The following is a 110,230-nucleotide window of genomic DNA, read 5'->3' on the forward strand; positions in this document are numbered from 1 at the left end:
GATCCCGGCCGAGAAGGTCGATCCGAAGCCGACCCAGCCGGCTGCCGCCCAGCAGACGGCTTCCGTTCAGCCCGCGCCCTACAAGGCGCCGGCTGCCACCCAGACCGTCGACGATGTCGAGAAGAAGTCGGACGTCAGCTCCGACGCGCCGGAATCGACCGGCATCGGCAAATATCGCTGGCCGGTGCGCGGCCAGGTCATTGCTTCATACGGCGCCAACGTCAACGGCAACCGCAATGACGGCATCGATATTTCGGTACCGCAGGGCACGCCGATCAAGGCTGCCGAAAACGGCGTCGTCATCTATGCCGGCAACGGCCTGAAGGAACTCGGCAACACGGTTCTCGTCCGTCACGACGACGGCACCGTCACCGTCTACGGCAACGCCGATACGCTGAGCGTCACTCGCGGCCAGAAGATCCAGCGCGGCCAGACCGTCGCGGTCTCCGGAATGAGCGGCGACGTCAAGCAGCCGCAGGTCCATTTCGAGGTGCGCAAGGACGCGTCCCCGGTCAACCCGATGACTTTCCTGGAATAGGTACAGCGTACCAGGAAGCGCAAAAGCCCGGCCACCCGCCGGGCTTTTGTTTTTTGGCATGTCGTCCGAACTGCGCCTGATGCTAGGCGATTTAGGCTCTGTCGATGTGAACGCGCATGCGCCCGGCCAGATCCTGGATATACTGCCAGGCGACACGGCCGGAGCGCGCGCCGCGGGTCGTCGCCCATTCCAGCGCCTCCGCATGCATCTTGCTGCGGTCGAGCCCGAGCTTGAAGTGATCGGCATAGCCGTCGATCATGCCGAGATAATCCTCCTGGCTGCATTTATGGAAGCCGAGCCAGAGGCCGAAGCGGTCGGAAAGCGAAACCTTCTCCTCGACCGCCTCCGACGGATTGATCGCCGTCGACTGCTCGTTTTCCATCATGTGCCGCGGCAGAAGATGGCGCCGGTTGGAGGTGGCGTAGAAGAGCACATTGTCCGGTCGTCCTTCGACGCCGCCGTCGAGCGCTGCCTTCAGCGACTTGTAGGCGGTGTCGTCGTGATCGAAAGAGAGATCGTCGCAGAAGACGATCACGCGGTGCGGTGTGTCCTTCAACAGGTCGAGCAGGTTGGGAAGGCTGGCGATATCCTCGCGATGGACTTCGACCAGCTTCAGCGAGACGCCGCTTTCGCGCCTGACATCCTCGTGCACGGCCTTGACCAGCGAGGATTTGCCCATGCCGCGCGCGCCCCAGAGCAGCACATTGTTGGCGGCATAACCGTCGGCGAAACGCACCGTATTCTCATGCAGGATGTCGCGCACGTGATCGACGCCGCGGATGAGCTTCAATGCCACCCGGTTCGGTCGCTTGACCGGCTGCAGATGCTGGCGCGATGGTGCCCAGACGAAACAGTCGGCGGCATCCCAGTCGTTGAGGGTAGGCGCCGGTCCGGCAAGACGCTCGACGGCGTCTGCGAGCCGTCTCAGTTCGGCAAGCAGGGCTGTGTTGATTTCCTCGGTCATCGGTGGCCTCCTGATTTCTCACTGCGGCAATCTGCTTTGATCTTTGGATGCCGGGTACCATGGCGTTTTGACGGCGGAAAGGTTATGAGGCAGCGGAATCGGTACTGTTTCCGGCTGTTTCTGTTGCATTCATCGAAGCGGTAACTATAGTCCGGCAACCTGAAAAGAGAGGCGGAGTTCCGCCGCCCAAGCCTGAGGAGTTTAGCATGTTCATCACCCCGGCATTCGCCCAGAGCGCGACCGATACCGCAACGGGATTCGGCGGCTCCGGTTTCGAAATGATCATCCTGTTCGTGCCGCTGATGGTCGTCTGGTACTTCCTGCTGATCCGTCCGCAGCGCGCACAGGCAAAAAAGCGTGAGGAGACCCTGAAGGCGATCCGTCGCGGCGACCAGGTCGTCACCGGTGGCGGTCTCGTCGGTAAGGTCACCAAGGTCATCGACGACAAGGAAGTTGAAGTCGAGATCGCTGAAGGCGTTCGCGTGCGTATCGTCCGCAGCGGCATTTCGGACGTCCGCGTCAAGGGTGAACCAGTCAAGGCCGACGCAGCGTAACAAGCGATAACGGCAGGACCGCCGGATCGGAAGATCGTCGAGAGAATGTTGCATTTTTCCCGCTGGAAAACACTTCTGATTTGGCTGGTCGCGTTTGCGGCCATCGTCATCGCTGCGCCCAATTTGCTGACCGAGGCGCAGCGTTCCTCTCTGCCGGACTGGTTGCGCCACGACCGCATGACGCTCGGCCTCGACCTGCAGGGCGGTTCGCATATCGTTCTGAAGGTCGAGCGTTCCGATATCGTCAAGGACCGCCTGGAGCAGGCGGTCGCCAATGTGCGCAACGCGCTGCGCGGCGCCGGCATCCGCTACACCGGGCTGACCGGCAATGACCAGACCGTCACCGTCCGGATCACCGATCCGGCCCAGACACAGGCGGCGGTCGATCTCCTCAAGCCTTTGACGACGGCTGCGGGACGTTCAGGACCAGAGATCGCGCTGCAGCAGGGCGGGGAGGGGCAACTTTCGCTGCAGATTTCCGACGCCGGCATTACCGCCGACGTCGCCTCGGCCCGGACCCGGTCGCTCGATATCGTAGGCCGCCGCATCGCCGGATTCGGCTATGACAATTTCCTCGTTCGCCCCGATGGCGCCGATCGAATTGTCGTCCAGGTGCTGGGCTCGCTCGATGCGGAGCGGCTGAAAAACATCCTGAACCAGCCGGCCAAGCTTTCCTTTCATCTGATCGATGAAAGCATGTCGGGGCAGGAAGCGCTGAACGGCCGTTGGCCGGCCACATCGCAGGTGCTCTATTCGCTGGACGATCCGCCGGTACCTTATCTCGTCGACCGCACCGCCTTCGTCACCGGCAGCAACATGGTCGATATCGAGCCTGTCGTCGACCCGCAGACGCAGGATACCTCGATCACCTACCGTCTCGACGCCGAGGGCACGCAGCGGCTGGCGCAGGCGACCGGGCAGAATATCGGCAAGCACCTTGCCATCGTTTTCGATGACCAGGTAATGTCGTCACCGGTCATCGATGCGGCGATCACCGGCGGTGAGGGCCGGATTTCGGCAAACTTCTCCGAGGATGGCGTCCGCGACCTTGCCATCATGCTGCGCGGCGGCGCCTTGCCGGCGACGCTGACGAGCGTTGAGGAGCGTAGCGTCAGCCCCACATTCGGCGCCGATTCCATCTTCAGCGGCCTTATTGCCGGCCTCGTCGCCGTTGTGCTCGTCGCAGCGCTGATGATCGCGCTTTACCGTATTCTCGGCGTCATCGCCGTCGTCTCGCTCTTCTTCAACCTGATCCTCATCGTCGCGGTGCTCAGCCTTGCCGGCGCGACGCTCACCTTGCCGGGCATTGCCGGCATCGTGCTCATCGTCGGCATGGCCGTCGACTCGAACGTGCTGATCTACGAGCGCATCCGGGAAGAAGAGAAAACCACCCATTCCTTTGCGGAGGCCGTCGGCCGGGGTTTCTCGCGCGCATTCGCAACGATCGTCGACGCGAATGTCACGATCTTCATCGCCGCCATTATCCTCTTCTTCCTCGGCAGCGAAACCATCCGCGGTTTCGCGGTGACGCTGGCGGTCGGCATCCTGACGACCGTCTTCACGGCTTTCACGCTGACGCGCTCGATCGTCGGCGCCTGGCTGAGACGGCGCCATCCCCGGCATCTGCCGAAGAGTGTCCTGACCCATCTTTTCGAGCATGCCAATATTCGTTTCATGGGGATCCGCCGTTATGTCTTCACGGCCTCGGCGGTTATTTCGCTGATCGCCATGGCCGCTTTTGCCACCGTCGGTCTGCATCTCGGCATCGATTTCACCGGCGGCTCGCTGATCGAGGTAACGGCGAAGCAGGGCAATGCCGACATCGCCGATCTCAGCTCGCGTCTGAATGATCTCAATCTTGGCGATATCAGTGTCGAGCGTACCGGCGGCCCGGCGAACGCGCGGATCCGCATCGCTTCCCAGGGCGGCGGCGAGAATGCCGAACAGTCGGCGGCGACGCTGGTGCGCGGCGAGCTCCAGGAGGATTATGATTTCCGCCGAGTCGAGGTCGTCGGCCCCGCCATCTCGGGCGAATTGACGATGATGGCGACGCTCGGCGTGCTGGCAGCGCTGGCGGCGATCCTGATCTACATCTGGATCCGCTTCGAATGGCAGTTCGCAGTCGGCGCCATCGTCGCAACGCTGCACGACGTCATCATCATGCTCGGTCTTTTCGTCCTCACCGGCATCGAGTTCAATCTGACGAGCATCGCCGCGGTCCTGACCATCGTCGGTTATTCCCTGAACGACACGGTCGTGGTCTATGACCGCATGCGCGAGAATCTCAAGCGATACAAGAAGATGCCGCTGCCGATCCTGATCGATGCCTCGATCAACCAGACGCTGTCGCGCACCGTTCTGACCGCGGCGACGACGCTGCTCGCCTTGCTCGCACTCTATCTCTTCGGGGGCGACGTCATCCGCTCCTTCACCTTTACGATGCTCTTCGGCGTCGCTCTCGGCACTTTCTCTTCGATCTATATCGCCGCTCCTGTATTGATCGTCTTCCGGCTGCGGCCGGAGGCTCCCGACGGGGAAGAGAGCAACAAGACGGATGCTGGTGTAAAATCCGGCACGGTGGTTTGAAAACATGGCAAAAGGCATAGAAATCCGCGCTGCGCATTTCCCCGGGCGCGCCCCGATCGACACTTACGGCAATGGCGGTTTCCGTTTTGCCGACATGTCGCATCGCGGCTCGATCCTTTGCCTGCCTTCCGGCATTCATGGCTGGGACATGGATATGTCGAAACCGCTGTCGCCGGAAAATTTCCGCCGTGTGCTGGATGAGGCTAGTGATATCGAAGTTTTGCTCGTCGGCACCGGAACCGAGCTTCGCCGTCTGCCCGAGGAATTGAAGCTGGCGCTGAAATCGCGCGGCATCTCCTCCGATCCGATGAGCACCGGGGCTGCGGTGCGCACCTTCAATATCATGCTCTCGGAGCAGCGCGCCGTCGCCGCGGCATTGATCGCGGTCTGACGATGACGGAAGCGAATAGTACGACGAACCAGGAGATCTGCCTGGCGATGCTGCGTGACAGCGATCGCGACCGCTATCTCGCCTGTCTGCTGTCGCAGGAGGAAAAGCGCGGCGCGCTTGCAGCTCTCTATGTCTTTAATGCCGAGCTTGCCCGCGTCCGCGATCTCGTGCACGAGCCGTTGCCTGGCGAAGTCAGGCTGCAATATTGGCACGATCTGCTGGAAGGCAGCGCACATGGCTCGACGGCGGCCAATCCCGTCGCCTCTGCACTTCTGGCCGCGATCGAAACGCACCGTCTGCCGCGCAAGACGCTGATCGACATGATCGAGGCCCGCACTTTCGATCTCTATGACGATCCGATGGAGACCCGTCTCTCGCTTGAAGGTTACGCCGGCGAGACGGCATCCGCCCTGATCCAGCTGGCAAGCCTCGTGCTTTCGCCTGAGGAGGCCGCACGATCGGCCGACGCTGCCGGCCATGCCGGCGTTGCCCAGGCCGTCGCCGGGCTATTGCTGCTGATGCCGCTGCATCGCCGCCGCGGCCAGGTCTATATTCCGCTGCAGATCCTGTCGGCAACCGGTCTCGACCGCGATACCTTCCTTGCCGGCGACGACAGGGCGCGCATCTCCGCCGCCATCGAGGCTTTTGCCGGTCTTGGTCGCGAACATCTGGCGAAGGCGAGAGCGGCAGGGCCGATTGCGGCAGCCGTGTTTCCAGCCTTCCTGCCGACGGTGCTCGCCGAACCGGTGCTCGTCAAGGCGCAAAAACGCGGCGCCTCGCTGTTCGACCATCCGCTGCAGCCGCCGCAATGGCGCCGCCAGCTGCGGATGGGGCTGGCTGCGGCACGCCGGAAAATCTGACATCGGTCAAATTCGCGCAAGTCTCGCGCGGTACAACACTTCCACCGCTACCCTTTGATCGGAGACTCGGCGTGGGCATTATCGTCTGGTGCGTTCTTTTCGCCATCGTTGTTTTCTTTGCTTTTGTGGCCACACGCATGGCCGCGCAGAACAAGGAAGATGGCCTGCATGACACGGGCCTCGCCATCATCGAGTTCGGCCGCGCCTTTCCGACCGAGGCGATCCGCCAGTTGCAGGCGACGGAAAACGGCCAGGCAATCTTCGTACGCCTGCACGATAACAAGGCGGGCTTCATGCGCAACATGTCGCGCCACTTCGCCTGCCATCTGATCGAGCCGGGCCGCGTGCGTGTCGTCGGTTCGGAAACGGGCAGGGGACTGATGGTCGACTTCCTCGATGCGCCCCATCACAATGGTGATTTTGAATTCGCTTCCGCCAAGGAGGCTTCCGAAGTGTCGCTCTGGCTGCTCGGCAATTATATTGCCGAGCCGGATAAGGACCTGCCATCCGGCAATCTGCCGGCGGCGAACAAGCAGTAGAAGCGCCGGTCAGGCGCTCTCGGCAAGCGTCAGACTCTGGCCAAGCCAGGCGGCGCAGTCTGCCAGCGCGCGGCGCGCGATCAGTTGCCGCTTCATGATCGTCTTGTCCTTGCCGCGGAAACGCTTGACGCCTTCGGGTTTTACGATCGAACCGGGTTGGAGCTCCGGAAACAGCCCGAAATTGATGTTCATCGGCTGGAACGATCGTTTACCCGGCTCCTCGTCGGTGACGATATGACCACCGGTGATATGGCCGAGCAGCGAGCCGAGCGCCGTCGTCGCCGGCGGCAGCGAGATCGCTTCGCCCTTGCGTTCGGCGGCGGCGAAACGCCCGGCCAGCAGCCCGACGCTGGCGCTTTCGACATAACCCTCGCAACCGGTGATCTGACCGGCAAAGCGCAGGCCGGGCCGCGATTTCAGCGTCAGCGACGGGTCGAGCAGGGTGGGGGAGTTCATATAGGTGTTGCGGTGCAGGCCGCCGAGACGGGCAAATTCTGCATTTTGCAGACCCGGGATCATCCGGAAGATGTCCGCCTGTGCGCCATATTTCAGTTTCGTCTGAAAGCCGACCATATTGTAGAGCGTGCCGAGCGCATTGTCCTGCCGCAGCTGCACGACGGCATAGGCCTTGACCGTCGGATTATGCGCGTTCGTCAGCCCCATCGGCTTCATCGGCCCGTGGCGCAGCGTCTCGCGGCCGCGTTCGGCCATCACTTCGATCGGCAGACAGCCGTCGAAATAGGGCGTGCCTTCCCATTCCTTGAAACCGACCGTGTCGCCTGATACCAGCGCGTCGACGAAGGCATTGTACTGCGCCTCGTCCATCGGACAGTTGATGTAATCCTTGCCGGTGCCGCCGGGACCGACCTTGTCGTAGCGCGACTGATACCAGCAGATATCCATGTCGATGCTCTCGCGGTAGACGATCGGCGCGATGGCGTCGAAGAAGGCGAGCGAATCCTCGCCCGTTTCCGCCTGGATAGCGTTTGCGAGCGACGGCGCCGTCAGCGGTCCGGTGGCGACGATGGCGAGATCCCAGTCGCGGGGCGGCAGGCCGGTGATCTCTTCCCGCACGACCGTGATGAGCGGGTGCTCGTGGATTGCCTTGGTCACGGCCTCAGAGAAGCCATCGCGATCGACGGCGAGTGCGCCGCCGGCCGGCACCTGGCATCGATCGGCAGCGGCCATGATCAGCGAGCCCGCCATGCGCATTTCGGCATGGATGACGCCGACGGCATTGCTAGTCGCATCGTCGGAGCGGAAGGAGTTGGAGCAGACGAGTTCGGCCAGGCCGTCGGTCTTGTGCGCATCGGTGCCGCGTACGCCGCGCATTTCATGCAGGATGACGGGAATGCCGGAACTGGCGATCTGCCAGGCGGCTTCCGAACCGGCAAGCCCGCCGCCGACGACGTGGATGGGGGAATAGGAGGAGGTCGTGTTCATCCCGGGCTGATATCATGTCGGCAGGTGCGATCCAACACCCCGGAATCAAAAACGGCGCCTGATGGCGCCGTCTTGGAAGCATCGTGCCCGTTATTAACGGAACGAGCGGGATGCGATATTGCGGATGTCGTAGCGGCTGACGCCGATATCGGACAGGGTCTGGTTGGAAAGGCCGCCGAGTTCGTTGAGCGTACGGCGGTAGCTGAGCCAGCTTTTTGCAATGCGGATCGGGTTCATCGTTTTCTTCCTATGTCCGCGGGACGGCGGGATCGCCTGTCTCTCTGCGGTTGGTGTTTATATAGGCGATATCGGTCCTATTGTGCAGTGCAAATAAAAGGCGTCTGCCATGCAATTGTGCAATGTGATGCTCGTAAATTGGGCGGTGAATATTTTTTGAGCGGGCTAAAGAAGCGGAAAAACATGCAACCGCGGTGCCAGCCGCATGCAGACAAAAGAAAACGCCCGCTGTGGGTACAGCGGGCGTTTCAATCGAGAACAATCGCGCTTGGGAGGAGCCGCGATCGCCTGGAATTAGCGGGCAGAAGCCTCACGGGCAACGCGATGGATATCCGAACGGTCGATGCCGAGATCATGCAATTCGCGGTTGGTCATGCGGCCAAGTTCCGTGACGGTCTGACGATACTTGCGCCAGTTATTGAAAGAGCGAGAGAAGTTCATGTTAAGCCCCTTTCCGAGGGTTTCATCTGCCAGCAGCCACCGATCGGCGCTGACCTCTATTTGATGACTGGAATATATGTTGCGGCGCAAAAGACTAAAACAGCCAAGTTTTCAAATCACCTATGCGGCATACGCAATGCTCCAGGGGTATTTGACGCAGACTTACCGTTTTTTGGTCAACGAATAGGCAGAATGACTCTTGGGGAAGCAATCCGGTTGAGAGCGACCAATGGCGTGCCGTTGTCGAAAAACGCCGCGCTCTCCGGTGAAGCCGCCCGCCCAGCCGGAGCAAAGAAGTGTTTCGCTTCAAATTGGAAGCCGCCCATTTGTCTGCAGGCTCGGTGGGGCGGTGTGGCGATAATGTGGCGCGACGGCGCCATGCGAGGGAAAGCCCCGGACCGTCAATGCTTTAATCGGGCTGTCGCTCAACAAAAACGCCCGCCGGGGGAGGATCCGGCGGGCGTGTTATGGTGACTGGCAACTGGGAGGAGGAGTGTTGCCAGCCTATCGCAGCGCGCTGGGAGGAGGAGTGCGCAGCTGCGAATCTCGTCACGGACAAGCATCCGCGGGCGTCCGGCTGATGCCGGGCCGGGGCGCCATCCCCGTGCTTCGATACCTCAAACAAATAGTATGACTAATGATTATTTTGCAGTGCAATAAATTCATGAGTGGTATGCGTAATGCGCATGCCTCTCCGTTCATATGTCTATATTAGCGCTTCTGACGTTAGCGGCCGGTTAACACTCGATACAAGTTAGACCAATGAGGAACTTGTATATTTGCCGCAGGAGCGTTTGCGAACACCTCTGCTGCGTCTATAACGGCGAGAGCCGCAGTGCCGCAGTCGGCGTCGCGGAAATAAGGGGTGGAGCATGTATCGCGGCAGATTGGAGCGGGATCTCTCCCTCTGGGTGGGCAAGGGCCTGCTCGGTCAGGAAACGGCAAGCGCACTTCTCGCCGAATATGACAGCCGCCCGGCAAGTTTCAGCCTCGGCAGGGTGCTGATGGCGCTGGCGGCGGTGCTGCTTGCCGCTGCCATCCTGCTGGTCGTCGCCTCCAACTGGGAGGCCATCCCGCGCCTTGTCCGCGTCGGCGGCATCCTCGCGCTGATCTGGGTGGTGCACATCGCCGCCGCCCGGATGCTTGCCCGCGGTTCGACAGCGGCCGCAAGCGGCTTGCTGGTCATCGGCGCGATGAGTTTCGGCGGCGCCATCTCACTTGTCGGGCAGATGTATCATCTCTCCGGCGACGAGCAGACGGTGATGTATCTCTGGTTCGCCATCGCGACGATCTCGGCAATCCTGTTCCGTTCGGGCGCCGTGACCATCGTCGCCGGCTTCCTCTCCTGGGCGTCGTTCGCCGTCTACCTGCAGAATAACGACACGCATTGGATAGGCTTCGATCCCTGGATGGTGCCCATCATGGCGGCGATCACAATCGCCCTGGTGCGGTATACCGGCGCCGAGCGGGCCCGCCATCTGGCCTATCTGCTTTTGATCGGCTGGCTCGCCTGGCTCTATACTCTCTATGAGGAGATCGCCGTGGCGCTCGCCTTCGCGATCGGCGGCATGGTGGCCTTCGTCCTGACGGCGTTGCCGCTCCCGCGGATCGCCTCCCTGGTCAGGAGCGCCGGTGCGGCCCCGGCCTTCTACAGCTTCCTTGTCGCCGCGATCGGCTTCCTGCTGCTGCATATCGAGATCGAGGACGGCTGGCGGCTGGTGGTGCTTGGCGTGGCGACGCTTGCCGCTTCCGTGCTGGCAATCGCCCTGCATGGCAGGAATAACGGCGCGGTGCGTTATCTCGCCTACACCACCTTTGCCGCCGAGATGCTGTATCTTGCCTCCGTCACCGTCGGCTCGATCCTCGGTACGTCGAGCCTCTTCCTGTTCTCCGGTCTCGTGGTGGCACTTGTCGCGTGGATCGTCATCCGTCTCGAGCGGCGTTTTTCGGCGAATGCACAGTCGGCGAATGGACAGGGGGAGCGCGCATGAGCTCGTTCATGGCAAGGCTGCAATCAGGTAGGGGTTATCTCTTTTCGGCGATCATCGTCGCCGGTCTGCAGACCCTTATCCTCGGCACGATCATCCAGAGCCGGGCGTCTATCCTCAGCAATGGCGCCGAGGTGCTGCTGAAGACGGCGCCCGTCGACCCGCGCGATTTCCTGCGCGGCGATTACGTCGTCTTGAACTACGACATTTCTTCGGTGCCGGTGCAGACGGTTTCCGGTGGCATTCCGGCCGAGCCCGGCGAACGCGTATTATGGGTTCGGTTGAAGAAGCAGGAGGACGGTTTCTGGACGGTGATCGAATCGTCCTTTCATGAACTGTCGCCGCAGCCGGAGACCGTGATCCTGCGCAGCCAGCCATTCTACAGCGGCGGACTTGCCGCGGGCGACAGCATCCGTGTCGAATACGGCATCGAGCGCTATTACGTTCCGGAAGGCGAGGGCAAGCCGATCGAGGAGGCCCGCAATGACGGCAATGTCGCTATATCAGTGCGGGTTTCGCCTGATGGAAGCCCGCAGATTCGCAGCCTTCTCGTTGACGGCAAGCCGGTTTACGACGAGCCGCTTTACTGATCCGGCGGCACTTCTTGGCAGGGCGGCTTCTGAAGCGCAGATCGCCGTCATTGACCGTTCATTTTTCCTTTGCCTCGGCCAAATCGGGTGATATAGAGACGCCGCGCTCCGGAAGGCCTCATGCGCAGGCATAGGCATGCGGTTTTGTGAACGCGGGTATGGTGAAATTGGTAGACACGCCAGATTTAGGTTCTGGTGCCGCAAGGCGTGGGAGTTCAAGTCTCTCTACCCGCACCAAGCTGTTTGCAGGCGGGAGACTGAGAATCGGTTGTTCCAGAACAATTGAAAGTTGTCCCGAATAGCCCGCGAGTGCCGTTCCGCTTTGGGCGGAATGATATGGAATTGGAAAAGCCACGCGCGGCACGCTGCCGGCGTCGTGCTCATTGAAACGAACGGCGTCTGGGCACGGCCGCCACGACATGAAGGTAGGAAGACATGCAGGTTATCGAAACGCTCGCTGAAGGGCTGAAGCGCGAAATCAAGGTCGTTATCCCGGCCAAGGACATGGAAGACAAGATGAATGAGCGTCTTGCCGATGTGAAGGACAAGGTTCGCATCAACGGCTTCCGTCCGGGCAAGGTCCCCGCTGCTCACCTGAAGAAGGTCTATGGCAAGTCGATCATGGCCGACCTCGTCAACGAGATCGTCCGCGAGCAGCCGGCCGCCATCCTGTCCAGCCGCGGCGAAAAGTCGGCCACGCAGCCGGAAATCGCCATGACGGAAGACAAGGACGAAGCCGACAAGATCCTCGCCGCCCAGCAGGATTTCGAATTCACGCTCTCCTATGAAGTGCTGCCGCCGATCGAACTGAAGTCGGTCAAGGGCATCAAGGTCACGCGCGAAGTCATCGACATCTCGGACGACGAAGTCAACGAGCAGGTCCTGAAGGTCGCCGAAAGCGCTCGCGCCTACGAGACCAAGACCGGCAAAGCCGCCAACGGCGACCGCATCACCATGGATTACGTCGGCAAGGTCGACGGCGAAGCCTTCGAAGGCGGCACCGACCAGGGCGCCGAACTGGTGCTCGGCTCCGGCCGCTTCATTCCTGGCTTCGAAGACCAGCTCGTCGGCGTCAAGGCTGGCGACGAGAAGACCATCACCGTGACCTTCCCGGCCGACTATCCGGCCAAGAACCTCGCCGGCAAGGAAGCGACCTTTGATGTCACCGTCAAGGATGTCGCAGCCCCCGGCGCTGTCGAGATCAACGACGAACTCGCCTCCAAGCTCGGCATCGAATCCGCCGACCGCCTGAAGGAAATCGTTCGTGGCCAGATCGAATCGCAGTACGGCTCGCTGACCCGCCAGAAGCTGAAGCGTCAGATTCTCGACCAGCTCGATGAGATGTACAAGTTCGAGACCCCGAATTCGCTCGTCGACGCCGAATATAACGGCATCTGGAGCCAGGTGAACAACGACCTCGCCCAGTCCGGCAAGACCTTCGAGGACGAAGACACGACCGAAGAAAAGGCACGTGAGGAATACAAGACGCTCGCCGAGCGTCGCGTCCGCCTCGGCCTCGTTCTCTCCGAAATCGGCGAAAAGGCAGGCGTCGAAGTCAGCGAAGACGAAATGCAGCGCGCCATCTACGATCAGCTGCGTCAGTATCCGGGCCAGGAAAAGCAGATCCTCGAATTCTTCCGCAGCCAGCCGGGTGCCGCCGCTTCGATCCGCGCGCCGATCTTCGAAGAAAAGGTCATCGATCACCTGCTCACCGAAATCGACGTTACCGACAAGAAGGTGACGAAGGAAGAACTGCTCGCCGAGGAAGAAGGCGAGGCTAAGGCCGAGACCAAGAAGGCCGCGCCGAAGAAGAAGGCTGCCGCCAAGGCCGAAGCAGCTGAGGCCGGTGAAGGCGAAGAAGCCGCACCGAAGAAGAAGGCTGCTCCGAAGAAGAAGGCGGCTGACGAAAGCGCCGAATAATCGCTTTTCAGTTCAGAAGTTTGGAAGGCCTCGCCATCGTGCGGGGCCTTTTTCTATTATCTGGGGCAGTTTCATTCTCGCCGCCTACTCCATTGTGCCTATTCATCCGGAACAACAAAGAGTTGCAATAAAGTATAATTCGATGCAGATTTCGCTGATGGTGGGGAGGACCTGAAGATGACTGCAAAGCATGACATGAAGAAGCTTGTGGAGGAAATCTATGCTGTGCGTGACCGCGGCGATATCGAGGGCACGCTGGCGCTGATCGGCGAGGGGTGCACCTTTCGCATGGCCGGTAATACACGGCTGGCGCCCTTTTCGACTGAAGCAAGCGGGCATGCTTTCCGCCAAGCGATAACGCAGCTCATTACGGTATGGGATCTATCGAATATCAAGACATCAGGCATCTATGTCGACGAAGATGAGCACATGGTCTTTGCCCACCGCGAAGGCGAGGTCAGGCACATCCCATCGGGTGTGAGCTTCCATACGGAATTCGTCGACAAGATCCATTTCCGGGATGGGAAACCGGTCAAGATCGTCGAATTCGTCGACACGCTGCAAGTGGCCGAGACGAGCCGGATCATCCAGCTCGCTTAAACGGCCTCCAAAGTCCGAGCGCTTCAAAGCGCGTTGTCAAACTTGATTTGGGGTTTGGTGCGGCCGACTGGGCGTCGGCCGCCGTTAAGATTTAGCGCTCAATGCGCTGTCAGTTGCGCGACTTTCCTGACATGGTTGACGGCTGCGGCGCCGCCGGCGGTCTGGGTGAAGAGGTGGAGCGTTTCCTCTTCGTCGTCGGCGACAGGCGTCAGGGCCTGATCCATATAGGTCTTCGACTTGGCATCCCTTGAAATCAGGAATGCCGAAATCGTCAGGCCAATGATCGTGCCGGCGAGCGAGGCATGTTTGCGGAAGGTTTCCCAGGCGAAGCGCGGCCAGAACACCAGCGGATTTTCGCGCGGCAGGTCCGGGCGACGCTCCGACGGCGTCTTCAGGCGCAGCAGGCCGCTTTGCAGTGGATGCACGTTTTCCAGCGGCACGGTGGTCGCGAAGGAGACGAGAACCTTGACGAGCCTTGCAAGCGGGACTCCGGTTGCCACGGCGCGGCGCAGCAGCGTCTTCATATGATCAGGCGAATAATAGAGCGACCAGGCCTCGTGGTAGATGTCTTCCCACTGCTGCTTGCTCATCTTGGGATGCGCGGTGCAGACATGCTCGACATCGTAGATGTTGAGATCGGCATCCATCTCGACGCCCTTCTTCCATAGGACCTGATGGTCCTCGGAGCCCGGCAACGGCGTCAGGATGAAGAATTCGATGACGTCGAGCGGCAGCTCTTCCTGGATGATCGTAATGTCGCGGCGGATCGATTCCGGCGTATCGGCGGGGAATCCCAGGATATAACCGGCAAGCGTCATGATGCCCTGCGCCTTCCAGGCGAGCAGCATCTTGCGGTATTCGGTGATCTTGTTCTGGTTCTTCTTGGCGGCGGTCAGATTGTCTGGATTGACGTTTTCGAGGCCGATGAAGACACGCGTGACGCCGGCGCGCCGGGATTTCTCGATGAAATTCGGGATCTTGTGGCAAAGCGTGTCGACCTGGATCATCAGGCCGAGCGGAATGCCGTCGCGCTCCTTGAGCTCGATCAACCGGTCGAAGATCGCTTCCCAATCCTTGTTGCGGGCGAAATTGTCGTCGGTGATGAAGAATTTGTGGATGCCCTGCGCCCAGTTCATCCGCACCAGCTTTTCGACGTCGTCGGCCGAGCGGAAGCGCGACTTGCGTCCCTGTACGTTGATGATGGTGCAGAACGAGCACTGATAGGGACAGCCGCGTCCGGCATCGAAGCTGGTGCTGAGCCCGAGCGTGCGCTGGATATTGTCCTTCGGCAGGAAGGGAACCGGTGTGCCGCCGATGCCGGGAAGGTCGTTCATGAAATTGTAGAGCGGCTTCAGCTCGCCGGCGGCGGCGTCGCGCAGCACCATGTCGAGCCGGCCCTCGGCCTCGCCGGCAAACATCGAGATGCCCATGTCACGGCAGGCATCGAGCCCGACCGCCTTGCCATCCAGCATCGACAGGCAGCCGGAAACATGGAAGCCGCCGATGGAAACCGGCAGGCCGGCATCGCGGAAGGGCCGGGCGATATCAAGGGCGCGCGGATATTGGTTGGTCTGGACGCCGACAAGCGCGATCATGCCGAAATTATCGTGACGCTTGAACTGCGCCAGCAGGCCGGCAAAATCGATCCGCGTATTGGTCTCGTCGATCACGGTGATGTCGATCGCCGTATCGTCTCCGAGCACCTTGCGCTCGGCGCATTCAGCGGCGATGCCATAGAGTGCCGCGAGCGAATTGGAGGGAATCATCGCCCGCCACCAGCGGATGACGTAGCCATCATCGTCATAATGCGACGGCTTGATCAGGATCAGCTGAAAACGTCTGCGGGCAGCTTCCAAGACATGGGACAAGAGTATCTATCTTTCTTTAGAAGCTTTTGCCCGAAGGCAAAATGGATTTGAAGGCATCTATCAGGCACGGCGTATCAATGCGATTTAGGCGGTCAAACTAAGGCGTAAAAAAAGGCACGGCGCGCAAACGCTTCGCGAAACTTGTCATTCCTTAATATACTACCCGATATCCAGCAGCAATGCGCGGTGGTCGGAGACCTCAGGCGCCTCGACCACCTCGAATTTGGCAACCTTCACCGGCGGTGTAACCAGCATGTAGTCGGCAAAGCGGCCCTGCTTCAGATAGTAGGAGGTTCGCGTGTCTACAAGGCCGTTTCCGGTGACGAGATCGGAAAGCCCGAGTCTGGCGAGCATGGTGAAGGTCGCGCTGTCGGGCAACACATTGAAATCGCCGCAGACGACGAGCCCTTCGTCACCGGGCCAGACGCGCTCGATCAGCCCGACCAGCGCTGCGGCCTGCTCCTCGCGCGCCGCCGTGTCATCCTTGCCTGCGGGATCGCGCAGGCCATGCATGTGGGCGATGGTCACGGTCGAAGCGTGCTCATGGCTGAAGAGGCGGATGCAATGGGCGTTTCGCGGCCGGGGATGGTCGCCCCAGCCATCAGCGGAAAAATGGCCATGCACGAAGTCCAGCCCCTGGGCAATGACGGAATGGGTCTTGCGCACGAAGGTAGCCAGCCCGAATTCGGCGGCAATGGCGGTATCGCCGTCGAACAGCTCGCCTCTCGATGTCGGGCAGAAGAAGCCGTCATGGCCGGGCAGGGCGGCGCTGACCTCCGTGAATAGATTGAAGCGCTGTGGCAGCTCCAGCCCTGCATCCCGATAGATCGACCATCCGCAGCCCGTACCTGGCGCCCGCAGCACCTCCTGCAGGCACAGCACATCCGGATCTGCCTGCCTGACATAGCCGATCAGGGCCTCATGCAGCCTGCCGCCCCACGCGTTCAGCGAAATGATGCGCAATGTCGTTCGGCTCCGTTTGGCGGCCGGATCTGCTGTCTACACGGCGAGCTTTAGAGTTCCGACTTGATGTCGCCCATCCGGTTCCAGGCATCGAGGCCGGCGATCTTGTAGGCTTCGGCAAGCGTCGGATAGTTGAAGGTGTTTTCGACGAAATATTCGACCGTCCCTTTGAGATTGAGCACCGCCTGGCCGATATGGACCAGCTCGGTGGCGCCTTCGCCGACGATATGCACGCCGAGCAGACGGCGAGTCTTCAGCGAGAAGATCAGCTTCAAAAGGCCGGTGTCGAGGCCCATGATATGACCGCGCGAGGTTTCGCGGAACCGGGCGATGCCGCACTCATAGGGAATACCGCGCTCCTTCATCTCCTCTTCGGTCAGGCCGCAGGTCGAAATCTCCGGCACGGCATAGATGCCGTAGGGGAAATATTTCGGCGGCTCCTTGGCGACCGCGCCGATCGCGACGCGGGCGGCGATGCGGCCCTGTTCCATCGAGGTCGAGGCAAGGCTCGGAAAGCCGACGACGTCGCCGGCGGCGTAGACGTTGGCAACCGATGTCTGGAACGTCTCCGGATTGACCTTGAGACGGCCGCGGCTATCGGCTTCGAGGCCGATGGCCGGAAGGTTCAGCGCGTCAGTCGCCCCCATGCGGCCGGCGGCGAAAAGCACCATGTCGGTCGTCAGGCGCCGGCCACTGTCGAGCGTCAGCTCGACCTTGCCGTTGTCGAGCGTCTCAACCTTGTCGGCCTTCTGGCCGAGCAGCAGCTTCATGTTGCGGTCGCGCAGCTGATAGGTGAAGTCCTCGACGATTTCCTTGTCGATGAAGTCGAGCATCGTCGCCTTCGGGTCGATGACGGTGACGGCCGTGTCGAGCGCGCTGAAGATCGTCGCATATTCGATGCCGATGACGCCGGCGCCGATGACGACCATCGATCGCGGCAACTCCTGGATGTCGAGCAACTCGTCGCTGTCGAGTACAGTCTTGCCGTCGAAAGGTATGTAATCGGGACGGAACGGCTTTGTGCCGACGGCGAGCAGTACGCTGGCGGCGGTGACCTGCGTGGTCTCGCCGTCATCCTTGATCACCTGCAGCGTCGACGCATCGATGAAGCTCGCCTTGCCGCGAATGTGCTGCACGCGGTTGCGGGCGAACTGGTGTTCCAGCACCTCGACCTCGTGGTTCAGCGTGATCAGCAGGCGGCGGCGCAAATCATCTGCGCTGATCTCTTCCTTGACGCGGTAAGACCGGCCGTAGAAACCGCGTTCGCGCCAGCCGGAGAGGTTGAGCGCGGTCTCGCGCAGCGTTTTGGAGGGGATGGTGCCGGTATGCACGGACACGCCGCCGACGCGTTTGCCCTGCTCGATAACAAGCACTTTCTTGCCGAGTTTTGCAGCCTGGATGGCGCCGCGGCGCCCTGCGGGACCGCTGCCCACCACAACGAGATCGTACTGAAGCATCATCAAGCCCCGGATTGGAAAGGAATCATTTTGCGACGCAAAATGTCGCCCGTCCATCGTTAGCCGGTCAATGTTACAGATTGTTTTACGGCCGCCTGATTGGTCCTGACGGGCGCTTTTTCGGGCAAGTGAGCCCTTCGGGAAACAGCTTTACGCCATGATGTCGGCGCGCGACGGTTTTCATGCGCGGGTGATGTAGTCCGCGGAAATATCGCTGACCTTGGTAACGCCGAGCAACGCCATATTGCTGTGCAGTTCCGTCTTCAGGATGTCCGCCGCCTTAAGCACGCCCGGTAACCCCGCGACGGCTGCGGCATAAAGGAACGGCCTGCCCACGAACACGAAACAGGCCCCGAGCGCGAGAGCCTTCATGATATCAGTTGCACGCCTGAAACCGCCATCGACCATGACGGCAACGCTGTCTCCGACACGTGCTGCAATCTCCGGAAGCACCTGAAGCGGTGAAGCGGTGCCGTCAAGCTGGCGGCCGCCATGGTTGGAGACGATCACTCCATCCGCCCCGGTGTCGGCAGCCCGGGCCGCGTCGTCAGGATGCATGATCCCCTTGACCACAAGTTTGCCGGACCACCTGTTGCGTATCCGCTCCAAATGATTCCAGTTGAGGTGGTCGCGCCTGCCGAAATCGCGCGTGACGTTCGAGGAGATGATCGGCGCGCCTCTTGTGGCATAGGAATTTTCAAAATGCGGAATGCCGTGCCGAACGATCGTGCGCAAGAATGTGCCGGTGGTCCAACGCGGGTGCGAGATGCCCTGCCATGCCAGGCGCAGACCTGGACGCAAAGGCGTCGAAAATCCGGCCCTTACATTGTTTTCCCGATTTGGCAGCGTGGCTGTGTCCACGGTCAGCAGAAGTGTGCGCAAGCCGGCGGCGCCGACGCGATCGATCAGAGCATCGATACGATCGGGTTCGCCGGGGAGATAGGCCTGAAACCACGCTTGTGGCGAAACCGCAGCGATCTCTTCCAAGGGGATAAGTGAGGAACCGCTTATAATCATCGGGATTCCCGACTGTTCCGCTCCCCGCGCGAGCACGATGTCACCTCGATAGGCCATCAGCGCGCTGATACCCATCGGCGCGATGCCGAATGGTGCGGCATGGGTCTTGCCGAAGAGGCTCGTCTCGGTGCTGCGTTTCGAGACGTCCCGAAGGACACGAGGCCGGAAGGCATAGGCCTGGAAAGCTTCCGCGTTATGCCGCAGCGACGCATTGGTCTCGGTCGCGCCGGCGATATAACCGAACAGAGGCTTTGGCAGATGTCGCCGCGCCTTCATTTCAAAATCATCGAGGCAGAGCACGTCGCGGCAGAGCCGGGTCGATCGATCGGTGTTGCCGCTGCGGATCGTCATAGAGCTTCATCTTCTCGGTATTTCGGGCGGGCATTGTTCAGACATGGTGGTTGCAGGATTGCATACAATCCCGCACGACCAACTGCTGTCAACTCCAGCATTCCGCAGTCTTCCCACGCCGATGGGCCGCCGCAGGATCGACGTGCGGCGGCCTTGCACCTCGTCGGCGGTCGGTCCTGGCTTTTGTTCAGATCAGCTTCAGCCCCTTCAGGCTGACATGGCCGTCCTTGCCGATGATGACATGGTCGTGAACGGTGATATCGAGCGCCTTGGCGGCATCGATGATCACCTTCGTCATGTCGATGTCGGCGCGCGACGGTGTCGGGTCGCCGGAGGGGTGGTTGTGCACCAGGATCATCGCCGTTGCCGAAAGCTCCAGCGCGCGTTTCACCACCTCACGCGGATAGACCGGCGTGTGGTCGACCGTGCCGCGCCCTTGCACCTCATCGGCGATCAGCACATTGCGTTTGTCGAGAAAGAGGATGCGAAACTGTTCGCGGGTTTCGTGCGCCATGGCGGCATGGCAATACTGGATGACCGAAGACCACGAGGACAGGACCTGTTTGCTCCTGAGCTCGCTCTTCAGGGTCCGATGGGTCACAGTCGAGATCAGCTTCAGGTCGAGCGCCACGGCCTCGCCGACGCCCTTCACCTCCGTCAGCAGCGCTGCTGGCGCACCGAAGACGCCGGAAAGCGAGCCGAATCGCTCGATCAGCGCCTTGGCGATCGGCTTGGTATCACGCCGCGGGATCAGCCGGAAAAGCAAGAGCTCGAGGATTTCGTAGTCGGCAAGCGCGGTGTCGCCCAGTTCGCGGAAGCGGTCACGCAACCGCTCGCGATGACCATGATAATGTTCTTGCGCGGCGAGCGAGGCGGGCAGGGCGGTCCTGCCATTCGCCGCGGACGGCTTTTGCGGTCGTCCGCCGAAGAACGAGCGTTCGTCGGCGGCAATGGGCTCTTGCGTTGGGAAAGGCAACTCGTCGTCGGAAGATGTCGCAACAGGTCCCTTCGCCATCGGATCGTTACCCGTTGTGCGACGGCAGGCCCGGGCGGTCGAGCCCGCCCGGCGACAGCGTGAAGATCTCGCAGCCATCGGAGGTGACGCCGACCGTATGTTCGTACTGGGCCGAAAGCGAGCGGTCGCGGGTCACCGCCGTCCAGCCGTCGGCCAGCACCTTCACATGCGGTCGGCCGAGGTTGATCATCGGCTCGATGGTGAAGATCATGCCTTCGCGCAGTTCCGGCCCCTCATTGGCGCGGCCGTAATGCAGGATGTTCGGCGAATCATGGAACAGCCGGCCGACACCGTGGCCGCAGAAATCGCGCACCACCGAACAGCGCTCGGCCTCGGCATAGGTCTGGATCGCCTCGCCGATCGCGCCGGTTCGGGTGCCCGGCCTGACGGCTGATATGCCGCGCATCAGCGATTCATAGGTGACCTCGAGCAGGCGCTCGGCGGCGCGCTTGATCGTGCCAACAGGATACATCCGGCTCGAATCGCCGTGCCAGCCGTCGAGCACGAAGGTAACGTCGATATTGACGATATCGCCTTCGCGCAGCGGCTTGTCGTTCGGAATGCCATGGCAGACGACGTGATTGATCGAGGTGCAGGTCGATTTGGTATAGCCGCGATAGTTCAGCGTCGCCGGATAGGCGCCGTGCTCCAGACCGAAATCGAAGACGAATCGGTCGATCTCATCGGTCAGCATGCCAGGTTTGACGATGTCGGCAAGCGCATCGAGGCAGCGCGCGGTCAGCTGGCATGCCCTGCGCATACCCTCGAATGCTTCAGCGTCATAAAGCCGGATGGCGCCGGTATTCTTCGGCGGCGCGGAAGAGGCTTCGATATAGTTCACCATTGCAGGGCCTTAGCGGAGATTATTAGATTTGTTCATAATGCAGCTATGCCGGGTTCGTCCATCGCGATCAACTGCCAGGACGAGATTTCTGACCGGATCGGATCCGTTTGGCGTGCAGCTTTCCAAATCGGTCCGAGGCCAAATCGTTGGACCGGATGGAATATCCACAATCTTCCCAAGGGGATAGGATTGATTGCCTGAAATCTCCCCGTTACTCACCGATTGGTGACAGCGGGGAAGGGGCATTCATGCTGAACGAAGCGATTAATCTTGAGATCTTACCGGAGGTCGCCGGCGAGCCGGAACGGCGCGTGCGTGATCGCGGCGCCACCGAACGCGCCATCCTTGCCGCCGCCAAGGGTCTGCTGGCCGAGCAAGGCTTCCAGAATTTCGGCATCAACGCGGTCGCCCGCCGCGCCGGCTGCGACAAGCAGCTGATCTATCGCTACTATGGCGGCCTCGACGGCCTGGTCGAAGCGATCGGCGCCGATCTCGGCACATGGGTGAAGGATCGCATTCCGGAAGACACCGGCGGCATGTTCCTGCTCACCTATGGCGACCTGATGGAGCGGCTGTCGCTTCTTCTTCTCGATGCCTTGAGAGATGATCCGTTGATGCGCCGCATCCTCGCCTGGGAAATATCGGAAAACACCGAGCAGGTGAGGCGGCTGTCCGAAGCGCGTTCGAAGGCGCTCGCTCTCTGGCTGGAGCGCATGCGCGGCTCGCTGGCGCCGCCGAAGGGCGTGGATGCAGCAGCCGTCAACGCCGTCGTCATCGCGGCGATCCAGCACCTCGTGCTCGCTGCTGCAGCCGGCGGGCAGTGCGCCGGCCTGTCGCTGAAGACATCCAAGGATTGGGAAAAGGCGGCGACGGCGCTGAAGCGCATCGTGCGCGGCGTCTACGGTTGAGATCTGCTCATCCACAGGGGGCGGGTTTCGCGTTAACCTTAACAAATGGTTTACGTTGCGCGGGCCTGGTTAAGCCGACAGTGTGGCGGTGAGCAGAGATGGTATGAGTGAGAGTGCCCGAGTTGACGCCCATGGGAACGAAGATCGCTAAAGCCGCGTTTCTGGTGACGGCGATGATGTTTTTCGCAGTCCTGGCGCTGGATATTGCAATTCCGACGCTGGTGCTTTGCATCATGGCATTGTCAACCTGGTTGGTCTCCCTCGATCTGCCCGTCGCGCGCAAGCATGGAGGAGAGGCCGCATGAAGTGGTTTCTGATCTTCTGGGCCGGCCCCATCGTCTTTCTGGGCGGATGGTACTGGCTCTCCTATTACGACATGAATTTCGGCATCTTCATGCTGTCGCGGCAGGTCCATGACCTGACGTTCGAGCTTTACGGAAAGGCGCTCGGCATTCCGCCGGAGACGATCCCACCGCTCGTGGCCCGCGCGATCGCGGTCGACAGCCTCGTCGTCTTTGCCATCCTCGGCTTCAGAAAGCGCAAGTCGATCATCGCCTGGTGGACGGCGCGTCAAGCGCTGAATTCGTCTCCCGACCTTGCCAGCAAGGAAAGCCTGTCGAGCGCGCCCTGAAGGATGAAACTTGCCGCGGCCGAATCGATCCGTTCGGCCCGCTTGGCGCGCGAGACGTCCATTTCGAGCAGCGTCCGTTCGGCCGCGACCGTGGAAAGCCGCTCGTCCCAATAGACGAAGGGCAGCGCCGTCTTCTGCTCCATGTTGCGCACGAAGGCGCGCGTCGCCTGTACGCGCGGACCCGCCGATCCGTCCATATTCATCGGCAGGCCGATGATGAAGCCTGCGACCTTTTCCGATTGTGCAAAGTCCAGCAGCGCCTGCGCATCGATGGTGAACTTGACGCGCCGGATCACCGTGCGCGGCGTGGCGAAGCGCCGCCCGAGATCGGACATCGACAGCCCGATCGTCTTGGTGCCGAGATCGAGGCCGGCAATCGCCTGTCGCGGGGCAAGCGTCTCGGCCATTTCCTCGATCGTCAGCACCGTCATCGCCATGTCATCCCGTCAAAAGAAATTGAAGTCGCCGCCGCTTTTCTTTGCGGCCGCATAAGATATGTCCTTAGAGCATGATGTTGAAAAGCGTGAGCGCTTTTCGGACCTGTTTTTACATCACGTAATAAAGGAGACATTTCATGAAGATCACCTGGCTCGGCCATTCCGCCTTCCGCATCGAGACATCAAAGGCGAAGATCCTGCTCGACCCGTTCCTCAGCTATAACGCCTCCTTTTCCGGCCAGGATATCAAGGATGTTTCGGCAGGCGTCACCCACATCCTGCTGACCCATGGCCATGGCGATCACGTCGGCGACACCGTGGCGCTTGCCAAGGAAACCGGCGCCGTCGTTCTCGCCAATGCCGATCTCGCCGCCTGGCTCGGCTCCAAGGGTGTCGACAAGATCGAGATGGGCAATACCGGCGGCACGATCGCGCTCGGCAGCTTCTCGGCGACCTTCACCAATGCGCTGCACTCATCTGCCCAGATCACCGAAGACGGCGTCTCGCACGCGCTCGGCAACGCCAACGGCCTGATGCTGCACTTCGACGACGAAGCCTCGATCCTTGCCATGGGCGATACCGACATCTTCTCCGACATGGCGCTGATCAATGAATTGCACCAGCCCGATATCGGCCTCGTGCCGGTCGGCGACCGCTTCACCATGGGTGGCGCGGTGGCGGCACTTGCCTGCCGGCGTTATTTCAACTTCAAGACCGCGATCCCCTGCCACTATGGCACCTTCCCGATCATCGACCAGACGGCCGAAAAATTCGTTACCGGCATGGAGGGATCGCAGACGGATGTGAAGGCGATCAAGCCCTCCGAGAGCCTGTCGATCTAGCGAAACCCCGTTGCGTAAGGCGGACATGGCCTTTATAGCGGGTAGGAAAAATCCTATCCGGAGAATGCCATGTCCGTCGATCTTGCCACCGTGAAGCGCGTCGCCCGCCTTGCCCGTATTGCCGTCTCCGAGGATGAGGCAAATCGCATGGTCGGCGAGCTGAACGGTATCCTTGGCTTCGTCGAGCAACTCTCCGAAGTGAATGTCGATGGCGTCGAGGCGATGACGTCAGTCACCCCGATGGCGATGAAGAAGCGGAGCGATGAGGTGACCGACGGCGGCAAGGCGGCCGATATCGTCGCCAATGCGCCCGTCACCGATCATAATTTTTTCCTGGTGCCGAAAGTCGTCGAATAAGGCTTCGAAGCCTCTTTCCGACCCTGTTGCCATTTCCAGATCTGAAGCGAAAACACGATGAGCGAACTCACCAGCCTGACCATTGCCGAAGCCCGCCAGAAGCTGCGCGCCAAGGAAATCACCGCGACCGAACTGACCGAAGCCTATATCTCGGCGATCGATGCGGCCAATGGTCAGCTGAATGCCTACATAAAGGTCACGCCGGATCTCGCCCGCCTCATGGCGAAGAATTCCGACGCGCGCATCGCCGCCGGCAAGGCGGGCGATCTCGAAGGCATTCCGCTCGGCATCAAGGATCTCTTTGCCACCGTCGGTGTGCACACCCAGGCCTGCAGCCACATTCTCGATGGTTTCGAGCCCCGTTATGAATCGACCGTGACGCAGAACCTCTGGGATGACGGCGCCGTCATGCTCGGCAAGCTTAACATGGACGAGTTCGCCATGGGCTCCTCCAACGAGACGTCGTATTACGGCGCGGTCATCAACCCCTGGCGCTCAGCGGGTTCCAACCAGCAGCTCGTGCCCGGTGGCTCCTCCGGCGGCTCGGCCGCAGCCGTCGCCGCTCATCTTTGCGCCGGCGCTACCGCGACCGATACCGGCGGCTCGATCCGCCAGCCGGCAGCCTTCACCGGCACCGTCGGCATCAAGCCGACCTATGGCCGCTGCTCGCGCTGGGGCACCGTCGCTTTCGCTTCCTCGCTCGACCAGGCGGGCCCGATCGCCCGCGACGTGCGCGATGCCGCCATCCTTTTGAAGTCGATGGCAAGCGTCGATGCCAAGGACACGACGTCGGTCGATCTGCCGGTGCCGGATTATGAAGCCGCGATCGGCCAGTCGCTGAAGGGCATGAAGATCGGTATTCCCAACGAATACCGCGTCGATGGCATGCCGGATGAGATCGAAGCCATCTGGCGCCAGGGCATCGCCTGGCTGAAGGAAGCCGGCGCCGAGATCGTCGACATCTCGCTGCCGCACACCAAATACGCCCTTCCGGCCTATTACATCGTCGCTCCCGCCGAGGCATCCTCGAACCTCGCCCGTTACGACGGCGTGCGATACGGCCTGCGTGTCGACGGCAAGGATATCGTCGACATGTACGAGAAGACACGTGCCGCGGGCTTCGGCAAGGAAGTCAAGCGCCGCATCATGATCGGCACCTATGTGCTGTCCGCCGGCTATTACGACGCCTATTATATCCGCGCCCAGAAGGTCCGCACGCTGATCAAGCGCGATTTCGAACTCGCTTTCGATGCCGGCGTCGACGCCATCCTGACGCCGGCAACACCGTCGTCGGCCTTCGGCGTCGCCGATGAGAACCTCGCCGCCGATCCGGTGAAGATGTATCTGAACGACATCTTCACGGTGACGGTCAACATGGCGGGCCTGCCCGGCATCGCCGTGCCGGCCGGCCTCGACCAGAAGGGCCTGCCACTCGGCCTGCAACTGATCGGCAAGCCCTTTGATGAGGAAACCCTCTTCAAGACCGCCCATATCATCGAGCAGGCGGCCGGCCGGTTTACGCCCGCCAAGTGGTGGTAACCGACTTAACGATCCATTTGCGCCGATCGCAAGGCGGTCGGCGCCCGGCCTTTTTCCTGATCGACAGGCCATTTTTTCATATTTGTTCCTTCGAGCCGGAACTCAGCGCCTCGCGTTGTCCGTAACCATCATTCAGTCGATCTGACGGAGGCCGGTGCGAACTTGTCGGCTAACGCTGATAAGACCTGCTGTCGATGAGGAGGACTTCCCGCTCGTTGATATGTCCGTGAAGAAACCTCGTACCTTTAGGGATCGGTATCAGGCCGCAAAATCGGTGCATGTTGACCTCGCGCCAGATGCTCGAACAGTTGACGCGTGATGGGTTGGAGTTCTTGAACGGCTTGAGAGCACAGCAGAAGTCGTCGCGTCGCCCAGGCGTCAGTGAGTCTGACAAATGCGATCGGCATGGTGCGACGGCAGCGGCGCGCGGCGATCTCGGGAACAATGCCGAAACCCACGCCATCCGCCGCCATCCTGCAAATGCCTTCAAAGGTTCTGAGATGCACGCGCGGCTGCAACCTGTGGCCCGCGCGCGCCGCGTGGTCATCGACATGCTGCTGAAGAGCACCTGCAAAGCCGATCTGGTCTTCGCCGAGGAGTTGAGAAAAGGCGATCCGCCTTTCCCTGGCCATGGGGTGAGTGCTCGACATGACGGCGACGAGACGATCGACCGCAAATGGCGATGTTGTCAGCGGTGAAGTCTCGATCGCGTCGGAGACGATCCCAATCTCCGCCAGTCCGCCTGCTATTGCCTTGACGATCTCGGAACTCGGTCGCTCGGAGAGATTGACGTCGATGCGGGGATGCGCCGCCAGCCACGGTCCAAGACGGCCGGGTAGGAATTCGGCCATTGCCGCCGTATTGGCGAAGAGCCTGATCGTGGCCCGGACTCCGCGCGCATGCTCTGACAATTCCGCCTGCATCGCTGCCACCTGGTGCAAAACGAGACGGGCATGATGCGCCAATGCTTCTCCGGCCCGCGTCGCGCTGACGCCCCGCCGCCCGCGATCCAGAAGCGATACGCCGCCGGATGCTTCCATCTGACGGAGTCGCTCGCTTGCCGCAGCCAAAGAAAGATTGGCCGCCGAAGCGCCATGCGTGATGCTGCCAGCCTCCACAACGGCGAGAAAGAGACGTAAATCTGCAAGATCGAAGCGCATGGCGGAAAGATAACACACGGTCAGGCTTCGGAAAAACCGAAGCCTGACGATGGAAGTTCCCGATTGTGGCCAAGCGTCGGATTGCTCTAAGTGGCAGCATGGAGCAGATCAACTTCACCACTGTCACAATCGCCGTCATTTTCTTTGTTGCCGGTTTCGTCAAAGGCGTCACGGGCATGGGCTTGCCCACAGTGGCCATGGGTGCACTCGGCGCGCTCCTTAATCCATTGACGGCGGCCGCGCTGCTGCTCGCGCCATCCTTCGTCACGAATGTTTGGCAGCTTCTTGTCGGTCCACGATTTGGGGCGCTTCTGCTGCGACTGTGGCCCATGATGGCGATGATCGTCATTGGCACGCTGGCCGGCTCCACCCTGCTTGCAGGCGGCAATGCCGGCCGCACCACAATAGCTCTCGGGCTCGCGCTGGTCTTCTACTCAGGCTACACGCTCCTTGCTCATCAGCACCGCGTGCCCTCCCATTGGCAGCCTTGGGCATCGCCTCTGGTTGGGCTGGCAACGGGCGTCATGACAGGTGCTACGGGCGTATTCGTCATTCCCGCCGTTCCGTATCTTCAGGCGCTCGGTTTCGAGCGGGACGAACTGGTTCAGGCATTGGGCCTATCCTTCAGCATTTCGACCATTGCGCTTGCTATCGCCCTTTTCTCCCATGGGACTCTGCCAATCAGCGCACTGACGACGTCGGTGCTTGCCGTCATCCCCGCCCTAGTTGGCATGGTGGCTGGGCAGGCGATCCGCACGCGGATCAGTCAAGATGTCTTTCGGCGTGGATTTCTCGTCTGTCTCCTGATTCTGGGACTGGAAATGGCGCTTCGGCCCCTTCTGTCGCAATGACCGCTTGTGGTGGCACGAGGTGGATGTCAGTTGCTGACAACCCGGTCACGCTGCGTCTGAAGGACCTCGGGGGCCTTGAAACCCTTGCCGGCAAGGCAGGTCACCTGACCATTTGCTTCGCGACTGAAGAAGGCGGGTGCCGTCTCGGATTTCGAGGTGGCGCCTGTTATAGAAAGAAGACTTTGCGGGGAGGGCCTCATGCCGAACAATGATCTTGCGCGATTGATCGAGGCAGCTGATCGCCTCGCTGCCGGTGGGTTCACTATGGGCGCTGATTGGCAGGCGGTACACGAAATCTGCCAGCGCCACGAAGGTGAACAGCCGTTCGACTGGGGTCACGCGCTCTGCCATCGCATCGAAGGCGACGACTGGAATGCCGACTACTGGTATCGTCGCGCCGGAAAGAGACGAGGCGCCGGCTCGATGGCCGACGAGTGGTCGGCGATGCGGACGGAACTCTCTGCAAAGGCTGGAGGCTAACACCCTGACTACGCCGGTTGGAGCATAGTCAGGGTGGGTTGCCCGATTACCTGTTATTTAGTTGCGACCTGACCAGCCTCAGTCCTTTTTCGGTGATCCGGTAGGGTTGGCCGCTCGAGGACTTGATGGCCCTCAGCTGCTTCAGCCTGCGGAAGAGATCGAGATCGACGCCGGGATAGAGCCAGCCATCGCGGGTGAAGCAACTGACTGCCTCGATCTTCCTGTTGTCGTCGCGAGAAATTTCGATGCGGCCGCCTTGGGCCATGAGATGCAGGATGCGCTGCTCCGTGCGAGAAATGTCCATGTGTTGAGATCCGGTATCGCGCCCGGCAGGGCGCACAAAAACGATCTGGCGTTCATTCGAACGTCAGGGCTTCGTTTTTTCGGGCCCATGCGCGCAAGAAAACTTGCGGGCAGGGCCTTTACCGGGTCTCAGGCAGGCTCAACATAAAACACCTCGATAAGCTTTATTATTCAGCCGGGAAAATTCGGTCAAGAGCGTGCTCTCAGGTTAAAACCGGTCGAAAACCGCAATTTCCAGCCATCATCTCCTTGGAGCCACTGGTAAATTTCGCGACTCAATGGTCTAGTTGAGGGGTAACGCGGAGGTGTCGTTGATCCACATTCGCAATGCCCGCGATGGTGAAGCGGAGCTATTGAGCGAGATCGGGCTCAGGGCCTGGCAAAATGCGATGGCGTCGATCGGCGAATCGGACGCGATGATCGATGCAGCGCGCAACGCCTTTCGGAACTTCGTGGAAAACGACTGGCTGACCATCACCGTCGTCGAGCAGAACGGCCAGGTGGCAGGCTGGGCGGCGCGCGAGCGATTGGACGAAACCATCTCGGATTTCTGGATCGATCCTGCCTTCACTCGCCAGGGGCTTGGTTCGGCGCTTCTCGTCCGCATCGAAAAGGAAATCTCCGATCAGGGCTTCGAGAAGGCGGGGATGCAGACCCATTCCGGCAATAGCGAGGCGATCGGCTTCTTCCGGAAACACGGCTACAGCATCCACTGGCTCTCGGTCGCCTATAATCCGAAGCTCGATCGCGATGTGCCCTCGGTCGGACTGACAAAACAGCTCGTTTCCGATGGCGGCGGATACGGGCAGGAATTCTGACGTTTGAAAGGTGCTGCAGGAGGCGGAGGATTGCTTACTGCCGCCGGGCGTGGTTCCCGGCTCATAGCGGGCTATTCGGACGTCACGCAAAAATTGTTGCCTTCGGGATCATTCAATACGCTGTAGGCATCCGTCTCGCGGACGAATGTCGCCCCGAGGGATAGGAGCCGTTCCACTTCTTTTTGCCGATCCGGGGCGGCGATATCGAGATGAACACGGTTGCGGGCGGGACGCTCTCCCTGGCGAAGGTGGAAGCAGAGGCGTGTTCCGGGACCATCGACCATCACCGTCGGATCCGTTTCCGGTGTCAGCCCCAATGCGGCAAGGCGGGCCAGCTCGGCATCGTCATAAGGCATCACTTCGTAGCCATCGAGCGCCGCCGCCCAGAAACGAGCAACTCGCCAGGGATTGTCGCAGTCGATGACGATTTCTTTCAGCCTTGCCATGGCGCTTCTAAAACTTGTCGGATCGACGCTCGGAGACGCGCTCAGCGATCGCCCCGCCGATGGCCGGCAGCAATGCGAAAAGCACGAGCTGTGGTGTTCCCCGCAACGTCAACAGACCGGAAATAGTGAGCGCGAGCAGTAATCCCGCCAGCGTCCCGACCAGATAGGGCAGATAACCCTTCAATAGCGCCTCCCTATCGCGATGGCCAAAATCCAAGCGCATTTGGACTGAAGATAGAGATCACTATGGTATCGACAACTGGGGCGGTCAGAATTCGTGTCGATCGCTCGGCTTATGCCGATGTCGCCGTCCGTGGTGCAGACGGCCTCTCGCCCCAGACAGAAGCCGCCGACGGCAACTCTTGCACAAGGGAAAGCCTTGCACCGCTACGCCATTTCCGTTACCTCACCAGTGGAAAAGAACAGCCTGCAAAGAGTATCAGATGACCCTTGTCGACGTCCGCACGCCTGATCCGAAACGCTTCATCCCCGGTGCCACCGGCGACTGGGAAGTCATCGTCGGCATGGAAGTCCATGCCCAGGTGCTGTCCAATTCGAAGCTCTTCTCCGGCGCCTCGACGGAATTCGGCAAGCCGCAGAATTCGAACGTCTCGCTGGTCGACGCCGCGATGCCCGGCATGCTGCCCGTCATCAACGAGGAATGCGTCAGGCAGGCGGTGCGCACCGGCCTCGGCCTGAAGGCCGAGATCAACAAGCGCTCGGTCTTCGACCGCAAGAACTATTTCTATCCCGACCTGCCGCAAGGCTATCAGATCTCGCAGTTCAAGGATCCGATCGTCGGCGAGGGTAAGATCGTCATTTCGCTTGGGCCGGACCGCCAGGGCCAGTTCGAGGATATCGAGATCGGCATCGAGCGCCTGCATCTGGAACAGGATGCCGGCAAGTCGATGCATGACCAGCATGCGACCATGTCCTATGTCGACCTGAACCGTTCCGGCGTCGCGCTGATGGAGATCGTCTCCAAGCCCGACATGCGCTCGTCCGACGAGGCCAAGGCCTATATGACCAAGCTGCGCTCGATCGTGCGCTATCTCGGCACCTGCGACGGCAACATGGACGAAGGTTCGATGCGCGCCGACGTCAACGTCTCGGTCCGCCGTCCGGGCGAGGGTTTCGGCACGCGCTGCGAAATCAAGAACGTCAACTCCATCCGCTTCATCGGCCAGGCGATCGAATATGAAGCCCGACGCCAGATCGGCATTCTGGAGGAGGGCGGCACGATCGATCAGGAGACACGCCTCTTCGACCCGAACAAGGGTGAGACGCGCTCCATGCGCTCCAAGGAGGATGCTCACGACTATCGTTACTTCCCCGATCCGGACCTGCTGCCGCTCGAATTCGACGATGCCTTCATCAAGACGCTCGAAGCCGATCTTCCCGAGCTGCCCGACGACAAGAAGGAGCGCTTCGTGCGCGAGCTCGGCCTGTCGATCTATGACGCTTCGGTGCTCGTCTCCGAGAAGGCGATTGCCGATTATTTCGAAGCGGTCGCCGCAGGCCGTGACGGCAAGACGGCGGCAAACTGGGTGATCAACGATCTGCTCGGCGCCTTGAACCGCACCGGCAAGGATATCGAGCAGACGCCGGTTTCGCCGACCCAGCTCGGCGCCATCATCGATCTCATCAAGGCGGGAACCATCTCCGGCAAGATCGCCAAGGATCTCTTCGAGATCGTGCTCACCGAAGGCGGCGATCCCGCCGAGATCGTCGAGACGCGCGGCATGAAGCAGGTGACGGATACCGGCGCGATCGAGAAGGCCGTTGACGAGATCATCGCCGCCAATCCCGATCAGGTCGAAAAGGTCAAGGCGAAGCCGACCATGGCGGCATGGTTCGTCGGCCAGGTGATGAAGGCGACCGGCGGCAAAGCCAATCCGCAGGCTGTCCAGGCCCTCGTCAAGGCGAAGCTCGGCATCGAGGAATAAGCGGTGTACTTCGTCCGCACCGCCGGCGAACGCGACGTGGAGAAGGTGCGCGCCCTGCTGGCGGAGAGCTTTCATGCTACCTATGACGACCTCCATGGCGCAGCAAAGGTGGATGATCTCATCGCCCATCTCTTTGCGGCGGCGGCGCTGAAGGCGCGGCTGGCGCGGAAGGATGCCGAATTCCTCGTTGCCGATGACGGCCGCAATATTGGCGGCATGGGTTATGCGGCAATGTCGCAGCAATTGACGAAGACGGTCATGCTGCATCTCCTCTACGTCAGGCCGGCGCTGCAGCGCCAGGGTATCGGCCGCGATATCTTCGCCGAGCTCGAAACCTGCTTTCCGGATGCGGAGATCATGCGTCTCGAAGTCGAACCCCAGAATGCAGCGGCGATCGCCTTCTATCTCACGCACGGCTTCACCGAGGTCGGCCGCAATGAGAACAGTGGGGCCGGGCAATCCGGCATTCCCGCGCTGATCTTCGAAAAACCGCTCGAAGGGCATTGAGGCCGTGGCGGGGGAATTGCCCGACATACTCATTCGTCAGTGCCGGCGCTCGTGGCAATCTTTGCCGCCGATGCGCTCGGCGGTCATGGCGATAGCACGGAAGCTGAAGCCTTCCCGGATTATGCCAGGGCCTTTGCCGCAATCGAAGCTTCGCCAGACCAGATGCTTTACGTTGCAGAGCGCGGCGGTGAGGTGGTTGGCACGTTCCAGACGATGGTGACGACGTCGCTGACCAGGCGTGGCTCCTCGGCGATGATTATCGAGGCGGTGCAGACGCGGGCCGATCTGCGCGGGCAGGGGATCGGTGCCGCGATGATCGAATTCGCCATTGCCGAGGCAAAAGGCCGCGGCATGCGGCTGGTGCAGCTGACCTCGAATGCCCTGCGTAGGGATGCCCACCGTTTCTACGAAAGGCTGGGCTTCAGGGCCTCGCATCTGGGCTTCAAGATGGCTTTGAAATGACCCGTGGCTGTCGTGGAATCGCTGGACAATTCGGCTTCGCGACGGCATAAGCGAGGGAATGAATTCTGGTTTGGCCCGCACCCGGCGGGCACAAGGAAAAGACATGTGGAATCTTCTGGTTCAAACCTTCACCTGGTGGAACAGTCAGACGATGGGCACGCGTTTTGCGACCTGGCGTTTTGGCAAGCGTGTCGGCGAGGATGAATTCGGTAACGTCTATTACGAAGGCGGCATGTCTTCCTACGGTCTGCCGAAGCGCTGGGTGATCTACAAGGGTTATGCCGAAGCCTCCGCCATTCCGCCGGGCTGGCATGGCTGGATGCATCATCGCACCGACGTTCCCCCGTCCAAGGAAAACTACGTCGCCAAGGAATGGCAGAAGGGGCATCGCCCCAACCTCACCGGTTCGCCGCAGGCTTACCGTCCGCCGGGCTCCATCGCCGTTCCGGGTGAGCGGCCGCGCGTCACCGGCGATTACGACGCCTGGACGCCCGGCAACTGAGACGGCTCGAACGGGCAATCCCAGGCCCGGCTTTTGGCCACAATTGACCTTTACCCGCAGGTTGGCCGCGCTTGACCGCGGCCGTGAACTGAAAATGTCTGGAGACGGGTACATGAAGCTCTTCACGCGGAACATGGTGCTGCGTGCCGCCGGATCGCTGCTGGCGCTCTCGGCCCTGCTTCCGCCAGTTGCGGCAAATGCCGCACGCATCGAAAATCCGGTTGCCGTCTTCTCCGGGCTGGACAAGATCACCGGCCGCATCACGACCTTCGACGTCTATGTCAACGAGACGGTGCAGTTCGGCGCGCTGCAAGTGACACCGAAGGCCTGTTATTCGCGCGACCAGGCCGAAGCGCAGAAGATCGACGGTTTCGTCGAGGTCGATGAAATCACCCTCGACCGCAAGATCCGCCGCATTTTCACCGGCTGGATGTTCGCCGCCAGCCCCGGCCTCAATGCCGTCGAGCACCCGATCTACGACGTCTGGCTGAAGGACTGCAAGACGAGCTCGGACGTCCCGGCGCCTGACGGCGCCAAGGCGACAGCCCGCTAACGCGACCTGACGGCCGCGTTATGCTGTGGGTGTCTTGTTCCTCTTGAAAAGACCCTTGGCAAAGCGAAGCGCACCGGCGAGTAGGATGAAGACGAAAACGCCGGCCTTCTTGAAGAAGGCGAGGGCGAGTGCCAGCAATCCTACCTTCGCGGCAATCTTGGCGCCCGCGCCCGCAGCGATCATTCCCGCCATCCCATAGGCCGCGATCTTGTCGCCCTCGACATAGTCGCCATAAGCCATTCCCTTGTCGAACTCTACGAGCTTGGTGACGGTCGGAATGACGCCTTCGATCTCTTTCAACTGATCGAGGCCGGCGACGAAGTTGAATTGAAATACGCCCTGGCGGCCGAACACACGCACGGAATAATTCAGCGTGTGCTGCGGCTGCGTGTCGTCGCCGAAGATCAGATCCCGAGCCCAGTGCATCGCATGCGCAGATTGGTCGTAGTGCGGCGTGGAGGCCCAGCCGACAAGCGTGATCTTCGGAAACCCCTGCTTTTCGCGTTCGGCGTTGTTTTCGCGGATCGCGTCTTTGATGTTCTGCAGCAATTCGTCGTAGTTGGTCGTGGCGGCATCGGCGTCGGAAACATAGCCGTCAGCATTGTATTCGACGGTGGAACCCCAGGCCTCGATATCGGTCGGCGCGTATTTTGCCGGGAAGATCATCCCCATCGTTCCCTCCGCCGCCGCCGGCGGGTTTCCCCAGATATCGACGAGCACCGTCTTCGCGTCGGCAGGGCTGAGATAGTAGAAGTCGGCGGGTACGTTCAGCGTTGCCTTGGCTTCAGGCAGCTTGATCGCGCCCTGCTGAAAATCGAGCTTTTCCAGCAATGGTTTTTCCGCGTCGGAAAAATCGCTCCTGTTCGCGAACATCTCTTGGTAAGGGCGTGCGCCGGCCTGACTCGTCAACAAGGCGAAAAGGATCGCGGCTGCAAAATATCGTTTCAAAGTTCTATCCCCCGTTGCATTCCGGAGCCTAGCCAAGCCAGGTGGAAAATCAACGTTTGGATGAATCAATCGGGCTTAAAACTTGAGGTGCGGCGACTCCATCGCCGTCGCAAGCATCACGGCATAATCGGCCTTTGGAACGTCGATCGCTCCGAACGTCTTCAGGTGCCCGGTGGTGAATTGCGTGTCGAGCAGGGTGAAGCCCCTTTCCCGTAGCCGGTCGACCAGATGCACGAGGCAGATCTTCGAGGCATCCGTGCGGCGCGAAAACATGCTTTCGCCGAAGAAGGCCGAGCCGAGCGAGACGCCGTAGAGACCGCCGACCAGTTCGTCGCCATCCCAGGCTTCGACGGTATGGGCATGACCCATGTCGAAGAGCGTCGCGTAAAGTGATCGAATCGTCTTGTTGATCCAGGTACTCGGGCGCCCGGATGTCTCCTCCGCGCAAGCCGCGATCACCTGATCGAAAGCGTGATCGAAACGGATCTCGAAGGGTTTCCTTCGCACCGTCTTGGCAAGACTCTTCGACACATGGAAATGGTCGAGCGGCAGCACGCCGCGCAGTTCCGGTTCGACCCAGAAGATCTCCGGGTCGTCGGCGGATTCGGCCATCGGGAAGAGGCCGATGGAATAGGCGCGCAGGAGAATGTCAGGGGTGATGCCTGGTGACTTCCTGCGCGATCCTGCCATTCCTGCCCTATGCCGCCGGTGTGTTGGCGAGGTAGTGTTCCAGCCAGTGGATGTCGTAGTCGCCGTTGGCGATATCCTGGTTGGAGACGAGATCCTGGAACAACGGCAGCGTCGTATTGATGCCGTCGACAACAAATTCGTCGAGCGCCCGGCGCAGGCGCATCATGCATTCAACACGGGTGCGGCCGTGCACGATCAGCTTGCCGATGAGGCTGTCGTAATAGGGCGGGATCTTGTAGCCCTGATAGGCACCGGAATCGATGCGCACACCGAGGCCGCCCGGCGCGTGGAAATGGGTGATCGTGCCGGGCGAGGGCACGAAGGTGCGCGGGTGCTCGGCATTGATGCGGCATTCGATGGCGTGACCGGAAAAATGCACTTCGTCCTGCGTCACCGAGAGACCGCCGCCGGAAGCGACGCGGATCTGCTCATGCACCAGGTCGATGCCGGTGATCGCTTCGGTGATCGGATGCTCCACCTGCAGACGGGTGTTCATTTCGATGAAATAGAACTCGCCATTCTCGTAGAGGAATTCGATCGTGCCGGCGCCGCGATATTTCAGCTTCTTCATGGCGTCGGCGCAGATCTGGCCGATTTTCATGCGCTGCTCGACGTTGAGTGCCGGCGAATTCGCCTCTTCCCAAACCTTCTGGTGGCGGCGCTGCAGCGAGCAGTCGCGCTCGCCGAGATGGATGGCATTGCCTTCGCCGTCACCGAACACCTGGATTTCGATGTGGCGCGGTTTGCCGAGATATTTTTCCATGTAGACGGCATCGTTGCCGAAGGCAGCTGCCGCTTCCGTGCGCGCCGTCGACCAGGCTTCGATCAGGTCGGCCTCGCTCTTGGCGACCTTCATGCCGCGTCCGCCACCGCCGGCCGTGGCCTTGATCAGCACGGGATAGCCGATTTCGGCGGCCGTCTTCAGCGCGTCCTCTTCGGTCTTCACTTCGCCGTCCGAGCCCGGAACGACGGGAATGCCGAGTTCGAGCGCCGTCGTCTTGGCGGTGATCTTGTCGCCCATGATGCGGATGTGGTCCGCCGTCGGCCCGATGAAGGTGATCCCATGGGCATCGAGGATATCGGCGAACTTGGCATTCTCCGACAGAAAGCCGTAGCCCGGATGCACGGCATCGGCGCCGGTGATCTCGCAGGCGGCGACGATCTGGTGGATGTTGAGATAGCTCTCGCGCGAGGAGGGCGGGCCGATGCAGACGCTTTCGTCGGCAAGGCGCACATGCATGGCATCGGCGTCGGCGGTGGAATGAACCACGACGCAGGCGATGCCGAGCTCCTTGCAGGCCCGGAGCACGCGAAGGGCGATTTCCCCGCGATTGGCGATGAGGATTTTCGAAATCATGGGCATCGGCCTATTCGATGACCACGAGGGCTTGGCCGTATTCGACGGGATGTCCGTCATCGACGAGGATCTCGGTCACCTTGCCGGACTTCGGCGAGGGGATCTGGTTCATCGTCTTCATCGCTTCGATGATGATGAGCGTCTGGCCTTCCTTGACGGTCGCGCCGACCTCGATGAACGGACGCGCGCCCGGAGCCGGCGCCATGTAGACGGTGCCGACCATCGGAGCATTGACGACGTTGGCGGGGTTACGGGCGGGCGCTGCGGCCGGCGCGGTAGCGGCTGCCGGCGCAGCGGCTGCGGCATAGCTGGGTGCTGCGATCGGCGCCTGGACGTATTGCGGCGTACCGGCGCGCGAAACGCGGATGCGCAGGTCGTCCTGCTCGACCTCGATCTCTGTCAGATCCGTATCGTTGAGAATATTGGCGAGATCGCGGATCAGTGCCTGATCGATACCCGATTTCTTTTCAGCCATGGTGTTGCCCTGTCTTCTTCTTATGCCGTGATGTTCTTCAGCGCGTGGAGCGCCAGGATGTAGCTGTGAGTCCCGAAGCCGCAGATCACGCCCTTGCATGCCGGCGCGATCATCGACTTGTGACGGAATTCTTCCCGTGCATGCACGTTGGATATGTGGAGCTCGATGACGGGAATGGAAATGGCGCGGATCGCATCATGCAGCGCGACCGATGTATGCGTATAGGCGCCCGCGTTGATGGCAACGCCGGCGGCCTTTTCATCTGCCTCGTGGAGCCAGTCCACAAGCGTGCCTTCGTGGTTGCTCTGCCGGAAATCGATATCAAACCCGAACTCGCGGCCGGCGGCCTTGCAGTCGGCTTCGATGTCCTTCAGCGTCTTGCCGCCATAAATGCCGGGCTCTCGTTTACCCAGCATGTTCAGGTTGGGGCCGTTCAGGACGAAAATCGTTTGCGTCATCGAATGTTCCGTAAAATGTACGACGGCAACCTATAGACTCCGCGAAGGCTGAATGAAAGCCCTTACGGGTTGGCCAGCGGGAATCACGCCACATTTGTCCACATGGCTGAAACGCTTCGATTTTGGCGATTTGATGGGCGGCCGACCGGCGGCTGGTTTGCTCAGCAGGCAGTCTTGCCGCAACTGCGCATGTTCTTGACCTTGGCTTCGAGATCGTCGAGCCCGACGGCGCCCGGCACCAGTTCGTTGCCGATCACATAGGAGGGCGTGCCGCTGATGCCGAGGCTGGAGGCGAGCTGGTAGGTCGCCTGGACGATGCCGTCATTCGGGCTCTTTGCCATCTCGGCGCGGATCTTGTCCTCGCTGACGCCGAGCGAAGCGGCGACCGCGATCGCTGTTTCGTCGGAAGCGCGGCCCTCGGTGCCGAGAAGGGCGACATGGAAATCGGCATATTTCTCCGGCGCCAGCTTGCGGAAGGCATCGGCTACCTTGTGGGCGGCGACCGAATCCGGTCCGAGGATCGGAAACTCCTTGAGCACGAAGCGGACGTTCTTGTCCTTCTTCAGCATCGCCTGCATGTCGGGAAGTGCGTGCCGGCAATAGCTGCAATTGTAATCGAAGAATTCGACGACGGTGACATCGCCCTTGGGATTGCCGAGCGTGACGTCGTTCTTCGAATCGAAGACGTCGGCGGTGTTCTCTTCGATCGCCATATTGGCCTTCACCAGCCGCTGGGCTTCCTGCTTTTTCTGCAGCGCATCCTGGACTTCGATCATGATCTCGGGATTCTCGATCAGATATTGCTTGATGAATTCGCCGAACTCCTTCTTCTGCTGGTCGTCGAGCGCCGCCGCCGGAAGCGGAAGGGCGATCGATGCGGCAAGCGCCAGTGCGGTGAAGGTTTTCGGGAAGAATGCCATGATATCCTCGTCAGCGGCGGTGTGGCCGTCTCTTTGTCGAGAAGACCGTCGTCGGGTTAATGGACTTGAATGCGTCGCGTCAAGGTACGGCGCGTCCGGTTCTCATCAAACAGGAATTTTTCATCCCCGCGCGGCCCTCGCGGGATTGTGATGAGCCGATTAATACGGCAATTGTCGGGCCGTCATTGAAGAAGCCGAGTGAGAAGCGATCTTGTTTTCCATATCGAAACGCAGCGAAGTCGAGCCTTTTCACGCTATGGACGTTCTGGCGGAGGCGACGAAACGGCGTGCAAGAGGTCATCCCGTGATTTCGATGGCGGTCGGTCAGCCCTCGCATCCGGCGCCTCAGGCAGCCCTCGAGGCGGCGCGCGCCGCACTTTCTGACGGCCGGATCGGTTATACCGATGCGTTGGGGACGGCGCGGTTGAAATCCGCACTTGCCTGGCACTATAGGGATCGCCACGGACTGGAGATCGATCCCGCGCGCATTGCCATCACCACCGGCTCCTCGGCGGGCTTCAATCTGGCCTTCCTGTCGCTCTTCGATGCCGGCGATGCGGTGGCGATCGCAAGGCCCGGTTATCCCGCCTATCGCAACATTCTCGGCGCGCTGGGTCTGAAGGTTCTCGAAGTGCCTGTCACGGCCGAGACCCACTTTACGCTCACCCCTGAGAGCCTGGAAGTGGCGCAGAAGGAAAGCGGCCTGACGCTGAAAGGCGTGCTGCTTGCAAGCCCCGCCAACCCGACCGGCACGGTGACCGGCCGCGAGGGGCTGAAGGCGCTTTCGGATTATTGCGCCGCCCATTCCATCGCCTTCATCTCTGATGAAATCTATCACGGGCTGGCCTTTGCCGGCGAGGAGGCGAGCGCGCTGGAGCTGACAGACGAGGCGATCGTCATCAATTCCTTCTCCAAATATTATTGCATGACCGGCTGGCGGATAGGCTGGATGGTGCTGCCGGAACGGCTGGTGCGGCCGATAGAGCGGGTGGCGCAGAGCCTTTATATTTCCCCGCCCGAGCTCTCCCAGATCGCCGCCACCGCCGCTCTCGGCGCCGGTGCCGAGCTGGATCGTTACAAGGCGAGCTATGCCGCCAACCGCGAGCTGCTGATGCGGCGCCTGCCGCAGATCGGCCTTTCGATCGCCTCGCCGATGGACGGCGCCTTCTACGCCTACCTCGACGTCACCCGCTTTTCCAATGACAGCATGGGCTTTGCCAAACGCATGCTCGCGGAAATCGACGTCGCGGCAACGCCCGGCCTTGACTTCGATCCCCTGGAAGGAAATCGAACCCTGCGTCTATCCTATGCGGGCTCGGAAGCCGAGATCGCCGAGGCGGTGGAACGAATCGCAGCCTGGTTGAAGTAGCGCGCCGGCAGCCGGCTGCTCGCTCTCCTATCGGCTAGCTTCGCGATGAAAACAGCGAGGCGAGCGTCGAAGCCGGTTTGTTGTTCAGCCGCGGCACTACCACGAGCTGCTTGATGTCGCCGCGCTTGTAGGCGGCGAGGAAGCGCTTGTAATCCTTGAACGAGACGCAGCCGTTGGAATCGCCGTTCCTGCCGAGCATGTAGGTGTGGGCCAGCAGGCCGACGCGGTCAAAGATGGCGTCCGAACCCTCGACCGGCGTCAGGCGCAGCGCCTCGACGCCGTGGAAAAGGGCTTCGCGCATGGTGAGGACATAGGTGTGCGGCGGTGTCGGTCCGCGCATCTTCTTGTCCACGTAGCGCGGGTTGTCGCGCATCTTGCCGAGGCCGGAATGGGCTTCCAGCCGTTCGCCGTTCGGCAGATAGACGGTGCTGTTCTCGATGTCGTAGATCGCCACGCCTGCGCGCAGTTTGGGCGAAAAGACCGGCTTGTCGTAACGCGGCACGGCATCGTCTTCGTCATCTTCGATCGGCGAGTTCGGCTGGGCGTAGGCAAGTGCCGGCTCGCCAGCGCGCTGCGAACCCTTGGCGGTCGGCGCCGGTTTGCCGACGAGGCCATCGGGACGCGCCATCGGCAGCGGCACGGAACCTTCATCCGGGGCCAGGACGAGATCGAAGGGCGGCGCTTCTTCCGCGGCGGCAACCACGACAGGTGCGGGTTCTGAGGCGGGAATGGAGGCGGTTCTGACGGGAGATGCGGCCGGCTCGACCGGGGCCGGCGCGATCTGCCGGGGTCCGGCATCGGCAAGCGCAAGCAGGGCCGGGACTTCGGCTGCGGCGATGGCCTCTTTCGAGGGAATAATGATCCGGTCGCTATCGCCTTCTTCTGGCTCTACCGAGGCAAGCTCGACCGGCGGCGGCGCGATCACATCATCCTTGCGGAATTTGGCGCTGTCGGAAATCGGGGCGACGACCGGTTGCTCGGCAGCTATGGTGAGCCGATTGTTCTTTGTCAGAGACGCCAGCGCCGTTGCCGCGGCGGCGGTCTTTTCGGCATGGGATTGGATGAGGCTCGCCGTTAGCGGCATCTTCGGTTTCGCGTCAAAGGGAGCCAGCCGATCGGCCTTGCCGACATGAATCAGCCGCTCATGGTGTGACGGCGGCGCCAGCTTCGGCGCGGTCCCGACCTGTGTCAGGCGATCAGACGGAGAATAGGGCACGGCCATCGAATGCATCGTCGCGAAAGTCGCGATCAGCCATGTGGAGGTCAGAAATCCGGCGCCGACGACACCGTAAAGAAAACCGCGAGATCTGCGCCAACGGAAAGCAGATCCGCCAAGAGGGGTGACGTTATCGAACGTCCCGACCGCAAACGCCATACTAAACTCGTCTTTCAAACTCGCTACGCAGGCCGGCGGCACTGACTGACTAAACTTCGCCGGGGCCGGTAAAGGCGCAAATGGGCCGAATTTAGACCAGTTGCGACATCCGACCGTTTCGCAAGGATGACGAATTATGGTTTCTAATTTATTTACGCGGCGTCGCTCTTTCTCTCGACGTCTCAAAAAGAGATGCTTTGGGCCTTCTCAGGCGCGCTCCATCACATAACTTCCCGGCGCTTCCTCGATCGCGTTCAACGCGTCGCCGCCGGGTTTGCGCGCCGGCACGCGTCTGCCGTCATGCGTCTCGATCCAGGCCTGCCAATGCGGCCACCACGATCCCGGCGTCTCGGTCGCCTGGTCGAGCCAGGTCTCGTAGTCGCCCTTGGCGGGGCCGCCGGTCCAATATTGATACTTCTTCTTGTCGGGCGGGTTGACGACGCCGGCGATGTGTCCCGAACCGGTGACGACGAACTCCACTTTGCCGCCGAAGAACTGGCTGCCGAGGAAAACGGACTTGGCAGGGGCGATGTGATCCTCGCGGGTGGCGAGATTATAGATCGGGATCTTCACATCCTTCAGCGACACCGGCTTGCCGTCGAGGATCATCTCGTTTCGCGTGAGCGCATTCCGGAGATAGCAGTTGCGCAGGTAGAAGGCATGGTTTGCCGCCGCCATGCGGGTCGAATCGGCATTCCAGAACAAGAGGTCGAAGGGCAGGGGATCCTGGCCCTTGAGGTAGTTGTTGACGAAATAGGGCCAGATCAGCTCGGAGGCGCGCAGCATGTTGAAGGCCATCGACATCTTCGTGCCGTCGAGATAGCCGGCCGCCTGCATATGCTCTTCGAGCGCCGTAAGCTGCTCCTCGTCGACGAAAACCTTGAGATCGCCGGCATGGGTGAAGTCGACCTGGGTGGTGAAGAGGGTCGCGGTCTTGATGCGCTTGTTCTTTTCCTTGGCATGCAGCGCCAGTGTCGCCGCCAGCAGCGTGCCGCCGACGCAGTAGCCGACGGCGTTGACGTCTTTCTCGCCGGTCGCCTTCTCGATTGTCGCAAGCGCGAAATCGATGCCCTCGCGGGCATAGGCCGCCCAGTCCTTATCGGCGTGGCGCGCATCCGGATTGACCCAGGAAATGACGAAGACGGTCTGACCCTGGTCGACACACCATTTGATGAAGGATTTCTGCGGGTTGAGGTCGAGAATATAGAATTTGTTGATCCAGGGCGGGCAGATCAGCAGCGGCCGCTTCAGCACCGTTTCGGTGGAAGCCTCGTATTGGATAATCTGGCAGATGTCGTTCTGGGCGATCACCTTGCCTGGTGTCAGCGCCATGTCGCGGCCAACGGCAAATTTCGTCATGTCGGTCTGGCGAAGGCGAAGATCGCCATGTCCGGCGGCGATATCCTCGGCGAGCATTTTCATTCCCCGCACCAGATTGGCGCCGCTGGTCGCGATCGTCTCGCGGTAGAGCTGCGGATTGGTGGCGACGAAGTTGGTCGGCGATAGCGCAGCCGTAATCTGCTTCACATAGAATCCGGCCTTGTGCTTGGTGTGCTCGTCGAGGCCGTCGGTCTCCGACACCAGCTTTTCCGCCCAGTCTGATGTGACGAAATAGACCTGGCGGAGAAAATCGAAGAACGGATTCTTCTGCCAGTCCTCGTCCGAGAAGCGCTTGTCCTTGCGGGTATCCGGCTCCGGCGGCGTGGGGCCGCCCTGCAGGCCGCTCGCGCCTTGCATGCGCTGCATCGATCGCATCCAGATACCGAAGAACGAGGACATCAGCTGGGTCTGCGCCTCGAAGGTCCGGCGCGGATCGGAAATCCAGTATTCGGTGACCTTGGAGAGCGTCTTGACCATGTCGGTCATCGGATCGATGGCGCTTTCGGTGATCTCGCCGCGTTCGCGCGGCGCAAGCCAGGCAGACGCTGCCTGTCCGAGATTTTCGAGCGCCCGGGCGAAATTCATCGCCATGGCCTCGGGATCCTTCAGCAGATAGGGATCGAGATCGGTCGCGTCGATACCGGCCTTGCCGCCACTCTCCTTCTTGCTGTCGGTCACCATTTCCTCCGGCGGCAGCACTCTTTTTATCCAATCGTTGTACATCGTGATTGAACGAGAAAACAAGTTCCACGCGCGTCGGCTCATGCTATTGCTTTGTGGCTGCGACAAATTTAACAGTCGAAGCAGTCAGAACTGGATTTTTGAGGCATGACGAAGAACGGCATTTTGCGCATCGCAACCTTCAACCGCACCGCACTGATCTGCGCCGCGGCGGCGATGGCCCTTGCCGGATGCAATCTGACGGCGGAACAGAAGGCCGCCGCCGCCGCCAAGCGAGCGGCGCCGACCGCCGTCGTCATGCCGGCGACCAAGGGCGAGGCGGTCGAAGGCGGCCTTGCTAAGTCGCCGGACGGTTATCCGAATTTCGGCGCGCCGCTGACGGCCGCCAACGTCCAGATGAGCGACGAGCAGGCGGCCAACCTGCAGCATCAGCTGACCGCACTTGCCGCCCAGCGCAAGGCCGGCACCCTCTCGGAAGCCGATTATCAGGCCAAGGTCGCCGAAATGCGGCGCCTGGCCGCCGAACACGGCACCGATACGCTCTCCGAAATCTCCAAATAGACCTTGCCTTTCAGGCAATTTGGACGCAAAGCCTTCCGGATGGATCGGAAGACATAATTTTCCCGATAAAGCGCGTTACGCGGCCTTTCCGTCAAAGATTTGCCGCGTGGCTTGGGTCTGATGAATACGGCGTTGCGATTCTGAAGTTCGTGTCGCAGCCGCCGGGAGACGGAACGAACTTCGACTGCGGCCCGAAAAGCCGCCTTTCCATGGGGAATGAAATGGAAGAGTTTCACAAAGTCCGGCGTTTGCCGCCTTATGTTTTCGAACAGGTCAACCGTTTGAAAGCAAGCGCGCGAGCGGGCGGCGCCGATATCATCGATCTCGGCATGGGAAACCCTGACCTTCCGACTCCCCAGTCGATCGTCGACAAGCTGTGCGAGGTCGTGCAGGATCCGCGCACGCACCGTTATTCGTCGTCCAAGGGCATTCCGGGGCTGCGCCGCGCCCAGGCCGCCTATTACGCCCGCCGTTTCGGCGTCAAGCTCAACCCGGATACGCAGGTGGTCGCCACCTTGGGCTCCAAGGAAGGCTTCGCCAACATGGCGCAGGCGATCACCGCGCCTGGCGACGTGATCCTCTGCCCGAACCCCACCTATCCGATCCACGCCTTCGGCTTTCTGATGGCAGGCGGCGTGATTCGCTCCATGTCGGTGGAGCCGGATGCGAGCTTCTTCGAGCCGCTCGAACGCGCGGTCCGGCATTCGATCCCGAAGCCCTTGGCGCTGATTCTCAACTACCCCTCGAACCCGACAGCCTTTGTCGCGACGCTCGATTTCTACAAGGACGTCGTCGCCTTCGCCAAGAAACACGACATCATCGTGCTTTCCGACCTCGCCTATTCCGAGATCTACTTCGACGGCGCCCCGCCGCCGTCGGTTCTCGAAGTACCGGGTGCGATCGACGTCACGGTCGAGTTCACCTCGATGTCGAAGACCTTCTCCATGCCCGGCTGGCGCATGGGCTTTGCCGTCGGCAACGAGCGGCTGATCGCGGCGCTGACCCGCGTCAAGTCCTACCTCGACTACGGCGCCTTCACGCCGATCCAGGTGGCGGCGACGCATGCGCTGAACGGCGACGGCTCCGACATTGCGGAAGTCCGCAACGTCTATAAACGTCGCCGCGACGTCATGGTCGAAAGCTTCGGCAAGGCCGGCTTCGACGTGCCGCCGCCGGCTGCCACCATGTTCGCCTGGGCGAAGATCCCGGAAAAGTTCCGTCATCTCGGTTCGCTGGAGTTCTCCAAGCTGCTGGTCGAGAAGGCCGACGTCGCCGTTGCCCCTGGCATCGGCTTCGGCGAAATGGGCGACGACTATGTCCGTCTGGCGCTTGTCGAGAACGAACACCGCATCCGCCAGGCTGCGCGCAACATCAAGAAGTTCATGTCGACGGCAGACGAGACGATGCATAACGTCATCTCGCTGAACGCGCACCGCTAATCCAACTCTCCGGCAGCCGTGTTTCGCGGCTGCCGCCACACAGACATTCAGGATCGATCCATGGCAGATGCCCTCAAAATCGGCATTGCGGGCTTGGGCACCGTTGGCGCCTCGCTAGTCCGCATCATTCAGCAGAAGAGCAACGAGCTTGCCGTCACCTGCGGGCGTCCGATCACCATCACCGCGGTCTCCGCGCGTGACAGGACGAGGGACCGCGGCATCGATCTTTCCGCTGTTACCTGGTTCGACCGCCCGGAAGACCTTGCCGAAAAGGGCGATATCGACGTCTTCGTCGAGTTGATGGGTGGCGCCGAAGGGGCGGCCAACGTCTCGGTGCGCGCCGCACTCCAGCGTGGTCTCCATGTGGTGACAGCCAACAAGGCGCTGCTTGCCTATCACGGCGTCGAGCTTGCGACGATCGCCGAGGAGAAGGGCGCGCTGTTGAACTTCGAGGCGGCAGTCGCCGGTGGCATCCCGGTCATCAAGGCGCTGCGCGAATCGCTGACGGGCAATGCCGTCTCGCGCATCTACGGCATCATGAACGGCACCTGCAATTACATCCTGACCAAGATGGAGAAGGAGGGGCTTTCCTTCGCCGAATGCCTCAAGGAAGCGCAGCGGCTGGGTTATGCCGAGGCCGATCCGGCCTTCGATATCGAGGGCAACGACACGGCCCACAAGCTGTCCATCCTGACGACGCTCGCCTTCGGCAATCGCATTGCGGCCGACGATATCTATCTGGAAGGCATCACCAACATTTCGATCGAGGATATCCACGCCGCCGCCGAGCTCGGTTATCGCATCAAGCTCCTGGGTGTTGCCCAGCGCACCGATACCGGCATCGAGCAGCGCGTCCATCCGACAATGGTGCCGGTCGATTCGGTCATTGCCCAGGTCGACGGCGTCACCAATGCGGTGGCGATCGAATCCGACGTGCTCGGCGAGCTGCTGATGGTCGGCCCCGGCGCCGGCGGCAATGCCACGGCCTCGTCGGTGCTCGGCGACATCGCCGATATCGCCAAGAGCCAGCCGGGCGCCCAGCGCGTACCGGTGCTCGGCCATCCCGCAACGACGCTGGAGCCCTACCGCAAGGCGCAGATGCAGAGCCATGAAGGCGGCTATTTCATCCGCCTGACCGTGCTCGACCGCACCGGCGTCTTTGCCAGCGTCGCAACCCGCATGGCAGAAAACAACATCTCGCTGGAATCGATCGTCCAGCGCTCCAAGCAGCATCTGGCCCCCTCGCATCACCAGACGATCATTCTCGTCACCCACGCGACGATGGAGGAGTCGGTGCGCAGGGCGGTCGCCTCGATCAAGTCGGAAGGTTATCTCTTCGGCGAGCCGCAGGTCATTCGCATCGAGCGGCCGAAAGAGGAAGGCTGAGCCATTCTTCCCGTTTCGGAACGGTTGAACCGCCCTGTCTCTGGCAGGGCGGTTTTTTTATTATTTGTTCAACCTTCCGTTACGGAAGCCTATATTAACAGATACCGAAATATTGATATAACTAAACCAGAGATGGTGAGTCGTCTGCGTGGAGAATTTCATGAGCAAGGACAGCCACGCCGGTAAGGGGTATGGCCGCCCGAGCGACGCGCCGCCAGACCGTCCTGATATGCTTGAGCAAATTCTCAAGCCGGCCTACCATGAAATTCGCCAGGAGGTCCCTGATGAGGCTGACGGCGACGAACACACGGAAGGCCGTAACTGGGCCATTCTGCTGACGCTGTTTTCGGTCATACTGGTGCAACTGGCCGGCATCGCCCTGATCGTCTGGGCGGTATTCTAAAGCGTGTCGCGATCTTTCAGATTCGCTCGCGCTTTAGAGTTTTTGCTTGCACGCATGTCGTTTTCGCAAAACCGCCGCACACTTTTGCGCGACATGCCTTGGTAAATATCCGTGTCTGTAAATCCACCTCTATGTTATCTCCGCTGCTCCTGTAGAAAGAGCAGATGAAGTCAGCGGAGTATGGCATGGCAGATCCCGTCGATCCGGTACAGCGCGCGTTTCTCGGCGTGGAGAAATCCGCGCTCGACAATCGCTGGGTGGCGCGGCTCGACCAAGCCGGGCAGAACCGCGCGCTGGCCATGTCGCAGATTCACGGACTGCCGGATCTGATCGCCCGCGTGCTGGCCGGGCGCGGCGTCACGGTGGACGAGGCGATCGAATTCCTCGATCCGACGATCCGCAGCCTGATGCCCGATCCTCACACATTGACCGATTGCGAAAAGGCCGCAGTCCGCCTCGTGAGCGCCATCGAGCGCGGCGAGAGCGTCGCGATCTTTGGCGACTATGATGTCGATGGCGCGGCCTCCTCGGCGCTGATGTATCGCTTTCTCAGCCATTTCGGCGTCAAGGTGAACATCTATATTCCCGACCGCGTCTTCGAAGGTTACGGCCCCAATCCGGCGGCGATCAACCAGTTGATCGACAATGGCGCCCAGCTGATCGTCACCGTCGATTGCGGCTCCACCAGTCACGAGGCGCTTTCAGCCGCTGCCGCGCGCAATGTCGATGTCGTCGTCATCGATCACCACCAGGTGACACATGAGCTGCCGCGCTGCCATGCATTGGTCAACCCGAACCGCGAGGACGATCTCTCGGGGCAGGGGCATCTTTGCGCAGCCGGCGTGGTTTTCATGGTGCTGGTCGCAACGCTGAGGCTGCTGCGTGCGGCCGGCAACAAGCGCATCCTGGCGATCGATCTGCTGCAATGGCTGGATATCGTGGCGCTGGCGACGGTCTGCGATGTCGTGCCGCTGAAGGGCCTTAACCGCGCCTATGTGGTGAAGGGGCTGGTCGCCGCCCGCCACCAGAGCAATGCCGGGCTTGCGGCACTCTTCCGCAAGGCGGGGCTCGCAGGTCCGGTGACACCCTATCATTTCGGCTTCCTGATCGGACCGCGCATCAATGCCGGCGGGCGGATCGGCGATGCGGCGCTCGGAAGCCGCCTGCTGACGCTCGACGACGCCGGTGAGGCAGAAATGATCGCGCAGCGCCTCGACGAGCTCAACCGCGAACGCCAGGCGATGGAGGCCATCATGCTGCAGGAGGCGGAAGCCGAGGCGCTCGCCGAATATGGCGACGGCGAAGGGGCCTCCGTCATCGTCACTGCCCATGAGAAATGGCATCCCGGCATCGTCGGGCTGATCGCGGCGCGGCTGAAGGAGAAATTCAAACGGCCGGCCTTCGCCATCGCCTTCGATCCCTCCGGCCGCGGCACCGGCTCGGGCCGCTCGATCAACGGCTTCGACATGGGCAGGATGGTGCGATCTGCGGTCGACGAGGGGATTCTCGTCAAGGGCGGCGGCCACGCCATGGCCGCCGGACTGACGGTCGAGCGCGCCAATCTCGGCAGGCTGAGAAGCTTCTTCACGGAGAAGGCCGAAAGGACGGTGGCCAGCCTCGTCGCCAACGAGACGCTGAAGATCGACGGCGCGATCGGCGCAAGCGGCGCCACTCTCGAACTCATCGACCGCCTGGAGGCCGCCGGCCCCTATGGCTCCGGTCACGCCCAGCCGCTCTTTGCCGTGCCGGCACATCGCGTGCGCGATGCCCGCCTCGTCGGCGAGAAACATGTGAAGGTGACGCTGGAGGCAATGGACGGATCGCGGCTCGACGGCATCGCCTTCCGCGCCGCCGATACGGCACTCGGCAATCTTCTCATCAATTCACGCGGCGCCAGCCTGCATGTCGCAGGTTCGCTCGGGGCCGAGCACTACCAGGGTTCACGCCGCATCCAGCTGCGCGTCTGCGACGCGGCTCCGGCGCGGTAATCTTCTGCGAATTTCATCAGCTGCCGGCGGTCATGACACTCATCAGCATCTCCGCTTGCGACCGGCTCTTCATGGCCGCAAAGCCCTTCGCGGCGATGGAATCGCGCTCGGCGGCATCTGCGATCAGCTTATGGCAGCGCTCGATCATCTTGTCATAGGGCTCGACCGCCAGGCCGCCGCTGAAGGGCTGGAGATCCGGGTCGCGGATATCGCCTTCGGTCAGCACGCAGACGCGATTGGCGAGCAGATAGGAAATGCGCACGATCTCGAAGACGCCGCTCGTATAATGATGGATGTTGATGACGATCTTGGAACGGGCAATCGCCGCGTCGCGTTCCGCACCATAGATGTTGAAGAGGTGCGCGACCTTGAGTCCGCCTTGCTCCAGTGTCTTCAGGATATGGTGGCGGCGTTCGTTCATCGAGCCGTAGAAGAGCACGTCGATATCTTTGACGGGGGCGTGCTGTATCTGGCTGAGGCAGCGGCTATAGCCGACCTCGAGCACGCCGGCATGATCAATGCCCTTGGCGGCGAGATTTTCCCGGTTGCGCGGGCTGTAGTCGAGAACCGGAAGCGACTTCAGGATCGAGGTGTAGCGCGAATTGATCCAGATGCTTTCTTCCGACACCTGCTCGAGATTGATGACGACGCTGTCCTGCGGCAGATGGCCGACGATCTCGGCGGGGAGAAGATTGCCGCCGTAGATGATCGGCGCGCGGCCGGCGAACGCATTCATGTCGCGGACGATCGGTGCCGAGCCGCCGAGTTCCTCGAAGGCGCCCTGCAGGCCGAGCGCGACTTCGTCGAAGGCGTGGCTGTGACTGTAGTTGGCCGGCGTCACGATCCAGATGCAATGACGGTCCTTGTGCGCCTGCCATCCGCCGGCAAAGGGCTGCAACGGGTTGCGGAGCGGCTGCTCGATCTTCGGAGCGGCTGGCATAGCGGGCCTTTCGGTCCGTACCGGCTGTTGCGGCGCCGCAGAGGCGCCTGAAGCCTGCGAAGCATAGGCGCGCATCAATTCGCGGCCGCCGATGAATTGGCCGCGCGGCATCCAGGCGGGCGGATCATCAGTCCCCCAGATCAGATGCGGCTGCTTGATGAGCGGCTGGCGGCCTTCCTGCCACGAGGTCAGGAGAGCCTGGTCACGGCTGCGCAGAAAGGCTTCCTTGGTGGTGAAAAGACCATGCAGCATACGGCCGAGGCGGACACCGAACTTCCATTCGAAATCGGCAACGGTCGGTACGAAGGCGGCGATCTTCAATCCGGCGGCGGCAGCCTGCTGGACATAAAGCCCGAGCAGACGTTCGATCACGAAGGGGCGCATCTTGGCGTTGGCATCGCGTGAATAGTGAGCCTCACCGGCATAGGCGGTGCCCGCCGGCGTGCCGACGCGCGCTTGATTTTCGAGCGATTCGAGAATGCGTTCGCAAAAGGCGAAATAGCCGGACCAGAATTTCCGGTTGCCGCAGAAATAGTTGCAGAACATGAAGGCAGTCTTGTCCTGCGGCGGCGCAATCGGATAGCCGAGTTCCTGGATATGCAGGAAGATCGGCTCCATGCCGGGATGGCCGCCAAGCAGCGAATGTTCCCAAACGTTGCTGTAAATCGCCGCGTGGCCGATCAGCGGATTGTAAAGATAGGCGTCCGCACCTTCGGCCCTGGCTTTTTCCGCCTCGGTGACAAAGGACGGGAAGCTGGTCACCGATTTCATCTCGAATTTGCTCGAGAGCAGCCCCCAGAACACGTCGTCACCGAGGCCGATCGCCTCGTGATGCTGATGCAGGATGTGGAAGAGCTCATATTCGCGGGTTGTCGCCTGCGTATTGAACGAGATGTCGAGCGGCACGGCAGCCGCGTCGAGTTGGCTGCGCTGCGAAGGATCGAGATAGGGCTGATAGACGATGACCGATCCCGTGCCGGCCGCTTTTTCCGTGAGAAGCGCCAGATCAGGAAGACCGGCCGGCAGAGCGGAAATGGGCTGATTGATCGTCAAGGCATCGTCCTTCGTGCATGGCCGCCGTCTCCATGATTCACGAAACGGCATTCGGGCTGGTTTGGTGCCTGACTATTGGACGTGAAGCTTGCGCCACACTGTTGGCAGGAATTTCGCTAGACCAGAGAGCGGTTGATCGGCGCTCCGAATGAGCGAGCGCGAATGCCACGCGAGGCTTGCGCAAGGGGAGGGACGAGCGGCAGATAAAGCCGCTGATCTGGCCCGAATAACCGGCTGAATGTCTGAGAGAAAAGTGGCACGCCCTAGGGGAGTCGAACCCCTCTTCCCAGAATGAAAATCTGGTGTCCTAACCGATAGACGAAGGGCGCTTCCTTCGTGGTGGCGCCCTTATAGTCAGCACCTTCGAAGGCCGCAAGCGCCAAGGCGTGAAAAAATCATCGTTTTCGCCGATTTTTTTCGGCTGTGGAAAAACCTTGTATCGTCAGGCGACGGAGACGGGAAAGAGGGGCCGGCGGGCTGATTTAGACGCGTTTGCGCAAACCCGGTGGTACGCCCTAGGGGAGTCGAACCCCTCTTTACAGAATGAGAATCTGTCGTCCTAACCGATAGACGAAGGGCGCAGGCAACTTTACTGAAATAGGAATGCGCGCCGGCTTATGCAAGCGGGTGCGGTCGCTTCGATATGGAGAGAAAGTGGCACGCCCTAGGGGAGTCGAACCCCTCTTCCCAGAATGAAAATCTGGTGTCCTAACCGATAGACGAAGGGCGCTTCCTTCGTGGTGGCGCCCTTATAGTCAGGCGTTTTGAATCCCGCAAGCGGAATTGCGGTTTTTCTTTCAAAAAAATGACAAGAAATCCGAGGGCGTTCGAAAAGCCGATTATTGAAGCTGAATCAATAGGCTGTTGGCCGTTTCTTTAACGAGACGAGGCGGTGCTTCCGTAACGTAATGCGCAAATCGCGCGGCCGTCAGATCGCTCTTGCGGTCGTTATCGGCGCGCGTTTGCCGCCGCAGCCCCAGTTCCAGTCACGGGTTTTGCCGGTGTCGAGATGGACCGAATCCGTATGGCAATAGGTGCCGACGCCGCCGCGGTTCGGGAGCGAACGGATATAGGCGGCGATATCCCATTTCGTTACGCCGTCGATCTGGATGTCGGCCGCCTCGCAGCTCTTGTGCATCGATTCGTCGGCGCCACCGACCAGGCGGTTGTGCTCTTCGTCGCGGTAGCCTGACGTGACAATAACCGGCCGGCCGAAATGGTTTTCGACCGTCTTGATCACTTTCAGCAGGTCGGGCTTGAAGCAGCCGACCTCGACCTTGTCGTTCTGCACATGCAGGCCATTCGGCGCGATACGCGTCATGCCGGGCAGGGCGGCCTTTTGCAGCAGGCCGGAAAGACTGCCGAGCAGGTTCTGCTTCGGCGCGCTGTAGAGCGCATTCATCGTCGAGGTCGGAATGCTGCCCGTGGCGAGCGACGCTGTTTGAACTGGCGCAAGCTGGGTGCTGTTGTTCTGTGAGGATTGCTGCGGCAGCACCGGCTCCGCCGGCGGCTGCGGCACGTATGGCTGGCTGTAGACGCTGCTTCGCGCGGGTGCCGCCCCTTGCACCGGCGTATAGGCCTGCGGCTGGATGACGGTTGACGTGCTGTTGTTTTGCGGCGCCGGCTGATGATCGGAAAAAATGCTCATCGCCTGCGCGTTGATCCGGGTCGACTGCAGGACGAGCCCGCCGATATTGGCAGGTGCTGTGCTCGCCGGATCGGCCGGCGGGACGGCGGCATTCGGATCCTGCGCGACGAGCTGAGGCGCGGCCTGGGCGCCGGAGACGTTGACGAGTCGAGGGTCCGTGTAGCCCGAACGAGGGACAGAGCCTGCGGGCGCTACCGTGGCAAGCTGAGGGACTGTGGCCGACGCTGCCGGAGCAACTGCGGCGGAATCGAGCGCCTTCTTGTCCGACGCGCAGCCGGACAGCGCCAGCACCGAGGTGGCGATCAGCAAAGCGCCTGTCACGGGCATCCGCATCTGCATGTTACGCAAGCGAGCAGTCTCCAGTTGATGCGGAAAATGGGCATAAACGCCGCCTTCCGCTTCGAGTCATCGGGAGATTGCCTGCGGGGCCGGATCGCGGCAAGCGGCAAGGCGCCGGCCGGACCCGAAATCGCAAAAGCCGCAAGTTTCGCAAAAGCCTTGCGGCGAAAAACCCTTACCAGGCGCCGGTATTGCCCATCGAGGCCCAGGGTTCGGCGGGCGGAAGCGGGCTGCCTTTCTGCAGGATTTCGATCGAGATGCCGTCGGGCGAGCGCACGAAGGCCATGTTCCCATCGCGCGGCGGCCGGTTGATGGTGATGCCATTGTCCATCAACTTCTGGCAGATCGCATAAATATCGTCGACCTCATAAGCGAGGTGGCCGAAATTGCGTCCTCCGCTATAATCCTCTGTATCCCAGTTGTAAGTCAGTTCGAGGCAGGGAGCTTTTTCGTTGCGTGCACGGTCGAGATCGTCGCGAGCGGCCAGGAAAACCAGGGTGAAGCGGCCCTTTTCGTTTTCGTGGCGGCGAATCTCCTCCAACCCGAACAGCGTGGTGTAAAAGGCGAGCGAGGCATCCAGGTCTTTCACCCGTACCATTGTGTGGAGATAACGCATTCTATCTACTCCTTTATTGGGGCTGGCTTTTTTCAGCAAGCCGAGGTCAGCTTCGGGCAAGTCAACTTTATAAAATGTGCAGCTGGGAATAACCGAAAACTAGGACTTGCGCTTATCCGTTACCAAGATGTTAATCTTGATTTCAAGAATCAGTTAACCGTAACAGTGTGACGCGTATTCGAGGGGCTGGCGACAATGGCTGACAGGATTTCATCGAACGAATACTCCGATCTCGACGAGCTATCAGGAGAGGCGGTCGATCTTGTTGAAATCACCGGCGTCGTCAAGTGGTTCGACGTCGCCAAGGGTTTCGGCTTTATCGTACCCGACAACGGCATGCAGGATGTTCTCCTGCACGTGACCTGTTTGCGCCGCGACGGTTACCAGACCATCCTCGAGGGAACGCGCATCGTCGCCCTCATCCAGCGCCGCGAGCGCGGCTACCAGGCTTTCAAGATCCTCTCTATGGACCAGTCGACCGCGGTTCATCCGTCGCAGCTGCCGCCTGTGCGCACCCATGTGCAGGTCACCGCTACGAGCGGGCTCGAGCGTGCGCTGGTCAAATGGTTCAACCGCACCAAGGGCTTCGGCTTCCTGACGCGCGGCGAGGGCACGGAAGATATCTTCGTGCATATGGAGACGCTCCGTCGCTTCGGCCTGACGGAACTGCGTCCCGGCCAGGTGGTGCTTGTCCGCTTCGGCGACGGCGAAAAGGGCCTGATGGCCGCAGAGATCCATCCTGATGTTCCGAGCCCGGCAAGCCGGTCGCACTGACATGCGTGGCCTGTCCCTGTTTCATGCCATCCGAAGCGCCATCCTGGCGCTTTTTTTCATGGCTGCGCTGCCGGCCTTGGCCGAGGAGCAGATGCGGTTCGACAAGGAGCCGCTGCTCATCCAGACCGCCGCGGGCAAGGTGCTGCATTTCACCGTAGAGATCGCCTCTACCCCCGATCAGCGCGCCCGCGGGCTGATGTTTCGCAAGACGATGGCCGATGATGCCGGCATGATCTTCGATTTCGACGAGCCGCGGCGCGTCACCATGTGGATGGAAAACACCATTCTGCCGCTCGACATGCTCTTTGCCGACGACACCGGCACGATCCGCCACATCAAGGAAAACGCAAAGCCCTATTCGCGCGATATCATCGATTCGATGGGCGAGGTGAAATACGTCGTCGAACTCAATGCAGGCGTCGTCGCCAAGCTTGGAATCAAGTCCGGCGACAGGATCGTCAGCGCCACGACGACAAGCAAGGCGAAGTGACGGCGGCAGGGTCGCGCGCAGGCGGCTGCGAGGGAATTCAGGAATATCAGGATATTGAATGGTCGGAGTGGAGAGATTCGAACTCCCGACCCTCTGGTCCCAAACCAGATGCGCTACCAGACTGCGCTACACTCCGTGCCGTGAATGGCAGGGGAGATACACGGTTCACTTCGCCGTCGCAACCCATAAATCCAGCGCTGGTCGAAGATTCCTCGCCTGCCCTGTGGATGCTATAGAAAAATCTTGATGGGTCGCACGTCTGCCGTGCCGGGCGCATTGAACGTCAGGACAAGGCTGCCTCAGCCATGGGCGATCAGGCCGAGATATTGGGCGTAGCTGATGACGACGTAGAAGAAAGCCGTGATACCAGCTCCTAACGCAATGGCATTGAACTCTGGCGAACGTTTCATCATGAGTGCAAATCCACTGAAACCGATGGAGCCGTAGATAGTGCCAGGGACCGGCTGCGGCAATCAGCTTGTAATCACAACATGCGACGATCGGTAACATTGCGCAATTCGGCCTGAGGTCCCTCGGCCATGAAGAGAGGGCTGGATCGACAGGTGGGAAGACGACCCAAAGCCGCTTCGCCCGCCGATAGCCTTGTTTCCCCAATGCCTCGGCTTGTCATGAGATGGAGCAGGCAGCGTGCGTCGCGCACCGCCTTTTTTCTTGAAAAGCCAAGGATTCGCGGATAAGCAAAATTCATCTCTTCGCGCTATCTCTAGCGATGAAGCAAAAGCCCCGGCAACGGGGATTGAGACCATGAAAGGCGGGCGCTGCCCGCATAGTCGGAGACGCCGCAGTCATGTCTGCCAAGATCTATCGTCCAGCCAAGACCGCCATGCAGTCCGGCAAGGCCAAGACCCATCTCTGGGTGCTTGAGTTCGATCAGGAGTCGCCGCGCAAGATCGATCCGATCATGGGCTACACCTCCTCGGGCGACATGCGCCAGCAGGTGAAGCTGACCTTCGAAACGCAGGAACTCGCCGAGGCCTATGCCCAGCGCAACGGCATCGAATATCGCGTCATTGCGCCGAAGGATGCGGCCCGCCAGGTGGTCGCCTATCCCGACAATTTCCGCTATACCCGCACGCAGCCCTGGACGCATTGAGATTTCTCGTCCAAATATGCCGCATTCGGTCGCGCGCCTTGAACGCGACCGCCGGACGGCCCCTTAGCTCAGCTGGATAGAGCACCTGCCTTCTAAGCAGGTTGTCGCAGGTTCGATTCCTGCAGGGGTCGCCATCAATTTTCAAGTATTTGTTTTTGCTTTGTTTTCAGGCGTTAACCCCTCAATGGATTTGGTTTGAGGGGTTAGGCTGTTCTCGTTCAGTTTCGCAGCGCTCGAAATAGCGAGCTTCCGCTTGTCGGCCTTCCGCGTGTAATGGTTGACCATAGAAACGCTTCTCCAGCCAAAACGGGCCTTGAGTTTGCTGTTGCTGTTGCCGCTTTCGACCAGGAGCTGGGCGAGCGTTTTCCTCAGGTCGTGCGCCCGGCCATCCACGCCCGTCTCAGCGCACATTTGACCGAACCAATTCCCGAACGCGGCCGCGCTCTTAAATGGCCGGCCATGAACCGGCGTCACCAGATAAGCCAGATGCTCTTTCTTCACCGCATCGAGAATGGCTCTAAGATCTGGGTGAACAGGAATATAAACCCACTCGTCATTCTTGCCTGCGCGGTACTCGATGATGTTATCTTTGACGTGCTGCGGGCCGATCTGGAAGATGTCCGAGCGGCGCAGGCCAGTGAAAGGCAGCATGTCCATGGCGAGTCGCTCCTGCGAGCCTTCCGGGTGCGTGGCATAGAACTTTTCGACGTCGGCCGCTTCCCAAGGCTTGAAGCCTTCAGTCTTCGCCTTTGGCATTTTCACATCTCGGACGGGATTGTTTTTCACGATACCCGCGTCCACAGCGTAGACGCGCAATGACACGATCAGATTCATAGTCCAGTGGATGGAGAAGAACACCCCTATCTCCCGGTGCACAACCTCGATGAAGACGGCGACGTGGATGGGTCGGCATGAATTTCGATAACCCAAAATCCGTATTCGGGATGTCGGCGTCAGTGTCGCTCGAGCGTCCTTGGGAACATCAAGACAGTCCGCGCGCACTCGGCTTGCCTGAACGAGCTTTTGCATCAATAGCCCACCCCGCGGAGCGAATTCCCACGGCCCCAGTTTGGAAAGAGACCATAGGAGATAACAGTGTCTAAATCAGTGCTCTTCATGTCCATGTCACTGGACGGGTATATCGCGGGGCCTAACGATGAAGTGGGCAATCCCGGCGGCGACGACTTTATGCGGTTGCACGAGTGGTACGGGGATTTTTCCCGGCCGACCGGACCGGTCGGACAATTGTGGGACGAATGGAACGCGCCAGGTGCGATTCTGGCGGGTCGGCGAACCGTGGAGCAGGTCGATCACTGGGGCGGTGACAATCACGGTGTCGCGATCTTCGTACCCAGTCACAGGCCGCCCGGGCCATCCGTCGCGAATTATCCGCTGGTCAAATACGTGAGCGACGGGATCGCGAGCGCAATGGCGCAGGCGAAGGCCGTCGCCGGGGACCGGGACGTGTTGATGCTTGGCGCGTATACGGCGCAACGGGCGCTGGAAGCTGGCGTGCTCGACGAACTGCAAATACACCAGGTTCCAGTCTTGTTCGGAGGTGGCCGCCGAATGTTCGAAGTCTTACCATCGCGCGTCGAGTTGGAGATCGTTCGGGTGATCGATACACCCGAGGCCACGCACATCCGCTACCGCGTCCGCCGCTGAGCCCGCCACCCAGCCGTCATTCGTTGTGGTCGCCAGCATCAAGGCGCGGAGGGACCACGTGGCCGTTATTCCGACGGTTTGGAGAAGCCGCGGTAAAAGCGTGTCGGCTGCAGCAGCGAACTGACGATGTTGGCCACGATCGGCCCATCCGCCTCGCTCTTCGCCTTCGCTTCCCGCCACTCCCGATCGGCGATGAACTCGGCCCATTTCTGCTCGCGCTCCGCCAGCGACCGCCATTCGAGCAGGTAGGTCAGATCGTTGCTGGAAGAACCGATCATCGTCGTCCAGAAGCCGAGTGAGCGGATGCCGAGACGTTCCCAGATCGCCAGCGTTGCGGTCTCGAAACGCTGTTGCAGTGCCGGCAGCCTCTCCGGCAGACATGTATAGATGCGCAATTCGTGGATCATCGGATGCTCCTCATGCTGGATGTCCTTTGGAGCGTCCTCAATCCGCTCTCGGAAATGAAGGGCAGCTTATAAAATTCCATAAGGTAATCAACACTTGCGCGGCGCCCCTCAGATCAAACAATTTTCATTGAAATTACAGCATAATTTCAGAGTTTTGGCATTCCTGCAGGGGTCGCCATTATCTCCCACCGTTTTTGCGGTTCGCAGAATGGCCCACGGCAAGCAGGGGCTGCCGGGAGACTTGATGGTTTTACATGTGCTTCGAACCCGGCCCGGTCGGATTTCGGATCACGCTTGCCACCCGGCCAATCGGCACGGACATCGGTGCGCGTCGTTTACATCGCGGGCGTCGTCGCCTAGTGATTGCGCGAAACCTTAGAGTTTGTGGGTGAACGGCCATGTTGATCAAGCAGAGCGACTACCATCGGATTTACCGCATTATCAATAGCCTGCTCATCAACGAAAATGCCGACCCTGCCACAGCCTGTATGTACTTCAGCACCTTCGGGGCTTTCATCCTCGAACAACACTACAAAATCAAAGCCACGCCTAAGGGCGGGCTTGCTGCTTACAATCTCGGGGGCACGCTCATACTGTTCGCAGACTATCGCGAAGACGGCTATGTGACTGGCGCTGGGGAAAATTTCCACTGCTGGGTGGAGGCGGATGGTTGGGTTATCGATTTCATGGCTCCGGCATTTTCCGAGACTGCCCGAGAGCTTTCGGTGCCTCCGAAAATGTTTCAACGTCCGCTCTCATCAATGGCTTCGTCGATCAACAATCTTGGCCAATCCGGTGATTTCTTTTATCAAGCCGAACCCGAGGCGACTGCCCGGCGTTTCGCAGCCTGGCACAAACACGCGATGATCGGTGATATGGCGACGATCGCCGCGAACTGGTTTCGAAAGTCGCCGAAGCAATTGCTGACGTCGATATCGGTTGCCGATCAAAACGGAAAGCTGAAAAAGGTTCCGCTTTCGGGCAACGCGCTCGTTGGCGCGTGGTGATCGCTCCTGACGTCTTGGCCAAGAGAACGCCGCTATATGTGTTATCCGGGTTGTAACGCCCAACACCGTCACCAGAAACTTGTTTTAAACACATTGCCGGCCTATCGATTCTTCCATCGAAATTGCTTGTCGAGCTTTGGTTCGCGCCTCAGGCGGCCCAGCTGATCTTTCCTTTCAAAATCGATTTCTACGCCGTCCAGCAGTCGCCGGAGGGCGATTGTTTATGCGCTTGAGAGGAGACCGTCATGAACACAGGCACGGTTAAATTCTTTGATCCGACGCGGGGCTTCGGCTTCATTCAGCCGGACAACGGCTCGACCGATATCTTCGTCCATATTTCAGCCGTCGAGCAGGCTGGCATGGCGTCCCTTGATAAGGGGCAGAAGGTTGGCTTCGACGTCATCCAGGATAGCCGTTCCGGCAAAAGCTCCGCCGGCAACATCGTCGCTGCCTGACATGCCGCTGGTCTTTGACCGCGGATGCAGGCGACAGCATTTCGGCTGGGTTTTCCGGCCATTGAGGAGAATGTCATGAGCAAGACCAATGCAGAGGCGCTGTTGCGCAGAGCGCAGCGCCAGGTCGCCAACACCAGTGGCGGCGGTCATCTCGGCGGCACCAACTTCGGTCAGGGCAACGATGCCAAGACCGCGTCCGGGAGCGGCAATCGCCAGACGGGCAAGGGCCGGCCGCCAGGCGGCGCCAAACGCTGACATCTGCCAGCCGTGTTAATACAGCCCCGCCAAATTGGCGGGGTTTGTGTTTCATGCGTGAGACGCTGCGGCAGATTGGAACTGATTAGCTCTTCTTAGCGATCCAGGAAATGATCGAAGTAGACCTGAGGGATGGGGTAGGCGTAGACGCCTCTGTCGACAAAGCTGCGCCTGTAGAGGCAATTTCTGAGCACCGCGTTGTAATCTAGGCTTCGTGGATCCGGCGAGCCGCGTCGCCATGACCCTGCCTCCGGCACGCACCGCTGGAGAGCTTTTTCGTATCGAGCCAGAAGAACCGGGTCGGTATCGACCCGAATGCCGCTGTAGGATTGATAGTTTGAAGGAGATTCTGCGGCCGAAATACAGCCCAAGCTAAGTGCAAGACCAACGACTGCCATCAATCTCATCGGATTTATTCTCCCTGATCGATTTATCGAAGTATCGAGCGGAACGTTATTGGTTCCAGTGCCTGCGGGCAAGGGGACGCCTTGTTTCGCGGTCTGCTCCGGCTGTGATCTCTCTGGCGGCTGGATAGCCGCCGCCATATCATGGCGGCAGCCATTCGCTGCGTTCAATCCAGGAGATCGGCCGGGACCTTGCCGCCATTTTCCGAAAGCCGCTTCATTAGGGCCTTGTGCAGCCACATATTCATTTTTGCGGAATCGTTGGTGTCGCCGGTATAGCCGAGTTCAGCGGCGAGTTCCTTGCGCTCAGTCAGGCTTGCATCCATCCCGACGGCTTTCATCAGGTCCACGATCGAGCGACGCCAATCGAGTTTCTGGCCGCTTTTCTTCACCGCTGCGTCAAGGAGGGGCACGATATCGACTGTGACCGTGGCGGGCTTGCTCTGAGCGGGAGCGGCTGCAGGCGTCGGACTGGGCGCCGCCGACGGTGAGGCAGGCGCTTGCGCCGGCTCTATCTGTTGCGGGCTGACAGCGACGGGTTCGGCTGCTTTCGCCTCTCCGAAGATTGCATGTTTGATCTTGTCGAAAATGCCCATTCTAAACCTCCAGTTCCATTAGATGAGAACATGCTGAAACATGGAATTCCCGCCCGATATATCCAGGCGGAACGGGAGTTATTTTTACCGGTCTCAATCGACGATGGAAAAGCCAAATCCGGGGCAGGGGCAGCCGATCGGCAACTGCAAATGGATCTCGCCGTCAATCGCATCGAGAACGGCGCTTTGCTTGCAGGTTCTGCAACTGCCTGAAGATTGCTGGCGCGATTGCGAGGGAAATGACTTCGTCGGCTCTCCAATCGCCGCCAGACATGGCCGTTTTCGGCACAGTCGGTCGGACAATTCGTATTTCGATAAGCATGTAACATCATTGCCGGCCGCCGGACCGACTTGCCGTGCCGTGTGGCGAAACATTCGCCAACCCTTCACGTTGCTTTGCCATGGACGCCCTGCAGGTTGCAGGCATCCAACGATCGAAGGTACGCGCGTTCCTCGATTTTCGACTGCCGGACAGATCGTTCGGCGAATGGAAACGGAGGAAAACCATGAGTGAGAACCATCATAGAATGTCCTTTGCAGTGCTCGCATCCACCTGCGCATTGCTTGCCATGCCGGCAAGCGATGCGCATGCGATCGATGTCGGCGTGTCGGTGAATGCAGGCAATGCCGTCAGCGCTGATGTCGGGACTTCGCTTGGCGGCGGGCGCGGCGTCAGCGCCGATGCTTCCGTCGGCGGCTCGAACGGCGTCAATGCCGATGCGACTGCCAATGCCGGCGGCGGCCAGGGCATCGATGCCGATGTCAACGCCGGCGTCGGCAACGGTCTCGACGCAAGCGCCAATGCCAGGATCGGCGGCGGACGCGGCGTCAATGCCGATCTCAACGCACGTGCCGGCGGTTCAGATGGGGCCGATGCCAACGCCACGGCCTCGATCGGAGGCGGTAGTGGCGTCGATGCCAATCTCGCCGTCGGTAGGGTAGGCGGGGTGGACGGGGCTGGCGCGGCAAGTGGCGGTGACGGATCCGTGCCTGGCGGCGGTCTCAGCCCGTCGCAGGTCCGCACTCTGGAGGCCTTCCGGGCGAGGCCCGTCAACGAGCAGCGCAAGATGCTTGTCCGTTGCGCCGATATCTCCGCCTCAAGCGGCTCTGCTTCCGGCGGTTCCGATTCCGGTCTTGTCGGTCTCTGCAGTCTGTTGCAGGCGACACCCTCTCGCTGAACGTAAAAAGACCCGCCGAACCGGAAGGCGCGGCGGGTCCTTTAAAAAGCTTCGGCTCCCAAGCTTAGTGCAGGATCTGGCTGAGGAACAACTTGGTGCGTTCGTGCTGCGGATTGTCGAAGAACTCGGCCGGCGAATTCTGCTCGACGATCTGACCCTGGTCCATGAAGATGACGCGGTTGGCGACCTGACGGGCAAAGCCCATTTCATGGGTGACGCAGAGCATGGTCATGCCTTCCTCGGCAAGGCCCACCATGGTGTCGAGCACTTCCTTGATCATTTCCGGATCGAGCGCCGAGGTCGGCTCATCGAACAGCATGATCTTCGGATTCATGCAGAGCGAGCGGGCGATCGCCACGCGCTGCTGCTGGCCGCCGGAGAGCTGGCCCGGATATTTGTTGGCCTGTTCCGGGATCTTGACCCGCTTCAGGAAGTGCATGGCGATCTCTTCCGCCTGCTTCTTCGGCATCTTGCGCACCCAGATCGGCGCCAGCGTGCAGTTTTCGAGGATCGTCAGGTGCGGGAAGAGATTGAAGTGCTGGAACACCATGCCGACTTCGCGCCTGACCTCGTCGATCTTCTTCAGATCGTTGGTGAGTTCGGTGCCGTCGACGATGATCTTGCCCTTCTGATGCTCTTCCAGACGGTTGATGCAGCGGATCATCGTCGACTTGCCCGAGCCCGACGGCCCGGCGATGACGATGCGCTCGCCGCGCATGACCTTCAGGTTGATGTCGCGCAGCACGTGGAAATCACCGTACCACTTGTTCATGTTGACGATCTCGACCGCCACTTCCGTTGCGGAAACGGTGAGTTTTTTCGCTGGAGCTTCAGCCATGACTATTTTCCCTCATTCTTATCGTTTTAGCGTTCTTATCGTTTGTGGCCGGTATCGAGATGGCGTTCCATGAAGCCTGAATAGCGCGACATGCCGAAGCAGAACAGCCAGAAGATGAAGCCGGCAAAGATCAGGCCGGTGATCGGCGTGACGGCGCTTGCCCAATTGGCATCGGAGAAGTTCAGCTTGACGATACCGAGCAGGTCGAACATGCCGATAATGGTGACCAGCGACGTGTCCTTGAACGTTCCGATGAAGGTGTTCACGATGCTCGGGATGACGAGCTTGATGGCCTGCGGCATGATGATCAGCCGTGTCTTCTGCCAATAACCGAGGCCAAGCGAATCGGCGCCCTCGAACTGTCCCTTCGGGATCGCCTGAAGGCCGCCGCGGATCACTTCAGCCATATAGGCCGAGGTGAAGATCGAAACACCGATCAGCGCCCGGAGTAATTTGTCTACGTTCCAGCCGGTGGGAAGGAAGAGCGGCAGCATGACACTGGCCATGAACAGGACGGTGATCAGCGGAACGCCTCGAATGACCTCGATGAAGGTAACGCAAAGCATCCGGATGACGGGCATCTTCGAGCGGCGCCCCAGCGCAAGCAGAATACCGCAGGGCAGGGAAACGGCAATGCCGACGAAGGACAGGACAAGGGTCACCATCAACCCGCCCCAGAGCGGAGTATCCACCACTTCGAGGCCGAAACCCCCGTGAAGAAGCCAGAAGGCGATGACGGGCAGGACGGCGAACAGAAGAATGGCGTTCAGTCCCTTGCGCGGCGCCGACGGGATCAGCATCGGAACCAGCAGCACAATGAACAGGATCCCGACGATCGCCGGCCTCCAACGCTCGTCGAGCGGATAGCGGCCGAAGATAAACTGATCGTATTTGGCGCTGACGAAGGCCCAGCATGCTCCACTCCAGCCATCAGGCTGGATGCCGCCCTGGATCGTCGTCGCGCAGAATGTGCGGTCCGGGCCGGACCATACGGCCTGGATGAACAGCCAGTTGACCAGTTGCGGCACGGCCCATGCGATCAGCGCAACAGCCAGGATCGTCAGGATTATGTCTTTCGGGGTTGCAAGAAGATTGCGGCGTATCCAGGCGACGGCTCCGCGCTCCCCGGGGGGCGGCGGTTCGGCCGCAAGGATGGACGTTCTGACGAAGGGTTTATCGGCGACCGACATCTTATCTCTCCACCAGTGCCATCTTGGCGTTGAACCAATTCATGAACAGCGACGTGAGAATGCTCAAGCCGAGATAGACGATACCCCAGATGCAAACGATCTCGATCGCTTGACCGCTCTGATTGAGGATTGTGCCGCCGACGGCAACGAGATCCGAAAAACCGATCGCGATGGCGAGGGAGGAGTTCTTGGTCAGATTCAGGTACTGGCTCGTCAGCGGCGGGATGATGATGCGCAGCGCCTGCGGCACCACGACAAGTCTCGTCACGCTCGACGGGTGCAGCCCCAGCGCGCCGGCTGCCTCGGATTGTCCCTTCGCAACGCCGCGAATGCCGCCGCGAACGATCTCGGCGATAAAGGATGCGGTATAGAAGGACAGAGCGAGAAACAGCGACATGAATTCCGGGCCGACGACCGAGCCGCCCGTCAGATTGAATTTACCGGCGATCGGAACATCGAAGGTGAGCGGAAAGCCGGAAGCAATGAAAACCAGCAATGGCAAACCGACGATCAGCGCGATCGACGCCCATACCGTATGGAACGGCTGGCCAGTTGCGGCCTGGCGTTTATGGGCCCAGCGCGCCATGATGATGGTGGCGACAATCGCAATCACCAGGGCGATGCCGACCGCGATCATGCCTGTCTCGAAGATCGGCTTCGGGAAGGCTAGTCCTCTGTTGTTGAGGAACATATTGAACGGCAGCCCCACCGATTCGCGCGGCTGTGGCAGGACGGAGAGAACGCCGAGATACCAGAAGAAGATGACGAGCAGCGGCGGAATGTTGCGGAAGATTTCGACATAGACCGTGCAGAGCTTGGAAATCAGCCAGTTCCGCGACAGCCGGCCGATCCCGATAATGAAACCGATGATGGTCGCCGTGATGATGCCCGTCACCGCCACCAGCAAAGTATTCAGAATGCCGACGAGAAGTGCGCGTGCATAAGTCGAGTCGCTTGAATAGCCGATCAGCGACTGGCCGATTTCGAAACCGGCGCGACCGCTGAGAAAGCCGAAACCAGATGCCGTATTGCTGCGGGCAAGGTTTACGGCCGTGTTATGGGCAACCCACCACACAAACGCCACGAGGGCAACAATTGTCAAAACCTGGAAAAATATGCTCCGGTATTTCGGGTCGTACATTGCCGACCGGAAACTCCAGCCGGTGTTATGCAAAGGTGTCCTATCCACAGCCTCATGCGTCATGCCGCGCCAATCCCCTTGTGCCCGTTTTCGGGCTTTCTTTTTAACTTTTTGGAAGTGGGAAGGCGGCTGGCCGCCTTCCCGGCATTTCATGCTGGTGCTCGATTAACGAACCGGCGGTGCGTACTGGATGCCGCCCTTGTTCCACAGAGCATTCAAGCCGCGTGCGATCTTGAGCGGGCTACCCTGGCCGATATTGCGCTCGAAGATTTCGCCATAGTTGCCGACGCCCTTGATGATATTGGCGGCCCAATCATTGGTCAGGCCGAGATCGGTGCCAATCTTGGTGTCGGCCTCGCTGCCGAGGAAGCGCTTGATGTCCGGGTTCGGCGAGTTCTTCATCTCGTCGACATTTGCCTGGGTGATGCCGAACTCTTCGGCATTGATCAGCGCATAAGCCGTCCAGGAAACGATGTCGAACCACTGATCGTCACCCTGACGGACGGCCGGGCCAAGCGGCTCCTTGGAGATGATCTCAGGAAGGATGACGTGTTCGTCGGGATTCTTGAGCGTCAGACGCAACGAATAGAGACCGGATTGGTCGGTCGTGTAAACGTCGCAACGACCGGCGTCATAGGCCGCGTTGACCTCAGGAAGATTCTCGAAGACGACCGGATTGTACTGCAGATTGTTCGTCTTGAAGTAATCGGCGAGGTTCAGTTCCGTGGTCGTGCCCGACTGTACGCAGACCGCGGCGCCGGAAAGTTCGAGAGCCGACTTCACGTTCAGGCTTTTGCGAACCATGAAGCCCTGACCATCATAATAGGTGACAGGACGGAAGTTGAAGCCGAGTGCGGTGTCGCGGTTGATCGTCCACGTGGTGTTGCGCGAGAGAACATCGATTTCGCCGGACTGAAGGGCAGTAAAGCGCTCCTTCGCGTTTGTCGGCGTGTACTTGACCTTGGTGGGGTCGCCGAAGACAGCCGAGGCGACCGCCTTGCAGAAGTCGACGTCGAAGCCGGCCCAATTGCCGGAAGCGTCAGGTGCGGCAAAGCCGGTAAGGCCGGTATTGACGCCGCACTGAACGAAACCCTTTGCCTTTACATCTTCGAGTGTCGTGGCCGAAGCAGCCGAAGCGCCAAGAGCGAAAACTGCTGCGCCGATTGAGGCCGACAGAAGCTTGTTCTTCATTTTTTTTCCCAACCTTTTCCGTTGTCTTGTATTTTCTTGTGGGAAGTTCCGGCGAAATCTGCCGCCTCCCCATTTGCTCGACACCCTCCCGGCGCGAGTTGTTCTATCACAGTCGCAAATGTCACCATGGTCAAGTGTCGCGGTCAATAATTGCGGCAAATTTCAGCATTTTGGCAGATTGCGCCGCGTTGATGGGCACTTGGTTATGAAATAGGCGGCTAGTTGCGGAAAATTAACGCGAAATCGTGAGTTCCGCCGCTTTGGTCCGTCGCTGGCGATCCATCTCCAAGGGGTTGACCGGATATTACGGGGCGTCCAAAAGTCTGGTTTCGCGACCCTTCGCCAAAGGCTATTTCCGACATGAAAGACAAAGACAGCTTGCTGCAGAATGCCGGCATCAACACCCGCCTGACCCATATCGGCAACGACCCCTTCGACTATCACGGCTTCGTCAATCCCCCGGTCGTGCACGCCTCGACGGTGTTGTTTCCGAATGCGCAGGTGATGAAGACACACGCGCAGAAATACACTTACGGGACGCGCGGCACGCCGACGACCGATGCGCTCTGCGAGGCGATTGACGCGCTCGAAGGGTCAGCCGGCACGATCCTCGTGCCCTCGGGTCTCGCGGCCGTCACCATTCCGTTCCTGGGCTTTTCCGCCGCCGGCGATCATGCGCTTGTCGTCGATTCGGTCTACGGTCCGACCCGGCATTTCTGCGATACGATGCTGAAGCGTCTCGGCGTCGAGGTGGAATATTACGATCCGACGATCGGCGCCGGCATCGAGGCGTTGTTTCGGCCGAATACCAAGATCGTCCACACCGAGGCTCCCGGCTCCAACACTTTCGAAATGCAGGACATTCCGGCGATATCGGCCGTTGCGCACCGCCTTGGCGCCATCGTCATGATGGACAATACCTGGGCGACGCCGCTCTATTTCAGGCCGCTCGATCACGGCGTCGACATCTCCATCCATGCGGCGACGAAATATCCGTCCGGCCATTCCGATATTCTGCTCGGAACGGTTTCGGCCAATGCCGAGCACTGGGAGCGGCTGAAGGAATCGAACGGCGTGCTCGGCATCTGCGGCGCACCCGATGATGCCTACCAGATCCTGCGCGGATTGCGCACCATGGGCCTGCGCCTCGAGCGGCATTATGAAAGCGCGCTTGATATCGCCGAATGGCTGGAGGGCAGGGAGGACGTCGCCCGCGTGTTGCATCCGGCCCTGCCGAGTTTCCCCTCTCACCATCTTTGGAAGCGCGATTTCAAGGGCGCCAGCGGCATCTTTTCCTTCGTGCTTGCGGCCGACAGCCCCGAGAAATTCACGGCAAAGGCGCATGCCTTCCTTGATGCGCTGAGGATTTTTGGGCTCGGCTATTCCTGGGGCGGCTTTGAAAGCCTCGCCTTGCACGCCCATCTCAACGATCGCAAGGTCGCCAAGGCCCCGCCGGATGGCCCTGTCATCCGCCTGCAGATTGGCATCGAGGATGTGGCCGACCTCAAGGCCGATATCGAGCGGGGTTTTGCTGCTGCAAGTGCCGTCTGAGCGGCATCGCCGGGCGATGCTGCCGCTTGCAGCGCTCTATGGCAACTGCACGGACCGATAGCCGTAGATCCAGTCGAGATCCGCCGCCAGGCTTTGCGGCGGCTTGAGGCCGAGCACGAGATCGCGGCCGATCCGGATCGGCCCTTTCGCATGATAGGCAAACCGGTTGAAGGCGCCACGCTGGCGAAGTTTCGCGATACGCGGCGCCCGATGTCTTTCGAACAGCGCCAGTGCTTCCGACACGGGATGGTTCGAGAGAAAGGCGGCGAGTTCATAGGCGTCTTCGATCGCCATCGCCGCTCCCTGGGCGGCAAAAGGCATCATCGCATGCGCGGCGTCGCCGATCAGAATCGTCTTTCGGCCGTCCTGCCAAGCGCCTGATGTGGTTTCGAACAGCGGCCAGAACGTCAGCTTCGGGTGTTTTTCGAGCAGCGAGACGATTGCGGCGTTCCAGCCGGCAAGCCGCGTCCGCAGTTGCGTGCGCTGTTCGGCCGTCGGCTCGCTTTGCCAGGCCTGCGGTGCGATGTTGCCGGCGGTGATCGCCACCATGTTGAAGCTGCCGGTCTCCTTCAGCGGATAGCAGACGAGATGCGCCGAACCGCCGAGGAAAGCCGAAACGCTTGCCCGGTCGAGGAAAGCGGGCGCTTCATCCTCGGTTATCGTGAAGCGGTAGGCGATATTGCCGGAAAAGCGCGGCGAGGGGCTGCCCGGAACGGATTGCCGCAGCTTCGACCAGACACCATCCGCACCGATCACGACATCGGCGGTCTGCTCGAAAGGCGGCAGCGTCGATTCCATCCGCACACCCAGATGAAGCCGGCAGAGCGGGTCGGCCGCGACTGCAGCCAGAAGGGCTTTCTGCAATGTGGTGCGGTGCAGGACGCCATAGGGCGCGCCCCAGCGTTGCCGCGCGAATTTGCCCGCCGGCACCGCCGCGAGTTGGCGCAGTGAACTGCCCGATATCAGCCGGATCGCGTCCGGCTCGAGCCAGAGCTTCGACAGGCCTTCAAGAATACCGAGTTCGGCAAGGATGCGCGAGGCGTTCGGCGAGATCTGCAATCCGGCGCCGATGTCGGCGAGTTCGCCCGCCTGCTCGAAAATCTCCGAGCTGATACCCCGGCGCGAAAGCGCAAGGGCGGCTGTCAGCCCTGAGATCCCCGCGCCGATGATGGCGGCATGTTCGACCGGCATGGTTCGCCCGATCCAGATCTGGACCGACTACGCCGCCTTCACGTGGAAAACGCAGCCGGCCGGATTGGTCTGGCTGGGCTTGAGCGCCGAATTGAAGCGGTAGAGCGTCGAGCAGTAGGAACAGACTTTTTCGTTGTCGTCGCCCATGTCGATGAAGATGTGCGGATGATCGAAGGGAGCCGAAGCGCCGGTGCACATGAATTCCTTGACGCCGACTTCGATAACGCGGTGACCGCCGTCGTTCTGGAAGTGGGGAATGTTGTGGCCGGCCATGTCGCTCTCCGAATGCTTTGAAATGTGCGCGAACCTTATAAGTCTTCGCCGCAAATGTGTAGAGCCAAAGCGCCGCGCCAGTCACAGTTTTCGGGCACAGTTTTCAGCCACAGTTTTTGGCTTCACGATAAAAGGCGGCTCGATTATGGTCGCGCCAAAAGGAAGACCCGATGAACCTGAATACGCCCGCATTTTCAAGCTTCACCCATGACGGATTGCAGCTCGCCTTCTTCGATGAGGGCGATCCGGCCGGTGTCCCCGTCTTGTTGATCCACGGCTTTGCCTCGACGGCAAACGTCAACTGGGTGCATCCGGGCTGGCTGAAGACGCTGGGTGATGCCGGTTACCGGGTGATCGCCATCGACAATCGCGGCCATGGTGCAAGCGACAAGCCGCACGATGCCGAAGCCTATCGTCCCTGGGTCATGGCCGGCGATGCGATCGCGTTGCTCGATCATCTCGGCATCCCCGAAGCCAATGTCATGGGCTATTCGATGGGGGCGCGCATTTCCGTCTTTGCCGCACTTGCCAATCCGCATCGCGTCCGTTCGCTGGTGCTCGGTGGCCTCGGCATCGGCATGACCGACGGTGTCGGCGACTGGGACCCGATCGCCGATGCGCTGCTGGCGCCCTCGCTGGAGGCGGTGACGCATAGCCGCGGTCGCATGTTCCGCGCCTTCGCCGAGCAGACGAAGAGTGACCGCACTGCCCTTGCCGTCTGCATCCGCGGCTCACGCGATCTCGTCGCCCGTTCTGACATGGCCAAGCTCGACATGCCAACGCTGATCGGCGTCGGCACCAAGGACGATATCGCCGGCTCACCGCAGGAATTGGCGGCGCTGATGCCCAATGCCGAAGCACTCGATATTCCGGGCCGCGATCATATGCTCGCCGTCGGCGACAGGGTTTTCAAGCAGGCGGTGCTGGCCTTCTATGCAAGGGTCGCTCATCGCTGACATCATCGTGATGGCGAAAAACCATGCTAAAAAACCATGGCGACGGCACCCATTTATGTTATTGGCGTTTTCCTCTATATATTGGCATTCCGAAAACGGCATTCCGGCTGGCAACGAGGAGAGCGGCGATGGTCGCAAAGACTGACATCCGTGCTTTTGACACAGGCCATCCCGTGAAGGTGATGGATCCCATCTGGGACAGCCTGCGCGAGGAAGCCCGGCTCGCCGCCGAACGGGACCCCGTTCTCGCCGCCTTCCTCTATTCGACGGTGATCAACTACCATTCGCTCGAGGAATGCGTCATCCACCGCATCTGCGAACGTCTCGATCACCCCGACATGCAGGCGAACCTGCTTCGCCAGACCTTTGAGGAGATGCTCCTCGACTGGCCGGAATGGAGCTCCATTCTGCGCGTCGATATCCAGGCCATCTACGACCGCGATCCCGCCTGCCTGCGCTTCATGGAGGCGGTGCTCTATTTCAAGGGCTTCCACGCGCTGCAGACGCATCGACTGGCCCATTGGCTGCTGAACCGCAGCCGGCGTGATTTCGCGCTCTATCTGCAGAGCCGCTCCTCCAGCGTCTTCCAGACCGACATCAATCCCGCCGCCCGTATCGGCAAGGGCATTTTCCTCGATCACGCCACCGGCCTCGTCGTCGGCGAGACGGCCGTTATCGGCGACAACGTCTCGATCCTGCACGGCGTGACACTCGGCGGCACCGGCAAAGAGGGCGCTGACCGCCATCCGAAGATCGGCAGCGGCGTCATGATCGGCGCCGGCGCGAAGATCCTCGGCAATATCGAGATCGGCTACTGCTCACGCGTCGCCGCCGGTTCCGTCGTATTGAAGGCGGTGCCGCCCAAGAAGACGGTCGCGGGCGTGCCGGCCAAGGTTGTCGGCGAAGCCGGTTGTTCGGAGCCGTCGCGCAACATGGATCAGGTAATCGGCGCTGATATCTGAGCGCCTGTTGGATAAAGGATAGGAACAGTCGGCGGAGCCTGAGCGGGGACAGAATCGCCAAGCGGCAACCCTTGCCTTTACACCGCTGCTTTTCCTGTGCAAGAAGCGGCCAATCAAGACTGCTTACGGAGATGACAGAGTGAAGCCAGAAGAAATCAAGAAGCTCGACGCCTATTTCAAACGCATGTTCAACCCGCAGATCATCGTCAAGGCGCGTCCGCGCAAGAATGATTCTGCGGAAGTCTATCTCGGCGAAGAATTTCTGGGCGTCGTCTATATCGATGACGAGGACGGCGACCGCTCCTACAACTTTTCGATGGCGATCCTCGACGTCGATCTCTGATCGTTCTCGAAAACTTCAAGGGACCGGGCGGCGCGATCCGCCCGGTCTTTTTTTGTTTTTTTGTTGCCGAGTCAAAATTTTTTTAAAGCCTCCGGTTGTGTCTTTGTGATATATATTAGCAAAATCAACTAAAGACGTACGTGCCCCGGCGCGCATGCTTTGTTATCTTTTTGTAATGCAACCTTCGGATGTTTTGCAGCGCACAAGACTACTTGACTATTTGTGCATTGCAGCTACCCTGCCGCCAGCCACAGCCCAACGGAGGATGCCTCATGTTCAACTTTGACGATGCCAACAAAAAGAGCAAGGAAGCCGTCGACACGGCGCTGAAAACCTATTCCGAGACGGCCAAGGGCTTTCAGGCGATCGCCGCCGAAGCCGCTGAATATTCGAAGAAATCCTTCCAGGATGCGGTGACGCACTTCGAAACGCTGGCCGGCGCCAAGAGCTTCGAGGTAGCTTTCGAGCTGCAGACGAGCTATGTCAAGTCGTACTATGAGAACCTTGTCTCCGAGACGACGAAGCTCGGCGAGATGTATGCCGATCTCGCCAAGTCCGCTTACAAGCCCTACGAGGCTCCGATCGCCGCTGCCGTCGCCAAGGCCACCAAGTCGGCGCCGGCGGCGACATCAGCCGCCGCGTGAATTGATTATCCCGGCGCAACCTGCGCTACATATTGAAATATGAGGACCGGCTACGCATCTGTGGCCGGTCTTTTTGTTTCCACTTTCGCTGCAGCGCTTCCATGGAATGGGCTAAGGCGCGGCGCAATCTTTTAGATTCGCTCTTCGCGCTTCAGGTCTTTGTTTTTAGGCATGTCGTTGCCGCAAAACCGCTGCACGGTTTGCGCGACATGCTTTGGGGACTTTTTTGGTCTTTCCCGTGCATGCCGGCCATTTCTTGATTGCAGTGACTGACAGGGGGCTTAAAATCAGCCTATTATGAACTAAGTTAGTGTTTCAGATATTCGGCGGGAAAAGCACCCTCCCATGCTCCGCCGGATTGCTTGAGGAATGAATGACAATGATCGCAACGCCGATCCGGATGCAGAACGACAGCGAAAGGAACGGGGACAACGCAAATCGAACCTCGGTCATCACACGCACTAAGCCGAAGACCAAGAAGCCCAATCTTTATCGTGTGCTGCTTTTGAATGACGACTACACTCCCATGGAATTCGTCATCCATATTCTGGAGCGTTTTTTTCAGAAGGATCGTGAAAGTGCCACCCGCATCATGCTCCATGTCCATAACCACGGCGTCGGCGAATGCGGAATATTCACATACGAGGTAGCGGAAACGAAGGTCAGCCAGGTGATGGACTTCGCCCGGCAGCACCAGCATCCGCTGCAATGCGTCATGGAAAAGAAGTGAGGATCTGAACGTGCCAACATTTTCGCCTAGTTTAGAGAAGGCGCTCCATCAGGCACTGACCTTTGCCAACGAGCGGCACCACGAATATGCGACGCTCGAGCATCTGCTGCTCGCCCTGATCGACGATGCCGATGCGGCCGCGGTCATGGGCGCCTGCAATGTCGATCTCGACGCGCTGCGCAAGACGCTCGTCGAATATGTCGATAATGAACTGTCCAATCTGATCACCGGTTATGACGAGGATTCGAAGCCGACCTCCGGCTTCCAGCGCGTCATCCAACGTGCCGTCATCCATGTGCAATCCTCCGGCCGCGAAGAGGTGACCGGCGCCAACGTGCTCGTCGCGATCTTCGCCGAGCGTGAGAGCCATGCTGCCTATTTCCTGCAGGAGCAGGAGATGACCCGCTACGACGCTGTCAACTACATCTCCCATGGCATCGGCAAGCGGCCTGGCGCTTCGGAGGCTCGCCCGCCGCGCGGCGCCGAGGACGAAGCCGAAAGCAGCAAGCCGACGGCGCGCGGCGGCGAAGAAGAGGGCGGCCCCAAGAAGCAGCAGGATGCGCTGAAAGCCTATTGCGTCAATCTCAACGAGAAGGCCAAGGGCGGCAAGATCGATCCGCTGATCGGCCGTCACGCCGAGGTGAGCCGCACCATCCAGATCCTGTGCCGTCGTTCGAAGAACAATCCGCTCTACGTCGGTGATCCCGGCGTCGGCAAGACGGCGATCGCCGAAGGCCTTGCCAAGCGCATCGTCGAAGGCAAGGTTCCGGAAGCGCTCGCCGATGCGACGATCTTCTCGCTCGACATGGGCACGCTGCTCGCCGGCACGCGCTACCGCGGCGATTTCGAAGAACGCCTGAAGCAGGTCGTCAAGGAACTGGAAGAATATCCGGGCGCCGTGCTCTTCATCGATGAGATCCACACGGTGATCGGCGCCGGCGCCACCTCGGGCGGCGCGATGGATGCCTCGAACCTCCTGAAGCCGGCCCTGTCATCGGGCGCGATCCGCTGCATCGGTTCGACCACCTACAAGGAATATCGCCAGTTCTTCGAGAAGGACCGGGCGCTGGTGCGTCGTTTCCAGAAGATCGACGTCAGCGAACCGTCGATCGATGATGCAATCGAAATCATGAAGGGCCTGAAGCCCTATTTCGAAGAGTATCACCATCTGCGTTATTCGAACGACGCCATCAAGTCGGCCGTCGAATTGTCGGCCCGCTACATCTCCGACCGCAAGCTGCCCGACAAGGCGATCGACGTGATCGACGAAACGGGTGCGGCCCAGATGCTGCTGCCGCCGTCGAAGCGCCGCAAGCTGATCACTGAAAAGGAGATCGAGGCGACGGTCGCGACGATGGCGCGTATTCCGCCGAAGACCGTCTCCAAGGACGACGAAGCCGTGCTCGCCAATCTCGAGCAGGAACTGCGGTCGGTCGTCTATGGCCAGGATATCGCGATCGAAGCTCTTTCGACGTCGATCAAGCTGGCGCGCGCCGGTCTTCGCGAACCGAACAAGCCGATCGGCGCCTATGTCTTCTCCGGTCCGACCGGCGTCGGCAAGACCGAGGTGGCAAAGCAGCTGGCCTCGTCGCTCGGCGTCGAACTCCTGCGCTTCGACATGTCGGAATATATGGAGCGGCACACGGTTTCGCGTCTGCTCGGCGCACCTCCCGGCTATGTCGGCTTCGACCAGGGCGGTCTTCTCACCGATGGCGTCGACCAGCACCCGCATTGCGTGGTCCTGCTCGACGAAATCGAGAAGGCGCATCCGGATATCTACAATATCCTGCTGCAGGTCATGGACCACGGCACGCTGACCGACCATAACGGCAAGAAGATCGACTTCCGCAACGTCATCCTGATCATGACGACCAATGCGGGCGCTTCCGAAATGGCCAAGGCGGCGATCGGCTTCGGCTCGTCCAAGCGCACCGGCGAGGACGAGGAGGCGCTGACCCGCCTCTTCACGCCGGAGTTCCGCAACCGTCTCGACGCGATCATTCCCTTCGCGGCGCTGCCGACGGCCGTTATCCACAAGGTCGTGCAGAAGTTCATCATGCAGCTGGAGGCCCAGCTTTCCGAAAGGAACGTCACCTTCGACCTGCATGAGGACGCGATCGCCTGGCTTTCGGAAAAGGGTTACGACGAGAAGATGGGCGCCCGCCCGCTTGCCCGTGTCATCCAGGACACGATCAAGAAGCCGCTTGCCAACGAGATCCTCTTCGGCAAGCTGAAGAAGGGCGGCGTCGTCAACGTCACCGTCGGCCCGAAGGAAGACGGCAAGCCCGGCATCGTGCTGGAAGCCATTCCGGATACGGCGCCGATCAAGCCGAAGCCGGAAGCTGAGGTCGTGCATCCCGAAGCCGGCGATGAGGGGGATGGCGAGCTGAAGACGAAGCCGGCTCCCAAGGCTCGCGCCAAGACCGTGCCGCAGGCCGAGCCTGAAGTCCGCGACGCTCCGAAGAAGGGAAGCACGGTTCCGAAGGTTCCGCGCAAGAAGTGAGCTTTCGTCCCACCAAATTGGAAACGGCCGCGTCTTACACGCGGCCTTTTTCGTTTCTGGGCATCGCCAGGGATCGATGTTACGCCAGTGCCGCCCTGATCTTTTCGGCATGGGCGGCAAGCATGGCGCCATCCTCCATCTTGCCGGAATGCGGCTTGAGCGCAGCACCCTCATGGCGCGGGATGACGTGGAAATGCAGATGAAACACCGTTTGCCCGGCGGCCGGTTCGTTGAACTGGGCGATGAAGACGCCGTCGGCATCGAAGACGTCCTTGACCGCAATGGCGACCTTCTGGACGACTGATATCGCGTGGGCGAGGGTCGCTGGATCGGCATCGAGGATATTGCGCGACGCCGGTTTGGGAACGACGAGCACGTGGCCCGGCGCCTGGGGCATCACATCCATGAAGGCGATCGTGTGCGCGTCCTCGTAGATCCGGTGTGAGGGGATTTCGCCGCGCAGGATCTTGGCGAAGATATTGTTGTCGTCATAGTCGGCCGGGTCGGTCATCGCGAAATCTCCTCGGTTCCTACCGCGCCGCGCGTCTTTTCTGACGCCCAAAGGACGCTGTAGCATTTTAAATTACTGCATAACTCCTTAAATCGATTCCGATTTATGGAGCTATGCAGGGGTTGATCGGGTAACGCGCCCGGCAGGGCAGCGTCAATCCTCCTGCAGGCGCTCGCCCTTGCGGAAAGGACTGTGCTCACTCAGCACCTCGCTCATATGCTCGACATCGGCGCGCTCGCGCGCGAGATAGTCGCCGATTGCCCGGCGAAGGCCGGCATGGGCGACGTAGTGGGCCGAATGCGTCGTCACAGGGAGGTAACCGCGGGCAAGCTTGTGTTCGCCTTGCGCTCCGGCTTCGACGCGCTTCAGCCCTTTCGAAAGGGCGAAGTCGATCGCCTGGTGGTAGCACACCTCGAAATGCAGGAAGGGATGATCCTCGATGCAGCCCCAGTGACGACCATAGAGCGTATCGCCGCCGATGAAGTTGATTGCGCCGGCGACATAACGCCCGTCGCGCTTGGCCATGACGAGCAGGATGTCATCGGCCATGCGCTCGCCGATCAGCGAGTAGAATTTGCGGGTGAGGTAGGGCCGGCCCCATTTGCGGCCGCCGGTATCCATGTAGAATTTGAAGAACTGGTCCCAGATGCGCTCCGTCAGGTCGCGGCCGGTCAGCCAGTCGATGCTGATGCCGTTTTCGAGCGCGGCGCGGCGCTCCTTGCGCAACGCCTTGCGTTTGCGCGAGGCGAGCGTTTCGAGAAACGCCTCGTGATTGGCATAGCCGTCATTGATGAAATGGAATTGCTGGTCGGTGCGGTGCAGATAGCCGTCCATCTCGAAAACGCCGATCTCCTCGTCCGGCACGAAGGTGATATGGGCCGAGGAGATGCCGAGCCGGCGCACGACCTCCTTCAGACTTTCGGCGATGGCGCTCTGGATCGGCAGCCGCTGCAGCCCCTCGGCGACAAGAAGACGCGGACCTGTCGCCGGCGTGAACGGAATGGAGCACTGAAGTTTGGGGTAATAACGCCCGCCGGCCCGTTCGAAGGCGTCGGCCCAGCCATGATCGAAGACATATTCGCCCTGGCTGTGGTTCTTGAGATAGCCGGGCAGGGCGCCGATCAGCTCGCCGCGATCGGTTTCGAGCAGCAGGTGGTGGCCGAGCCAGCCGGTCTCGGCGCTGGCTGAACCGGATTCCTCCAGCGACGACAAAAAGGCGTGCGAAACGAAGGGGTTGTAGGCAAGCGTGGCGCAAGTCTTCGAGGCCCCGGAAAGCCTGGACCAGCTCTCCGGGGAAATCGCGGTGAAGGAGCGTTCTACGCGAATGGACAGTTCATCAGTCATGGAGCAAATGCGAAGCCTGTGGGAGGCTGGTTTCGGCTCTGCCTTACAGCGCCACGCGTCTTTCAGACGCGCAAAGGACGCTGTAACGCTTTGAGTTGCTGCACAATTTTATCCTTAAATCGATTCCGATCTAAGGAATTATGTGGCAGTTTGCGCATGATCTTGGCCAAAAAGCGAGCGTCAAACCGCCACGCGCGGATCGAAGCCTTCGAAAGTCATCTGGTCTGCGTTTGCGAATGTACGCCGGCGCGCCTCTTCGTCACGCACCGTCCAGGTAATGACGGGAATGCCCTTTTCGCGTTGACTTGTGATGAAGGCATTCGGCAGCTCGTCATAATAATAGGAGATGAAATCGAGACCGATCTCCATCGCCTTCGCATGCGTCTTGAACTCCTCCGGCGTGTTGCCGTTGGCCGTCAGCCCGAGCGGGTAGGGTGAGCCAAGCGCCTTCAGATCGCGCAGCAGCCAGTGGTCGAAGCTCATCAGCGCCACCTTGCCCTCATAGTTTTCGAGCACTTCGAGAACGGCTTCGGCAAAACCCTCGTCATCGGCCTCGCGACCCTTGAGCTCCAGCACCAGCGGCACCTTGCCCTCGACGAGGTCAAGGAGCTGGCGCAACGTCGGCACCTTGTCGCTGGTCCCGCCGACGGCGATCAGGCCAAGCTCCCGCGACGTGCGCTCACGGATGTCGCCGTTGAGATTGCACAGGCGCTGCAGGTCCTCGTCGTGAAAGATGACCGGCACGCCGTCGGAGGCGTAATGCAGGTCGCATTCGATCGCAAAGCCCGCTTCGACGGCACGCGAAAAGGCCGAAAGCGTGTTTTCCCAGACATGCTTGTTGAGGTCGTGATAGCCGCGATGGGCGACCGGCACGTCCTTGATCCAGGCAGCATTGGTGGTCATTCGGCGATTTCCATGATAGCATCTATCTCGACGGCGGCGTTCAGCGGCAGGGCAGCCATGCCGACGGCGGCGCGCGCATGTTTGCCGGCCTCGCCGAGTACGCCGGCAATCAGGTTCGAAGCGCCATTGATGACGAGATGCTGCTCGACGAAGTCGGGCGCCGAGGCGACGAAGCCGTTCAGTTTGATGACGCGCCGGATACGGCCGAGATCGCCGCCAAGTGCCGCCTTCGCCTGGGCGAGGATGTTGATGGCGCAGAGTTCGGCGCCGCGCTGGCCGCCCGCAACGTCGACGGTCTTGCCGAGATGGCCCGTGACGGCGACCTTGCCGCCTTCGAGCGGCAGCTGGCCGGAGATGTAGAGAAGATTGCCGCTGATGACATAGGGAACGTAATTTGCAGCAGGTGCTGCGGCTTCGGGCAGGGTTATCCCCATCTCAGTCAGGCGTGCAGCAATTTCATCGGACATTTTCGTCTCCGCTTTTGTTGTCAATTCTTCAAAAATTATGCATCAAGACTAGAATCTTTAATATGACAGGTTCGAGCCTCGATTTGGCCGAAAGCGTTCTTATAACATCGCGACCGAGTCCAACAGGAGTTAATGAATGTTCCGATCGAGTCTTGTCGCTCTGCTTCTCGCCAGCGTTTCCGCCAATGCATGGGCGGCTGCGCCCGCGGTAAGCGCTGCGATCGCGACCGGCCTCGTCGCACATCGCGCGGTCTACGATCTGGAATTGAAGGACGCTTCGGACCGCTCCGGCATCGCCGGCATGTATGGTCGGATGGTCTATGAGTTCGACGGCAGCTATTGCCAGGGCTTCACGACCAACTTCCGCTTCGTCACGCAGATCGATACCGGCGACAGCGTGCGCGTCAGCGACCAGCAGACGAAGACCTTCGAGAACCTGAAGGATGGCAAGTTCACCTTCGACACCAAATCCTTCACCGACGACCAGCTCGATAAGGAGGTCAACGGTGCCGCGCAGGATCAGCCCGACGGTGTCAAGGTCGATCTCAAGCAGCCGTCGAGCCGCGAACTGCAGCTTGCCGAAAGCCGTTTTCCCACGGAACATATGCTCGACGTCATCCAGAACGCCAAGGACGGCAAGCGCTTCTTCGAGGCGCGCGTCTTCGACGGTTCCGATGACGGCGACAAATCGCTGGTGACGACGACGATCGTCGGCAAGCAGGAGACGCCGATTGCCGAGGAGGCCGATGCCGGGAATGCCGGCGCCTTCTCCAAGACCGCCTTCTGGCCGGTGACGATCGCCTATTTCAACGAGAATGCGAAATCGGATGCTTTGCCGGTCTACCGCATGTCGTTCAAGCTCTATGAGAACGGCATCACCCGCGACCTGACGATGGATTACGGCGATTTCGTCCTGACCGGCAAGCTTGCCAAGCTGGAGTTGCTCGAACGCAAGGCCGAGGTCTGCAAGTAGACGCAGGCTTTTGAAAAAACCACGGTCGGGTGATCGGCGACGATCAAATCGTCCACGCACCGCCCTGATCTGCAAGGGTGATGCGATCCTTGCAGCAAAGCTGTTGGCAGGGCACCTGCATCCAAATTGATGTCTGTCGCAGGTCTCGCGCTGGCGAGTTGAACGGCGGCGTTCGCAGAAGCCGACAGTTATCCTTTTCATTTTTTCCCGCATCGATACGCGGTGCCGGGTTAATGGGTCGGTTTTTTCGGCATAAGCCTTGCTTTTGCGCCAAATCGAATGTATGGGCACCGGCATTCCACACGTAAGGCATGGGATCGTCCGGGAGAAATCCGGGCTGTTCCGCCCGGTGGCATCCTCGAAGAGGGTGCTGTTCGCCTTGCGGAGGTTCAACCGGAAAAGGAGTAACAAGGCATGGCATTGCCTGATTTTTCTATGCGCCAGCTTCTCGAGGCAGGCGTCCACTTCGGCCACCAGACGCATCGCTGGAACCCGAAGATGAAACCGTACATCTTCGGCGATCGCAACAACATTCACATCATCGATCTGGCCCAGACCGTTCCGATGCTGTCGCGCGCCCTTCAGGTCGTCAGCGACACCGTTGCCCGCGGCGGCCGCGTTCTCTTCGTCGGCACCAAGCGCCAGGCGTCTGAGATCATCGCCGACAGCGCCAAGCGTTCGGCCCAGTATTACGTCAACTCGCGCTGGCTCGGCGGCATGATGACGAACTGGAAGACGATCTCCAACTCGATCCAGCGCCTGCGCAAGCTCGACGAGATCCTGAACGGCGAAGCCCAGGGCTTCACCAAGAAGGAACGCCTGAACCTCGAGCGCGAGCGTGAAAAGCTCGACAAGGCTCTCGGCGGTATCCGCGATATGGGCGGCACCCCCGACCTGATGTTCATCATCGACACCAACAAGGAAAAGATCGCGATCGACGAAGCCAAGCGCCTCGGCATCCCGGTTGTCGCCATTATCGACTCGAACTGCGATCCGGACCTGATCGACTATCCGATCCCGGGTAACGACGACGCATCGCGCGCCATCGCTCTTTACTGCGAGCTGATCTCCCGCGCCGCCATCGACGGTATTGCGCGTCAGCAGAGCTCTTCCGGCCGCGATCTCGGCGCATCCTCCGAGGTTCCGGTCGAGCCGGCTCTCGAGGAAGCAGCCGAAGGCTGATGAAGGCGGGCGGATCGAAAGCTCCGCCAAAGCTTACAGAGACTGGGAAAGGCCGCTCGCGACTCATCGAAGTTCGGCGGCCTTGCCTGTTTCAGGGCGAGGGCGTCAGGCTCTTCGCCAGACTAAGTTTCGGTATGGCGCGTCTTCATCACGCTGTCATACATACAGGTACATTTCGTGCCTCAATCCGGTGCCGAGCCGCGCTCTGCGGCCCACCGTATGAACCGACAAGAGGAAGCTAATGAGCGAGATTACGGCTGCAATGGTGAAGGAACTGCGCGAAAAGACCGGCGCAGGCATGATGGACTGCAAGAAGGCTCTTGCTGAAACCGGTGGCGACATGGAAGCGGCGATCGACTGGCTGCGCGCCAAGGGCATCGCCAAGGCCGACAAGAAGTCCGGCCGCACCGCCGCTGAAGGCCTCATCGGCGTTTCGAGCCAGGGCACCAAGGCCGTCGTCGTCGAAGTTAATTCCGAAACCGACTTCGTCGCCCGTAACGACGCCTTCCAGGATCTCGTCCGCGGCATCGCCAAGGTCGCCGTCTCCACGGACGGTACCGTCGAAGCCGTTGCGGCTGCGACCTACCCGGCATCGGGCAAGTCCGTTTCCGACACGATCAAGGATGCGATCGCAACGATCGGCGAGAACATGAACCTGCGCCGTTCGACCGCTCTCTCCGTCGAGGACGGCGTCGTCGCCACCTATATCCACAATGCTGTTTCCGACGGCCTCGGCAAGCTTGGCGTTCTCGTGGCGCTGAAGTCGACCGGCGACAAGGAAGCCCTGAACGCAATCGGCCGCCAGGTCGCCATGCACATCGCTGCGACCGCGCCGCTGGCGATCCGCCCGGAAGAAGTCGATGCCGCCGTCGCCGAGCGCGAGCGCAACGTCTTCATCGAGCAGTCGCGCGCTTCCGGCAAGCCTGACAACATCATCGAGAAGATGGTCGAAGGCCGTATGCGCAAGTTCTTCGAGGAAGTCGCCCTTCTCTCGCAGGCTTTCGTCATCAATCCGGATCTGACCGTCGCAGCCGCCATCAAGGAAGCTGAAAAGGCCGTTGGCGCACCGATCGAAGTCGCCGGCATGGCCCGTCTTCTGCTCGGCGAAGGCGTCGAAAAGGAAGAGACCGATTTCGCAGCCGAAGTTGCGGCTGCCGTCAAGGGTTGATCTTCCAGCCATAATTGGGAAAACACTAGGGCATCGCGTGACAACGCGATGCCCTTCGTGTATCGGGCATTCACGGCAATTTACGAGGAGCCAAGATGTCTTTAGAGCCTGTCTATAAACGCGTTCTACTCAAGGCCTCCGGCGAAGCGCTCATGGGTGGCCAGGGTTTCGGGATCGATGTCGCGGTGGCGGACCGCATTGCATCTGACATCGCCGAGGCAAGGCATATGGGCGTGGAAGTCGGCGTCGTCGTCGGTGGCGGCAACATTTTCCGCGGGGTCGCGGTAGCGTCCAAGGGCGGCGACCGGGTCACCGGCGACCATATGGGCATGCTCGGCACCATCATCAATGCTCTGGCGCTGGCGACCTCGCTGCGCAAGCTGAACATCGATACGGTGGTGCTTTCCGCCATCTCCATGCCGGAGATCTGCGAGAGCTTTTCGCAGCGTGCAACCCTTTATCATCTGTCGATGGGACGCGTGGTGATCTTTGCCGGCGGCACCGGCAATCCCTTCTTCACCACCGATTCTGCCGCAGCTCTCCGCGCCGCCGAAATGGGCGCACAAGCGATCTTCAAGGGCACGCAGGTGGACGGGATCTACACCGCCGACCCGAAGAAATATCCCGATGCGACCCGCCTCGACCGCCTGACGCACCAGGAAGTGCTGGATAGGGGACTAGCGGTGATGGACGTTGCCGCCGTCGCGCTCGCCAGGGAGAATTCCATTCCGATTATCGTCTTCTCGATCCACGAGAAGGGCGGTTTTGCTGAAATCTTGACGGGCGGTGGCCTCAAGACCATCGTCTCCGACAACTGATATAAGCTGCGCCGCTTTATCAGGCGCAGCCCTGGATAGAACATGATGATTTTAGGCCGGTTGGCCTGAAATCTGAATCATGTTCTACATTAAATAGTTAGAGCATGATGTCGTCCGAAAGCCGCTGACGCTTTTCGGCATCATGCTCTAGAGCATGTCGCGCAAAAGTGTGCAGCGGTTTTGCGATGACGGCATGCGCAAACCAAAGACCTAAAGCGCGGCAAGCGAATCTGAAAGATCGCGACGCGCTTTATACGGGAGCATCGACATGAGTGAAGGTATCGACATCAAGGAACTGAAGCGCCGCATGGATGGCGCGGTTTCCGCATTCAAGAGCGACATCGCATCGCTGCGCACCGGCCGGGCTTCGGCCAACATCCTCGATCCGGTAACGATCGAGGCCTACGGTTCGCGCATGCCGCTGAACCAGGTCGCCAACATCACCGTGCCTGAGCCGCGCATGCTGTCGGTTTCCGTCTGGGACAAGTCGATGGTCAGCGCCGTCGAGCGCGGTATCCGCGAATCCAATCTCGGTCTCAACCCGATCGTCGACGGCCAGAACCTGCGCATTCCGCTGCCGGAGCTGAACGAGGAGCGCCGCAAGTCGCTCGTCAAGGTGGCTCACGACTATGCTGAAAAGAGCAAGGTCGCGATTCGCCACGTCCGCCGCGACGGCATGGACGGCCTCAAGAAGGCCGAAAAGGATGGTGTAATCGGCCAGGACGAGAGCAGGGCGCAGTCGGAACGTGTACAGAAGATGACGGACGAGACGATTTCCGAAATCGACCGCTTGCTTGGCGAGAAGGAAAAGGAAATCATGCAGGTCTAGTGGATCTGTGCCTTTGCCTGGAAAGACCGGACGGGAAATGTCGGAATCTGTATTTGTGACCGTGCCTGAGCATGTTGCCATCATCATGGACGGCAATGGCCGTTGGGCCAAGCAGCGTGGCCTGCCGCGCACGATGGGCCATCGCAAGGGCGTCGAGGCGGTCCGCGAGACAGTGCGCGCCGCCGGTGCCGTCGGCATAAAATATCTGACCCTCTTTGCCTTCTCCTCGGAGAACTGGCGCCGGCCCGAGGCCGAGGTTTCCGATCTGCTCGGCCTGCTCAAGGCTTTCATTCGGCGCGACCTCGCCGAGCTTCATCGCCAGAATGTGCGCATCAAGGTGATCGGCGACCGCCACAGCCTGCGCAGCGACATTCTCGGTCTGCTGCTCGAGGCGGAGGAAACGACCAAGGACAACACGGCGCTGACGCTGGTCATCGCTTTCAACTATGGCTCGCGCGACGAGATCGCCCGCGCCGTGGTGAGTTTGGCCCGGGATGTCGAGGCCGGCTGCCTGAGGGCGCAGGACATCACCCCCGCGCTCATCAACGCCCGTCTCGACACGGCAGGCATCCCCGATCCGGATCTCATCATCCGCACCAGCGGCGAGGAGCGGCTTTCCAACTTCCTGCTCTGGCAGGCCGCCTATTCGGAATTCATCTTCCTTCCGGAATACTGGCCGGATTTCAGCCCCGAGATCTTCCGCCAGGCGCTCGAGAAATTCGCCTCTCGTGACCGGCGCTTCGGCGGCCTGTCGTCGCAGGCAGCCGCGGTCGGCACCTGATGCAGAGGGAATTGAAGCTCCGCATCGTTTCAGGACTGATTCTTGCGGTCATCGTTCTTGCCGCCACCTGGTATGGCGGTCTTGCCTTTCGTATCCTGGCGGCCGCGATCGGCCTGCTGATCTATTATGAATGGTCGAAAATAACAGGCATCGCGCGTGATTGGGTCGCCAATGCCGTCGGCTGGATCGGCGAGGCGGCAGTCGCCTTTCTCGTGCTTGTCGGCAATTTCGAATTCGCCGCCGGGATGCTGGCCGGCGTCACCGCCGTCGGCATCGCCCTGATCATCCTGCACGGCACGAGCCGCTGGTTTCCGGCTGGCCTGTTTTATGCCGGCGCCACCGGCCTGGCGCTCGCCGCGATCAGAAGCGATGACCGGCCTGGCCTTTATGCCATGCTCTTCGTCTTTGCCGTCGTCTGGGCAACCGATATCCTCGCCTATTTCGTCGGCAGGGCGCTCGGCGGACCGAAGCTTGCCCCTTCGATCTCGCCTGGAAAGACGTGGTCGGGCGCAATCGGCGGCGCCGTTTCAGCCGTCGCTGCCGGCGTCGTTCTCGTCCATTTTCTCCTTCCGGGCGCTGAAATCATCGCCGCCGGCGTAGCGCTGGTTCTGTCGGTTTGCAGCCAGTCGGGCGATCTTTTCGAATCTTTCATCAAACGGAAATTCGGCGTCAAGGATTCAAGCCATCTCATTCCGGGCCATGGCGGCGTCATGGACCGTGTCGACGGACTGATTTTTGCCTGTTTTTCGGCGTTCTTGCTAGCTGGGCTTTTTTCCCTGATAAAGGGGGCTGAGATGACCTCGCTCGGCGCGGCATTGTTCGGCCTCTGATGACGCGGCAGCTTGACGGAAGGGACTCATGGAAACGGTGACCGGCATATACGGATTCTTGATGGGGAATATCGTCACCTTCATCCTCGTGCTCTCGCTGCTCGTCTTCGTGCATGAGATGGGCCACTATCTCGTCGGGCGCTGGAGCGGCATTCGCATCCTTGCCTTTTCCGTCGGCTTCGGTCCGGAGATCTTCGGCTTCACCGACCGCCACGGAACACGCTGGAAGATTTCGGTGATCCCGCTGGGCGGTTATGTCCGGTTCTTCGGCGACGAAGACGCCTCGAGCAAGCCAGACGCCGACAAACTCGCCGCCATGTCCGAGGAAGACAGGGCGCGCTCCTTTGCCGGCGCCAAGCTGTGGAAGCGCGCTGCCACCGTCGCAGCCGGCCCGATCGCCAATTTTCTGCTGGCGATCGCCATCTTCACCGTTCTTTTTTCTGTCTATGGCCGCATGATCGCCGATCCTGTCGTTGCCGAGGTCAAGCCGGATGGCGCCGCTGCTGCCGCCGGCATCCTTCCCGGCGACCTGCTGGTCGCCATCGACGGCAACAAGGTCGAGACCTTCGACGACGTGCGCCGCTATGTCAGCATCCGCCCGAGCCAGAAGATCGTCGTGACGATCGAGCGTGGCGGCGAGAAGCTCGATCTGCCGATGGTGCCGCAACGCACCGACCAGACCGACCAGTTCGGCAACAAGATCGAGCTGGGCCAGATCGGCATCGTCACCAATCAGCAGGCTGGCAACTTCCGCCTGAAGACCTATACGCCTCTCGAGGCGCTGCAGGAGGGCGTGATCCAGACTCGCGACATCGTCACCGGCACTTTCAAATATATCGGCAACATCTTCGCCGGAACGATGCGGGCCGACCAACTGGGTGGGCCGATCCGCGTGGCGCAAGCTTCGGGCCAGATGGCTACGCTTGGCATAGGCGCGGTGCTGCAGCTTGCGGCAATGCTTTCGGTTTCGATAGGATTGCTTAACCTGATGCCGGTTCCGGTACTTGATGGCGGCCACCTGATGTTCTATGCGGTGGAAGCGGTGAGGGGGAAGCCGCTGGGCTCCACGGCTCAGGAAATTGCATTTCGCATCGGCTTGGCAATGATATTGACATTAATGGTTTTCACGACCTGGAACGACATCGGCTCGATCAGAGGGTAAACGAGCAAGGCGAGGGAATTACTGTTTATTTACGATGTTTCAAGGCTGTAGTGGCGAATGGGTCACGCTTGCAAATGAAGTAAACAGAAATTAACGACCTCGCTTGCTTGTATGTCAAAAGCGGGTAAAACGACACACGTGACCGGAATCGGGTTCTCCCGGAGCCGGGGACGAGGGAAACAAAGGTAATAGGTGAAATGAAGGCTGGTTCAAAGTTTTTGAACGCAGTATCGGCGGTTGCGCTGTCTGCTAGTGTTGTTGCTTCGGGCGCAGGTGCTTTGACGTTCGTTTCCGCTACGGCTGCTGAGGCCGCCGTCATCCAGCGTATCGATGTGCGCGGCGCAAGCCGCGTCGGCGCGGAAGCCGTCCGGTCGAACCTCACCATCTCTCCCGGGAAGAGTTTTTCCAACAGCGATATCGATGCTTCGGTCAAGCAGCTTTACGGTACGGGGTACTTCTCCGACGTGAAGATCTCGGTCTCGGGAAGCACGCTCGTCGTCAACGTTCAGGAAGCTCAGCTCGTCAATCAGGTCGTCTTCAACGGCAACCGCAAGATCAAGGACGACAAGCTCGCGACCATCGTCCAGACCCATGCCGCCGGTCCCTACAGCGACACCCAGATCCAGTCCGACATTCAGTCGATCAAGGATGCCTACGCTGCCACCGGCCGCAGCGAGGTCGAAGTGACGACGCAGGTGGTGCCGCTCGGCGAAGGCCGCGTCAACCTTGCCTTCGTCATCAACGAAGGTGATCGCACCAAGATCGATTCGATCAACTTCGTCGGCAACAATGCCTACAGTGCCGGCCGCCTGGCTGCCGTCATCAATACCAAGCGTTCGAACTTCCTTTCGTTCCTGACCCGCAAGGACGTCTATAACGAAGACAAGCTCCACGCCGACGAAGAAGCGCTGCGCCAGTTCTATTACAATCGCGGCTACGCCGACATGCGCATCGTCTCTTCCGATGCCACCTTCGACGACGCGACCAACAAATACACGCTCACCTTCAACATCGAGGAAGGCCAGCGCTACGATTTCGGACCGGTGACCGTCCAGTCGACCGTCGAAGGCGTCGGTTCCGATCAGTTGCTGCCGCTCGTGCGCACCCATGAAGGTCGTGTCTACAGCGCCAAGGACGTGCAGAAGTCGATCGAGGCGATCTCCGATCAGGTGGCGTCTGCCGGTTATCCTTTTGCGCGCGTCACGCCGCGCGGCAACCGCGACCTCAACAACAATACGATCGGCGTCGAATATCTGGTCGACCAAGGCGAACGCGCCTATGTCGAGCGTATCGAGATCCGCGGCAACAGCCGCACGCGCGACTACGTGATCCGCCGCGAATTCGACATGAGCGAAGGCGACGCCTTCAATCAGCAGATGATCACCAAGGCCAAGCGTCGCCTCGAAGCGCTGGGTTACTTCTCTTCCGTCAATATCTCCACCCAGCCGGGCAGCTCGCCCGACCGTGTCGTGGTGGTCGTCGACGTGCAGGATCAGTCGACTGGTTCGTTCGGTGTCGGCGCGGGTTATGCCGCGGGCGGCGACGGTCTGCTGCTCGAAGCATCGATCGAGGAAAAGAACTTCCTCGGCCGCGGCCAGTATATCCGCATTTCGGCCGGCGGCGGTCAGGAAGGCTCGCGCGCCTACGGCGTCAGCTTCACCGAACCCTATTTCCTCGGCTATCGCCTGGCGGCAGGCTTCGACGTCAACCGCAGCGAAACGTCGAGCAACGACGACTATGACTACGAGGAAACCAGCGTCGTTCTGCGTGTGACCGCACCGATCACCGAAGATCTGGCGACGACCTTCCGCTATAACTACAAGCAGATGAAGTATGACGGCGATACCTCCGATCTTTCGGCGACCTATGCCAATCTGGTCGATGAGAGCCCGTGGACGCGCTCTTCCGTCTCGCAGACGCTGACCTACAACACGCTTGATGACACCGTCCTGCCGCGTGAAGGCATCTATGCGACGGCGACGCAGGAACTTGCCGGCCTCGGCGGCGACTCGCAGTTCTACAAGATCTACGGCAAGGCCCGTTACTACCATCTGCTCGCCGACGATGCCGACATCATCGGCTCGGTCTCGGCTTCGGCGGGTTATGTCGTCCCCCTCGGCGACCACCTGAATGTCTTCGATCAGTTCACCCTGACCAACGGCGATATTCGTGGCTTCGAGAACAAGGGGATCGGCCCACGCATCAGCGGGGATAATGATGACCCGCTCGGTGGCACGACCTATTTCACGGCGTCGGCGGAAGCGACCTTCCCGATGCCTGGCTTCCCGCGTGACTTCAACCTGCGCGGCGCCGTCTTTGCCGATGCCGGCACGCTGTTTGGCAATGATGTCGAGCTTCTCGGCTCCGATCAAGCGGAGGGCACCAGTGCTTCGCTGCGCGCTTCCGTCGGTGTCGGTGTTGTCTGGCAGTCTCCCTTCGGTGCATTGCGTCTGGATTACGCAATCCCGGTCCTCAAGGAAGACTTCGACAAGACGCAGAACTTCAAGTTTGGCATCAACAACCAATTCTGATATCGGCAGTCCGGAACTGTAAGACTCAATTCCGTTCTGGAGCATTGCCGATGGAGCAAAACGTTTTTTTTCTGCCCCATGAAGGTCTGAAGCTCGCTGAGCTGGCAGAGTTTCTTGGGGCAGAACTCGCCAATCCCGATCATGCCGATGTCATCGTCAGATCCGTGGCTCCCCTCAACCGGGCCCGGGCAGGCGATGTCTGCTATATCCTGTCGCGCCGCAGCCGCGATGAGCTGGCGACATGCGAAGCCTCTGCGGTGATCTGCGACAAGGCGCTCGTCGATCTCATCCCCGAGCACATTCCGGTCATTCTGTCGTCCAATCCGCACGCAGCCTTTGCGATGGCGGGCGGTCTGTTTTATCCCGCGGCCTTGCGCCCGGTCGTCTTTTCCAGTGAAAGCGAGATCGCGCCAAGTGCTGTGATCGATCCGAGCGCCAAGCTCGAAAAAGGTGTGATCGTCGAGCCGATGGCCGTCATCGGTGCGCATGCCGAGATCGGCGAGGGGACGCGCATCGGTGCGCACAGCATCATCGGCCCGGGCGTCAAGATCGGCCGGGATTGTTCGATTGCGGCCGGCGCGAGCATTCTCTGCGCGCTGATCGGCAATGGCGTCATCATTCACAACGGCGCCCGCATCGGCCAGGATGGTTTCGGCTATGCCCCGGGCCCGCGCGGTATGATCAAGATCGTCCAGATCGGCCGGGTGATCATCCAGGACAATGTCGAGATCGGCGCCAACACCACGATCGATCGCGGCGCCATGGACGATACGGTGATCGGCGAAGGCACCAAAATCGACAACCAGGTTCAGATCGGCCACAACGTTCAGATCGGCCGCCACTGTGCCGTCGTCGCCCAGGTCGGCATCGCCGGCAGCACAAAGATCGGCAATGGCGTGCAGATCGGCGGCCAGGTCGGCATCAAGGGGCATGTGACGATCGGCGACGGCGTGCAGATCGCCGCCAAAAGCGGTATCATGACCGACCTTGCCGCCGGCGGGCAATATGGCGGCGTACCCGCGCGCCCGCTAAAAGACTATCTGAGAGAGGCTGCGCAGCTGATGTCCAAGACCAAGCAGCGCGAGAGTAAACCTGGAGGCAAGCAAAATGACTGAGGAAGCCACGACAACGCTTTCTTCGGCTGACATCATCGAGATCATGAAGCTGCTGCCGCATCGTTACCCCTTCCTCTTGGTCGACAAGATCATCGAGATCGACGGCGACAACAGCGCGATCGGCATCAAGAACGTCACGGCGAACGAACCGCATTTCACCGGCCATTTTCCGGAAGCTCCGATCATGCCGGGCGTTCTCCTGATCGAAGGCATGGCTCAGACTGCGGGCGCGATCTGTGCCAAGAAGGAAGGCCAGCCGGGCAACCTCGTCTATTTCATGACCATCGAGAATGCGCGCTTCCGCAAGCCCGTCGTGCCCGGCGATCGCGTTGAATTCCATGTCAAGAAACACAAGCAGCGCGGCAATATCTGGAAATTCCATTGCGACGCCAAGGTTGACGGCGCGCTTGTCGCCGAGGCCGATATCGGCGCGATGATCGTTCGTAAGGATCAGGCATGAGCAATATCGCCGAAAGCGCCCTTATTCATCCGATGGCCGCCGTCGAAGACGGTGCCGTTATCGGTGAGGGCGTCAAGATCGGTCCCTTCTGCCATGTCGGGTCGCACGTCGTCCTGCATGCGAATGTCGAGCTTTTGTCGCATGCGGTCGTTACCGGCCGCACCGTGATCGGCAAGGGCACGCGCATCTTCCCGATGGCCGTCATCGGCGGCGATCCGCAGAGCGTGCATCACGGCGGTGAGGAGACGACGCTGACGGTCGGCGCCAACTGCACGATCCGCGAAGGCGTGACGATGAATACCGGCACCTCCGACTTCGGTGGCCAGACGATCGTCGGCGACAACAACCTCTTCCTCGCCAATTCCCACGTTGCGCATGACTGCCGCGTCGGCAATCACGTGATCATGTCGAACAACGTCATGCTCGCCGGCCACGTCGTCATCGAGGATCGTGTCATTCTGGGCGGCGGTTCTGCCGTTCACCAGTTCACCCGTGTCGGCCGTCAGGCCTTCGTCGGCGGGCTCTCGGCGGTCAGTTACGACGTCATTCCCTACGGCATGCTGAACGGCAATCCCGGGCTGCTGAGCGGCCTCAACGTCGTCGGCATGACGCGCGCCGGCATCGACCGCGCCGTCATTCACCGGGTGCGTCGCGCCTACAAGGCGATCTTTGAAGGAACGGGCTCCGTCCGCGAAAACGCCGCCGCCATCCGCGACGAATATGCCGATTGCGAGCAGGTGGTCCACATTCTCGACTTCATCGCCGCCGATAGCGACCGCGCCTTGTCCTCGCCGACCCGGGGGCAGAAGGGCTAGCCCGTGACATTTTCCGGCGAAACCGCTGCGGGCCGGCTGGCGATTATCGCCGGCGGCGGTCTTCTGCCTTCCTATGTCGCCGAAGCCGCGCGCGCCGCCGGCGAAAATCCGGTCATCGTCGCGCTGAAGGACGAAAGCGACCGGCGTTGGGAAGGCTATGACCACGCTGTCATCGGCATCGGCGATTTCGCCGCCCTCGATGGGTTGCTCAACCGGTATGGCATTGGCCGTGTCGTGATGTCGGGCAGTGTGCGCCGCCGCCCGGAATGGCGCGAGGTGCGCCCGACGCTGCGCATCCTGATGAAAGTGCCGGCCGCCATCCGCACCTTGCTGTCCGGCGGCGACGATACGGTTCTGCAGATGGTGATCCGCCTGATAGAGGGAAACGGCCGCCGCGTCGTTGGCGCCCATGAAATCGCCCCCGACCTGCTTGCCTCCGTCGGCCCGCTTGGTGCTGTGGCGCCCGGCGAGGACGACCGGCGTGATATCAGCCGTGCTGGGGAAGCCGCCGAAATGCTCGGCCGGCTCGATGTCGGGCAGGGCGCCGTCAGCATCGGCGGGCGTGTCGTCGCGCTGGAGGGTCTTGAAGGCACGGATGAGATGCTGGACCGCGTGACGGGTCTCAGAGCCGCCGGACGCATCTCGCCACGCCGCCGCGGCGCACTCGTCAAGCTCTGCAAGCCGCAGCAGGATATCCGCGCCGATCTGCCGGCGATCGGCGTATCCACGGTGCTGAACGCGAGGAAAGCCGGCCTTGCCGGTGTCGCCGTTGAGGCCGGCCGTTCACTGGTGCTCGATCGCGCCGCCGTCATCAAGGCCGCCGACGAGGCCGGGCTTTTCGTCTGCGGCATCGATCGCGGCCTGCCGGCATGGGGGCTTGTATGAACGGGGCGCCGCTGAAGATCGCCGTCATTGCCGGTGAGGTGTCGGGGGATCTGCTCGGCGCCGATCTCATCGCCGCCCTGAAACGGATTCATAGCGGACCGGTGGAACTGGTCGGCGTCGGCGGCGAGGCGCTGCAAGCAGAAGGCCTGAGATCGCTGTTCGATTTCTCCGAGTTGTCGATCATGGGCATCACCCAGGTGCTGAGCCGGCTGCCAAAGCTCTATACCTTGATCCGCCGGACGACGGCTGAAATCATCGCCGCAAGGCCGGACATTCTTCTCATCATCGACAGCCCGGATTTCACCCATCGCGTTGCAAAGCGCGTCCGCACCGCGCTGCCCGATCTGCCTGTTGTCAATTATGTCTGTCCGAGCGTCTGGGCCTGGAAGGAATATCGCGCCACGCGCATGCTCGCCTATGTCGATCATGTGCTCGCCGTTCTGCCCTTCGAGCCGGAAGTGATGCGCACGCTTGGCGGCCCGGAGACGACTTATGTCGGCCATCGCCTGATTGCCGATCCGGCATTGCTCGAAGCGCGGCGGCTGCGCGCCGGCAGGCAGCCCGGCAACGGCCCGATCCTTCTTCTTCCCGGTTCGCGTTCATCCGAGATCAAGAATCTCGTGCCTTATTTCGAGGCCGCAGCGAAGGAGCTTGTTGCCCGCAATGGGCCGATGCGCTTCATTCTGCCGACGGTGACGCACAAGGAGGCGCTTGTCCGCGAAATGACGGCGGGGTGGGCGGTAAAACCGGAGATCGTCGTCGGTGCGGAAGCGAAATGGAAAGCCTTCGCCGAAACCGATGCAGCCATGGCGGCATCCGGAACTGTCATTCTTGAGCTGGCGCTTGCCGATGTGCCCGTCGTCTCCGCCTACAAGGTCGACTGGATCATGCGGTTGCTGACATCAACCATCAAGACCTGGACAGGCGCGCTGCCAAACCTGATCGCCGATTACGCGGTCGTGCCGGAATATCTCAACGATATCGTTCGCGGCGCCAGTCTCGCCCGCTGGATGGAAAGGCTGTCGGCCGATACCTACCAGCTGAAGGCGATGAAGGAAGGCTATGACCTTATCTGGCAGCGCATGCAGACCGAAAAGCCGCCTGGCGAGCATGCCGCCGAGATCCTTCTCGATGTCCTGAAAAAGAAAAAACCCGGCCGTTTCTGACCGGGTTTTCTTTTAGGCTTTGAAGCGATCAGCGCTTCGAAACCGGGATATAGTCGCGCTTGGGTTCGCCGACATAGAGCTGGCGCGGACGGCCGATGCGCTGTTCCGGATCCTCGATCATCTCGTTCCACTGCGCGATCCAGCCGACGGTGCGGGCGAGCGCGAAGAGCACGGTGAACATGGTCGTGGGGAAGCCGAGCGCCTTCAGCGTGATGCCGGAATAGAAGTCGATATTCGGATAGAGCTTCTTCTCGATGAAATATTCGTCGGTGAGCGCGATGCGCTCCAGCTCCATCGCCACTTCGAGCAACGGATCGTCCTTGATGCCGAGTTCGCCCAGCACTTCATGCGTCGTCTTCTGCATGATCTTGGCGCGCGGATCATAGTTCTTGTAGACGCGGTGGCCGAAGCCCATCAGGCGGAACGGGTCGTTCTTGTCCTTGGCGCGGGCGATATATTCCGGGATGTGGTCGACTGTGCCGATTTCGTTCAGCATGTTCAGCGCTGCTTCGTTGGCGCCGCCATGTGCAGGCCCCCAGAGGCAGGCGATGCCGGCCGCGATGCAGGCGAACGGGTTGGCGCCCGACGAACCGGCGAGACGGACGGTCGAGGTCGAGGCGTTCTGCTCGTGATCGGCATGCAGGATGAAGATGCGGTCCATGGCGCGGGCAAGCACCGGATTGACCACATATTCCTCGCAAGGCACGGCAAAGCACATGCGCAGGAAGTTCGACGCATAGTCGAGGTCGTTCTTCGGATAAACGAAGGGCTGGCCGATATGGTATTTGTAGGCCATGGCGGCGAGCGTCGGCATCTTGGCGATCATGCGCAGGCTGGCGACCATGCGCTGGTGCGGATCGGTGATGTCCGTGGAGTCGTGATAGAAGGCCGACAGCGCGCCGACGCAGCCGCACATGACGGCCATCGGATGTGCATCGCGGCGGAAGCCGGTGAAGAAGCGGCTCATCTGCTCATGCACCATGGTGTGGTGCGTGACGCGATAATCGAAATCCTTCTTCTGCGCGGTGGTCGGCAGTTCGCCGTAGAGAAGCAGGTAGCAGACTTCCAGGAAGTCGCCATGCTCGGCGAGCTGCTCGATCGGATAGCCGCGATGCAGCAGAACACCTTCGTCGCCGTCGATGTAGGTGATTTTCGATTCACAGGATGCGGTCGAGGTAAAACCCGGATCGTACGTGAAGGAAGCCGTGTTCTTGTAGAGGGCACCGATATCGATGACGCTCGGGCCGATCGTGCCGCTTTTGACGGCAAGGTCGACAGATTTGTCACCGATTTTTATTGTAGCGCTTTGATCCGTCATGCTGATCCTCCGAAATGGCGGTGGCGCCTTAAAAGCGCCATAGGGGTTAAGCGTCCTCACCGATAGCTATATGATCGCGAAGCTAATGCCAAGTTACCGTGACGGCATTTTGTGCATTGCGGTATCACCTTTTAGGCACTGCAGCGATGAGCCGCGTGCATATCGGAAGCTGATGATTCGACTGGTCTTTTGGCACTCGCGATTTTCCCTCATATTTCAATCGATTATTCTTGCCGGATTTGATGGGAGGTTGCATTCTGGCCGCCTTGGCGGGTGAGCTTGGGCGGCGGATGCAGGAATTGACGACAGTCGAATTGCGGCCGGAAGCAGGCGCCGGCCTTGCCGATACCTCCGGTTTTTCTCCCCCTGCCGTGGTGTCGCGGCCGGCAAGGACGCAGTCGGCGACACCGTTGCGCCATCGCCTGCCGGCTTTGGCCTCGCAATCGCTGCGTGCCGGCAGGCGCATGCTGGGCGAGGAGGCGGATCATGGCCGCCTGCTGCTATTCTCGCCGGTCTTCCTCGGCGCCGGATCAGCCTTCTGGTTTCTTGGAGCATCGGATTTTCCGGTCATTGCACCGCTGCTCTGCCTGTTGGTGCTGACGACCGCGGTTCTGATCGCCAGCCGTATGCGGGCGGCATTGCGGACCGTCCTGCTGGCGCTTGCACTTGTGGCCGGTGGCATGGTCTCGGCGGAGTTCGAAAGCTGGCGGGCTTCGACCGTGATCCTCGACTCCGCCGTGACGACGACGGTGACCGGCCGTGTCGAACGGCGCGAAGGCGATGGTCGCGGCCGGTGGCGCTACATTCTGGCCGTCACCGGCACCGAGGCGCCGCAGGTGAAGCGGCCGCCGGAACGGATAACCGCGATCGCCCGCGGCGCCGACGCGCCTTTCGAGATCGGTGACATCATCACCGGCAGGGCTCGGCTGACACCGCCGTCAGGCCCAGCACTTCCAGAGCTCAACGACTTCTCTTTCGGGGCCTATTTCGATGGCATCGGCGCCAATGGTTTCTTCTACGGCGCGCCGACGAAAGTCGATTTGCAGGCGGGCCCGCAGGCTGCCAGATCGACGGCGGAAGCCCTGCTCGAATGGCTTTACCGGCTGCGCAGCGGCATCGGCGACCGCATCCGATCGATTCTGCCCGGCGACACCGGCGCTTTTGCCGCTGCTCTGGTGACGGACGAACGGCGCGCCATCTCGAATGCGACCACGGAGGCGCTGCGCCAGTCCGGTCTGGCGCATATCATCGCCATCTCCGGCCTCAACATGGCGCTGTCGGCCGGCATCTTCTTCGTCGGCTTCCGGATGCTGCTCAGCCTCTTTCCCGGCGTCGCCCAGGCCTATCCGACGAAGAAGATCGCCGCCGCCGGCGCGCTCATCGCCGTCACGGCCTATTTCCTGATCTCCGGCTTCGCGGTCTCGGCCGAGCGCGCGTTCATCATGATGGCCATCATGCTGATTGCCGTCTTCTTCGACCGGCCGTCGATCAGCCTGCGCAATGTCGCTCTCTCCGCGCTCGTCATCCTCGCCATTTCGCCGTCCGAGGTCCTGGGTCCGAGCTTCCAGATGTCCTTTGCCGCAACCTTGGCGCTCGTGTCGGGCTATCAGCTGTGGAAGGATCGGCGCGTCCGCGAGAATGCCTTCCTGAAGCTGCCGATCGTCAGGCCTTTCGTCGCGGTTGCGGGGTTCTTCGGCGGTGTCTTCCTGACCTCGCTGATCGGCGGTTTCTCCACCGCACTGTTTTCGATCGAGCATTTTCATCGCCTGACCGCCTACGGCCTGCCGGCAAACCTCGCGACGATGCCGATCATCTCCTTCATCATCATGCCGGCCGGGTTGCTGGCGATGCTGCTCATGCCTTTCGGTCTGGACGTTTTGCCTTGGAAGATTGTCGGATTCGGCCTCGATCTGGTGATCGCCGTCGCCAAGACCGTGTCCGGCTGGGGTGGCGACATCGGCATCGGCCGCTTGCCCGCCTGGTATTTCGCGGTCGCCGTGGCAGGCTTCCTGCTGCTGACGCTGCTCCGCACTCGGCTGCGCCATATGGGCACGTCGATCATGTCAGCCGCAACGCTCATCCTGCTGCTTCTGCCGGTTCCCCGGCCGCCGGATCTGGTGATTTCGGAAGATGGCAGTCTCGTCGCGGTCGTCGAGGCGGCGGCAATGGCCTCCAACCGTGAAAACCCGCCGGATTTCATCTTCGACCAATGGCAGCGCGCGCTGGTCCTGCCGGCGCATGACCCGCCGAAGATGCTGGATGGTCCTGCTGTCCCGCCAGCGGGAGAGGACCGCCGCGTCAAGCTCTCCCGCGATCAGCAGAACGAAGCGAGGGCGGCGATGCGGGCGGCTGCAGCCGGCGGTGACGCAAACCGCTTTTCCTGCGTCAAGAAGGCCTGGTGCATATCAAGGCTTGGCAACGGTCATGTGGTCGCCGTCATCGACAATGCCGCCTATCTCGCTCCGGCCTGCGATGCGGCCGATATCGTGGTAACGTCGGTCCGCCTGCGTTTCAACAGCTGCCGCTCAGGCGCGACGCTCTTCACCGGCGAGACGTTGCGCCGGACCGGTTCCGTCGAGCTGCGCTTCGCGGAGGCCGGCATGGAGGTCACAACCGCATTCGATGATCTGTGGCGGCCATGGATCCGCCATCGCGCCTATGACTGGCGCAGCAACAGCTTTGTCGAAACCGGCCAGGGTGTTAGTGATAGCGGCGAATAAGGCCGACGAGTTTGCCCTGCACCTTGACGCGGTCTGGCCCGAAGATCCGGGTCTCGTAAGCCGGGTTGGCCGCTTCCAGCGCGATCGAGGCGCCCTTGCGGCGGAAGCGTTTGAGTGTCGCTTCTTCGTCGTCGACGAGAGCAACGACGATGTCGCCAGGGCTTGCGGTGCTGCCATTGCGGATGATCACGGTGTCGCCGTCGAAAATGCCGGCGTCGATCATCGAATCACCCTTGACCTCCAGCGCGTAGTGTTCACCGGAGCCGAGCATATCGGCCGGAACGACGATGTCGTGGGTGTTGTTCTGGATTGCCGAGATCGGAACGCCGGCGGCGATGCGGCCCATGACCGGCACGGAGACTGAGTTGCCATTGTCGGCGACGGGTTTTGCAGGAGCGGGAGTGGCGACCGGCTGGGGCTTGCCCAGGCTGCCCTCAATGACGCTCGGCGAAAAGCCGCGCCGGGGCTGGATGCTGGGGCTATAGGCCTCCGGAAGCTTGATGACCTCGAGTGCGCGGGCCCGGTTCGGTAGGCGGCGAATGAAGCCACGCTCCTCGAGCGCCGTAATCAGCCGGTGAATCCCGGACTTCGAAGCGAGATCCAGGGCGTCCTTCATTTCGTCGAAAGACGGCGGAACGCCGGATTCCTTCATGCGCTCATGAATGAAGAGGAGAAGCTCCTGTTGTTTGCGCGTGAGCATCGACGTTGTGACCTCGTGATTGAAACAAATCCAGAACAGACACTATATGTTCCATATGTGTTCCGCAAGTAGCTAAATTTCCGTAAAACTTGGCGCCAACTCGTTGAGATTTTTATTTTCATTTGCCGGATTGGCCGACAAGTCTTGCCTTGGGCGGCACTGTCGCACATCTCTGCCGTGTCAGGAGAGGGGATATCATGAACGAGCATTCCGCCAAACCACGCCCGCTGGATCATGTCGTGCTGCCGGTCGTCAATATCGATCTGGCGCGCGAGAGGCTCGGCAAGCTGGGCTTTACCGTTGCCGCCGATGCGCGTCATCCCTTCGGAACGGAGAATGCCTGCGTCTTTTTTGCCGATAAGACCTATCTGGAGCCGCTCGGGATTGCGAGCGTTAGGGAAAGTGAAGCATCGGCGCGGCAAGGCAATGTCTTCACCGCCCGCAACCGCGCCTTCCGATTCCGCTGCGGCGAGGAAGGGCTTTCGGCGGTGGCCTTCGGCAGCGAGGATGCCGATATCGATCATCGGAATTTCGTCGGCGACGGAGCGAGCGCCGGCGAGATGCTGGCGTTCAGCCGGCCGATGACGATGCCGGATGGTTCTGAGAGCATTGCCGGCTTCAGGCTGGCCTTTGCCGGCGACCTGCGCGCGCCCGATCTCTTTCTCTTCACCGTCGAGCGCGTCAATCCGCTGCCGGCCGACCGCAGCGCGCTGGAGGCGCATGCCAATGGCGTCACCGGCATTGCCGAGGTGGTGCTTTGCGCGCCCGATGCGGCTGCCTTCGCCGCCTTCGTCAGTCTTGCCAGCGCGCAATCGGCAGTCGAGAAAACCGGTTTCGGCGTCACGATCGCGGCGTCGAATGTGAAAATCAGCCTGATGACGCCGGAGGGTTTGGAGGCCTATTTCGAGGTCGCTGTCCCATCCGCCGACCGCGGCCTGCGCGGCCGGGCGATTCTCTTCGCTGTCGCCGATCTTGCCGTGACAGAAGCGCATTTGGCTGCTAACGGGGTGACATATACGCGCAAGAACAATCGCATTCTGGTGAAGCCCGCGCCCGGGCAGGGCACGCTTTTCGCCTTCGAGGAAACACGATGAGCACAGATACGAATTCCCAAGTCAAGATCGGCGAGGGCCAGGGCCAGGTCACCTTTTCCAACACCGGCCGCCTGTCGCTGATTGCCGGCCCTTGCCAGATGGAGAGCCGCGACCACGCCTTCATGGTGGCCGGCACGCTGAAGGAGCTTTGCGGAAAGCTCGGCATCGGCCTCGTCTACAAGAGCTCCTTCGACAAGGCAAACCGCACTTCGCTTTCGGCCGAACGCGGCATCGGCATTGAAAAGGGCATGGAGATCTTTGCCGACCTCAAGAAGGAATTCGGCTTTCCCGTCCTGACCGACGTTCATACCGCCGAACAATGCGCCGAGGTGGCAAAGACCGTCGATGTCCTGCAGATCCCGGCCTTCCTTTGCCGCCAGACCGATCTTCTCATCGCCGCCGCCAATACCGGCCGCGTCGTCAATGTCAAGAAGGGCCAGTTCCTCGCTCCCTGGGATATGAAAAACGTCCTGAAGAAGCTTAACGCCAGCGGCAATCCGAACGTGCTGCTGTGCGAGCGCGGCGCCTCGTTTGGCTACAACACGCTGGTTTCCGACATGCGTTCGCTGCCGATCATGGCGTCGATGGGTGCTCCCGTTGTTTTCGACGCCACCCATTCCGTGGCGCAGCCGGGCGGGCAGGGCGATTCCTCGGGCGGCCAGCGGGAATTCGTTGAAACGCTGGCGCGCGCAGCGGTGGCGACCGGCATTGCCGGCGTCTTCCTCGAAACCCATCAGGACCCCGACAATGCGCCTTCCGACGGACCGAACATGGTCTATCTCAAGGACATGCCGCGGCTCCTCGAAAAGCTGCTTGCCTTCGATGCGGTCGCCAAGGCCTGATTACCCAGCTTGACGTTCAACAGTCTGACATGATCGCGCTATAAGCATGTCGCGCAAAACCAAAGAGCAAAGCGCGGACCATGCGAATGTTAGAGATCGCGACGCGCTTTCGTCCACATCGGAACGCTGGTTCGAAGGCTGGCAATTGCGGCATTGTAATTTGCTCGCCTTCGATTAAGACAGGTTTCGAACGACTTATCACCCACTGAGCAGGAAGAACCCATGACTGCAATCACCGATATCATCGCCCGCGAGATTCTCGATAGCCGTGGCAATCCCACCGTCGAAGTCGATGTCTATCTCGAAGACGGCAGCATGGGCCGCGCGGCTGTTCCCTCGGGCGCCTCGACGGGCGCGCATGAGGCGGTCGAACTGCGCGACGGCGGCAAGCGCTACCTCGGCAAGGGCGTCCAGAAGGCGGTCGATGCCGCCAACACCGAGATCTTCGATGCGATCGGCGGCATCGACGCCGAAAACCAGATCCAGATCGACAACATCATGATCGAGCTGGACGGCACGCCGAACAAGTCGCGCCTCGGCGCCAACGCCATCCTCGGCGTGTCGCTCGCCGTCGCCAAGGCTGCCGCCCAGGCCTCCGGCCTGCCGCTCTACCGTTATGTCGGCGGCGCTTCCGCCAGCCTGCTGCCGGTGCCGATGATGAACATCATCAACGGCGGCGCCCATGCCGACAACCCGATCGATTTCCAGGAATTCATGATCCTGCCGGTCGGCGCCGATACGATCGCCGAAGCCGTGCGCATGGGTTCGGAAGTCTTCCATACGCTCCGCAAGGAACTTGCCGCACAGGGCCACAACACCAATGTCGGCGACGAAGGCGGTTTCGCACCGGGCCTGAAGAGCGCTTCCGAAGCCCTCGACTTCATCGTCAAGTCGGTCGAAAAAGCCGGCTACAAGCCGGGTGAGGACATCTACCTCGGCCTCGATTGCGCCTCGACGGAATTCTTCAAGGACGGCAAATATGTTCTCGAAGGGGAAGGCCGCACGCTCGAATCGGGCGCCATGGCCGAATATCTGGCCGAACTCGCCGCCAAGTACCCGATCATCTCGATCGAGGACGGCATGGCTGAGGACGACTGGGATGGCTGGAAGACGCTGACCGACCTGACCGGCAAGAAGACCCAGCTCGTCGGCGACGATCTCTTCGTCACCAACTCTGCCCGCCTTCGCGATGGCATCCGCATGGGTGTCGCCAACTCGATCCTCGTCAAGGTCAACCAGATCGGCTCGCTGACCGAAACCCTCGACGCCGTCAACACGGCGCACAAGGCAGCCTATACCGCCGTCATGTCTCACCGCTCCGGCGAAACGGAAGATTCGACCATCGCCGATCTCGCGGTCGCCACCAACTGCGGTCAGATCAAGACCGGCTCGCTGTCGCGTTCCGACCGTCTTGCCAAGTACAACCAGCTGATCCGTATCGAAGAAGGCCTCGGTCCTCAGGCCCAGTATGCCGGCCGCTCGATCATTCGCGGCTGATCGCATCTGATTTTCAACGGTTCGACCCGCGCCTCTCCGGCGCGGGTTTTTTGTTGCTCTTTTTTAGAGTCAACGAACGGTTAATCTCTGCGCTGTAGATTGAGCGAATTGGTAATGCGTTCAAGAGCATGCGTGTATGTGGACAAAGCATCATAAGAAGAGAAAGCTCGGCCGCTTCGTCATTCCGGCCATGACGGTCGCCTTCCTTTCCTATTTCGGTTATCACTGCATTCACGGCGATTACGGCCTGCGCGCGACGGAAGCGTTCGAGCACCAGCGTGTCGCGCGTGAAAAAGAGCTTGCAGTCTTGAAGACGAAGCGCGAACATCTGGAAAATCAGGTCGCGCTGCTCAGTGACGGCTCGCTCGACAAGGACATGCTGGACGAAAAAGCGCGCTATCAGCTCAATGTGTCGCGCGCGGACGAGATCGTCATATTCAACCATTATTCCAATTAACCGGAAACAGGTTAATTGGAATTTCAGGCGTTTTATCAACGATTTAGCGCCGAATACGAGCCATGCAATTATGGCATTGCTGTGGTCATATTTCTTCCCTATGGTACGCGCCACCAAGAACCGACAAACCCATAGGGAGGGTTGAATGGCGCCGCGAAAGACCGCGACCGTTTCCAGCCGCAAAACTGCAGCAAAACCCGCAGCCAAAGCATCGAATGGAGGCCCGGTAGCCGACTTCGATCGCGATGAGGAGCTCAAGGCCTATCGCGAAATGCTGCTGATCCGCCGCTTCGAGGAGAAGGCCGGTCAGCTTTACGGCATGGGCTTCATCGGCGGCTTTTGCCACCTCTACATCGGTCAGGAAGCTGTCGTCGTCGGCATGCAGATGGCGCAGAAGGAAGGCGACCAGGTCATCACCGCCTATCGCGACCACGGCCATATGCTGGCGACCGGCATGGAAGCGCGTGGCGTCATGGCGGAACTGACCGGGCGCCGCAGCGGCTATTCCCACGGGAAGGGCGGCTCGATGCACATGTTCTCGAAAGAGAAGCATTTCTACGGCGGTCACGGCATCGTCGGGGCCCAGGTCTCGCTCGGAACCGGTCTGGCTTTCGCAAACAGCTACCGCGGCAACGGCAATGTCTCGATCGCCTATTTCGGCGACGGCGCTGCCAACCAGGGCCAGGTTTACGAGAGCTTCAACATGGCGGCTCTCTGGAAACTGCCGATCGTCTATATCGTCGAGAACAACCGTTACGCCATGGGCACCTCGACCGCCCGCGCCACGGCGCAGTCGAACTATTCGCTGCGCGGCTCCGGCTTCGGCATCCCCGGCATTCAGGTCGATGGCATGGACGTTCGCGCCGTCAAGGCGGCGGCCGACGAGGCGCTCGAACATTGCCGCTCCGGCAAGGGCCCGATCATTCTCGAAATGCTGACCTATCGTTATCGCGGTCACTCCATGTCCGATCCGGCGAAGTATCGCTCCAAGGACGAAGTGCAGAAGATGCGCTCCGAGCATGACCCGATCGAACAGGTCAAGGCGCGCCTCATCGAAAAGGGCTGGGCCTCCGAAGACGATCTGAAGGCGATCGACAAGGATGTCCGCGACATCGTCGCCGACAGCGCCGACTTCGCCCAGGCCGATCCGGAGCCGGATGCATCCGAGCTCTACACCGACATTCTGCTCTAATCGGGGGAGGGAACCCATGCCTATCGATATCCTCATGCCCGCCCTCTCTCCGACGATGGAAGAAGGCACGCTGTCCAAATGGCTGAAGCAGGAAGGTGACAAGGTCACCTCAGGCGACGTGATCGCCGAAATCGAAACCGACAAGGCGACGATGGAAGTCGAAGCCGTCGATGAAGGTGTCATCGGCAAGCTGCTCGTCGATGCCGGCACCGAAGGTGTCAAGGTCAACACCAAGATCGCCGTGCTGCTGCAGGATGGCGAATCCGCCGCCGATCTCTCCGCCGCCAAGCCGGCCGCAGCAGCCGCGCCTGCCGTTGCCCAGGAAGAGAAGCCGACCGAAACCGGTTCGGCCTCCGCGCCGCTTCCGGCCGAGCCGAAGGCCGTCGTTCCGAATGACCCCGAAATTCCTGCCGGCACCGAAATGGTGTCGACGACCGTGCGCGAAGCGCTCCGCGACGCCATGGCCGAGGAAATGCGCGCCAATGAAGACGTCTTCGTCATGGGCGAAGAAGTTGCCGAATATCAGGGCGCCTACAAGGTCACGCAGGGCCTGCTGCAGGAATTCGGCCCCCGCCGCGTCATCGATACGCCGATCACCGAGCACGGCTTTGCCGGCGTCGGCGTCGGCGCTGCCATGGCTGGCCTTCGCCCGATCGTCGAATTCATGACCTTCAACTTCGCCATGCAGGCGATCGACCACATCATCAACTCCGCCGCCAAGACGCTCTATATGTCCGGCGGCCAGATGGGCGCTCCGATCGTCTTCCGCGGCCCGAACGGTGCCGCAGCTCGCGTCGGCGCCCAGCACAGCCAGGACTATGCTGCCTGGTACTCCGCAATCCCCGGCCTGAAGGTCGTCATGCCTTACACGGCATCCGACGCCAAGGGCCTGCTGAAGGCTGCGATCCGCGATCCGAATCCGGTGATCTTCCTCGAGAACGAAATTCTCTACGGTCAGCACTTCGATGTGCCGAAGCTCGACAATTTCGTCCTGCCGATCGGCAAGGCCCGCATCCATCGCCCGGGCAAGGACGTCACGGTGGTCTCCTTCGGCATCGGCATGACTTATGCGACCAAGGCGGCGGCCGAACTCGAAAAGATCGGCATCGACGTCGAACTGATCGACCTTCGCACCATTCGCCCGATGGACCTGCCGACCGTTATCGAATCGGTGAAGAAGACCGGCCGTCTGGTCACCGTCGAGGAAGGTTATCCGCAATCGTCGGTCGGCACCGAAATCGCCACCCGCGTCATGCAGCAGGCCTTCGATTATCTCGATGCGCCGATCCTGACGATTGCGGGCAAGGACGTTCCGATGCCCTACGCCGCCAATCTCGAAAAGCTCGCACTTCCGAACGTCGGCGAAGTCGTCGATGCGGTGAAGGCTGTTTGCTACAAATAAGGGGAGGGCAGCTCGATGCCGATCAATATCACGATGCCCGCCCTCTCTCCGACCATGGAGGAAGGCAATCTTTCCAAATGGCTGGTCAAGGAAGGCGACAAGGTCAAATCAGGCGATGTGATCGCCGAGATCGAGACCGACAAGGCGACGATGGAAGTCGAAGCCGTCGATGAAGGCACGGTCGCCAAGCTCGTCGTTGCCGCCGGCACCGAAGGCGTCAAGGTCAATGCACTGATTGCGGTTCTCGCCGCCGATGGCGAGGATGTCGCCGCTGCCGCAAACGGTGCGGGTTCTGCCGCTCCGGCGCCCAAGGCTGAAGCCGCGCCTGCGCCGAAGGCCGAGGCTGCACCGGCTCCGGCCCAAACCGCTCCGGCTGCAGCACCGGCACCTGCCGCTGCACCCGCATCGGTTTCGGCTGATGGCAACCGCACCTTCTCGTCGCCGCTCGCCCGCCGTCTGGCCAAGGAAGCCGGCATCGATCTTTCGGCAGTCGCAGGCTCCGGCCCGCATGGCCGCGTCGTCAAGAGCGACATTGAGGCGGCTGTTGCCGGCGGTGGCGCCAAGGCTGCTGCTGCGCCTGCACCCGCTGCCGCCCCGCAGGCTGCTGCGCCGGCTCCGGCCGCTGCCGCACCGAAGGGCGCCTCTGAGGAAGCCGTGCTCAAGCTCTTCCAACCTGGCTCCTACGAGCTCGTGCCGCATGACGGCATGCGCAAGACGATCGCCAGGCGCCTGGTCGAATCCAAGCAGACGATCCCGCATTTCTACGTCAGCGTCGATTGCGAGCTCGATGCGCTGCTGGCGCTGCGCGCCCAGCTGAACGATGCGGCGCCGCGCAAGGACAATGCTCCGGCCTACAAGCTCTCGGTCAACGACATGGTCATCAAGGCCATGGCGCTGGCGCTGCGCGACGTTCCGGATGCCAATGTCTCCTGGACCGACAGCAACATGGTCAAGCACAAGCATGCCGATGTCGGCGTCGCCGTCTCGATCCCCGGCGGCCTGATCACGCCGATCATCCGCAAGGCCGAGGAAAAGACCCTGTCGACGATCTCCAACGAGATGCGCGATCTCGGCAAGCGGGCCAAGGACCGCAAGCTGAAGCCTGAGGAATATCAGGGCGGCACCAGCTCGGTCTCGAACATGGGCATGATGGGCGTGAAGAACTTCGCAGCCGTCGTCAACCCGCCGCATGCGACGATCCTCGCGGTCGGCGCAGGCGAACAGCGGGTCGTCGTCAGGAAGGGCGAAATGGCGATCGCCACCGTGATGTCGGTCACGCTGTCGACCGACCATCGCTGCGTCGATGGTGCACTCGGCGCCGAGCTGCTCCAGGCCTTCAAGGGCTACATCGAAAACCCGATGGGCATGCTTGTCTGATAGCAGCGCGGAGGCGGAAATGACCAAGACCGTTCTTTGCTATGGTGACTCGCTGACCTGGGGTTATGACGCCGAGACGATCGGCCGTCATGAGTACAAGAATCGCTGGCCGAGCGTGCTTCAGGCAGCGCTCGGCAGCGAGGCCCGCGTCATCGCCGAAGGCCTGAATGGGCGCACGACCGCTTTCGACGACCACCTCGCCGATTGTGACCGCAACGGTGCGCGCATCCTGCCGACGATCCTGCAGACGCATGCACCGCTCGACCTCGTCATCCTTCTGCTCGGCACCAACGACATGAAGCCGGTCGTGGCGGGGTCCGCCTTTGCCGCCTGCCAGGGCATCAGCCGTCTCGTGCGGCTCATCCGCAATCATGCCTGGCCCTTCGAATTCGATGGGCCGGAGATCTTGATCGTGGCGCCGCCGGCGATCTGCGCGACGGGCAATGTGCCCTTCGCCGCATCCTTTCCCGGCGGCATCGAGGAATCGGCCAAGCTCGCAACGCTTTATCGTGATCTTGCCGACGAACTCGGCTGCGGCTTCTTCGACGGCAACTCCGTCGCCAAGACCACGCCGATCGATGGCATTCACCTTGATGCGGACAATACGCGTGCGCTCGGACGCGGGCTGGAATCGATCGTGCGGATGATGCTGGGGATCTGACCATGACCTCCTTCATCGCCCTCCGGCAGGCCTCACGGCGGGATGCTTCGGAGCTGGCGATTCTGGCGGATATCGCCTCGCGCGGTTTTGCCTCCTGGCTCTGGTTCGCCGATGTGGCGACCGGCATGAGTGACACGCCGCTGGAGCGGGGCCGGCTGAAGATGAGCGAGGAAGAGGCTGTCGGCGGCTGGCGGGATGCCGTCATCGCCGAGGCCTATGGCGAGGTCGCAGGCGTGGCGATCGGCCACGCGCTGGAGGAAGGCATAGATAAGATCGAGGCGACAGTTCCGGCGACCGAGCCGATGCTCGCCTTGCAGAAAACGGTTGTGGGTAGCTGGTTCATCGGCAGTCTCGGCGTCTATCGCCACCTGCGCGGCATCGGCATCGGACGCAGATTGCTGGAGGATCAGATCGAAAGGGCCGATCGCCGCTCCGTCAGTCTCATTACCGCAAGTGATAACGAAGCGGCTTTGTCGCTTTATGGAAGAAACGGATTCTTGGAGGCTGCGCGTGCCGATGCCGTGCCGCTCTTCGATAACAGCAAGAGACACGCGTGGGTGCTCATGACCCGCAGCGCAGCGTAACAAAGGCAGGAAACACATGGCTGAATCCTACGACGTCATCATCATCGGTTCGGGTCCCGGCGGCTATGTCGCCGCTATTCGCGCCAGCCAGCTTGGCCTCAAGACCGCGATCGTCGAGCGCGAGCATATGGGCGGCATCTGCTTGAACTGGGGCTGCATACCCACAAAGGCGCTGCTGCGCTCGGCCGAAGTCCTCGATCATGCAAATCACTTCAAGGATTACGGTCTCGTTCTCGAGGGCACGGTCAAGCCGGATGCCAAGGCCGTCGTTGGCCGCTCGCGCGCCGTCTCTGCCCGTCTCAACGCGGGCGTCGGCTTCCTGATGAAGAAGAACAAGATCGACATCATCTGGGGCGAAGGAAAGCTTTCCAAGCCCGGCGAGATCGTCGTCGGCAAGTCGTCGAAGGCCGTCGTCGAGCCGCAGCACCCGCTGCCGAAGAACGTCAAGGGCGAGGGCACCTATACCGCCAAGCACATCATCATCGCCACCGGCGCCCGCCCGCGCGCGCTGCCTGGCATCGAGCCGGACGGCAAGCTGATCTGGACCTATTTCGAGGCGCTGAAGCCGGATGCGCTGCCGAAGTCGCTGATCGTCATGGGCTCGGGCGCGATCGGCATCGAATTCGCAAGCTTCTATCGCTCGATGGGCGTCGACGTGACGGTCGTCGAAGTCATGCCGACCATCATGCCGGTCGAAGATGCCGAAATCACCGCGATTGCCCGCAAGCAGCTTGAAAAGCGTGGCCTCAAGATCTTCACCAGCGCCAAGGTTTCGAAGGTCGAGAAGGGCGCCGGCAGCGTCACCGCGCATGTCGAGACGGCCGATGGCAAAGTGCAGCAGATCACTGCCGACCGGCTGATTTCGGCCGTCGGCGTTCAGGGCAACATCGAAAATCTTGGCCTCGAGGCGCTTGGTGTGAAGACCGACCGCGGCTGCGTCGTCGTCGACGGTTACGGCAAGACCAATGTCGCCGGCATCTATGCGATCGGCGATGTCGCCGGCCCGCCGATGCTGGCGCACAAGGCAGAGCATGAGGGCGTCGTCTGCGTCGAAAAGATCGCCGGCTTGCCGAACGTTCATCCCACAGACAAGGGCAAGGTCCCGGGCTGCACCTATTGCAATCCGCAGGTCGCCTCCGTCGGCCTCACCGAAGCCAAAGCCAAGGAGCTGGGCCGTGACATCCGCGTCGGTCGCTTCTCCTTTGCGGCAAACGGCAAGGCGATCGCGCTTGGCGAAGACCAGGGCATGGTGAAGGTGATCTTCGATAAGAAGACCGGCGAACTGCTCGGCGCCCATATGGTTGGCGCTGAAGTCACCGAGCTCATCCAGGGCTTCGTCGTCGCGATGAACCTCGAAACAACCGAGGAAGAGCTGATGCACACGATCTTCCCGCATCCCACCGTGTCGGAAACGATGAAGGAAGCGGTGCTCGATGCCTACGGCCGTGTATTGAATGCTTGATAATTTCCCAATCCGCCCTGTATCACGGGGTGGAAAAAACGAAAGGAAATCATCATGTCTATGGAGACGCAGGCGTTGCTGGTATTTCTGCTGATCGGCCTGGTTGCAGGCTTCCTCGCAAGTCTGGTCGTCGGCGGCGGCGGGTTGATAAGATGCCTGCTGAGCGGCATCATCGGCGCCTTCGTCGGCGGTTATCTGTTCAGCGCGCTCGGCATTTCGCTGGGCATCGAGAACGCGCTGGTTGTGCAGATCATCCACGCCACGGTCGGCGCCATTATCGTGGTTCTGATCGCAAGAGCGGTCGCTTAAGGGGCAAAAGAGGGCAGGAATGGAAGGCGTCGGCTGGATTTCGGCAATCATCATCGGCGGACTTGCGGGCTGGCTCGCCGGCAAGCTGATGGAAGCGCGATACGGGATTTTCCTGAACATCGTGCTCGGCATCGTCGGCTCGGTCGTCGCCAGCGCCGTCCTCGCGCAGTTCCATGTCCAGGTGGTCGGCGGACGGCTCGGTTACTTCGTGACGGGTTTCCTCGGCGCCTGCCTGTTGATATTCCTTGTGCGACTGGTGCGGCGCTAGATCCGAATGATGTGCCGCATAGAGGCGGTAGAAAGCTGAAACTGCAATGGTGACCATCCTCGACACGATCAATCCCGACGCCAAGCGTGTGCGCCATCCGGAGAAGGCGCATCGCCCGGACACGGAAGTCATGCGCAAGCCGGACTGGATTCGCGTCAAGGCGCCGACCTCCAAGGGTTATGCCGAGACGCGTGCGATCGTGAAGGAGCACAAGCTCGTCACCGTCTGCGAAGAGGCCGGTTGCCCGAATATCGGCGAGTGCTGGGACAAGAAGCACGCGACCTTCATGATCATGGGCGAGATTTGTACCCGCGCCTGCGCCTTCTGCAATGTCGCCACCGGCAAGCCGAATGCCCTCGACATGGCCGAGCCTGAGAATGTCGCCAAGGCAGTCAAGGAGATGGGCCTCAGCCACGTCGTCATCACCTCGGTCGACCGTGACGACCTGGCAGACGGCGGCGCCGAGCACTTCGAAAAGGTGATCTGGGCAATCCGGGCGGCCTCGCCGATGACGACGATCGAGATCCTGACGCCGGACTTCCTGAAGAAGCCTGGAGCGCTGGAACGGGTCGTCGCCGCCAAGCCCGACGTCTTCAACCACAATATGGAGACCGT

At 60.8% G+C, this 110,230-nt stretch carries 116 protein-coding genes, 6 tRNA genes and 1 pseudogene (2 of these 123 running past the window's edge); 77 read left to right on the top strand and 46 right to left on the bottom strand.

Features of this window, described 5'->3' with window-relative positions:
- Nucleotides 1–538, top strand: partial view of a peptidoglycan DD-metalloendopeptidase family protein gene (locus NE851_RS19620; protein ID WP_097623108.1) — the 3' end only. The gene continues 1,067 nt to the left of window position 1, outside the view; the window shows 538 of its 1,605 coding nt (coding positions 1,068–1,605); its start codon lies off the left edge, out of view; it ends in the stop codon at nt 536–538.
- A 91-nt stretch (nt 539–629) separates the two neighbouring features.
- Here NE851_RS19620 and NE851_RS19625 read toward each other — a convergent pair whose 3' ends face one another.
- The gene (locus NE851_RS19625; protein ID WP_047614793.1) at nt 630–1,502 is read right to left on the bottom strand and encodes an ATP-binding protein; all 873 of its coding nucleotides are present in this window, start codon (nt 1,500–1,502) and stop codon (nt 630–632) included.
- Nucleotides 1,503–1,708: 206 nt separating this feature from the next.
- Here NE851_RS19625 and yajC point away from each other — a divergent pair, with 206 nt between their 5' ends.
- The 5 genes from yajC to NE851_RS19650 all read left to right on the top strand — a co-directional run bounded on the left by yajC (nt 1,709) and on the right by NE851_RS19650 (nt 6,432).
- A complete protein-coding gene (gene yajC / locus NE851_RS19630) occupies nt 1,709–2,056 on the top strand; it encodes a preprotein translocase subunit YajC (RefSeq protein ID WP_047614795.1) in 348 nt (115 codons plus the stop codon).
- 45 nt (nt 2,057–2,101) lie between these two features.
- Nucleotides 2,102–4,642 (top strand): protein translocase subunit SecDF, encoded by a 2,541-nt coding sequence (secDF, locus tag NE851_RS19635; RefSeq protein ID WP_097623109.1) that lies wholly within the window; start codon nt 2,102–2,104, stop codon nt 4,640–4,642.
- A gap of 4 nt (nt 4,643–4,646) precedes the next feature.
- The gene (locus NE851_RS19640) at nt 4,647–5,033 is read left to right on the top strand and encodes an Mth938-like domain-containing protein (RefSeq protein WP_047614799.1); all 387 of its coding nucleotides are present in this window, start codon (nt 4,647–4,649) and stop codon (nt 5,031–5,033) included.
- Between the two features lie 2 nt (nt 5,034–5,035).
- Nucleotides 5,036–5,893 (top strand): phytoene/squalene synthase family protein, encoded by an 858-nt coding sequence (locus tag NE851_RS19645; protein WP_063475462.1) that lies wholly within the window; start codon nt 5,036–5,038, stop codon nt 5,891–5,893.
- Between the two features lie 71 nt (nt 5,894–5,964).
- Complete coding sequence (locus NE851_RS19650) at nt 5,965–6,432, top strand: hypothetical protein (protein WP_063475463.1); 468 nt, start codon at nt 5,965–5,967, stop codon at nt 6,430–6,432.
- A gap of 9 nt (nt 6,433–6,441) precedes the next feature.
- On the opposite strand, the gene trmFO is transcribed toward NE851_RS19650, so the two are convergent.
- The 3 genes from trmFO to NE851_RS19665 all read right to left on the bottom strand — a co-directional run bounded on the left by trmFO (nt 6,442) and on the right by NE851_RS19665 (nt 8,553).
- Complete coding sequence (gene trmFO / locus NE851_RS19655; protein ID WP_063475464.1) at nt 6,442–7,875, bottom strand: methylenetetrahydrofolate--tRNA-(uracil(54)-C(5))-methyltransferase (FADH(2)-oxidizing) TrmFO; 1,434 nt, start codon at nt 7,873–7,875, stop codon at nt 6,442–6,444.
- Between the two features lie 93 nt (nt 7,876–7,968).
- Nucleotides 7,969–8,112, bottom strand: a complete 144-nt coding sequence (locus NE851_RS35375; RefSeq protein WP_003573524.1) for a DUF1127 domain-containing protein — start codon at nt 8,110–8,112, stop codon at nt 7,969–7,971.
- 294 nt (nt 8,113–8,406) lie between these two features.
- On the bottom strand, nt 8,407–8,553 hold the full coding sequence (locus tag NE851_RS19665; protein WP_003558908.1) for a DUF1127 domain-containing protein: 147 nt from the start codon (nt 8,551–8,553) through the stop codon (nt 8,407–8,409).
- 872 nt (nt 8,554–9,425) lie between these two features.
- Between NE851_RS19665 and NE851_RS19675 the strand changes: the two genes are divergently transcribed.
- The 5 genes from NE851_RS19675 to NE851_RS19695 all read left to right on the top strand — a co-directional run bounded on the left by NE851_RS19675 (nt 9,426) and on the right by NE851_RS19695 (nt 13,651).
- Nucleotides 9,426–10,544 carry a DUF2157 domain-containing protein gene (locus NE851_RS19675; RefSeq protein WP_097543845.1) on the top strand — a complete coding sequence of 373 codons (1,119 nt, stop codon included), beginning with the start codon at nt 9,426–9,428 and terminating at the stop codon, nt 10,542–10,544.
- Complete coding sequence (locus tag NE851_RS19680) at nt 10,541–11,131, top strand: GDYXXLXY domain-containing protein (protein WP_047615681.1); 591 nt, start codon at nt 10,541–10,543, stop codon at nt 11,129–11,131. Before NE851_RS19675 ends, NE851_RS19680 begins: the two co-directional genes overlap by 4 nt.
- Nucleotides 11,132–11,283: 152 nt before the next feature.
- Nucleotides 11,284–11,368 (top strand) — tRNA-Leu (locus NE851_RS19685).
- Between the two features lie 198 nt (nt 11,369–11,566).
- Complete coding sequence (gene tig, locus NE851_RS19690) at nt 11,567–13,051, top strand: trigger factor (RefSeq protein WP_097543846.1); 1,485 nt, start codon at nt 11,567–11,569, stop codon at nt 13,049–13,051.
- 177 nt (nt 13,052–13,228) lie between these two features.
- Entirely contained in the window at nt 13,229–13,651 is a 423-nt protein-coding gene (locus NE851_RS19695; protein ID WP_047614813.1) for a nuclear transport factor 2 family protein, read from the top strand.
- Nucleotides 13,652–13,749: 98 nt separating this feature from the next.
- Here NE851_RS19695 and NE851_RS19700 read toward each other — a convergent pair whose 3' ends face one another.
- The 6 genes from NE851_RS19700 to map all read right to left on the bottom strand — a co-directional run bounded on the left by NE851_RS19700 (nt 13,750) and on the right by map (nt 21,166).
- Nucleotides 13,750–15,519: a B12-binding domain-containing radical SAM protein gene (locus tag NE851_RS19700; protein ID WP_097543847.1), complete on the bottom strand. Its 1,770-nt coding sequence runs from the start codon at nt 15,517–15,519 to the stop codon at nt 13,750–13,752.
- A 159-nt stretch (nt 15,520–15,678) separates the two neighbouring features.
- Nucleotides 15,679–16,482, bottom strand: a complete 804-nt coding sequence (locus tag NE851_RS19705; protein WP_097543848.1) for an endonuclease/exonuclease/phosphatase family protein — start codon at nt 16,480–16,482, stop codon at nt 15,679–15,681.
- Nucleotides 16,483–16,532: 50 nt separating this feature from the next.
- Nucleotides 16,533–17,939 carry a Si-specific NAD(P)(+) transhydrogenase gene (gene sthA / locus NE851_RS19710; protein ID WP_047615374.1) on the bottom strand — a complete coding sequence of 469 codons (1,407 nt, stop codon included), beginning with the start codon at nt 17,937–17,939 and terminating at the stop codon, nt 16,533–16,535.
- 180 nt (nt 17,940–18,119) lie between these two features.
- On the bottom strand, nt 18,120–19,307 hold the full coding sequence (locus tag NE851_RS19715) for an alpha-hydroxy acid oxidase (RefSeq protein ID WP_097543849.1): 1,188 nt from the start codon (nt 19,305–19,307) through the stop codon (nt 18,120–18,122).
- A gap of 187 nt (nt 19,308–19,494) precedes the next feature.
- Nucleotides 19,495–20,322: a RadC family protein gene (gene radC / locus NE851_RS19720; protein WP_063475468.1), complete on the bottom strand. Its 828-nt coding sequence runs from the start codon at nt 20,320–20,322 to the stop codon at nt 19,495–19,497.
- 7 nt (nt 20,323–20,329) lie between these two features.
- Complete coding sequence (gene map, locus NE851_RS19725; protein ID WP_097543901.1) at nt 20,330–21,166, bottom strand: type I methionyl aminopeptidase; 837 nt, start codon at nt 21,164–21,166, stop codon at nt 20,330–20,332.
- 248 nt (nt 21,167–21,414) lie between these two features.
- Here map and NE851_RS19730 point away from each other — a divergent pair, with 248 nt between their 5' ends.
- The 3 genes from NE851_RS19730 to NE851_RS19740 all read left to right on the top strand — a co-directional run bounded on the left by NE851_RS19730 (nt 21,415) and on the right by NE851_RS19740 (nt 22,705).
- Nucleotides 21,415–22,074, top strand: a complete 660-nt coding sequence (locus tag NE851_RS19730; RefSeq protein WP_254962312.1) for a TetR/AcrR family transcriptional regulator — start codon at nt 21,415–21,417, stop codon at nt 22,072–22,074.
- 131 nt (nt 22,075–22,205) lie between these two features.
- Nucleotides 22,206–22,379: a hypothetical protein gene (locus NE851_RS19735; protein WP_003539039.1), complete on the top strand. Its 174-nt coding sequence runs from the start codon at nt 22,206–22,208 to the stop codon at nt 22,377–22,379.
- Complete coding sequence (locus NE851_RS19740) at nt 22,376–22,705, top strand: DUF6105 family protein (RefSeq protein ID WP_063475471.1); 330 nt, start codon at nt 22,376–22,378, stop codon at nt 22,703–22,705. The genes NE851_RS19735 and NE851_RS19740 overlap by 4 nt, the downstream gene beginning before the upstream one ends.
- On the opposite strand, the gene ruvX is transcribed toward NE851_RS19740, so the two are convergent.
- Nucleotides 22,645–23,136 (bottom strand): Holliday junction resolvase RuvX, encoded by a 492-nt coding sequence (gene ruvX, locus NE851_RS19745; protein ID WP_063475658.1) that lies wholly within the window; start codon nt 23,134–23,136, stop codon nt 22,645–22,647. The two genes, NE851_RS19740 and ruvX, sit on opposite strands and share 61 nt — an antisense overlap.
- A 143-nt stretch (nt 23,137–23,279) precedes the next feature.
- On the opposite strand from ruvX, the gene NE851_RS19750 reads away from it, so the two are divergent.
- From NE851_RS19750 to gatA, 3 genes are all read left to right on the top strand, one after another.
- The gene (locus NE851_RS19750) at nt 23,280–23,984 is read left to right on the top strand and encodes a metal-dependent hydrolase (protein WP_254962316.1); all 705 of its coding nucleotides are present in this window, start codon (nt 23,280–23,282) and stop codon (nt 23,982–23,984) included.
- Nucleotides 23,985–24,053: 69 nt separating this feature from the next.
- Nucleotides 24,054–24,341: an Asp-tRNA(Asn)/Glu-tRNA(Gln) amidotransferase subunit GatC gene (gene gatC / locus NE851_RS19755; RefSeq protein WP_047614828.1), complete on the top strand. Its 288-nt coding sequence runs from the start codon at nt 24,054–24,056 to the stop codon at nt 24,339–24,341.
- A gap of 57 nt (nt 24,342–24,398) precedes the next feature.
- Nucleotides 24,399–25,880 carry an Asp-tRNA(Asn)/Glu-tRNA(Gln) amidotransferase subunit GatA gene (gene gatA, locus NE851_RS19760; RefSeq protein ID WP_097543903.1) on the top strand — a complete coding sequence of 494 codons (1,482 nt, stop codon included), beginning with the start codon at nt 24,399–24,401 and terminating at the stop codon, nt 25,878–25,880.
- A gap of 245 nt (nt 25,881–26,125) precedes the next feature.
- Here the strand turns inward: gatA and NE851_RS19765 are convergent, their stop codons facing one another.
- On the bottom strand, nt 26,126–27,040 hold the full coding sequence (locus tag NE851_RS19765) for a LysR substrate-binding domain-containing protein (RefSeq protein ID WP_097543904.1): 915 nt from the start codon (nt 27,038–27,040) through the stop codon (nt 26,126–26,128).
- 98 nt (nt 27,041–27,138) lie between these two features.
- On the opposite strand from NE851_RS19765, the gene NE851_RS19770 reads away from it, so the two are divergent.
- Together NE851_RS19770 and NE851_RS19775 are read left to right on the top strand one after the other, a co-directional pair.
- Nucleotides 27,139–27,891, top strand: a complete 753-nt coding sequence (locus tag NE851_RS19770) for a sulfite exporter TauE/SafE family protein (RefSeq protein ID WP_097543905.1) — start codon at nt 27,139–27,141, stop codon at nt 27,889–27,891.
- A gap of 198 nt (nt 27,892–28,089) precedes the next feature.
- Entirely contained in the window at nt 28,090–28,371 is a 282-nt protein-coding gene (locus NE851_RS19775) for a hypothetical protein (protein WP_047614833.1), read from the top strand.
- A 46-nt stretch (nt 28,372–28,417) separates the two neighbouring features.
- Here the strand turns inward: NE851_RS19775 and NE851_RS19780 are convergent, their stop codons facing one another.
- A complete protein-coding gene (locus NE851_RS19780) occupies nt 28,418–28,675 on the bottom strand; it encodes a YjhX family toxin (protein WP_047614835.1) in 258 nt (85 codons plus the stop codon).
- A 310-nt stretch (nt 28,676–28,985) separates the two neighbouring features.
- On the opposite strand from NE851_RS19780, the gene NE851_RS19785 reads away from it, so the two are divergent.
- The gene (locus NE851_RS19785) at nt 28,986–29,492 is read left to right on the top strand and encodes a GNAT family N-acetyltransferase (RefSeq protein ID WP_097543906.1); all 507 of its coding nucleotides are present in this window, start codon (nt 28,986–28,988) and stop codon (nt 29,490–29,492) included.
- A gap of 71 nt (nt 29,493–29,563) precedes the next feature.
- Here the strand turns inward: NE851_RS19785 and NE851_RS19790 are convergent, their stop codons facing one another.
- Both NE851_RS19790 and NE851_RS19795 read right to left on the bottom strand, forming a co-directional pair.
- On the bottom strand, nt 29,564–29,938 hold the full coding sequence (locus tag NE851_RS19790; RefSeq protein ID WP_047614836.1) for a VOC family protein: 375 nt from the start codon (nt 29,936–29,938) through the stop codon (nt 29,564–29,566).
- 7 nt (nt 29,939–29,945) lie between these two features.
- Nucleotides 29,946–30,122 carry a hypothetical protein gene (locus NE851_RS19795; protein WP_165932246.1) on the bottom strand — a complete coding sequence of 59 codons (177 nt, stop codon included), beginning with the start codon at nt 30,120–30,122 and terminating at the stop codon, nt 29,946–29,948.
- 259 nt (nt 30,123–30,381) lie between these two features.
- On the opposite strand from NE851_RS19795, the gene gatB reads away from it, so the two are divergent.
- The 5 genes from gatB to NE851_RS19820 all read left to right on the top strand — a co-directional run bounded on the left by gatB (nt 30,382) and on the right by NE851_RS19820 (nt 33,908).
- Nucleotides 30,382–31,884, top strand: coding sequence for an Asp-tRNA(Asn)/Glu-tRNA(Gln) amidotransferase subunit GatB (gene gatB, locus NE851_RS19800; RefSeq protein WP_097543907.1), 1,503 nt, complete (start codon nt 30,382–30,384; stop codon nt 31,882–31,884).
- A 3-nt stretch (nt 31,885–31,887) separates the two neighbouring features.
- The gene (locus NE851_RS19805) at nt 31,888–32,391 is read left to right on the top strand and encodes a GNAT family N-acetyltransferase (RefSeq protein ID WP_047614841.1); all 504 of its coding nucleotides are present in this window, start codon (nt 31,888–31,890) and stop codon (nt 32,389–32,391) included.
- 51 nt (nt 32,392–32,442) lie between these two features.
- Nucleotides 32,443–32,853 carry a GNAT family N-acetyltransferase gene (locus tag NE851_RS19810; RefSeq protein ID WP_438270078.1) on the top strand — a complete coding sequence of 137 codons (411 nt, stop codon included), beginning with the start codon at nt 32,443–32,445 and terminating at the stop codon, nt 32,851–32,853.
- Nucleotides 32,854–32,956: 103 nt separating this feature from the next.
- Complete coding sequence (locus NE851_RS19815; RefSeq protein WP_047614845.1) at nt 32,957–33,355, top strand: NADH:ubiquinone oxidoreductase subunit NDUFA12; 399 nt, start codon at nt 32,957–32,959, stop codon at nt 33,353–33,355.
- A 112-nt stretch (nt 33,356–33,467) separates the two neighbouring features.
- Entirely contained in the window at nt 33,468–33,908 is a 441-nt protein-coding gene (locus NE851_RS19820) for a DUF2155 domain-containing protein (RefSeq protein WP_047614847.1), read from the top strand.
- A gap of 18 nt (nt 33,909–33,926) precedes the next feature.
- Here the strand turns inward: NE851_RS19820 and NE851_RS19825 are convergent, their stop codons facing one another.
- From NE851_RS19825 to NE851_RS19850, 6 genes are all read right to left on the bottom strand, one after another.
- Nucleotides 33,927–34,856, bottom strand: coding sequence for a DUF2167 domain-containing protein (locus tag NE851_RS19825; protein ID WP_097543908.1), 930 nt, complete (start codon nt 34,854–34,856; stop codon nt 33,927–33,929).
- A gap of 75 nt (nt 34,857–34,931) precedes the next feature.
- Nucleotides 34,932–35,546 (bottom strand): leucyl/phenylalanyl-tRNA--protein transferase, encoded by a 615-nt coding sequence (gene aat / locus NE851_RS19830; protein WP_097543909.1) that lies wholly within the window; start codon nt 35,544–35,546, stop codon nt 34,932–34,934.
- 7 nt (nt 35,547–35,553) lie between these two features.
- Nucleotides 35,554–36,909: an acetyl-CoA carboxylase biotin carboxylase subunit gene (gene accC / locus NE851_RS19835; RefSeq protein WP_174824496.1), complete on the bottom strand. Its 1,356-nt coding sequence runs from the start codon at nt 36,907–36,909 to the stop codon at nt 35,554–35,556.
- Nucleotides 36,910–36,913: 4 nt separating this feature from the next.
- Nucleotides 36,914–37,378, bottom strand: a complete 465-nt coding sequence (accB, locus tag NE851_RS19840; RefSeq protein ID WP_097543910.1) for an acetyl-CoA carboxylase biotin carboxyl carrier protein — start codon at nt 37,376–37,378, stop codon at nt 36,914–36,916.
- A 20-nt stretch (nt 37,379–37,398) separates the two neighbouring features.
- Nucleotides 37,399–37,836: a type II 3-dehydroquinate dehydratase gene (aroQ, locus tag NE851_RS19845; protein ID WP_047615706.1), complete on the bottom strand. Its 438-nt coding sequence runs from the start codon at nt 37,834–37,836 to the stop codon at nt 37,399–37,401.
- 161 nt (nt 37,837–37,997) lie between these two features.
- Nucleotides 37,998–38,756 (bottom strand): DsbA family protein, encoded by a 759-nt coding sequence (locus NE851_RS19850; RefSeq protein WP_097543911.1) that lies wholly within the window; start codon nt 38,754–38,756, stop codon nt 37,998–38,000.
- A gap of 211 nt (nt 38,757–38,967) precedes the next feature.
- Here NE851_RS19850 and NE851_RS19855 point away from each other — a divergent pair, with 211 nt between their 5' ends.
- Complete coding sequence (locus tag NE851_RS19855) at nt 38,968–40,125, top strand: pyridoxal phosphate-dependent aminotransferase (protein ID WP_097543912.1); 1,158 nt, start codon at nt 38,968–38,970, stop codon at nt 40,123–40,125.
- Nucleotides 40,126–40,159: 34 nt separating this feature from the next.
- On the opposite strand, the gene NE851_RS19860 is transcribed toward NE851_RS19855, so the two are convergent.
- Entirely contained in the window at nt 40,160–41,500 is a 1,341-nt protein-coding gene (locus NE851_RS19860) for a DUF2778 domain-containing protein (RefSeq protein ID WP_097543913.1), read from the bottom strand.
- 207 nt (nt 41,501–41,707) lie between these two features.
- Complete coding sequence (locus NE851_RS19865) at nt 41,708–43,561, bottom strand: PHA/PHB synthase family protein (RefSeq protein WP_409527294.1); 1,854 nt, start codon at nt 43,559–43,561, stop codon at nt 41,708–41,710.
- A gap of 147 nt (nt 43,562–43,708) precedes the next feature.
- Here NE851_RS19865 and NE851_RS19870 point away from each other — a divergent pair, with 147 nt between their 5' ends.
- From NE851_RS19870 to recJ, 5 genes are all read left to right on the top strand, one after another.
- The gene (locus NE851_RS19870) at nt 43,709–44,122 is read left to right on the top strand and encodes a hypothetical protein (RefSeq protein ID WP_047614864.1); all 414 of its coding nucleotides are present in this window, start codon (nt 43,709–43,711) and stop codon (nt 44,120–44,122) included.
- Between the two features lie 221 nt (nt 44,123–44,343).
- A complete protein-coding gene (locus tag NE851_RS19875) occupies nt 44,344–45,561 on the top strand; it encodes an LL-diaminopimelate aminotransferase (RefSeq protein ID WP_047614866.1) in 1,218 nt (405 codons plus the stop codon).
- A gap of 60 nt (nt 45,562–45,621) precedes the next feature.
- Nucleotides 45,622–46,947 carry a homoserine dehydrogenase gene (locus tag NE851_RS19880; protein ID WP_097543915.1) on the top strand — a complete coding sequence of 442 codons (1,326 nt, stop codon included), beginning with the start codon at nt 45,622–45,624 and terminating at the stop codon, nt 46,945–46,947.
- Between the two features lie 160 nt (nt 46,948–47,107).
- The gene (locus tag NE851_RS19885; RefSeq protein ID WP_097543916.1) at nt 47,108–47,350 is read left to right on the top strand and encodes a hypothetical protein; all 243 of its coding nucleotides are present in this window, start codon (nt 47,108–47,110) and stop codon (nt 47,348–47,350) included.
- Nucleotides 47,351–47,535: 185 nt separating this feature from the next.
- The gene (recJ, locus tag NE851_RS19890) at nt 47,536–49,338 is read left to right on the top strand and encodes a single-stranded-DNA-specific exonuclease RecJ (RefSeq protein ID WP_063475488.1); all 1,803 of its coding nucleotides are present in this window, start codon (nt 47,536–47,538) and stop codon (nt 49,336–49,338) included.
- A 16-nt stretch (nt 49,339–49,354) separates the two neighbouring features.
- Here recJ and NE851_RS19895 read toward each other — a convergent pair whose 3' ends face one another.
- The 6 genes from NE851_RS19895 to gloA form a co-directional block, all read right to left on the bottom strand.
- A complete protein-coding gene (locus NE851_RS19895) occupies nt 49,355–51,331 on the bottom strand; it encodes a CgeB family protein (protein WP_047614872.1) in 1,977 nt (658 codons plus the stop codon).
- Nucleotides 51,332–51,585: 254 nt separating this feature from the next.
- Nucleotides 51,586–51,660, bottom strand: a tRNA-Glu gene (locus NE851_RS19900).
- A gap of 177 nt (nt 51,661–51,837) precedes the next feature.
- Nucleotides 51,838–51,912, bottom strand: a tRNA-Glu gene (locus NE851_RS19905).
- A gap of 74 nt (nt 51,913–51,986) precedes the next feature.
- A tRNA-Glu gene (locus tag NE851_RS19910) sits at nt 51,987–52,061 on the bottom strand.
- A gap of 198 nt (nt 52,062–52,259) precedes the next feature.
- Nucleotides 52,260–53,327, bottom strand: coding sequence for a YcbK family protein (locus tag NE851_RS19915; RefSeq protein ID WP_097545494.1), 1,068 nt, complete (start codon nt 53,325–53,327; stop codon nt 52,260–52,262).
- Nucleotides 53,328–53,493: 166 nt separating this feature from the next.
- Nucleotides 53,494–53,934 (bottom strand): lactoylglutathione lyase, encoded by a 441-nt coding sequence (gene gloA, locus NE851_RS19920; protein WP_047614874.1) that lies wholly within the window; start codon nt 53,932–53,934, stop codon nt 53,494–53,496.
- A gap of 195 nt (nt 53,935–54,129) precedes the next feature.
- Here gloA and NE851_RS19925 point away from each other — a divergent pair, with 195 nt between their 5' ends.
- Nucleotides 54,130–54,708: a cold-shock protein gene (locus NE851_RS19925; protein WP_012757289.1), complete on the top strand. Its 579-nt coding sequence runs from the start codon at nt 54,130–54,132 to the stop codon at nt 54,706–54,708.
- Between the two features lies 1 nt (nt 54,709).
- The gene (locus NE851_RS19930) at nt 54,710–55,198 is read left to right on the top strand and encodes a DUF192 domain-containing protein (protein ID WP_063475491.1); all 489 of its coding nucleotides are present in this window, start codon (nt 54,710–54,712) and stop codon (nt 55,196–55,198) included.
- A 59-nt stretch (nt 55,199–55,257) separates the two neighbouring features.
- Here NE851_RS19930 and NE851_RS19935 read toward each other — a convergent pair.
- Nucleotides 55,258–55,334, bottom strand: a tRNA-Pro gene (locus tag NE851_RS19935).
- A 672-nt stretch (nt 55,335–56,006) separates the two neighbouring features.
- Here NE851_RS19935 and NE851_RS19940 point away from each other — a divergent pair.
- Both NE851_RS19940 and NE851_RS19945 read left to right on the top strand, forming a co-directional pair.
- Complete coding sequence (locus NE851_RS19940) at nt 56,007–56,312, top strand: ETC complex I subunit (protein WP_047614878.1); 306 nt, start codon at nt 56,007–56,009, stop codon at nt 56,310–56,312.
- A gap of 57 nt (nt 56,313–56,369) precedes the next feature.
- Nucleotides 56,370–56,446, top strand: a tRNA-Arg gene (locus tag NE851_RS19945).
- A gap of 7 nt (nt 56,447–56,453) precedes the next feature.
- Here the strand turns inward: NE851_RS19945 and NE851_RS19950 are convergent.
- Nucleotides 56,454–57,146: a tyrosine-type recombinase/integrase gene (locus NE851_RS19950; protein ID WP_312862868.1), complete on the bottom strand. Its 693-nt coding sequence runs from the start codon at nt 57,144–57,146 to the stop codon at nt 56,454–56,456.
- Here NE851_RS19950 and NE851_RS19955 point away from each other — a divergent pair.
- Together NE851_RS19955 and NE851_RS19960 are read left to right on the top strand one after the other, a co-directional pair.
- Nucleotides 57,121–57,227 (top strand): annotated as a pseudogene (locus NE851_RS19955) (CopG family transcriptional regulator); the annotation flags it as partial. The gene NE851_RS19950 and the pseudogene NE851_RS19955 overlap by 26 nt on opposite strands.
- 192 nt (nt 57,228–57,419) lie before the next feature.
- Complete coding sequence (locus NE851_RS19960; RefSeq protein ID WP_179867865.1) at nt 57,420–57,977, top strand: dihydrofolate reductase family protein; 558 nt, start codon at nt 57,420–57,422, stop codon at nt 57,975–57,977.
- 65 nt (nt 57,978–58,042) lie between these two features.
- Here NE851_RS19960 and NE851_RS19965 read toward each other — a convergent pair whose 3' ends face one another.
- Nucleotides 58,043–58,384 (bottom strand): NIPSNAP family protein, encoded by a 342-nt coding sequence (locus NE851_RS19965; RefSeq protein WP_097544378.1) that lies wholly within the window; start codon nt 58,382–58,384, stop codon nt 58,043–58,045.
- A 398-nt stretch (nt 58,385–58,782) separates the two neighbouring features.
- Between NE851_RS19965 and NE851_RS19970 the strand changes: the two genes are divergently transcribed.
- From NE851_RS19970 to NE851_RS19980, 3 genes are all read left to right on the top strand, one after another.
- Nucleotides 58,783–59,391, top strand: coding sequence for a DUF2026 family protein (locus NE851_RS19970; RefSeq protein WP_047614883.1), 609 nt, complete (start codon nt 58,783–58,785; stop codon nt 59,389–59,391).
- Nucleotides 59,392–59,636: 245 nt separating this feature from the next.
- On the top strand, nt 59,637–59,846 hold the full coding sequence (locus NE851_RS19975; protein WP_047614884.1) for a cold-shock protein: 210 nt from the start codon (nt 59,637–59,639) through the stop codon (nt 59,844–59,846).
- 75 nt (nt 59,847–59,921) lie between these two features.
- Nucleotides 59,922–60,101 (top strand): hypothetical protein, encoded by a 180-nt coding sequence (locus NE851_RS19980; RefSeq protein WP_063475497.1) that lies wholly within the window; start codon nt 59,922–59,924, stop codon nt 60,099–60,101.
- A 95-nt stretch (nt 60,102–60,196) separates the two neighbouring features.
- Here NE851_RS19980 and NE851_RS19985 read toward each other — a convergent pair whose 3' ends face one another.
- Nucleotides 60,197–60,508 (bottom strand): hypothetical protein, encoded by a 312-nt coding sequence (locus NE851_RS19985; RefSeq protein ID WP_082849734.1) that lies wholly within the window; start codon nt 60,506–60,508, stop codon nt 60,197–60,199.
- Nucleotides 60,509–60,672: 164 nt separating this feature from the next.
- Complete coding sequence (locus NE851_RS19990) at nt 60,673–61,101, bottom strand: DUF3597 domain-containing protein (RefSeq protein ID WP_097544379.1); 429 nt, start codon at nt 61,099–61,101, stop codon at nt 60,673–60,675.
- Here NE851_RS19990 and NE851_RS19995 point away from each other — a divergent pair.
- Together NE851_RS19995 and NE851_RS20000 are read left to right on the top strand one after the other, a co-directional pair.
- Nucleotides 61,075–61,314 (top strand): hypothetical protein, encoded by a 240-nt coding sequence (locus NE851_RS19995; RefSeq protein ID WP_132574641.1) that lies wholly within the window; start codon nt 61,075–61,077, stop codon nt 61,312–61,314. The two genes, NE851_RS19990 and NE851_RS19995, sit on opposite strands and share 27 nt — an antisense overlap.
- A 293-nt stretch (nt 61,315–61,607) precedes the next feature.
- Nucleotides 61,608–62,279, top strand: coding sequence for a hypothetical protein (locus tag NE851_RS20000; protein ID WP_254962345.1), 672 nt, complete (start codon nt 61,608–61,610; stop codon nt 62,277–62,279).
- Between the two features lie 64 nt (nt 62,280–62,343).
- Here the strand turns inward: NE851_RS20000 and NE851_RS20005 are convergent, their stop codons facing one another.
- From NE851_RS20005 to NE851_RS20020, 4 genes are all read right to left on the bottom strand, one after another.
- Complete coding sequence (locus tag NE851_RS20005) at nt 62,344–63,117, bottom strand: amino acid ABC transporter ATP-binding protein (protein WP_063475500.1); 774 nt, start codon at nt 63,115–63,117, stop codon at nt 62,344–62,346.
- A gap of 35 nt (nt 63,118–63,152) precedes the next feature.
- Complete coding sequence (locus tag NE851_RS20010) at nt 63,153–64,307, bottom strand: amino acid ABC transporter permease (RefSeq protein WP_047614889.1); 1,155 nt, start codon at nt 64,305–64,307, stop codon at nt 63,153–63,155.
- A 1-nt stretch (nt 64,308) separates the two neighbouring features.
- Nucleotides 64,309–65,511, bottom strand: a complete 1,203-nt coding sequence (locus NE851_RS20015) for an amino acid ABC transporter permease (protein WP_047614891.1) — start codon at nt 65,509–65,511, stop codon at nt 64,309–64,311.
- Between the two features lie 102 nt (nt 65,512–65,613).
- Nucleotides 65,614–66,639 carry an amino acid ABC transporter substrate-binding protein gene (locus tag NE851_RS20020; protein WP_047614893.1) on the bottom strand — a complete coding sequence of 342 codons (1,026 nt, stop codon included), beginning with the start codon at nt 66,637–66,639 and terminating at the stop codon, nt 65,614–65,616.
- A 360-nt stretch (nt 66,640–66,999) separates the two neighbouring features.
- Here NE851_RS20020 and NE851_RS20025 point away from each other — a divergent pair, with 360 nt between their 5' ends.
- Nucleotides 67,000–68,190 carry a cystathionine beta-lyase gene (locus NE851_RS20025; protein WP_063475501.1) on the top strand — a complete coding sequence of 397 codons (1,191 nt, stop codon included), beginning with the start codon at nt 67,000–67,002 and terminating at the stop codon, nt 68,188–68,190.
- A 36-nt stretch (nt 68,191–68,226) separates the two neighbouring features.
- Here the strand turns inward: NE851_RS20025 and NE851_RS20030 are convergent, their stop codons facing one another.
- The gene (locus NE851_RS20030; RefSeq protein ID WP_097623111.1) at nt 68,227–69,381 is read right to left on the bottom strand and encodes an FAD-dependent monooxygenase; all 1,155 of its coding nucleotides are present in this window, start codon (nt 69,379–69,381) and stop codon (nt 68,227–68,229) included.
- A 27-nt stretch (nt 69,382–69,408) separates the two neighbouring features.
- Nucleotides 69,409–69,654 (bottom strand): zinc-finger domain-containing protein, encoded by a 246-nt coding sequence (locus NE851_RS20035; RefSeq protein WP_003539274.1) that lies wholly within the window; start codon nt 69,652–69,654, stop codon nt 69,409–69,411.
- Between the two features lie 170 nt (nt 69,655–69,824).
- On the opposite strand from NE851_RS20035, the gene NE851_RS20040 reads away from it, so the two are divergent.
- From NE851_RS20040 to clpA, 6 genes are all read left to right on the top strand, one after another.
- Nucleotides 69,825–70,610 carry an alpha/beta fold hydrolase gene (locus NE851_RS20040; RefSeq protein ID WP_097623112.1) on the top strand — a complete coding sequence of 262 codons (786 nt, stop codon included), beginning with the start codon at nt 69,825–69,827 and terminating at the stop codon, nt 70,608–70,610.
- Nucleotides 70,611–70,738: 128 nt separating this feature from the next.
- A complete protein-coding gene (cysE, locus tag NE851_RS20045; protein WP_097623113.1) occupies nt 70,739–71,572 on the top strand; it encodes a serine O-acetyltransferase in 834 nt (277 codons plus the stop codon).
- Between the two features lie 139 nt (nt 71,573–71,711).
- Nucleotides 71,712–71,915, top strand: a complete 204-nt coding sequence (locus NE851_RS20050; protein WP_010021897.1) for a DUF3126 family protein — start codon at nt 71,712–71,714, stop codon at nt 71,913–71,915.
- A gap of 272 nt (nt 71,916–72,187) precedes the next feature.
- The gene (locus tag NE851_RS20055; protein WP_097623114.1) at nt 72,188–72,559 is read left to right on the top strand and encodes a phasin family protein; all 372 of its coding nucleotides are present in this window, start codon (nt 72,188–72,190) and stop codon (nt 72,557–72,559) included.
- A gap of 379 nt (nt 72,560–72,938) precedes the next feature.
- Nucleotides 72,939–73,289, top strand: a complete 351-nt coding sequence (gene clpS / locus NE851_RS20060) for an ATP-dependent Clp protease adapter ClpS (RefSeq protein ID WP_063475503.1) — start codon at nt 72,939–72,941, stop codon at nt 73,287–73,289.
- Between the two features lie 10 nt (nt 73,290–73,299).
- Nucleotides 73,300–75,792: an ATP-dependent Clp protease ATP-binding subunit ClpA gene (gene clpA / locus NE851_RS20065; protein WP_097594576.1), complete on the top strand. Its 2,493-nt coding sequence runs from the start codon at nt 73,300–73,302 to the stop codon at nt 75,790–75,792.
- A 79-nt stretch (nt 75,793–75,871) separates the two neighbouring features.
- Here the strand turns inward: clpA and NE851_RS20070 are convergent, their stop codons facing one another.
- The 4 genes from NE851_RS20070 to NE851_RS20085 form a co-directional block, all read right to left on the bottom strand.
- Nucleotides 75,872–76,303 carry an HIT family protein gene (locus NE851_RS20070; protein ID WP_047614948.1) on the bottom strand — a complete coding sequence of 144 codons (432 nt, stop codon included), beginning with the start codon at nt 76,301–76,303 and terminating at the stop codon, nt 75,872–75,874.
- Between the two features lie 153 nt (nt 76,304–76,456).
- On the bottom strand, nt 76,457–77,647 hold the full coding sequence (locus tag NE851_RS20075; protein ID WP_047614950.1) for a GNAT family N-acetyltransferase: 1,191 nt from the start codon (nt 77,645–77,647) through the stop codon (nt 76,457–76,459).
- Between the two features lie 180 nt (nt 77,648–77,827).
- Nucleotides 77,828–78,550 (bottom strand): glycerophosphodiester phosphodiesterase, encoded by a 723-nt coding sequence (locus tag NE851_RS20080; protein ID WP_047614952.1) that lies wholly within the window; start codon nt 78,548–78,550, stop codon nt 77,828–77,830.
- Nucleotides 78,547–79,017 (bottom strand): RidA family protein, encoded by a 471-nt coding sequence (locus tag NE851_RS20085; protein WP_047614954.1) that lies wholly within the window; start codon nt 79,015–79,017, stop codon nt 78,547–78,549. Before NE851_RS20085 ends, NE851_RS20080 begins: the two co-directional genes overlap by 4 nt.
- Before the next feature lie 136 nt (nt 79,018–79,153).
- Here NE851_RS20085 and NE851_RS20090 point away from each other — a divergent pair, with 136 nt between their 5' ends.
- The 14 genes from NE851_RS20090 to lpxB all read left to right on the top strand — a co-directional run bounded on the left by NE851_RS20090 (nt 79,154) and on the right by lpxB (nt 93,732).
- Complete coding sequence (locus tag NE851_RS20090; protein WP_047614955.1) at nt 79,154–79,990, top strand: cell envelope integrity EipB family protein; 837 nt, start codon at nt 79,154–79,156, stop codon at nt 79,988–79,990.
- Nucleotides 79,991–80,404: 414 nt separating this feature from the next.
- The gene (gene rpsB, locus NE851_RS20095) at nt 80,405–81,172 is read left to right on the top strand and encodes a 30S ribosomal protein S2 (RefSeq protein WP_003573382.1); all 768 of its coding nucleotides are present in this window, start codon (nt 80,405–80,407) and stop codon (nt 81,170–81,172) included.
- Between the two features lie 241 nt (nt 81,173–81,413).
- Complete coding sequence (tsf, locus tag NE851_RS20100) at nt 81,414–82,340, top strand: translation elongation factor Ts (RefSeq protein WP_047614958.1); 927 nt, start codon at nt 81,414–81,416, stop codon at nt 82,338–82,340.
- Nucleotides 82,341–82,435: 95 nt separating this feature from the next.
- Nucleotides 82,436–83,158, top strand: coding sequence for a UMP kinase (pyrH, locus tag NE851_RS20105; protein ID WP_047614960.1), 723 nt, complete (start codon nt 82,436–82,438; stop codon nt 83,156–83,158).
- Between the two features lie 268 nt (nt 83,159–83,426).
- Entirely contained in the window at nt 83,427–83,987 is a 561-nt protein-coding gene (frr, locus tag NE851_RS20110; protein ID WP_028757647.1) for a ribosome recycling factor, read from the top strand.
- A 37-nt stretch (nt 83,988–84,024) separates the two neighbouring features.
- Nucleotides 84,025–84,768: an isoprenyl transferase gene (locus tag NE851_RS20115; protein ID WP_028757646.1), complete on the top strand. Its 744-nt coding sequence runs from the start codon at nt 84,025–84,027 to the stop codon at nt 84,766–84,768.
- Nucleotides 84,768–85,598, top strand: a complete 831-nt coding sequence (locus NE851_RS20120) for a phosphatidate cytidylyltransferase (protein ID WP_097623115.1) — start codon at nt 84,768–84,770, stop codon at nt 85,596–85,598. Before NE851_RS20115 ends, NE851_RS20120 begins: the two co-directional genes overlap by 1 nt.
- A 28-nt stretch (nt 85,599–85,626) precedes the next feature.
- A complete protein-coding gene (rseP, locus tag NE851_RS20125) occupies nt 85,627–86,760 on the top strand; it encodes an RIP metalloprotease RseP (protein WP_047614964.1) in 1,134 nt (377 codons plus the stop codon).
- 197 nt (nt 86,761–86,957) lie between these two features.
- Nucleotides 86,958–89,291 (top strand): outer membrane protein assembly factor BamA, encoded by a 2,334-nt coding sequence (gene bamA, locus NE851_RS20130; RefSeq protein WP_047614966.1) that lies wholly within the window; start codon nt 86,958–86,960, stop codon nt 89,289–89,291.
- A gap of 50 nt (nt 89,292–89,341) precedes the next feature.
- Nucleotides 89,342–90,406, top strand: coding sequence for a UDP-3-O-(3-hydroxymyristoyl)glucosamine N-acyltransferase (gene lpxD, locus NE851_RS20135; protein ID WP_047614968.1), 1,065 nt, complete (start codon nt 89,342–89,344; stop codon nt 90,404–90,406).
- Nucleotides 90,399–90,866, top strand: coding sequence for a 3-hydroxyacyl-ACP dehydratase FabZ (gene fabZ / locus NE851_RS20140; protein WP_047614969.1), 468 nt, complete (start codon nt 90,399–90,401; stop codon nt 90,864–90,866). Before lpxD ends, fabZ begins: the two co-directional genes overlap by 8 nt.
- Nucleotides 90,863–91,681, top strand: coding sequence for an acyl-ACP--UDP-N-acetylglucosamine O-acyltransferase (lpxA, locus tag NE851_RS20145; protein WP_047614971.1), 819 nt, complete (start codon nt 90,863–90,865; stop codon nt 91,679–91,681). Before fabZ ends, lpxA begins: the two co-directional genes overlap by 4 nt.
- A gap of 3 nt (nt 91,682–91,684) precedes the next feature.
- Entirely contained in the window at nt 91,685–92,566 is an 882-nt protein-coding gene (locus tag NE851_RS20150) for an LpxI family protein (RefSeq protein WP_063475508.1), read from the top strand.
- Complete coding sequence (lpxB, locus tag NE851_RS20155) at nt 92,563–93,732, top strand: lipid-A-disaccharide synthase (protein WP_097623116.1); 1,170 nt, start codon at nt 92,563–92,565, stop codon at nt 93,730–93,732. Before NE851_RS20150 ends, lpxB begins: the two co-directional genes overlap by 4 nt.
- A 28-nt stretch (nt 93,733–93,760) precedes the next feature.
- Here lpxB and gltA read toward each other — a convergent pair whose 3' ends face one another.
- Nucleotides 93,761–95,050, bottom strand: a complete 1,290-nt coding sequence (gltA, locus tag NE851_RS20160; protein WP_047614976.1) for a citrate synthase — start codon at nt 95,048–95,050, stop codon at nt 93,761–93,763.
- A 290-nt stretch (nt 95,051–95,340) separates the two neighbouring features.
- On the opposite strand from gltA, the gene NE851_RS20165 reads away from it, so the two are divergent.
- On the top strand, nt 95,341–97,770 hold the full coding sequence (locus NE851_RS20165) for a ComEC/Rec2 family competence protein (RefSeq protein WP_097544387.1): 2,430 nt from the start codon (nt 95,341–95,343) through the stop codon (nt 97,768–97,770).
- Here the strand turns inward: NE851_RS20165 and lexA are convergent.
- Nucleotides 97,751–98,470, bottom strand: a complete 720-nt coding sequence (lexA, locus tag NE851_RS20170; protein ID WP_003539306.1) for a transcriptional repressor LexA — start codon at nt 98,468–98,470, stop codon at nt 97,751–97,753. The genes NE851_RS20165 and lexA overlap by 20 nt on opposite strands.
- 197 nt (nt 98,471–98,667) lie before the next feature.
- On the opposite strand from lexA, the gene NE851_RS20175 reads away from it, so the two are divergent.
- The 13 genes from NE851_RS20175 to lipA all read left to right on the top strand — a co-directional run.
- Complete coding sequence (locus NE851_RS20175) at nt 98,668–99,564, top strand: VOC family protein (protein ID WP_097623117.1); 897 nt, start codon at nt 98,668–98,670, stop codon at nt 99,562–99,564.
- Complete coding sequence (gene kdsA / locus NE851_RS20180; RefSeq protein ID WP_047614980.1) at nt 99,561–100,406, top strand: 3-deoxy-8-phosphooctulonate synthase; 846 nt, start codon at nt 99,561–99,563, stop codon at nt 100,404–100,406. Before NE851_RS20175 ends, kdsA begins: the two co-directional genes overlap by 4 nt.
- A 222-nt stretch (nt 100,407–100,628) precedes the next feature.
- Nucleotides 100,629–101,903, top strand: coding sequence for a phosphopyruvate hydratase (eno, locus tag NE851_RS20185; protein WP_047615742.1), 1,275 nt, complete (start codon nt 100,629–100,631; stop codon nt 101,901–101,903).
- A gap of 136 nt (nt 101,904–102,039) precedes the next feature.
- The gene (locus NE851_RS20190; protein WP_047614982.1) at nt 102,040–102,360 is read left to right on the top strand and encodes an FtsB family cell division protein; all 321 of its coding nucleotides are present in this window, start codon (nt 102,040–102,042) and stop codon (nt 102,358–102,360) included.
- Between the two features lie 145 nt (nt 102,361–102,505).
- On the top strand, nt 102,506–103,552 hold the full coding sequence (gene pdhA / locus NE851_RS20195) for a pyruvate dehydrogenase (acetyl-transferring) E1 component subunit alpha (RefSeq protein ID WP_047614983.1): 1,047 nt from the start codon (nt 102,506–102,508) through the stop codon (nt 103,550–103,552).
- 16 nt (nt 103,553–103,568) lie between these two features.
- Nucleotides 103,569–104,954 (top strand): pyruvate dehydrogenase complex E1 component subunit beta, encoded by a 1,386-nt coding sequence (locus NE851_RS20200; RefSeq protein ID WP_063475513.1) that lies wholly within the window; start codon nt 103,569–103,571, stop codon nt 104,952–104,954.
- Nucleotides 104,955–104,969: 15 nt separating this feature from the next.
- A complete protein-coding gene (locus tag NE851_RS20205; protein ID WP_097623118.1) occupies nt 104,970–106,331 on the top strand; it encodes a pyruvate dehydrogenase complex dihydrolipoamide acetyltransferase in 1,362 nt (453 codons plus the stop codon).
- 19 nt (nt 106,332–106,350) lie between these two features.
- Nucleotides 106,351–106,992: an SGNH/GDSL hydrolase family protein gene (locus NE851_RS20210; protein ID WP_047614987.1), complete on the top strand. Its 642-nt coding sequence runs from the start codon at nt 106,351–106,353 to the stop codon at nt 106,990–106,992.
- A gap of 2 nt (nt 106,993–106,994) precedes the next feature.
- Nucleotides 106,995–107,576 (top strand): GNAT family N-acetyltransferase, encoded by a 582-nt coding sequence (locus NE851_RS20215; RefSeq protein ID WP_063475514.1) that lies wholly within the window; start codon nt 106,995–106,997, stop codon nt 107,574–107,576.
- 16 nt (nt 107,577–107,592) lie between these two features.
- Nucleotides 107,593–109,038 carry a dihydrolipoyl dehydrogenase gene (gene lpdA / locus NE851_RS20220; protein ID WP_097544392.1) on the top strand — a complete coding sequence of 482 codons (1,446 nt, stop codon included), beginning with the start codon at nt 107,593–107,595 and terminating at the stop codon, nt 109,036–109,038.
- A gap of 54 nt (nt 109,039–109,092) precedes the next feature.
- The gene (locus tag NE851_RS20225) at nt 109,093–109,347 is read left to right on the top strand and encodes a GlsB/YeaQ/YmgE family stress response membrane protein (RefSeq protein ID WP_003539329.1); all 255 of its coding nucleotides are present in this window, start codon (nt 109,093–109,095) and stop codon (nt 109,345–109,347) included.
- A gap of 19 nt (nt 109,348–109,366) precedes the next feature.
- Entirely contained in the window at nt 109,367–109,615 is a 249-nt protein-coding gene (locus tag NE851_RS20230) for a GlsB/YeaQ/YmgE family stress response membrane protein (protein ID WP_047614990.1), read from the top strand.
- A gap of 46 nt (nt 109,616–109,661) precedes the next feature.
- Nucleotides 109,662–110,230, top strand: the 5' portion of a protein-coding gene (gene lipA / locus NE851_RS20235) for a lipoyl synthase (protein ID WP_063475516.1). Its footprint extends 403 nt past the window's final position; the window shows 569 of its 972 coding nt (coding positions 1–569); its start codon is at nt 109,662–109,664; its stop codon lies off the right edge, out of view.

Origin of the sequence: Rhizobium anhuiense bv. trifolii (assembly GCF_024346605.1) — a bacterium.
Lineage (GTDB): Bacteria > Pseudomonadota > Alphaproteobacteria > Rhizobiales > Rhizobiaceae > Rhizobium > Rhizobium anhuiense.

Excerpts from the sequence above, each read along its gene's own strand:
- NE851_RS20215 (WP_063475514.1), top strand. The coding sequence starts at position 106,995 with ATGACCTCCTTCATCGCCCTCCGGCAGGCCTCACGGCGGGATGCTTCG.
- NE851_RS20015 (WP_047614891.1), bottom strand. The coding sequence starts at position 65,511 with ATGACGCATGAGGCTGTGGATAGGACACCTTTGCATAACACCGGCTGG.
- recJ (WP_063475488.1), top strand. The coding sequence starts at position 47,536 with ATGGCAGATCCCGTCGATCCGGTACAGCGCGCGTTTCTCGGCGTGGAG.
- NE851_RS19680 (WP_047615681.1), top strand. The coding sequence starts at position 10,541 with ATGAGCTCGTTCATGGCAAGGCTGCAATCAGGTAGGGGTTATCTCTTT.
- rpsB (WP_003573382.1), top strand. The coding sequence starts at position 80,405 with ATGGCATTGCCTGATTTTTCTATGCGCCAGCTTCTCGAGGCAGGCGTC.
- NE851_RS20040 (WP_097623112.1), top strand. The coding sequence starts at position 69,825 with ATGAACCTGAATACGCCCGCATTTTCAAGCTTCACCCATGACGGATTG.
- NE851_RS20005 (WP_063475500.1), bottom strand. The coding sequence starts at position 63,117 with ATGGCTGAAGCTCCAGCGAAAAAACTCACCGTTTCCGCAACGGAAGTG.
- NE851_RS19925 (WP_012757289.1), top strand. The coding sequence starts at position 54,130 with ATGGCTGACAGGATTTCATCGAACGAATACTCCGATCTCGACGAGCTA.
- NE851_RS19940 (WP_047614878.1), top strand. The coding sequence starts at position 56,007 with ATGTCTGCCAAGATCTATCGTCCAGCCAAGACCGCCATGCAGTCCGGC.
- NE851_RS19820 (WP_047614847.1), top strand. The coding sequence starts at position 33,468 with ATGAAGCTCTTCACGCGGAACATGGTGCTGCGTGCCGCCGGATCGCTG.
- NE851_RS20030 (WP_097623111.1), bottom strand. The coding sequence starts at position 69,381 with ATGCCGGTCGAACATGCCGCCATCATCGGCGCGGGGATCTCAGGGCTG.
- accB (WP_097543910.1), bottom strand. The coding sequence starts at position 37,378 with ATGGCTGAAAAGAAATCGGGTATCGATCAGGCACTGATCCGCGATCTC.
- gatA (WP_097543903.1), top strand. The coding sequence starts at position 24,399 with ATGAGCGAACTCACCAGCCTGACCATTGCCGAAGCCCGCCAGAAGCTG.
- NE851_RS19730 (WP_254962312.1), top strand. The coding sequence starts at position 21,415 with ATGCTGAACGAAGCGATTAATCTTGAGATCTTACCGGAGGTCGCCGGC.
- aat (WP_097543909.1), bottom strand. The coding sequence starts at position 35,546 with ATGGCAGGATCGCGCAGGAAGTCACCAGGCATCACCCCTGACATTCTC.
- NE851_RS19665 (WP_003558908.1), bottom strand. The coding sequence starts at position 8,553 with ATGAACTTCTCTCGCTCTTTCAATAACTGGCGCAAGTATCGTCAGACC.
- NE851_RS19980 (WP_063475497.1), top strand. The coding sequence starts at position 59,922 with ATGAGCAAGACCAATGCAGAGGCGCTGTTGCGCAGAGCGCAGCGCCAG.
- lpxA (WP_047614971.1), top strand. The coding sequence starts at position 90,863 with ATGAGCAATATCGCCGAAAGCGCCCTTATTCATCCGATGGCCGCCGTC.
- NE851_RS19990 (WP_097544379.1), bottom strand. The coding sequence starts at position 61,101 with ATGGGCATTTTCGACAAGATCAAACATGCAATCTTCGGAGAGGCGAAA.
- sthA (WP_047615374.1), bottom strand. The coding sequence starts at position 17,939 with ATGCTTCAGTACGATCTCGTTGTGGTGGGCAGCGGTCCCGCAGGGCGC.
- aroQ (WP_047615706.1), bottom strand. The coding sequence starts at position 37,836 with ATGACGCAAACGATTTTCGTCCTGAACGGCCCCAACCTGAACATGCTG.
- NE851_RS20210 (WP_047614987.1), top strand. The coding sequence starts at position 106,351 with ATGACCAAGACCGTTCTTTGCTATGGTGACTCGCTGACCTGGGGTTAT.
- lpxB (WP_097623116.1), top strand. The coding sequence starts at position 92,563 with ATGAACGGGGCGCCGCTGAAGATCGCCGTCATTGCCGGTGAGGTGTCG.
- NE851_RS19770 (WP_097543905.1), top strand. The coding sequence starts at position 27,139 with ATGGAGCAGATCAACTTCACCACTGTCACAATCGCCGTCATTTTCTTT.
- cysE (WP_097623113.1), top strand. The coding sequence starts at position 70,739 with ATGGTCGCAAAGACTGACATCCGTGCTTTTGACACAGGCCATCCCGTG.
- secDF (WP_097623109.1), top strand. The coding sequence starts at position 2,102 with ATGTTGCATTTTTCCCGCTGGAAAACACTTCTGATTTGGCTGGTCGCG.
- yajC (WP_047614795.1), top strand. The coding sequence starts at position 1,709 with ATGTTCATCACCCCGGCATTCGCCCAGAGCGCGACCGATACCGCAACG.
- NE851_RS20000 (WP_254962345.1), top strand. The coding sequence starts at position 61,608 with ATGAGTGAGAACCATCATAGAATGTCCTTTGCAGTGCTCGCATCCACC.
- NE851_RS20075 (WP_047614950.1), bottom strand. The coding sequence starts at position 77,647 with ATGACTGATGAACTGTCCATTCGCGTAGAACGCTCCTTCACCGCGATT.
- NE851_RS19850 (WP_097543911.1), bottom strand. The coding sequence starts at position 38,756 with ATGGCATTCTTCCCGAAAACCTTCACCGCACTGGCGCTTGCCGCATCG.
- NE851_RS19965 (WP_097544378.1), bottom strand. The coding sequence starts at position 58,384 with ATGATCCACGAATTGCGCATCTATACATGTCTGCCGGAGAGGCTGCCG.
- NE851_RS19975 (WP_047614884.1), top strand. The coding sequence starts at position 59,637 with ATGAACACAGGCACGGTTAAATTCTTTGATCCGACGCGGGGCTTCGGC.
- trmFO (WP_063475464.1), bottom strand. The coding sequence starts at position 7,875 with ATGAACACGACCTCCTCCTATTCCCCCATCCACGTCGTCGGCGGCGGG.
- pdhA (WP_047614983.1), top strand. The coding sequence starts at position 102,506 with ATGGCGCCGCGAAAGACCGCGACCGTTTCCAGCCGCAAAACTGCAGCA.
- NE851_RS19950 (WP_312862868.1), bottom strand. The coding sequence starts at position 57,146 with ATGAATCTGATCGTGTCATTGCGCGTCTACGCTGTGGACGCGGGTATC.
- NE851_RS19715 (WP_097543849.1), bottom strand. The coding sequence starts at position 19,307 with ATGACGATCCGCAGCGGCAACACCGATCGATCGACCCGGCTCTGCCGC.
- NE851_RS19880 (WP_097543915.1), top strand. The coding sequence starts at position 45,622 with ATGGCAGATGCCCTCAAAATCGGCATTGCGGGCTTGGGCACCGTTGGC.
- NE851_RS20225 (WP_003539329.1), top strand. The coding sequence starts at position 109,093 with ATGTCTATGGAGACGCAGGCGTTGCTGGTATTTCTGCTGATCGGCCTG.
- NE851_RS19860 (WP_097543913.1), bottom strand. The coding sequence starts at position 41,500 with ATGGCGTTTGCGGTCGGGACGTTCGATAACGTCACCCCTCTTGGCGGA.
- NE851_RS20035 (WP_003539274.1), bottom strand. The coding sequence starts at position 69,654 with ATGGCCGGCCACAACATTCCCCACTTCCAGAACGACGGCGGTCACCGC.
- lpxD (WP_047614968.1), top strand. The coding sequence starts at position 89,342 with ATGGAGCAAAACGTTTTTTTTCTGCCCCATGAAGGTCTGAAGCTCGCT.
- fabZ (WP_047614969.1), top strand. The coding sequence starts at position 90,399 with ATGACTGAGGAAGCCACGACAACGCTTTCTTCGGCTGACATCATCGAG.
- NE851_RS19865 (WP_409527294.1), bottom strand. The coding sequence starts at position 43,561 with ATGGTGACCGACAGCAAGAAGGAGAGTGGCGGCAAGGCCGGTATCGAC.
- NE851_RS20020 (WP_047614893.1), bottom strand. The coding sequence starts at position 66,639 with ATGAAGAACAAGCTTCTGTCGGCCTCAATCGGCGCAGCAGTTTTCGCT.
- ruvX (WP_063475658.1), bottom strand. The coding sequence starts at position 23,136 with ATGACGGTGCTGACGATCGAGGAAATGGCCGAGACGCTTGCCCCGCGA.
- NE851_RS20070 (WP_047614948.1), bottom strand. The coding sequence starts at position 76,303 with ATGACCGACCCGGCCGACTATGACGACAACAATATCTTCGCCAAGATC.
- NE851_RS20090 (WP_047614955.1), top strand. The coding sequence starts at position 79,154 with ATGTTCCGATCGAGTCTTGTCGCTCTGCTTCTCGCCAGCGTTTCCGCC.
- NE851_RS19675 (WP_097543845.1), top strand. The coding sequence starts at position 9,426 with ATGTATCGCGGCAGATTGGAGCGGGATCTCTCCCTCTGGGTGGGCAAG.
- NE851_RS20085 (WP_047614954.1), bottom strand. The coding sequence starts at position 79,017 with ATGTCCGATGAAATTGCTGCACGCCTGACTGAGATGGGGATAACCCTG.
- lpdA (WP_097544392.1), top strand. The coding sequence starts at position 107,593 with ATGGCTGAATCCTACGACGTCATCATCATCGGTTCGGGTCCCGGCGGC.
- NE851_RS19985 (WP_082849734.1), bottom strand. The coding sequence starts at position 60,508 with ATGAGATTGATGGCAGTCGTTGGTCTTGCACTTAGCTTGGGCTGTATT.
- NE851_RS20080 (WP_047614952.1), bottom strand. The coding sequence starts at position 78,550 with ATGACCACCAATGCTGCCTGGATCAAGGACGTGCCGGTCGCCCATCGC.
- frr (WP_028757647.1), top strand. The coding sequence starts at position 83,427 with ATGAGTGAAGGTATCGACATCAAGGAACTGAAGCGCCGCATGGATGGC.
- NE851_RS19815 (WP_047614845.1), top strand. The coding sequence starts at position 32,957 with ATGTGGAATCTTCTGGTTCAAACCTTCACCTGGTGGAACAGTCAGACG.
- eno (WP_047615742.1), top strand. The coding sequence starts at position 100,629 with ATGACTGCAATCACCGATATCATCGCCCGCGAGATTCTCGATAGCCGT.
- NE851_RS20165 (WP_097544387.1), top strand. The coding sequence starts at position 95,341 with ATGCAGGAATTGACGACAGTCGAATTGCGGCCGGAAGCAGGCGCCGGC.
- NE851_RS20190 (WP_047614982.1), top strand. The coding sequence starts at position 102,040 with ATGTGGACAAAGCATCATAAGAAGAGAAAGCTCGGCCGCTTCGTCATT.
- NE851_RS35375 (WP_003573524.1), bottom strand. The coding sequence starts at position 8,112 with ATGAACCCGATCCGCATTGCAAAAAGCTGGCTCAGCTACCGCCGTACG.
- gloA (WP_047614874.1), bottom strand. The coding sequence starts at position 53,934 with ATGCGTTATCTCCACACAATGGTACGGGTGAAAGACCTGGATGCCTCG.
- NE851_RS19765 (WP_097543904.1), bottom strand. The coding sequence starts at position 27,040 with ATGCGCTTCGATCTTGCAGATTTACGTCTCTTTCTCGCCGTTGTGGAG.
- NE851_RS19750 (WP_254962316.1), top strand. The coding sequence starts at position 23,280 with ATGAAGATCACCTGGCTCGGCCATTCCGCCTTCCGCATCGAGACATCA.
- NE851_RS20205 (WP_097623118.1), top strand. The coding sequence starts at position 104,970 with ATGCCGATCAATATCACGATGCCCGCCCTCTCTCCGACCATGGAGGAA.
- NE851_RS20230 (WP_047614990.1), top strand. The coding sequence starts at position 109,367 with ATGGAAGGCGTCGGCTGGATTTCGGCAATCATCATCGGCGGACTTGCG.
- NE851_RS19790 (WP_047614836.1), bottom strand. The coding sequence starts at position 29,938 with ATGGCAAGGCTGAAAGAAATCGTCATCGACTGCGACAATCCCTGGCGA.
- rseP (WP_047614964.1), top strand. The coding sequence starts at position 85,627 with ATGGAAACGGTGACCGGCATATACGGATTCTTGATGGGGAATATCGTC.
- NE851_RS20120 (WP_097623115.1), top strand. The coding sequence starts at position 84,768 with ATGCAGAGGGAATTGAAGCTCCGCATCGTTTCAGGACTGATTCTTGCG.
- NE851_RS19780 (WP_047614835.1), bottom strand. The coding sequence starts at position 28,675 with ATGGACATTTCTCGCACGGAGCAGCGCATCCTGCATCTCATGGCCCAA.
- NE851_RS20055 (WP_097623114.1), top strand. The coding sequence starts at position 72,188 with ATGTTCAACTTTGACGATGCCAACAAAAAGAGCAAGGAAGCCGTCGAC.
- map (WP_097543901.1), bottom strand. The coding sequence starts at position 21,166 with ATGGTGAACTATATCGAAGCCTCTTCCGCGCCGCCGAAGAATACCGGC.
- NE851_RS19885 (WP_097543916.1), top strand. The coding sequence starts at position 47,108 with ATGAGCAAGGACAGCCACGCCGGTAAGGGGTATGGCCGCCCGAGCGAC.
- NE851_RS19640 (WP_047614799.1), top strand. The coding sequence starts at position 4,647 with ATGGCAAAAGGCATAGAAATCCGCGCTGCGCATTTCCCCGGGCGCGCC.
- NE851_RS19625 (WP_047614793.1), bottom strand. The coding sequence starts at position 1,502 with ATGACCGAGGAAATCAACACAGCCCTGCTTGCCGAACTGAGACGGCTC.
- NE851_RS19995 (WP_132574641.1), top strand. The coding sequence starts at position 61,075 with ATGTTTGATCTTGTCGAAAATGCCCATTCTAAACCTCCAGTTCCATTA.
- NE851_RS20200 (WP_063475513.1), top strand. The coding sequence starts at position 103,569 with ATGCCTATCGATATCCTCATGCCCGCCCTCTCTCCGACGATGGAAGAA.
- clpS (WP_063475503.1), top strand. The coding sequence starts at position 72,939 with ATGATCGCAACGCCGATCCGGATGCAGAACGACAGCGAAAGGAACGGG.
- NE851_RS19735 (WP_003539039.1), top strand. The coding sequence starts at position 22,206 with ATGGGAACGAAGATCGCTAAAGCCGCGTTTCTGGTGACGGCGATGATG.
- tsf (WP_047614958.1), top strand. The coding sequence starts at position 81,414 with ATGAGCGAGATTACGGCTGCAATGGTGAAGGAACTGCGCGAAAAGACC.
- accC (WP_174824496.1), bottom strand. The coding sequence starts at position 36,909 with ATGCCCATGATTTCGAAAATCCTCATCGCCAATCGCGGGGAAATCGCC.
- NE851_RS19740 (WP_063475471.1), top strand. The coding sequence starts at position 22,376 with ATGAAGTGGTTTCTGATCTTCTGGGCCGGCCCCATCGTCTTTCTGGGC.
- NE851_RS20115 (WP_028757646.1), top strand. The coding sequence starts at position 84,025 with ATGTCGGAATCTGTATTTGTGACCGTGCCTGAGCATGTTGCCATCATC.
- NE851_RS19930 (WP_063475491.1), top strand. The coding sequence starts at position 54,710 with ATGCGTGGCCTGTCCCTGTTTCATGCCATCCGAAGCGCCATCCTGGCG.
- lexA (WP_003539306.1), bottom strand. The coding sequence starts at position 98,470 with ATGCTCACGCGCAAACAACAGGAGCTTCTCCTCTTCATTCATGAGCGC.
- pyrH (WP_047614960.1), top strand. The coding sequence starts at position 82,436 with ATGTCTTTAGAGCCTGTCTATAAACGCGTTCTACTCAAGGCCTCCGGC.
- radC (WP_063475468.1), bottom strand. The coding sequence starts at position 20,322 with ATGGCGAAGGGACCTGTTGCGACATCTTCCGACGACGAGTTGCCTTTC.
- NE851_RS20025 (WP_063475501.1), top strand. The coding sequence starts at position 67,000 with ATGAAAGACAAAGACAGCTTGCTGCAGAATGCCGGCATCAACACCCGC.
- NE851_RS19970 (WP_047614883.1), top strand. The coding sequence starts at position 58,783 with ATGTTGATCAAGCAGAGCGACTACCATCGGATTTACCGCATTATCAAT.
- NE851_RS20010 (WP_047614889.1), bottom strand. The coding sequence starts at position 64,307 with ATGTCGGTCGCCGATAAACCCTTCGTCAGAACGTCCATCCTTGCGGCC.
- gltA (WP_047614976.1), bottom strand. The coding sequence starts at position 95,050 with ATGACGGATCAAAGCGCTACAATAAAAATCGGTGACAAATCTGTCGAC.
- NE851_RS19870 (WP_047614864.1), top strand. The coding sequence starts at position 43,709 with ATGACGAAGAACGGCATTTTGCGCATCGCAACCTTCAACCGCACCGCA.
- gatC (WP_047614828.1), top strand. The coding sequence starts at position 24,054 with ATGTCCGTCGATCTTGCCACCGTGAAGCGCGTCGCCCGCCTTGCCCGT.
- gatB (WP_097543907.1), top strand. The coding sequence starts at position 30,382 with ATGACCCTTGTCGACGTCCGCACGCCTGATCCGAAACGCTTCATCCCC.
- NE851_RS20175 (WP_097623117.1), top strand. The coding sequence starts at position 98,668 with ATGAACGAGCATTCCGCCAAACCACGCCCGCTGGATCATGTCGTGCTG.
- NE851_RS19645 (WP_063475462.1), top strand. The coding sequence starts at position 5,036 with ATGACGGAAGCGAATAGTACGACGAACCAGGAGATCTGCCTGGCGATG.
- NE851_RS19875 (WP_047614866.1), top strand. The coding sequence starts at position 44,344 with ATGGAAGAGTTTCACAAAGTCCGGCGTTTGCCGCCTTATGTTTTCGAA.
- tig (WP_097543846.1), top strand. The coding sequence starts at position 11,567 with ATGCAGGTTATCGAAACGCTCGCTGAAGGGCTGAAGCGCGAAATCAAG.
- bamA (WP_047614966.1), top strand. The coding sequence starts at position 86,958 with ATGAAGGCTGGTTCAAAGTTTTTGAACGCAGTATCGGCGGTTGCGCTG.
- NE851_RS19695 (WP_047614813.1), top strand. The coding sequence starts at position 13,229 with ATGACTGCAAAGCATGACATGAAGAAGCTTGTGGAGGAAATCTATGCT.
- NE851_RS19775 (WP_047614833.1), top strand. The coding sequence starts at position 28,090 with ATGCCGAACAATGATCTTGCGCGATTGATCGAGGCAGCTGATCGCCTC.
- kdsA (WP_047614980.1), top strand. The coding sequence starts at position 99,561 with ATGAGCACAGATACGAATTCCCAAGTCAAGATCGGCGAGGGCCAGGGC.